Source organism: Collinsella sp. TM05-38 (genome assembly GCF_003466445.1).
In the GTDB taxonomy this organism is placed as follows: domain Bacteria; phylum Actinomycetota; class Coriobacteriia; order Coriobacteriales; family Coriobacteriaceae; genus Collinsella.
Map to the genome: position 1 here is coordinate 115,344 of NZ_QSPM01000003.1, position 84,157 is coordinate 199,500.

At 59.7% G+C, this 84,157-nt stretch carries 77 protein-coding genes and 1 tRNA gene (1 of these 78 running past the window's edge); 22 read left to right on the top strand and 56 right to left on the bottom strand.

The window, feature by feature from the left end; translation table 11 throughout:
- Positions 1-492, bottom strand: the start of a protein-coding gene (ptcA, locus tag DXD49_RS02270) for a putrescine carbamoyltransferase (RefSeq protein WP_117794097.1). Its footprint begins 582 nt before the window's first position; 492 of the gene's 1,074 nt are visible here — the first part of the coding sequence; it begins with the start codon at positions 490-492; the stop codon falls past the left edge of the window.
- A 329-nt stretch (positions 493-821) separates the two neighbouring features.
- Between ptcA and DXD49_RS02275 the strand changes: the two genes are divergently transcribed.
- Positions 822-1,787: a response regulator transcription factor gene (locus tag DXD49_RS02275; RefSeq protein ID WP_158564844.1), complete on the top strand. Its 966-nt coding sequence runs from the start codon at positions 822-824 to the stop codon at positions 1,785-1,787.
- Positions 1,788-1,927: 140 nt separating this feature from the next.
- On the opposite strand, the gene DXD49_RS02280 is transcribed toward DXD49_RS02275, so the two are convergent.
- Together DXD49_RS02280 and DXD49_RS02285 are read right to left on the bottom strand one after the other, a co-directional pair.
- On the bottom strand, positions 1,928-4,150 hold the full coding sequence (locus DXD49_RS02280; protein ID WP_117794099.1) for an FtsX-like permease family protein: 2,223 nt from the start codon (positions 4,148-4,150) through the stop codon (positions 1,928-1,930).
- Positions 4,140-4,925, bottom strand: coding sequence for an ABC transporter ATP-binding protein (locus DXD49_RS02285; protein WP_117735470.1), 786 nt, complete (start codon positions 4,923-4,925; stop codon positions 4,140-4,142). Before DXD49_RS02285 ends, DXD49_RS02280 begins: the two co-directional genes overlap by 11 nt.
- A 249-nt stretch (positions 4,926-5,174) precedes the next feature.
- On the opposite strand from DXD49_RS02285, the gene vsr reads away from it, so the two are divergent.
- Positions 5,175-6,164, top strand: coding sequence for a DNA mismatch endonuclease Vsr (gene vsr / locus DXD49_RS02290; protein WP_117794100.1), 990 nt, complete (start codon positions 5,175-5,177; stop codon positions 6,162-6,164).
- A gap of 704 nt (positions 6,165-6,868) precedes the next feature.
- Here the strand turns inward: vsr and DXD49_RS02295 are convergent.
- Positions 6,869-7,726 carry a class II fructose-bisphosphate aldolase gene (locus DXD49_RS02295; RefSeq protein ID WP_022095149.1) on the bottom strand — a complete coding sequence of 286 codons (858 nt, stop codon included), beginning with the start codon at positions 7,724-7,726 and terminating at the stop codon, positions 6,869-6,871.
- 335 nt (positions 7,727-8,061) lie between these two features.
- Here DXD49_RS02295 and DXD49_RS02300 point away from each other — a divergent pair, with 335 nt between their 5' ends.
- Entirely contained in the window at positions 8,062-8,865 is an 804-nt protein-coding gene (locus tag DXD49_RS02300) for a DeoR/GlpR family DNA-binding transcription regulator (protein ID WP_117794101.1), read from the top strand.
- Between the two features lie 66 nt (positions 8,866-8,931).
- Here the strand turns inward: DXD49_RS02300 and DXD49_RS02305 are convergent, their stop codons facing one another.
- Both DXD49_RS02305 and DXD49_RS02310 read right to left on the bottom strand, forming a co-directional pair.
- A complete protein-coding gene (locus DXD49_RS02305) occupies positions 8,932-10,092 on the bottom strand; it encodes an FprA family A-type flavoprotein (protein ID WP_117794102.1) in 1,161 nt (386 codons plus the stop codon).
- 129 nt (positions 10,093-10,221) lie between these two features.
- A complete protein-coding gene (locus DXD49_RS02310; protein WP_117794103.1) occupies positions 10,222-11,208 on the bottom strand; it encodes a LacI family DNA-binding transcriptional regulator in 987 nt (328 codons plus the stop codon).
- Positions 11,209-11,591: 383 nt separating this feature from the next.
- Here DXD49_RS02310 and DXD49_RS02315 point away from each other — a divergent pair, with 383 nt between their 5' ends.
- Both DXD49_RS02315 and DXD49_RS02320 read left to right on the top strand, forming a co-directional pair.
- On the top strand, positions 11,592-12,797 hold the full coding sequence (locus DXD49_RS02315) for a galactokinase family protein (RefSeq protein ID WP_117794104.1): 1,206 nt from the start codon (positions 11,592-11,594) through the stop codon (positions 12,795-12,797).
- On the top strand, positions 12,788-14,416 hold the full coding sequence (locus tag DXD49_RS02320) for a UDP-glucose--hexose-1-phosphate uridylyltransferase (RefSeq protein ID WP_233540100.1): 1,629 nt from the start codon (positions 12,788-12,790) through the stop codon (positions 14,414-14,416). Before DXD49_RS02315 ends, DXD49_RS02320 begins: the two co-directional genes overlap by 10 nt.
- 241 nt (positions 14,417-14,657) lie before the next feature.
- Here DXD49_RS02320 and DXD49_RS02325 read toward each other — a convergent pair whose 3' ends face one another.
- From DXD49_RS02325 to DXD49_RS02355, 7 genes are all read right to left on the bottom strand, one after another.
- Positions 14,658-15,593 carry a hexose kinase gene (locus tag DXD49_RS02325; protein ID WP_117794151.1) on the bottom strand — a complete coding sequence of 312 codons (936 nt, stop codon included), beginning with the start codon at positions 15,591-15,593 and terminating at the stop codon, positions 14,658-14,660.
- A gap of 53 nt (positions 15,594-15,646) precedes the next feature.
- On the bottom strand, positions 15,647-16,528 hold the full coding sequence (locus DXD49_RS02330) for an aldose 1-epimerase family protein (RefSeq protein ID WP_117794106.1): 882 nt from the start codon (positions 16,526-16,528) through the stop codon (positions 15,647-15,649).
- A gap of 119 nt (positions 16,529-16,647) precedes the next feature.
- Entirely contained in the window at positions 16,648-17,172 is a 525-nt protein-coding gene (gene lacB / locus DXD49_RS02335; RefSeq protein WP_117794107.1) for a galactose-6-phosphate isomerase subunit LacB, read from the bottom strand.
- A 63-nt stretch (positions 17,173-17,235) separates the two neighbouring features.
- Positions 17,236-17,664 (bottom strand): galactose-6-phosphate isomerase subunit LacA, encoded by a 429-nt coding sequence (lacA, locus tag DXD49_RS02340; protein WP_117735479.1) that lies wholly within the window; start codon positions 17,662-17,664, stop codon positions 17,236-17,238.
- A 307-nt stretch (positions 17,665-17,971) separates the two neighbouring features.
- Positions 17,972-18,985 (bottom strand): hypothetical protein, encoded by a 1,014-nt coding sequence (locus tag DXD49_RS02345; RefSeq protein WP_117794108.1) that lies wholly within the window; start codon positions 18,983-18,985, stop codon positions 17,972-17,974.
- Positions 18,986-19,254: 269 nt separating this feature from the next.
- The gene (locus tag DXD49_RS02350; RefSeq protein WP_055252615.1) at positions 19,255-19,593 is read right to left on the bottom strand and encodes a PTS lactose/cellobiose transporter subunit IIA; all 339 of its coding nucleotides are present in this window, start codon (positions 19,591-19,593) and stop codon (positions 19,255-19,257) included.
- 214 nt (positions 19,594-19,807) lie between these two features.
- Positions 19,808-20,812 carry a LacI family DNA-binding transcriptional regulator gene (locus DXD49_RS02355; protein WP_117794109.1) on the bottom strand — a complete coding sequence of 335 codons (1,005 nt, stop codon included), beginning with the start codon at positions 20,810-20,812 and terminating at the stop codon, positions 19,808-19,810.
- A 357-nt stretch (positions 20,813-21,169) separates the two neighbouring features.
- On the opposite strand from DXD49_RS02355, the gene DXD49_RS02360 reads away from it, so the two are divergent.
- Together DXD49_RS02360 and lacG (DXD49_RS02365) are read left to right on the top strand one after the other, a co-directional pair.
- Entirely contained in the window at positions 21,170-22,939 is a 1,770-nt protein-coding gene (locus tag DXD49_RS02360; protein WP_117794110.1) for a PTS transporter subunit EIIC, read from the top strand.
- 66 nt (positions 22,940-23,005) lie between these two features.
- The gene (gene lacG / locus DXD49_RS02365; RefSeq protein WP_117794111.1) at positions 23,006-24,445 is read left to right on the top strand and encodes a 6-phospho-beta-galactosidase; all 1,440 of its coding nucleotides are present in this window, start codon (positions 23,006-23,008) and stop codon (positions 24,443-24,445) included.
- Between the two features lie 335 nt (positions 24,446-24,780).
- Here lacG (DXD49_RS02365) and DXD49_RS02375 read toward each other — a convergent pair whose 3' ends face one another.
- Positions 24,781-25,782, bottom strand: a complete 1,002-nt coding sequence (locus DXD49_RS02375; protein ID WP_118405181.1) for a LacI family DNA-binding transcriptional regulator — start codon at positions 25,780-25,782, stop codon at positions 24,781-24,783.
- A gap of 284 nt (positions 25,783-26,066) precedes the next feature.
- On the opposite strand from DXD49_RS02375, the gene DXD49_RS02380 reads away from it, so the two are divergent.
- The 5 genes from DXD49_RS02380 to DXD49_RS02400 all read left to right on the top strand — a co-directional run bounded on the left by DXD49_RS02380 (position 26,067) and on the right by DXD49_RS02400 (position 31,623).
- Positions 26,067-27,845: a PTS lactose transporter subunit IIBC gene (locus tag DXD49_RS02380; RefSeq protein WP_117794112.1), complete on the top strand. Its 1,779-nt coding sequence runs from the start codon at positions 26,067-26,069 to the stop codon at positions 27,843-27,845.
- A 75-nt stretch (positions 27,846-27,920) separates the two neighbouring features.
- A complete protein-coding gene (gene lacG / locus DXD49_RS02385) occupies positions 27,921-29,342 on the top strand; it encodes a 6-phospho-beta-galactosidase (protein WP_199568932.1) in 1,422 nt (473 codons plus the stop codon).
- Positions 29,343-29,635: 293 nt separating this feature from the next.
- The gene (locus tag DXD49_RS02390) at positions 29,636-29,902 is read left to right on the top strand and encodes a type II toxin-antitoxin system Phd/YefM family antitoxin (RefSeq protein WP_117735487.1); all 267 of its coding nucleotides are present in this window, start codon (positions 29,636-29,638) and stop codon (positions 29,900-29,902) included.
- Complete coding sequence (locus DXD49_RS02395; protein ID WP_117735488.1) at positions 29,892-30,197, top strand: type II toxin-antitoxin system RelE/ParE family toxin; 306 nt, start codon at positions 29,892-29,894, stop codon at positions 30,195-30,197. Before DXD49_RS02390 ends, DXD49_RS02395 begins: the two co-directional genes overlap by 11 nt.
- Positions 30,198-30,366: 169 nt before the next feature.
- Positions 30,367-31,623 carry an ATP-binding protein gene (locus tag DXD49_RS02400; protein WP_117735489.1) on the top strand — a complete coding sequence of 419 codons (1,257 nt, stop codon included), beginning with the start codon at positions 30,367-30,369 and terminating at the stop codon, positions 31,621-31,623.
- On the opposite strand, the gene DXD49_RS02405 is transcribed toward DXD49_RS02400, so the two are convergent.
- Positions 31,624-32,388, bottom strand: coding sequence for a DeoR/GlpR family DNA-binding transcription regulator (locus DXD49_RS02405; protein ID WP_233502252.1), 765 nt, complete (start codon positions 32,386-32,388; stop codon positions 31,624-31,626).
- A 206-nt stretch (positions 32,389-32,594) separates the two neighbouring features.
- Here DXD49_RS02405 and DXD49_RS02410 point away from each other — a divergent pair, with 206 nt between their 5' ends.
- Positions 32,595-33,647: an aldose epimerase family protein gene (locus DXD49_RS02410; protein WP_117735490.1), complete on the top strand. Its 1,053-nt coding sequence runs from the start codon at positions 32,595-32,597 to the stop codon at positions 33,645-33,647.
- Positions 33,648-33,869: 222 nt separating this feature from the next.
- Here the strand turns inward: DXD49_RS02410 and DXD49_RS02415 are convergent, their stop codons facing one another.
- Complete coding sequence (locus tag DXD49_RS02415) at positions 33,870-34,364, bottom strand: PTS sugar transporter subunit IIB (protein WP_117735491.1); 495 nt, start codon at positions 34,362-34,364, stop codon at positions 33,870-33,872.
- Positions 34,365-34,521: 157 nt separating this feature from the next.
- Between DXD49_RS02415 and DXD49_RS02420 the strand changes: the two genes are divergently transcribed.
- Positions 34,522-34,597, top strand: a tRNA-Thr gene (locus DXD49_RS02420).
- A gap of 198 nt (positions 34,598-34,795) precedes the next feature.
- Here DXD49_RS02420 and DXD49_RS02425 read toward each other — a convergent pair.
- The 3 genes from DXD49_RS02425 to DXD49_RS02435 all read right to left on the bottom strand — a co-directional run bounded on the left by DXD49_RS02425 (position 34,796) and on the right by DXD49_RS02435 (position 37,349).
- The gene (locus DXD49_RS02425) at positions 34,796-35,269 is read right to left on the bottom strand and encodes a YhcH/YjgK/YiaL family protein (protein ID WP_117716293.1); all 474 of its coding nucleotides are present in this window, start codon (positions 35,267-35,269) and stop codon (positions 34,796-34,798) included.
- 203 nt (positions 35,270-35,472) lie between these two features.
- Positions 35,473-36,408, bottom strand: coding sequence for a hexose kinase (locus tag DXD49_RS02430; protein ID WP_117794113.1), 936 nt, complete (start codon positions 36,406-36,408; stop codon positions 35,473-35,475).
- 59 nt (positions 36,409-36,467) lie between these two features.
- Positions 36,468-37,349 (bottom strand): aldose 1-epimerase family protein, encoded by an 882-nt coding sequence (locus DXD49_RS02435; protein WP_117794114.1) that lies wholly within the window; start codon positions 37,347-37,349, stop codon positions 36,468-36,470.
- 157 nt (positions 37,350-37,506) lie between these two features.
- Here DXD49_RS02435 and DXD49_RS02440 point away from each other — a divergent pair, with 157 nt between their 5' ends.
- Entirely contained in the window at positions 37,507-38,091 is a 585-nt protein-coding gene (locus DXD49_RS02440) for a hypothetical protein (protein ID WP_233502253.1), read from the top strand.
- A 75-nt stretch (positions 38,092-38,166) separates the two neighbouring features.
- Here the strand turns inward: DXD49_RS02440 and nagA are convergent, their stop codons facing one another.
- The 8 genes from nagA to DXD49_RS02480 all read right to left on the bottom strand — a co-directional run bounded on the left by nagA (position 38,167) and on the right by DXD49_RS02480 (position 44,859).
- Positions 38,167-39,336 carry an N-acetylglucosamine-6-phosphate deacetylase gene (gene nagA, locus DXD49_RS02445; RefSeq protein ID WP_117794115.1) on the bottom strand — a complete coding sequence of 390 codons (1,170 nt, stop codon included), beginning with the start codon at positions 39,334-39,336 and terminating at the stop codon, positions 38,167-38,169.
- Positions 39,337-39,455: 119 nt separating this feature from the next.
- On the bottom strand, positions 39,456-40,622 hold the full coding sequence (locus DXD49_RS02450; protein ID WP_117743270.1) for an SIS domain-containing protein: 1,167 nt from the start codon (positions 40,620-40,622) through the stop codon (positions 39,456-39,458).
- A 114-nt stretch (positions 40,623-40,736) separates the two neighbouring features.
- Entirely contained in the window at positions 40,737-41,468 is a 732-nt protein-coding gene (locus DXD49_RS02455) for a GntR family transcriptional regulator (protein ID WP_117735495.1), read from the bottom strand.
- 184 nt (positions 41,469-41,652) lie between these two features.
- Complete coding sequence (locus DXD49_RS02460) at positions 41,653-42,735, bottom strand: PTS system mannose/fructose/sorbose family transporter subunit IID (protein ID WP_117794116.1); 1,083 nt, start codon at positions 42,733-42,735, stop codon at positions 41,653-41,655.
- Positions 42,725-43,525, bottom strand: coding sequence for a PTS sugar transporter subunit IIC (locus DXD49_RS02465; protein ID WP_089572403.1), 801 nt, complete (start codon positions 43,523-43,525; stop codon positions 42,725-42,727). The genes DXD49_RS02460 and DXD49_RS02465 overlap by 11 nt, the downstream gene beginning before the upstream one ends.
- Before the next feature lie 90 nt (positions 43,526-43,615).
- A complete protein-coding gene (gene agaV, locus DXD49_RS02470; protein WP_089572404.1) occupies positions 43,616-44,098 on the bottom strand; it encodes a PTS N-acetylgalactosamine transporter subunit IIB in 483 nt (160 codons plus the stop codon).
- Positions 44,099-44,134: 36 nt separating this feature from the next.
- Positions 44,135-44,416, bottom strand: a complete 282-nt coding sequence (gene yajC / locus DXD49_RS02475) for a preprotein translocase subunit YajC (RefSeq protein WP_117583566.1) — start codon at positions 44,414-44,416, stop codon at positions 44,135-44,137.
- A complete protein-coding gene (locus tag DXD49_RS02480) occupies positions 44,416-44,859 on the bottom strand; it encodes a PTS fructose transporter subunit IIA (RefSeq protein WP_117743271.1) in 444 nt (147 codons plus the stop codon). Before DXD49_RS02480 ends, yajC begins: the two co-directional genes overlap by 1 nt.
- Before the next feature lie 702 nt (positions 44,860-45,561).
- On the opposite strand from DXD49_RS02480, the gene DXD49_RS02485 reads away from it, so the two are divergent.
- Together DXD49_RS02485 and DXD49_RS02490 are read left to right on the top strand one after the other, a co-directional pair.
- Positions 45,562-46,200 carry a DUF2975 domain-containing protein gene (locus DXD49_RS02485; protein ID WP_117794117.1) on the top strand — a complete coding sequence of 213 codons (639 nt, stop codon included), beginning with the start codon at positions 45,562-45,564 and terminating at the stop codon, positions 46,198-46,200.
- A gap of 9 nt (positions 46,201-46,209) precedes the next feature.
- Positions 46,210-46,446 carry a helix-turn-helix transcriptional regulator gene (locus DXD49_RS02490; RefSeq protein WP_117564746.1) on the top strand — a complete coding sequence of 79 codons (237 nt, stop codon included), beginning with the start codon at positions 46,210-46,212 and terminating at the stop codon, positions 46,444-46,446.
- 112 nt (positions 46,447-46,558) lie between these two features.
- On the opposite strand, the gene DXD49_RS02495 is transcribed toward DXD49_RS02490, so the two are convergent.
- The 13 genes from DXD49_RS02495 to tmk form a co-directional block, all read right to left on the bottom strand.
- A complete protein-coding gene (locus DXD49_RS02495) occupies positions 46,559-47,653 on the bottom strand; it encodes a hypothetical protein (RefSeq protein ID WP_117794118.1) in 1,095 nt (364 codons plus the stop codon).
- Between the two features lie 126 nt (positions 47,654-47,779).
- Positions 47,780-48,865 (bottom strand): isocitrate/isopropylmalate dehydrogenase family protein, encoded by a 1,086-nt coding sequence (locus DXD49_RS02500; RefSeq protein ID WP_117743273.1) that lies wholly within the window; start codon positions 48,863-48,865, stop codon positions 47,780-47,782.
- A gap of 6 nt (positions 48,866-48,871) precedes the next feature.
- Complete coding sequence (locus DXD49_RS02505; RefSeq protein ID WP_117794119.1) at positions 48,872-49,570, bottom strand: HEAT repeat domain-containing protein; 699 nt, start codon at positions 49,568-49,570, stop codon at positions 48,872-48,874.
- A gap of 15 nt (positions 49,571-49,585) precedes the next feature.
- The gene (locus DXD49_RS02510; RefSeq protein ID WP_055310425.1) at positions 49,586-50,014 is read right to left on the bottom strand and encodes a hypothetical protein; all 429 of its coding nucleotides are present in this window, start codon (positions 50,012-50,014) and stop codon (positions 49,586-49,588) included.
- Between the two features lie 5 nt (positions 50,015-50,019).
- Positions 50,020-51,141, bottom strand: a complete 1,122-nt coding sequence (locus tag DXD49_RS02515; protein WP_255413634.1) for an NAD(P)-dependent oxidoreductase — start codon at positions 51,139-51,141, stop codon at positions 50,020-50,022.
- A 56-nt stretch (positions 51,142-51,197) separates the two neighbouring features.
- The gene (locus tag DXD49_RS02520) at positions 51,198-52,151 is read right to left on the bottom strand and encodes a DegV family protein (protein WP_117763426.1); all 954 of its coding nucleotides are present in this window, start codon (positions 52,149-52,151) and stop codon (positions 51,198-51,200) included.
- Between the two features lie 80 nt (positions 52,152-52,231).
- Positions 52,232-52,816 carry a ribosome hibernation-promoting factor, HPF/YfiA family gene (gene hpf / locus DXD49_RS02525; protein WP_035137685.1) on the bottom strand — a complete coding sequence of 195 codons (585 nt, stop codon included), beginning with the start codon at positions 52,814-52,816 and terminating at the stop codon, positions 52,232-52,234.
- Positions 52,817-53,133: 317 nt separating this feature from the next.
- The gene (locus DXD49_RS02530) at positions 53,134-54,159 is read right to left on the bottom strand and encodes an ABC transporter substrate-binding protein (protein WP_233541729.1); all 1,026 of its coding nucleotides are present in this window, start codon (positions 54,157-54,159) and stop codon (positions 53,134-53,136) included.
- Positions 54,160-54,891: 732 nt separating this feature from the next.
- Positions 54,892-56,001 (bottom strand): hypothetical protein, encoded by a 1,110-nt coding sequence (locus DXD49_RS02535; RefSeq protein ID WP_117794122.1) that lies wholly within the window; start codon positions 55,999-56,001, stop codon positions 54,892-54,894.
- Between the two features lie 10 nt (positions 56,002-56,011).
- Positions 56,012-56,818, bottom strand: coding sequence for a ComF family protein (locus tag DXD49_RS02540; RefSeq protein ID WP_233541725.1), 807 nt, complete (start codon positions 56,816-56,818; stop codon positions 56,012-56,014).
- A 102-nt stretch (positions 56,819-56,920) separates the two neighbouring features.
- Complete coding sequence (gene ricT / locus DXD49_RS02545; RefSeq protein ID WP_117794123.1) at positions 56,921-58,621, bottom strand: regulatory iron-sulfur-containing complex subunit RicT; 1,701 nt, start codon at positions 58,619-58,621, stop codon at positions 56,921-56,923.
- Positions 58,612-59,739: an ATP-binding protein gene (locus DXD49_RS02550; RefSeq protein WP_117743280.1), complete on the bottom strand. Its 1,128-nt coding sequence runs from the start codon at positions 59,737-59,739 to the stop codon at positions 58,612-58,614. Before DXD49_RS02550 ends, ricT begins: the two co-directional genes overlap by 10 nt.
- Position 59,740: 1 nt before the next feature.
- Positions 59,741-60,424 carry a dTMP kinase gene (tmk, locus tag DXD49_RS02555; protein ID WP_117794124.1) on the bottom strand — a complete coding sequence of 228 codons (684 nt, stop codon included), beginning with the start codon at positions 60,422-60,424 and terminating at the stop codon, positions 59,741-59,743.
- 212 nt (positions 60,425-60,636) lie between these two features.
- On the opposite strand from tmk, the gene DXD49_RS02560 reads away from it, so the two are divergent.
- Positions 60,637-61,620, top strand: coding sequence for a zinc-ribbon domain-containing protein (locus DXD49_RS02560; RefSeq protein ID WP_117794125.1), 984 nt, complete (start codon positions 60,637-60,639; stop codon positions 61,618-61,620).
- A gap of 141 nt (positions 61,621-61,761) precedes the next feature.
- Here DXD49_RS02560 and DXD49_RS02565 read toward each other — a convergent pair whose 3' ends face one another.
- The 7 genes from DXD49_RS02565 to DXD49_RS02595 form a co-directional block, all read right to left on the bottom strand.
- On the bottom strand, positions 61,762-64,353 hold the full coding sequence (locus tag DXD49_RS02565) for a DNA topoisomerase I (protein ID WP_117794126.1): 2,592 nt from the start codon (positions 64,351-64,353) through the stop codon (positions 61,762-61,764).
- A gap of 54 nt (positions 64,354-64,407) precedes the next feature.
- Positions 64,408-65,091 (bottom strand): hydrogenase nickel incorporation protein HypB, encoded by a 684-nt coding sequence (gene hypB / locus DXD49_RS02570; RefSeq protein ID WP_117794127.1) that lies wholly within the window; start codon positions 65,089-65,091, stop codon positions 64,408-64,410.
- Between the two features lie 35 nt (positions 65,092-65,126).
- The gene (hypA, locus tag DXD49_RS02575) at positions 65,127-65,483 is read right to left on the bottom strand and encodes a hydrogenase maturation nickel metallochaperone HypA (RefSeq protein ID WP_117735512.1); all 357 of its coding nucleotides are present in this window, start codon (positions 65,481-65,483) and stop codon (positions 65,127-65,129) included.
- Between the two features lie 6 nt (positions 65,484-65,489).
- Positions 65,490-66,281, bottom strand: coding sequence for a twin-arginine translocase subunit TatC (tatC, locus tag DXD49_RS02580; protein WP_022093860.1), 792 nt, complete (start codon positions 66,279-66,281; stop codon positions 65,490-65,492).
- Positions 66,281-66,886 (bottom strand): twin-arginine translocase TatA/TatE family subunit, encoded by a 606-nt coding sequence (locus DXD49_RS02585; protein ID WP_158564846.1) that lies wholly within the window; start codon positions 66,884-66,886, stop codon positions 66,281-66,283. The genes tatC and DXD49_RS02585 overlap by 1 nt, the downstream gene beginning before the upstream one ends.
- A 153-nt stretch (positions 66,887-67,039) precedes the next feature.
- Positions 67,040-67,354 carry an STAS domain-containing protein gene (locus DXD49_RS02590; RefSeq protein WP_117794129.1) on the bottom strand — a complete coding sequence of 105 codons (315 nt, stop codon included), beginning with the start codon at positions 67,352-67,354 and terminating at the stop codon, positions 67,040-67,042.
- 66 nt (positions 67,355-67,420) lie between these two features.
- Positions 67,421-68,725, bottom strand: coding sequence for an aminotransferase class I/II-fold pyridoxal phosphate-dependent enzyme (locus tag DXD49_RS02595; RefSeq protein WP_117794130.1), 1,305 nt, complete (start codon positions 68,723-68,725; stop codon positions 67,421-67,423).
- A gap of 150 nt (positions 68,726-68,875) precedes the next feature.
- Here DXD49_RS02595 and DXD49_RS02600 point away from each other — a divergent pair, with 150 nt between their 5' ends.
- Positions 68,876-69,130, top strand: coding sequence for a hypothetical protein (locus tag DXD49_RS02600; RefSeq protein WP_117794131.1), 255 nt, complete (start codon positions 68,876-68,878; stop codon positions 69,128-69,130).
- A gap of 149 nt (positions 69,131-69,279) precedes the next feature.
- Here the strand turns inward: DXD49_RS02600 and nhaA are convergent, their stop codons facing one another.
- The 7 genes from nhaA to DXD49_RS02635 form a co-directional block, all read right to left on the bottom strand.
- Positions 69,280-70,638, bottom strand: a complete 1,359-nt coding sequence (gene nhaA / locus DXD49_RS02605) for a Na+/H+ antiporter NhaA (protein ID WP_117794132.1) — start codon at positions 70,636-70,638, stop codon at positions 69,280-69,282.
- Positions 70,639-70,903: 265 nt separating this feature from the next.
- The gene (locus DXD49_RS02610) at positions 70,904-71,827 is read right to left on the bottom strand and encodes a manganese-dependent inorganic pyrophosphatase (protein ID WP_117794133.1); all 924 of its coding nucleotides are present in this window, start codon (positions 71,825-71,827) and stop codon (positions 70,904-70,906) included.
- 165 nt (positions 71,828-71,992) lie between these two features.
- The gene (locus DXD49_RS02615; protein WP_117794134.1) at positions 71,993-72,946 is read right to left on the bottom strand and encodes an ROK family protein; all 954 of its coding nucleotides are present in this window, start codon (positions 72,944-72,946) and stop codon (positions 71,993-71,995) included.
- A 240-nt stretch (positions 72,947-73,186) separates the two neighbouring features.
- Positions 73,187-73,519, bottom strand: coding sequence for a PTS lactose/cellobiose transporter subunit IIA (locus DXD49_RS02620; protein WP_199412282.1), 333 nt, complete (start codon positions 73,517-73,519; stop codon positions 73,187-73,189).
- A 9-nt stretch (positions 73,520-73,528) separates the two neighbouring features.
- Positions 73,529-73,831, bottom strand: coding sequence for a PTS sugar transporter subunit IIB (locus DXD49_RS02625; protein WP_055251257.1), 303 nt, complete (start codon positions 73,829-73,831; stop codon positions 73,529-73,531).
- Between the two features lie 153 nt (positions 73,832-73,984).
- Entirely contained in the window at positions 73,985-75,337 is a 1,353-nt protein-coding gene (locus DXD49_RS02630; RefSeq protein ID WP_117794135.1) for a PTS sugar transporter subunit IIC, read from the bottom strand.
- A 120-nt stretch (positions 75,338-75,457) separates the two neighbouring features.
- Positions 75,458-76,858 (bottom strand): glycoside hydrolase family 1 protein, encoded by a 1,401-nt coding sequence (locus tag DXD49_RS02635; protein WP_055251261.1) that lies wholly within the window; start codon positions 76,856-76,858, stop codon positions 75,458-75,460.
- 304 nt (positions 76,859-77,162) lie between these two features.
- On the opposite strand from DXD49_RS02635, the gene DXD49_RS02640 reads away from it, so the two are divergent.
- Positions 77,163-77,882 (top strand): GntR family transcriptional regulator, encoded by a 720-nt coding sequence (locus DXD49_RS02640; protein WP_117794136.1) that lies wholly within the window; start codon positions 77,163-77,165, stop codon positions 77,880-77,882.
- A gap of 75 nt (positions 77,883-77,957) precedes the next feature.
- Complete coding sequence (locus DXD49_RS02645) at positions 77,958-78,890, top strand: type I phosphomannose isomerase catalytic subunit (RefSeq protein WP_369831598.1); 933 nt, start codon at positions 77,958-77,960, stop codon at positions 78,888-78,890.
- 323 nt (positions 78,891-79,213) lie between these two features.
- Here the strand turns inward: DXD49_RS02645 and DXD49_RS02650 are convergent, their stop codons facing one another.
- Together DXD49_RS02650 and DXD49_RS02655 are read right to left on the bottom strand one after the other, a co-directional pair.
- Positions 79,214-82,114 (bottom strand): ATP-dependent helicase, encoded by a 2,901-nt coding sequence (locus DXD49_RS02650; RefSeq protein ID WP_117794138.1) that lies wholly within the window; start codon positions 82,112-82,114, stop codon positions 79,214-79,216.
- 293 nt (positions 82,115-82,407) lie between these two features.
- A complete protein-coding gene (locus DXD49_RS02655) occupies positions 82,408-83,385 on the bottom strand; it encodes an undecaprenyl-diphosphate phosphatase (RefSeq protein ID WP_117735525.1) in 978 nt (325 codons plus the stop codon).
- A 246-nt stretch (positions 83,386-83,631) separates the two neighbouring features.
- Between DXD49_RS02655 and DXD49_RS02660 the strand changes: the two genes are divergently transcribed.
- Positions 83,632-84,069: a universal stress protein gene (locus DXD49_RS02660; protein ID WP_055251269.1), complete on the top strand. Its 438-nt coding sequence runs from the start codon at positions 83,632-83,634 to the stop codon at positions 84,067-84,069.
- Positions 84,070-84,157: the final 88 nt, after the last annotated feature.

Genomic DNA, 84,157 nt, shown 5'->3' on the forward strand with positions numbered 1-84,157 from the left:
GTCACCGATGAAGGCCAGGGTGCAGTCCTCGATCTTCTTACCCTCGGGGAGGTTCTCGAGCATGGTCATGAGGTCGCCCATCTCCTGCGTGGGATGGTTGAACTCGGACATGCCATTGATGACGGGCACAGCGGAGCCCTCGGCGAGGCCGACGACGTCCTTGTGACGGTCAACGCGAGCCATCATGATGTCGAGCAGCGAGCCCATAACGCGAGCGGTGTCGCCCAGGGATTCGTGACCGCCGAGCTGGATGGTGCCAGGGCCATAGAACTGAGCATGGCCGCCGAGGTCGGTCATAGCGGTCTCGAAGGAAAGACGGGTGCGGGTGGAGACCTGCTGGAAGATCATGCCAAGGCTCTTGTTGCGGAGCAGGTGCGGATAATAACCGTCAACCTTGATGGCCTTCTTCATTGCCAGGCCAAGATCCTCGATAGCCAGGATCTGCTCTTTGGTGAAGTCATTGGTGTCGATGAAATCCTTAGGCAGTGCCATGTCAATTTCCTTTCCGCCGGTCGTGCCGACTATTACTATGAGGCGCTCGAACATCACGCCTCGTGTTGACAAGACCATCATTCACCCGTATGCAATTTTTACCTAGTTTATTCGGGATTAAAGACCGTTCACGGAGTTACAACCTCTCTAATCCAATATAAACCCGCAGGTAGCGAGCTTGCAGGGGGTTTAGTATCTAGAACAGCGAACGGTATATCGCTATGCTGTAACTCGGCGCCTAATCCGCAATGGAACGAAGGGTTGAGACGTCTATATCCCACAAGATATACAGGACTCGGCCATAGATAAATGAGATGGGACGGTGGCAGATGAACACTCTGATGTTCTTCTATACCCTAGCGATACTCGTGATCTGTATTGTGACGGCAGTGCTTTCGCTTGCCGCCTATGCCTCGTCTCGTCGACGGTTCTTTATCTATGGCAGCGGCGTATTTATCTGCTATGCCATCGAGATGACCGAGATTTTCTTTTTTGAATACACGCTGCAAAACCAGAGTTTTCCGGCCAGCGACTATTACTCAATTACCATGCCTGTGTTGCGGACCCTTGTGGCGACCGCTTCACAAGCTTTTATCTGGCTCATTGCCATGGACTTGCTCGACAAACATTCAAAAAAGCAGTTTGTTATTCCCGTCGCAACGTTCTTCCTGAGCGAGCTGCTGATCATTGTCGCTGTCCCCTACGGCCCCATGCATCAGTGGCTCTACTACACGATGCGTCAGGTATTCCTTGTATTTGTGGGGCTCTATATCTTTTGGACGGCGCATAAAAGCACGCAGGTCGAGCTTAAGGCGCGCGTCAACAATCAACGAAAGCACCTCATTATCGGCGCCATTCTGGTCGGGTGCATCGTTGCCGAAGACTTCTACAACATCTTGGTCGTCCCCATGAGCCTGGCACCCTCCTGGCTGCAGCTGTACCTATCCGAGCGCAACTTTAGCGAGAATATCTTTGCGTGCTACTTTGCGATCCTGCTGATTATCTATGCCTATCACGTGCTTTCGATTCGCATGCAGGAGGCGCCCGAGGAAAAGAACGTCAGCGATCTTGATCGACACATCGAAGAGCAGATGCCCTTCTACCGCAACGCCTACAGGCTCTCCAACCGCGAGGCCGAGGTTTTGCGTCTGGTTGTGCTGGGCAAGTCGAACCAAGAGATTGCTGACGAGCTATTCCTTGCCGTGGGCACCGTCAAGACCCACATCCACAACATCCTGGTCAAAACCGAGCAGCAAAACCGCACGATGTTGATCCTCCACTTTTGGAAACGATAAAGTTATGCAGAAAAAACCACCACAAAGGGGACAGGCACCTTCGTGGTGGTTTTGATTGTTTCGCCACGAAAAAATCACCCTGACGCCAGAACCACCACGAAGGTGCCTGTCCCCTTTGTGGTGGTTCTGGGTTGGACGAGCTACTCGCTGTAGCGGGTGGCGATGGCGGCTTGTACCATGCCGGTGCTCATGAGGTAGGTCACCAGGAAGTAGCCACCGTATGCTGCCAGGAAAATCGCACAGGTGAGGCCCACGGTGCCGCCGATGCTCATATTTCCGAAAATGCTCACCAGCTCGATGATCACCTTGAGCGCCACAAAGGAGTGCGCCAGGCCCACTGCCAGCGGGAACAGGAAGAATACCGCTTGCTGTGCCATCACCGAATGGCGAATCTGGCGGTCGTCACAGCCAATCTGTGCCAGCACACGATAGCTGCGGCTGCCGTCGGCCACGTTGGAGAGTTGCTGGATCGACAGAATCGCCGCGCATGCAACGACCAATACAAAGCCGATGTAGATGGCTAGGTAGCTAATAAGACCGTTCATTTGCGCTGCTTGCGCGTACATCTCGGAGCGTGTGATGAAGATTCCCCACGATCCCGGCTCCTTGCCGTCAACGAGCAGATTGTCCAGCACAGTGTATTTAATACTCTCGTCTGCCTCGGTCGTATCCATCCCCTGTTTGTAGTTAACGAGCAGGCTACTGGAATACGGCTGCAGATTGAGTTGGGACAACAGCTCGTCGGCAACGACGACGGTACCCACGTTACTGCCCATCGCCGAGTTGGCGATGGCCGCCGTGTCCTCGTCCGACTTATCGGTTGCGGGCTTGAGCGTATGCCCGCCCAAGGTAAGGGCATGGCCGCCAGCCATATACTTGGTGTACAGGTCGACCAGCTCACCGCCCATATCACACGTAAGCAAGTACTGGTCGCGGCCAATGCTCACCGGCTCCTCGCCCATCATCTGGCGCAATTTGTTGTACTGACTTGCCGGCGTCACAGACAGGCCTGTCATGTCGGCGTTGCTGCCCTCGAACGCCTTGGGGAGCTTTTCGCCCATGGTCTTGCACATCTCACTTGGGATCACCGAAGGATTCGAGCCGCCAAGCGGGTAACTCAGATACGAATCGATCTGCACATGCTCACCGGCAACATCGGCGATATTGACCTTCTTGCCGGTCTCGTCGTTGTTGTCCGCCGACTTGTCCTTACGATCGCCGTGCCATGGATCGCCGTGCCATGCGGAGTACAAATCGACCGTACTATCGGCCAGCACCATGCGATCGGCCTCAGACGGATTGACGTACTCTTTGTAGTAGTCGAGCGTATCGGGCGTGTAATAGACATACGTCTGCGACATGTCGGCCGGATTATAGCGCTCCAGGTTCTCGTTCATCACGCTGGCAATCGACATACCGCAAGTCACAGAAGTAATGGCAAGGAACAGAATCATCGCGATGACGCCCATCGAAAAGCACACCGTGTTGACCTTGGCCGCAAGCTGGCGCACGGTAAACATGTTGAGACCGCGCCAATACACGCCGCGCAGGCTCTGCAGCAGCTTGATGAGCATGCCCGAGAGTCCCCAGAACAGGGCAAAGGTGCCCACGGTAACCATAGCGGTCGTAATACCAAACTGGTTCATGGCCTCTTGCAGCTTGCTGTCCGTCGCGGTTAGCGGGAACCCATCACGTAGCAGACGGTAATAGGCCACGCCCACCAGCACCACGCCCACGGCAAAGATGGCAATCGCGATCCAGGGGTTGCGTGTCTTGATGGTCTCGTTGCGACGCTCGGCACCCATAAGCTCGATGAGTTTGGTACGACGCACGGCGCGGAGGTTCAGCAGTAGCGTGAGCACAAACATTACGAGCATACAGGCAAGGGTCAGGTTGAACGCATGCACCGAGAAAAAGAAGTGGAAATTAGCGATCTGCGTCTTAAAGAGCGAGGCGGTAAAGAACGTCATGAGCTGGGAGAGCCCCACACCCAGCATAATGCCAGCGACGAAGGCGCCGACCGAAACGATCACGGTCTCGAGCGCCATGATCGTGGCGACGCGCCCGCGCCCCATGCCGAGCACCTGGTACAGGCCAAACTCCTTTTTGCGGCGTTTCATGATGAAGTTATTGGCGTACACCATCAAAAAGGCCATGACACCGGCCAAAAAGTACGTCAGGTCGCCGAGCATACTGCCCATAACCTGCGCCAAGCCCTCTTCATCAATTCCGGCGATGTCGACCTGCATCGAGATGGTGTTAAAGGCATAGAAGACCGTGACGCCCAGGGTGAGCGTCAAAAGGTAGACGAGGTAGTCGCGGCCGGCGCGGCGGACGTTGCCCCAAGCGAGTTTACAGAGCATCGGAGCCCTCACCGCCCATCATGGCAACGACCTCCATAATGCGGTCGAAGAACTCTCGGCGGTCGGTGTCGCCGCGACGCAGCTCTGTGAAGATCTTGCCGTCGCGGATAAACAACACGCGGCTCGTGTAGCTGGCGGCAAAGCTGTCATGCGTGACCATGAGCACGGTGGCGCGCAGGCGGCGATTGAGGGCCTCCAGGCTCTCGAGCAGCAGGCGGGCGCTCTTGGAGTCGAGGGCGCCGGTGGGCTCGTCGGCCATGATCATGGTGGGGTCGGTGACGAGCGCGCGGCAGGCGGCAACGCGCTGCTGCTGGCCGCCGGACATCTGGTAGGGGTACTTGTCGAGCACTTGGCTGATGGACAGGCGCGCAGCCACATCCTGCACGCGGGTCGAGATCTCCGCCGAGTTCATACGGGCGATGGTGAGCGGCAGGGCGATGTTCTCGCGCGCCGTGAGCGTATCGAGCAGGTTGGAGTCCTGGAAGATAAAGCCAAGCTCCTCGCGGCGGAACTGCGAAAGCTTGGCCTGCTTCATGCGCGTCACGTCCTGGCCGTTAATGCGGATGGTGCCACTCGTGGCGCTATCGATGGTCGACACGCAGTTGAGCAGCGTCGACTTGCCCGAGCCCGAGGCGCCCATGATGCCGACGAATTCGCCACGGTTGACGGTAAAGCTGACGTCGTTGAGCGCGCGGGTCACGTTGCCCAGCGCTCCATATACCTTTTCGAGATGCGCGACCTCCAGTACCGGGGTTGCCGTTTGCGTGGTTTGCATACCGAGTCCTTTCTTGCGATTAGTCTACGGCATCTATAGTCGCAAGAAGCCGAGTCGGCTACCATCGATATGGCTTACGCTTGCCTTACCGTTGCGTAAGGTAAGGGTAGTCTTTTTGGGACGGGGCTTTTTTAGCTGCCCCATCCGAAGCTTTTGAGGCATGAGGGCGCATTTGACATAGGGCAGCTAAAAAAGCCCCGTCCCAAAAAGACTACCCCGTCATGTAATGATGTTGAGAGAGGACTCCTGTTGAAGACTGTTCATGTTGCCGCTGGGATCATTCGCAAGGAAGGATCCGACGAGCTGCTGGCCGTGCAGCGCGGCTACGGCGACATGCAGGGACTTTGGGAGTTCCCGGGTGGTAAGCTCATGCGCGGCGAGACACCTGAAGACGCCGTGCGCCGCGAGCTCATGGAAGAGCTGCAGGTCAAAGTCACCAACCTGCGTGACTTCTACACCGTTGAGTATGACTACCCAGATTTCCACCTCTCAATGGAGTGCTACTACTGCTCGCTCGCCGATGAATCCGATGAGCCTCAGAAGCACGACCGCCAGCTCGATATCCGCTGGATTCCGCGCACCTCGCTTGCCACGGTGGAATGGATGCCCGCCGACAAGGGGCTCATTGATGCCCTGATTGAGCTGAAGGAAGATCGGCTTAAGGCCAACAGCACTGCCAACGACACCGAGGCCACCACGACCGACGAGCCCGCTTCCAAGCCCAAGCGCGCACCTAGGCGCCGCAGCAAAAAGCGTCCCAAGCCCGGTCTGCTCGACGGCATCGATACCTCGGACCTTTCCGCCGACGAGCGCGAACTGGTGCGCCGTCGCGCTGCCATCAAAAAGTCCATGAAGGGCAACAAGCGTGCAAACACCAAACCCGAGCTGCTCGTTCGCCAGCGCCTGCGCGCAGCGGGCCTTACGGGTTATCGCTTGGAATGGAAGGTTCCCGGCAAGCCCGACATCGCCTTCCCCGGCCGCAAGATCGCCATCTTTGTCAACGGTTGCTTTTGGCATCGCTGCCCTAAGTGCAATCCGAGCCAGCCAAAACGCAATGTTGAGTTTTGGGAGGCAAAGTTCCGTCGCAACGTCGAGCGCGACCGCGCTGCCGTGGCAGCACTCACTCAAATGGGCTGGACGTCCATAACCATCTGGGAATGCGATCTCAAAAAAGACCGCATCGACGCCACGATGAAAAAGGTCATCGAGCGGGTGCGCGCCGCAGAGCCGCAGCGCTAGGAACGAGCCGTCCACACACCCCACACAGGCGAGCCACATCCACGTCACAAACCTTAGAAAGCCCTTAAGCCCAAAACCTTTCAAGAGTGTTACTCGATACCTCTGACCTGCGGTTTCATCGTAACGCCAAACCTCATTAATCCTTTCTTTAGCGCTTCCTTATCAGCGCTCGCGGCATAATGTAGCCAGCGCACGGGGCCTAGCAGCAAACCCCGAGCGCATTCTTTTGGTGGATATCGAGGAGGCCGCAAAAGCATGCATTCTTCCAATGACGCAGCACAGCAGCCATCCCTAAAACATGCAAACCTATTCTCCTTCCCCCCGACACAGAGAAACAGCCTTCTCGACTCCCCCACCTCGCGGCCAAAACGCTCAACCGATCAGAGCCTCAACCTGCAAACCTCATTCAAAAAGCTCCAAGCATCGCTAGACAAGGCATTCCCCAACCAAGCCCGGGCATACTAGCCCCTCATCAACAAAGCGCCCCTCGCGCCCCACTTTTCCGCCCCAACGCCACAAGGGCGACGACCTCGAGTAAGTCAACCTGGGAGGGACGAGGGCTTAGCTCCCCAATCTTTCCGCAGGGGGCAAAAAGCCTCGCCGCACGAAGTGCGCAGCGAGGCTTTTTGCATGCCCGAGGACGATTGGGGAACTAAGCCCTCGTCCCTCCCCGGGATATGTAGCGAGTCGGAGTACCCTTGCTGTTACTCTGCTTTGCCCACGGAGTTGAGGTTGGTCATGCGGATCTTAACCAGCTCAGTGATCTCACGCATGCCCTCCTTGGCCGGCTTCTTGGGGTCGAAGCAGGCGGGGTTCTCGGCCATGTAGGCCATGAAGCCCTTGGTGTAAGCCTGACGCAGCTCGGTGGCGTAGTTAACCTTGCAGATGCCGTTCTTCACGGCCTCGGCAACCTGCTCATCGGGCACACCGGAGGTGCCATGCAGAACCAGCGGCACGTCGACGGCGTCGCGGATGGCCTTGACCACGGACTGCTCGATGTGCGGATCGCTCGTGTACACGCCGTGGCTGGTGCCAACGCCAATAGCGAGGGAGGTGCAGCCAGTGCGCTCGACGAACTCCTTGGCCTCGGCCGGATCGGTGTAGGGGCTCTCGCCCTCAACCGCGGGACCGTCGTCCTCCTTGCCGCCAACCTTACCGAGCTCAGCCTCGACGGGCACGCCCATGGCGCGGCCAGCGTCGGCGACGGACTTGGTCAGGGCAATGTTGTCCTCGAAGGACTCGTGCGAACCGTCGATCATGACAGAGGTGTAGCCGGTGCGGAAAGCCTGCATGCAGCGGTCATAGCCATCGCCGTGATCGAGGTGCAGGGCAACGGGCACGGAAGCGCGCTCGGCGGCAGCCTTGACCATGCCGTAGAAGTAGTCCAGACCAGCGGTCTTGATGGTGCCCGGGGTGGTCTGCATGATGACGGGGGACTTGGTCTCCTCGGCAGCGGCCAGAACGGCCATAACAAACTCGAGGTTCTCGACGTTGAACGCGCCGACGGCGTAGTGGCCGGCCTGAGCGTCCTTGAGCATCTTTTCGGTGGTAACAAGTGCCATGAGCGTTTGCTCCTCTCCCTCGCCCGCATCTGGACATCGGGCGTACGTGTCCGCAAGGCGTTTTACCTTGCGTTTTGCTGCGCTCATTGTATGAAATTCAGCGGCTTTACACGTGCGAGATGTTGAGCCCATGCAGGTCAATACAGTCGTTTTTGAAAAGTAAACGGAAGGAATTTGAGCCGAGCGGACATGTTCGATATTAAATTTTAGGCGTTCAGCGTCTTTCTTTTATAGAAAAGATAAGTAATCAAAAGGTGTTTTCTTACTTAAAAAGAAAATGAACGAAAATGGACTCAACACAATTCCTGCAAATTTCAGACGCGGATGGAGCAGCTATGGCCCACGTAACAACTCGAGCATTCGCCGACGAGCGGCGCGCCGCCATCATGGAAATGCTCGAGCATAACGCCTCCGTTCAGGTGGCAGACATCGCCCAAACCTTTGGCGTATCCTCCGTCACCGCCCGCGCCGACCTGGACGCGCTCGCCGAATCCGGCAAGCTGCGTCGCACGCATGGCGGCGCCGTGTCGCTCCACAAACGCCTAACTGTCTCCACGCAAGATCGCCGCATAAACATCAATGTCGCCGCCAAGCAGGCTATCGCACAAAGTGCCATTGAACTCGTCGGCAACGGTGACACCCTGCTCGTCGACTCGGGCACCACGGCACTCGAGTTTGTCCGGCTCCTCGATCAGCGCGACGGCATCACCGTCATCACGGCCGACATCACCATTGCCGATTACATCGACGAAAGCATGCCCTCGGTTGATGTCGTCATGCTGGGAGGGGCACTGCGCAAAGGCCATCGCTATCTATATGGCCCGCTCACCATGCAGGCACTTCAAACGGTTCACGCAGACCTTGCCGTCATATGCCCCGGCGCCTTTGTCCCCCGCTGCGGCTTTACGACTGACTTTCCTCAGATGGCCGAGACCAAAACGGCCATGATCGCCGCAGCCCGTCAAAGCGTCGCCCTCATGGACGCCAGCAAGGTCAACGGATGCGGCATGTATCGCTTTGCCGAACTGACCGATGTCGACACCGTCGTGATGGATTGCGATCCCGACCATGCCGTCGCCACCTCAATCGCCGAAATCGCCAACGACGAGCGCCCGGACCTCATCATCACCGGCGCATAAACAAAAACCACCACAAAGGTGCCTGTCCCCTTTGTGGTGGTTTGCGCGTCAAAAGTGAGCGTATCGCTATTTGGAAAGCTCGTCGGCGAGGGCTTCGATCTGGGCGCGCGAGGCGTCGTTGAGCGAACCCAGCACGGTCACCTTGTTCTGCGTCAGGGTGATGTCCTTCATGCCCTCGAGCTCCTTGGTCATAACCTTGGCAGCAGCGGGCGCCCAAGAGCCGGCCTCGACAAGCGCCACCGTGCGGTTCTGGTAGGCATGCTCGGCGAGCGTGTGGATGAAGGTGCTCATAAACGGGAAGATCTCGCCCTGATAGGTGATGGAAGCGAGTACCAGACGGTCATAGCGGAACGCATCCTCAACGGCCTCGGCCATGTCGTCGCGAGCCAGATCAAAGACGGAAACCTTCTGGCCGCGAGCCTCAAGCGCGGATGCGAGTTCCTCAACGGCGGCCTTCAGATGGCCGTACACGCTCGCGTAGGCAATCGTGATGCCGTCGTCCTCGGGCTGATAGCTCGACCAGGTGTTGTAGGTGTCGAGGTAATAACCCAGGTTCTCGGTCAGCACGGGGCCGTGAAGCGGGCAGATAATCTGAATGTCCAGATCGGCGGCCTTCTTGAGCACGGCCTGCACAAACTTGCCGAACTTTCCCACGATGCCAAAGTAGTAACGGCGCGCCTCGCAGGCCCAGCCCTCAGGATCCTCGATGTCGTTGGCGCCAAACTTGCCAAAGCCGTCGGCACTAAAGAGCACCTTGTCGGTGGCCTCGTAGGAGAAGAGCACCTCGGGCCAGTGAACGTTGGGGGCGCCAACAAACGTTAGGCTGTGGCCGCCCAGGTCGAGCACATCGCCCTCTTTGACGACCATCTTGCGCTCGGGGAAATCGGTGCCAAAGAAGTTGACCATCATGCGGAAGGCGCCCATGCTTGCCACGATCTGTGCCTGGGGATAGCGCTCCATAAAGGCGGCAATGCCGGCGGAGTGATCGGGCTCCATATGATGGACGACCAGGTAGTCGGGCGTACGGCCATCGAGCTCGGCCCCGAGGTTGCCGAGCCACTCGTCGACAAAGCCAGCGTCGACAGAATCGGCGACAGCGATCTTTTCGCCCAAGATAACGTAGCTGTTGTATGCCATACCGTTCTCGGACACGTCGTACTGGCCCTCGAACAGGTCGATGTCGTGGTCGTCGACGCCGATGTAGCGGATATCCTTGGTGATCTCCATCAGGCAAAACCTCCTAGATAGACAAAAGAACCCGTCTATCATAGCACTCGGCTGCATCCCAACAGCCATCTGCCGGCATCCTTATCGATTGTTATTGATGTTCAACATATCACCGTTGACCTGCGGAAACTATGCGCGCGGTGCCGCCGTACTATGTCGAACGATAAGCTGGCCGGGAATACGAATGGCAACGGTTTTGCCCACCGTACCCGCCTCGGGAACCGCATGCTCAAACACCTCTCGTCCGCGCTGATGCAAGTCGAATCGAACGGTCGTGAGCTCGTTATGCGCGACAAAGTCGTCGAGTGAGTCATCGACGCCCACCACGCTCACGTCCTCGGGCACGCGCAAGCCGCTATCGCGCAGCGCGGCGATGGCGCCGTTTGCCATCTGGTCGTTTGCCGCGTAAATCGCCGTCATGGTGCGGTCGTGCTCGGCCAGGTACCTGCCGGCCTCGTAACCGCTGTTGGCAGACCAGTCACCCTCGAGCGGCTCTACCGGCTCGATGTGTTTACGCTCGAGTGCATCCTGCCAGCCGGCGCGACGAAACTGTTCGTCGACTGAGAACGACGGGCCACCAATATAGCGAATCTGCTCGTGCCCCAGCTCAAACAGGTGATCCATGAGCAGCAGCGAGCAGCCGTAATGATCGGAATCGACCGTGGTCACGCGCGGATGCGCATACATGGTGACGATAACCGTGCCAATGCCCGGCAGTGGATCAAACGACTCAAAATCGGGCGCCATGCGACTCATGCCGATGATGATGCCGTCCACCGGCAATGCAGCCATACGACGCGTGGCCTCGGCAAGCGAAAACTCCTCGGTCTTGGACATCTCGACCAGCGTGATGGCGCAACCGCGCTCACGGGCCGCACTGGCAATGCCGTCGATCATCGTCAGGTTACCGAACTTGGTGACATCGTTGACGCACAAACCGACCGAATGGTAGCGGCCGTCGCGCAGCGAGCGACCGGCATAACTCGGACGAAAGCCGAGCTCTTGCATGGCGGCCTGCACGCGCTGGCGCGTCTGTTCGTTAACGTTGGGCAAGCCGTTGGCGACGCGCGAAACCGTCTGCTGCGAAACGCCAGCAGCGCGGGCGACGTCGGCCATGGAGACCGGACGCGTACCTGTATCGTTGGACGGGCGCCTTGCCACAGGATCACCTTCACCCTTGCGAGATCTGAATAGCGTGAATGCCGGCCCGGGCAGAAACACACCCCGCGCCGAAGCCCGCTATCGTCGGACGCATGCTAACGTACTCTACTTTTTCAATCCGCAACTCTTCTGCTCTATAAGTCCATACGGCAATACCGTTCACGGCTGAATTTCTACCGATTACCAGATTCTCAAAAAGTGATAAGCGTTGTGTTATGAGTACGTTAACATAGCCCGTAACGTGCGGCATCGTAGATGCTGAGTTTACGCCGCTTCAGATTGTTAACGTACTCACTACGACGCAAAGCTCGTCAGTATGCGCCAAGGAAAGGACCCTCATGACCGCTCCCGACGAAAAGACACTCGCCACGCTCACCAAGCTGTTCGAGGATGAGTTTGGCCCCATCGGCGATCGCCAGGTGCTCTATGTGCACGCGCCCGGCCGCTCCGAGATCAGCGGCAACCACACCGACCACGAGGGCGGCCACGTTATCGCCGGCTCGCTCGATGTCGCCGTTGACGGTATCGCCGTGGCAACCGATTCCAACAAGGTCCGCGTTGCCGACGAGGGCTATCCCACGTTTGAGATCGCGCTCGACACGCTAGACGTTCAGGAGTCCGAGAAGGGCACGTCCGCGAGCCTCGTCCGCGGCATGGCCCACGAAATCGCTGCTCTGGGCGTTGAGCCCCAGGGCTTCGACCTCGCCTTCACCTGCTCCGTCCCCTCGGGCGGCGGTCTTTCGAGCTCCGCTGCTGTCGAGGCGGCATACGGTCGTGCCATGGAGACGCTCTGGGGAGCGCCCGCCATCGAGCCCGTCGCGCTCGCCCAGATGAGCCAGCGCACCGAGAACAATTACTACGGTAAGCCCTGCGGCCTTATGGACCAGGCCGCCGTGTGCTTGGGCGGCCTTGCCTACATGGACTTTGAGGATCAGGCTCAGCCTAAGACCCAGAAGCTCGAACTCAACTTTGAGGATCACGGCTATGCGCTCGTGCTCGTTAAGGTCGGTGCCGACCACGTGGCCGCCACCGACGACTACGCCGCCGTTCCGCGCGAAATGCAAGACGTCGCCGCCGAGTTTGGCAAGGCACGCCTGTGCGAGGTAAACGTTGCGGATTTTGACGCCAAGCTCCCCGAGCTGCGCGCCAAGCTGGGCGGCCGTGCCTGCCTGCGCGCCGTTCACTACTGGTACGAGAACGGCCTGGTCGATAAGCGTTGGTCGGCCCTTAACGCCGGCGATATCGATCAGTTCCTGGTCCTGACGCGCGAGTCCGGCGCCAGCTCCGCCATGTACCTGCAGAATGTTGTTGCCAAGCTGGGATCTGAGCAGCCTTCCATGTATGCCCTGGCGCTGGCCGAGCACGTGCTCGACGGCCGCGGCGCCGTTCGCATTCACGGTGGCGGCTTTGGTGGCACCATCCAGGCCTTCGTGCCGCTCGACCTGGTCGACACCTTCATTGCCAAGATGAACGGCTGGCTGGGCGAGGGCTCTGCCCGCCACTACGCAATTTCTGACAAGGGGGCTTACGCGGCATGGCTGTAATGACCGACGTGCGCGAGGCCGCGCAGGGCCTGATTGAGTATGCCATCCATCGATCGATGATCGGACAGGACGATCGCATCTGGGCCTACAACACCATTTTGGAGTGCATCGGCGCCACGGGCCCCGCACTCGACATGGCTTGGGCGCTCAAGACCGAGAAGATTTCGCTCTTGCACCCCGATACCCTGCCCGACTTTGACCTGGAGGGCACGCTCGCCGCGCTTGCCGAGGCCGCCGTTGCCAACGGTGCTGCCGAGGACACGGCATCGGGGCGCGACCGCATCGCCATGCGCATCATGGGTATGCTCATGCCGAGGCCTTCGGTTGTAAACGAGGAGTTCAACGGCCGCATGGGCGTCAACGAGCCCCGCGCCGCGACCGACTGGTTCTACGGCCTGTGCTGCGACGCCGGCTACGTGCGCCGTGCCGCCATCGCGCGCAACATCAAATGGAGCACCCCCACCAACTGGGGCGATCTCGAGATAACCATCAACCTGTCCAAGCCTGAGAAGGACCCGCGCGATATCGCCGCGGCAGGTGCCGCCAAGAACACGGGCGAAAAGTATCCCGCCTGCCAGCTCTGCATCGAAAACGAGGGCTACCCCGGACGCTCCGCCGCAGCCGACGGCGGCGCTCATCCTGCACGCCAGAACCTGCGCATTATCCCCATCTCGCTCAATGGCGATCGCTGGGGCTTCCAGTACAGCCCGTACGCGTACTTTAACGAGCACTGCATTGCCATGAGCTCCGAGCATCGCCCGATGCACGTTGACCGCAAGGGCCTGACGTGCCTGCTCGACTTTGTGGACCTGTTCCCGCACTACTTTATTGGCTCCAACGCCGACCTGCCCATCGTGGGCGGCTCGATTCTGTCGCACGACCACTTCCAGGGCGGCGCGCACGAGTTCCCCATGATGCATGCCACCGAGGTCTCACAGTTTAGCGTGCCCGGCTTTGACAGCGTTACGGGTGCTGTGCTGCAGTGGCCGCTTTCGGTGCTGCGCCTGCGCTCGCATGACCGCGCTCAGCTGCTCGACGCTGCCGAGAAGATTATCCTCGCCTGGCGCGAGTGGACCGATGAGTCTGTGGGCGTCATCGCGCACACAGCCGATGGCATGGCGCACAACACAGTGACACCCGTCATCCGCCGCGTCGACTCTCGCGGCAATGCCGGCGGCAAAATCTACGAGGCCTACCTGGCGCTTCGCTGCAACATCACGACCGACGAGCATCCGTTGGGCGTGTTCCACCCGCATGCCGAGTATCACCACATTAAGAAGGAGAACATCGGCCTGATCGAGGTTATGGGTCTCGCCATTCTTCCGCCGCGCCTGGTTCCCGAGCTCGGTGCTGTCCGCGAGCACCTGCTGGCGGCCAAGGCCGATGCCAGCTACGACCTTGCCGGCGCGCTCGAGGGCGATAGTCTTTGCCGCAGCCACGCCGCATGGGCCGAGGATGTCTATGCCCGCCGCGCCGACGAGCTTACGGCGGACAACGCCATCGATATCCTGCACGAGGAGGTCGGCGTGGTGTTTGGCCACGTGCTCGACAACGCCGGCGTATTTAAATGGGATGAAGCCGGCCGCGCCGCCCAGCAGCGCTTTATCGACTCACTGTAATGATCCCTTTCGGACGAAGGAAAACGGATCATTTCGTCTTCAAGACAACGGCGCCCGCCGGCAACATCGCCGGCGGGCGCCATTTTTGCGTGTAGTCATTGGGGACGCTCTTAAACGACTAGTCAAACAAGAACGTCCCCAACGACTAATGACTCGAGCGTGGAAAATCTCCCACTTTGAGCTCGTATGGGCACCAAAAGCAGGAGATTATCCACGCTCATTCTATTAGGAGTCGCAACCGCTACAACTCTACGACCTCAACGCTGTTGTAGACCTCGTCCCAGCGGTCCATGACCAGGTGGCCGGTCTTGGGGTCCATGGCGTTGAGCTTGCCGCAGGTATTGGCAGTCTTGAGCACGGTGACGTCGTCGGCACCAGCAGCAATGGCATGCGCAAAGCCGGCAATGGTCGAGTCGCCGGAACCCGTCGCGTTCACAGCCGCAATCGCGGGCGTCTTGGCGCGAAATGCGCGACCCTCATGGAAGCCCACCGAACCGGCAGCGCCCATCGAAACGACAACCCAGGGAATACCGGCAAAACGGCCATCGGCGGCAAGCGCCTCGCGCAGGGCATCGACATCATCGGTCGTGAAGGACGTGCTCAGCAGACCGTTGATCTCGGTCAGATTGGGCTTCACAAGCTCGGGCTTGGCGTCGGACTCCAGCGCAGCCTCCAGCGATGCACCCGAGGTGTCGAGCAGCACCTTGGCGCCCGCCTCCTCGGCGATCTTGACGAGCTTGGCATAGTAGCCGGCATCGACGCCACGCGGCAGCGAGCCCGAAAGCGTCACGACGTCAGCCTTCGCAGCGAGCTCGGCGAACTTGGCCGTAAAGGCCTCGAGCTCGGCCGGAGCGATCTGCGGGCCGCTCTCCAGCAGCTCGGTCTGATTACCCTCGTGCAGAATATTCAGGCAAATGCGTGTCTCACCGGCGATGGGCACAAAGTCATTCTTGACGCCGTCGGCATCCATAAGCTCGGCCATATAGGCACCCATGTGGCCGCCAAGCAGACCGGTCGCGAGCACATCGTCGCCCAACTGCAGCAGCACACGGCTCACGTTGAGGCCCTTGCCGCCAGCGGTCTTTTCGGGCGTCACGCGGTTAACATCGTCGATGATCAGCTTGTCGAACTGATAGCGCGTATCAATCGACGGGTTCATGGTAACGGTCAGAATCATATTGAACTCCTGTTCCGGGGCGGCATGACCCACCCCAAACATACGATAGCTCGTTAAAGGATCTCAATCTCAAAGCCGCGGGTGACGGTCTCTCCCGGCTTGGCCACCAAGCAGCCACGCTTGTGCTCCAGAATATCGTCCTCGTCGGAGCAGGTGGACAGGCCGCCCCACGGTTCAACTGCCACAAAGTCGCCCTCGGGCTTGCTCCACACAATCAGGTACGGCATATCGGGGAACGTCAGGCGCACGCCCTTGTCCTCGGTTTTCTTGGTCAGCGTAACCACGCGGCTCTCGAGCACGTCGAAGATGGTCTCCGCGAAGTCGAAGAGTTCGTGGGTAAGCGGCAGGTTCTGGCCGATCATGGGGTTCTTGCTGCGATGCTCAACATCAATCAGGCCCGTCGAGGGAACGGCAGTACAGAGCTCGGCGGCCTCACGCTGCTCAAAACGGAGCTCGTAATCGTCGTAGGACTCGCCCTCGTCGAGCGGGCACTTAAAGCCGGGGTGACCGCCCACAAAGAACGGCATGTCCTCGGTGCCCTCATTGGTCACCTCGTACGACACGGCCACCTTTTCCGAATCGATCGTGTAACGAGCAACGATCTTGAACGGATACGGGTACTGCTCGAGCAACTCGGCATGGTCGGCAGAGCTTAGGCTCAACGCAGCCATGTTGTCGCTCTGTTCCTCGAGCTTCCACTCCTGTTTGCGCGCAAAGCCGTGGCGGGCGAGGTTTACCTCGCGGCCGCCCATGGTCATCGCGCGACCGTCACGAAGGCCGCCGCAGATCGGGAAGCAAATGGGTGCCTGGCCCGACCAGACCGCCGGGTCACCCTGCCACAGGTACTCACGGCCGTTGGCCGCAATAGAAGTGAACGACCCGCCCGCCGTGCTCAACGCCACACGAATCAAGCCGTTATCAAGAACAAACTCCATAGGAGCCTTCCCTTTCTTACGACAGCCCGCCAAGTCAATAGGGCTGATAGAAAACCGGCCCGCGCCCCCTCACAGAAACGCGAGCCGTCAACGGACTAGTAAATTACGCCGGATACCCGCTAGTCATGGTATTCGCCGCGGTCCCACTTCTCGAGGAACTCGTCAAAGAAGTGCGGGTCGGCCTGAGCCTCGGCGTCGGCCTTGTTGCAGGCATCGATCTTGGCGATCAGGGCATCGTGCTCGGGAGTCTTCTCGTAGGGCTCCTCCAGGAAGGCAAGCATGATATCGGCCATCAGGAACTCGCCGGTGATCTTGCCGCCAAAGCCCACGATGTTGGCGTTGAGCTCGCGACGGGCATACAGGGCAGAGGTCATGTCGCGGACCAGGGCGCAGCGGGCGCCGGGAACCTTGTTGACAGCGTTGGTGATACCGATGCCGGTGCCGCATAGGGCCACGCCAAAGTCGGCCTTGCCGCTGGCAACAGCCTCGCCCACGGCCTTACCGTAGATGGGATAGTGCGTACGGGAGTGGCTGTAGGTGCCGCAGTCGAGCACCTTGTAGCCAGCCTGCTCCAGGCGGTCGGCCAGATAGATCTTCTCGTCCGTAACGATATGGTCGCAACCGATTGCGATGGTCTTCTTCATCAGAACGTCCTTTCGTCTGAATTCACAAGTTGAGGTAGAAGTTCGAGTTCTCGGTGGCTCTCGTTAGGCCATCTTGTTGAGCATGTCGACACGGATCTGGTGACGGCCGCCGGCATACTGGGCGCGCAGGAACTCGCGGGCGATCTTCTTGGCGACCTCGGTGCCCACGACGCCCGGGCCCATGGTGACCATGCGCGAGCCGTTGTGCTCGCGGGTCATGTAAGCGGAACGCTCGTCGGAAATGTTGGCGACGACCATGCCCTTGATCTTGACGGCAGCCATATAGGAGCCGACGCCGTACTTATCGAATGCGAAGCCCTGGGAATCCTTGTGCTCCAGCAGGTCCTTGGCAACGGCGGTCGCGGAATCGACAAGGTCCGCGGCAGGGGTCTCGGAATAGTCGACGACTTCGTGACCGTCGGCGATGAGCATCTCCTTGATGGACTCCTTCATCGACATACCGTCGGCATCGGAAGCGATTACAACCCTCATGACATCCTCCTTGAGAGATACGCAGGTGCGTAGTTTCTGTTTGGAAGTGTTGAATCGCGTTCAGGTCCGGGCATCTGAATGTGCGGTTCTTCACTGTTCATGTTTATTTGAACACATTCGAACATTAACTGCAACAACTATTTGTTTATCTTTGTTCTTTTTTGAACAAATACCGTTCACAGATGATTGCTGACCGTTTGGACCGGTCGCGGACGTAGCGACCATGTGTTCAACAAACAAAAGGGCGGCCGAGAACGCGTCTCGCCCGCCCTTCGGCAGTATGCCCCGGTATATGCAGCTGTTTTAGCTACACGGACTGCCCGCCCTTCTTGGCATGCTTGGACGGAGCGCTCAGAAAGCGCCCCGTTAAGTAGTTCGCCGGACCGGAAATATCGATCCCCAGCAGCGTGTGCCCCAACCACAGAAACGCCGCGAGCACCAGCAACGGAATAACACACGAGGTCACGATCATCACGATAACGCCTTCGATCAGATCAGTCACCTGCTGCACAATCTCATCGGTCATCTGCTTGGCGCCGCTGGTCACCGATGTGACAAGACCCGAGGCACCGTCGGCAAGCTGCTCAAGCACGTTCTTGGGCTCTGTAGACTCGGTCTTTTTCTTGCTTGCTTTGGAACTGTCGCTATCCGCCACGTCTGCAGCGTCGGCCGCCTTTTGCTCGGCCGCCTCGATGCTCACTCGATACGTTTCGTCGACCTTTTGCGATACCCACACGCTTGCAGGCACCAACGCCATGCCGATCATGGCGACTACCAGCACGCGGGTCGCCACGCGGCGCAGGACGGCACTCGTGCTCCAGCGTCCGTGAATACCAAGCGAGACCGCAAAGAGCACCAGAGCAAACGGGATCAGGATGCCCAGGCCCACCGACCACAAGATGGTCAGCAGATATTTCTCGAGGTAGAGCACGGCAAGCACAATGCCCAAGTTGCCCGAAAGCTGGGCGAGCTGCTCGGCGACCGGCGTTCCCGTATCGCCCGGCAGCGCCGTAATGCCCGCAGACAGCGCCACGCACGAGGTCGTGAGCGCCAAAACGTTGCCCTTCTTTTGATCGATAACCTCGATGGTGGAGTCCCAAGTTTTGGTATCGGCGAAATGCGGACGAGCTACAAAGCCCGACAGCAGCGCCAGTACCACGAGCGCAACGATAAAGCCAATCTGCAGCTTTTTGTTTGCGCACACGACATCGGACAGGCTGGGCTGCAGCTCGGTTACTGTCGTGTGCTCGGTTATCTGGACAGAACGCCCATGAGCTACCTCGTGCGCGTCTCTTTTTTGTATTGACCCGTTATCCGGCATTTGGATACCTCCTCAGTCCGGCCTATATTGCGGATGGAAGTATACCCACCCAGCGAAAAACCGAACGGAAGGGCGGCAGAGCACCCCAAGACTGTCCCCAACGACTAGTCGTTTAAGAACGTCCCCAATGACTAAAGGAGTGGCCCAAACTGCCGGCAGATAAGGAACGTCCCCAACTGCCGGATGCCGCAACTTGGAGGAGGACGGAAAAAGCCCTGTCACGGGTTTGCGGCAGAGCTTTTGGAAGGGGACTTGATTGTGAGGACTCGTTAGGCGAGCTTGGCCTCGAGCTCGGCGATGCGCTTGTAGGCATCGATGGTAAAGCGGGCCTGCTTCTCCAGAATCATGGTGGTCATGAGGGTGTCCTGGGCGTGAGCCATGATGAAGGTCATCTCCATCTCGCCGCCGCCGGCCTCCTGCGACAGCAGCTTGGTCTGCGTGTCGTGAGCGCCGATGAGTGCATCGCTGGCATCCTTGTGCAGCTGCTCGGCCTTCTCAAAATCACCCTCGCGAGCAGCATCGAGCGCTGCAAGCAGATCGGTCTGGGCGTCGCCCGCGTATGCGACAATCTCGAATCCAACCATCGAGATTTCTTCTTTGGTTGCCATATTGCGTTCCTTTCACATATGAACCAATGGAGAGCATCGCGTCCGGGCATACGCGCTGCGTTGTGTATGACAGAAACATTAGCATTCAAACAAAAAAGAACAATGCAAAACGTAATTTCGAGCTATGAACGGTCGATTTTCGCCCGTGAACGGTTTTTAAACCAATTCGAACAATATCAAACACTATTAGCGGCAACCCAAACAGGTCCGTACCCTAGCGCAACTCTCGTACCGTATCGCCCGCTACGAGCACGCCGGGGATCAGCATGTGTTCCACGCCAGGCGTAACCCCCTCGGCGCCGGCGATCTTGTCGACCGCCCACATGCCGACACGCTTGTTATCAAAGCGCACCGTGGTCAGGCGACGATCGGGCACGATGTCGCCCAGGCTGTCATCGACACCCACCACGCTCACGTCCTCGGGCACGCGCTTTCCGCGCGACTCGAGCCCGCGAATGCAGCCGTAGGCCATGGCGTCGTTGGAGGCATAGATGGCCGTGCAGGTCGGATCGTCTGCCAGAGCCTGACCGGCAGCATAGCCGCTCTGCGCCGTCCAATCGCCACGAATGAATCGCGGCGGCTCAATACCATGCGCGCGCAGCGTCTCGCGCCAGCCCTCCTCGCGCTGCATGCCCGAAAGCGAGCGCTCGGGGCACGAGATAAAGTGCACGGTCTTGTGCCCCTGCCCCAGCAAGTACTCGACGACCTGACGCGAGCAATCGAACTGGTCGTTATCGATCGTCGAGCACAGCGGGTGCTCCAACATGGTAACGAGCACCGTCTGCATGCCGGGCAGCGGCTCAAAGGTGCCAAAGTCCGCCGGCATGCGGTTCATGATCACGACCACGCCGTCCACTGGCAGCGCGCTCATACGCGACGATGCACTCTCGAGGGTATAGGGGTGTCCATCTACTTTAGTAAGGGTGATGGCATAGCCGTGTTTGTCGGCAGCGGCGGCAAAGCCCTCCATACGGTCGAGGTTGCCGGTACCGGTAATGTTGAACATGGCGACGCCGACCGTCTTGAACTTGCCGCGGCGCAGCGACCGGCCGGCAAAATTGGGGCGATACCCCAGCTCGCGCATGGCGGCACGCACGCGCTCCTTGGTCTCGGGGCGCACGCTGGGCGAATCGTGCACGGTGCGCGAGACCGTCTGCTCCGAGACGCCCGCGAGGCGCGCCACATCTTTGACGGATACCGATTTTTTAACAGCGGCCATAGGTCGATCTTTCTATGTCAACGATGCCATTGACGGCATCCTGCGCAGTCATTTTGAACACATTTAAGTATATCCAACGTCTCTCCAACGATACGCTTACCACCCAAAACCTACCGTTCACCGACAATTCTGCTTCGCCGAACGGCTTTTGTCGCCCAAATGTTAACGTTGCCATTGTGCAAACACAGAGCCACCGGGCAGCTCAATCGTTTACACGCAAGGAATCGACGGTCTACAGGCACAGGGGCCACCGATTCGCATCTTTTTTTGTGTCGCAAAATGGCAACGTCAACATTTTGGCAACCAGATGTCAAAAGCTACCATCGTTGCTAACCCACCGACTCTTAGGAGCTTTGCATGGAGCAACTCATCGCCACCATCGAAAAAGGCCAGCCCTTTTTCAACGCGATCGCCCGCAACAAGTACCTCAAGGCGATTCGCGACGGCTTTATCTCCGTCATCCCCATCATCATCTTCTCGTCCATCTTCTGCCTAGTAGCCTCGGTCCCCAACATCTGGGGTTTCTACTGGCCCGATGACATCAATAACGCCCTGTGGAAGTGCTACAACTACTCCATGGGCATCCTGGCCATCGCCTGCGCCGCCACCACGGCCAAGCACTTCGCCGACGCTCAGAACCGCGACCTGCCCAAGAACAATCAGATCAACTTCATCTCGTGCATGTGCGCGGCCATCATCGGCTTCTTGCTCCTTTCGAGCGACACGATTGCCACGGACGCCGCCAGCGGCTTCAACACGACCTACCTTGGTTCCAAGGGCCTGCTGACCGCCTTTATCGCTGCGTTTGTGACCGGCATCATCTACAAGTTCTTCATTAAGCGCAACATCACCGTCAAGATGCCCGAGCAGGTTCCGCCCAACATCTCGCAGACCTTTAAGGACATCATCCCCTTCTCCGTCTGCATCACCGTCTTTTGGGTCTTTGACATCGTCTTCCGCGCTGCTTTTGGCTTCTGCTTTGCCCAGGGCGTCATCCAGGTGTTCCAGCCCCTGTTCACCGCCGCCGACGGCTACATCGGTCTCGCTGTGATCTACGGTGCCATGAGCCTCTTCTGGTTCGTCGGCGTCCACGGCCCCTCAATCGTCGAGCCCGCCATCGCCGCCGCCCTCGTTGCCAACATGACCGACAACCTGGCTGCATTCCAGGCCGGCCAGCACGCTTCCGCTGTCCTGACCCAGGGTGCCCAGTACTTCGTCGTCTGCATGGGCGGCACCGGTGCCACGCTCGTCCTGGTCTTTATGTTCTGCTTCCTGGCCAAGTCTCAGGAGATGCGCGCCGTCGGTAAGGCGGCCATCGTCCCGGTCTGCTTTGCCGTCAACGAGCCGCTGCTGTTCGCCGCACCCATCGTGCTCAACCCCGTCTTCTTTGTCCCGTTTGTCTTTGCCCCGATCGCCAACATCTGGATCCTCAAGGTCTTTATCGACTTCTTGGGCATGAACGGCTTTATGTACACCCTGCCTTGGACCGTCCCCGGCCCCATTGGCACCATCATGGGCCTGGGCTTCCAGCCGCTCGCCTTTGTGATGCTCGCCATCATCCTGGTCGTCGACTTTGCCCTGTACTACCCTTTCTTCCGTGCCTATGACGCCCAGAAGTGCGCCGAGGAGGCCGAAATCTCCCGGGAGGAGCTCGCCGCCAAGAACGCCGAGAAGGCCGCCAAGCTCAACGACGCCTTCCAGGGTAAGGCCGACGCCAAGAGCGTTGCCGCCGGCGCCGCTGCCGAGGTCGTAAAGACCGACGCCGCCCCCGCTGCTGCCACCACCGAGGCTACGGCCGCCAGCGACCTCAACGGCAAGCGCGTGCTCGTGCTCTGCCAGGGCGGCGGCACCTCGGGCCTGCTCGCCAACGCGCTGGCCAAGGCCGCCAAGGAGCGCGGCATCGATCTTGAGACCGCTGCCGATGCCTATGGCAACCACGTGGACATGCTTCCCGACTTTGACCTGGTCGTCCTGGCTCCGCAGGCTGCCAGCTACCTGGCCGACCTGCAGAAGGACTGCGAGCGCGTGGGCAACAAGTGCGTCGCCTGCCGTGGTAAGCAGTACATCGAGCTCTCCCAGAACGGCGACAAGTCTCTCGCCTTTGTGAGCGAGCAGCTGTCGAAGTAAGCAACGCTTAGGGCCAGCCGACTATCCAAGACCGACTGGCCCTTCGATTTAAACGATTGGATCATCATGTCCGTTAACCCCGCCAGCGTCACCAAGCCGCCCGCGCAGTTCCCCGAGGACTTTGTCTTTGGCGGCGCCACTGCTGCCTACCAGGTAGAGGGCGAGACCCGCACCCACGGTAAGGGCAAGGTCGCCTGGGACGACTTCTTGGAGGCCCAGGGCCGCTTCTCTCCCGATCCCGCCTCCGACTTCTACAACCAGTATCCGGTGGACCTGGAGCTGTGCGAGGAGTTTGGCATCAACGGTATTCGCCTCTCCATCGCCTGGAGCCGCATCTTCCCCGAGGGCACCGGCAAGGTGAACCCCGAGGGCGTGCAGTTCTACCACGACCTATTTGCCGAGTGCCACAAGCACCACGTTGAGCCGTTTGTCACGCTGCATCACTTCGACACGCCGCTGCCCCTCTTTGAGAAGGGCGACTTCCTCAACCGCGAGACCATCGACGCCTTTGTGGACTTTGCCACCTTCTGCTTTAAGGAGTACGCCGACCAGGTAACCTACTGGTTCACCTTTAACGAGATCTGGGCCGACGCCTCCAACACCTACATCGAGGGCACCTTCCCCGGCGGCGTCAAAGCTCATCTGGCCGAAGCCTTCCAGTGCGAGCACAACATGATGCTCGCCCACGCCAAGGCTGTGCTGGCCTTCCACAACGGCGGCTTTAAGGGCAAGATCGGCGTCATTCAGTCGCTGGAGTTTAAGTACCCGCTCAACGAGAACGACCCCGCCGACATCAAGGCCGCCAACAACGAGCACGTGCTGCAAAACCAGTTCCTGCTCGACGCCACCTTCCGCGGCGACTATGCCCCCGACACCCTCGAGTGCGCCAACCGCCTGGCTGCCGTCTCGGGCGGCACCATCGAGATCCTGGACGAGGACCTCGAGATTATGCGCGAGGCAGCGCTCTACAACGACTACCTGGGCGTTAACAACTACCAGTGCCGCTTCCTCAAGGCTTACGATGGCGAGAACGACCTGCACCACAACGGTACGGGCGAGAAGGGCACCGGTCGCTGGCGCGTCAAGGGCATTGGCGAGCATGTGAACAAGCCTGGCATCCCCACCACCGACTGGGACTGGATTATCTATCCCGAGGGTCTGTTCGATCTTCTCGTCTACATTAAGCAGCGCTACCCCAACTACAAGCAGATCTTCATCACCGAGAACGGCATGGGCTACAAGGACCCCTACAAGGACGGTTTTGTGGACGACCAGCCGCGCATCGACTACATCGAGCAGCACCTGCGCTGGCTGCTTAAGGCCATGGAGGTGGGCGTCAACGTGGGTGGCTACTTCCTGTGGAGCCTGCAGGATCAGTTCTCCTGGACCAATGGCTACAACAAGCGCTATGGCTTCTTCTACGTAGACTTTGAGACCCAAAAGCGCACGCCCAAGGCGAGCGCCTACTGGTACAAGCACGTGGCGCAGACCCGTCGTCTGGACTAGTTAACGCCATCGGCTGCCGTGACCATCACGCAGCCGCGCACCTTACCATTCCCGATTGCATGGACACTGCGTCCATGCGCCTCTTTCCGTGTGGCGGATGCGACCTTCCCGGTGGATGCTTCAGCATCCTTGGTCGTATCCGCCGTTTTTGTTTTTGGGCGGGCTGGGCCGCGTTCGTTTGTCTCGATCTGTAACATCTAACTCGCTTTTGGCCGTCTAACTGTTACAGATCAAGACAAAGATGATGACTGGGTAGACAAAATCTCAATCTGTAACACCTGGTCGAGTTTTTGGGTCCTAACTGTTACAGATTAAGATGAACGAGCCGAGCACGTCTACGCCCGCAGATCCCGCACGCTCGCGCGCTCGACCAACACGCCCGAGACGAGCGTACGGCTTCTGGAGCTCGGGGCTTCCAGACCTGCGACGACCTCGTTGAGCGCACGGATGCCCAGCTCGCGGTGGCGAAACTTCACCGACGTCAGAATCGAGTTGGGAATCGTCTTGTAGAGCTCATCGTCGAAGCCGATCACGGACACGTCGTCGGGCACGCTGAGCCCTTTGTCACGTAGGGCCATCATCACGCCGTTTGCCATGCAGTCGTTAGCGGCGAGGACCGCCGTGCAATCGGGTTTATCGGCAAGCACAAGGCCCGCGGCATAGCCACTATCCGCATTCCAATCGCCTTGCAGGGGCTCGGGCGGCTCAATGCCACGTGCCTCGAGTGCCGCACGCCAACCTTTCATACGACACTGGCTCGACAGCGACTCTTTCTTACCAGAGACGAAGTACACGTTCTTGTGCCCGTGATTCAAGAAGTACTCGCACGCCATGCGCGCGCCGCCTTCTTGATCGTCACTGACGGTGGAGCAGGTAGGATGCTCCATCGGTGTGATAATCACCGTCTTGAGGTCTTTCGGTGCCTCAAAGGTATCAAAGTCATCGACCATCTGGCGCAGGTTGAAAATCATGCCGTCGACGGGAAGCTGCGACATCCTATGCGCCGCTTCGGCAAGGGTCATCTTCTCCCCCGCCCGCTTTTTGATCATCGTGAGAGCAAAGCCTCGCTCTTCGGCGGCATCGGCGATACCGTCGATCATGTCCACGGCGCCGCCCGACAAGTGGAACATCACCACGCCGATGCACCCGTAACGGCCCAACTTGAGTGAACGCGCGGCAAAGTTGGTTCGAAACCCGAGCGCCTCCATTGCGGAATGGACCCTATCGCGCGTCGACTCGCGCACGCTACCGGGCTCGTTAATCACACGCGAAACCGTCTTGAGAGAAACACCCGCGGCAATCGCCACATCGTTCATTGAGACATTTTTCTTGTCCATCGTTGCCACTACTTCTCCACTCGGTTCTCTATCGCTTGTTTTTTGCGTTCTAGCATACACCACCTGCCTGACTGATAAATCAACCGTTTACCGGACAATATCGACCGCTCACCCGTATATCCTTGTTGCTCTTCCAAAAATGTCTTACGTTGTCATTAATGAAATGACAACGTTGTCATTTCGCAATGCCTTCCTTGAGCAGGAAGGTTTCCGGGCAGTCCTGACCATCCATCGACGACCAGTTCCATCCACATGCATCGCGCATCAAGTAGCAAAGGAGCTCTATGGACGCCATCGTAAAGATGCTCGAAAAGCATCAGCCGTTCTTTGAGAAGATCTCGAGGAACATCTACCTCCAGGCTATTAAGGACGGATTCCTTGGGTGCATGCCAATCGTCCTCACCTCTTCGATCTTTCTGCTCATTGCCACCCTTCCCGGCGTAGTCGGCATCACGCTGCCCCAGCCGCTCATCGACTGGTGCAACAAGCTGTACAACTTCACCATGGGCGTCATGGGCATCATGGTTGCCGGCACCACTGCCAAGAACTTTACGGCTTCCATGAACCGTCGCATGCCCGCCGGCAAGGTGCTCAACGACGGCTCCACCATGGTGGCCGCCCAGTGCAGTATGCTTTTGCTCGCCGTTACGCAGTTCACCACCAAGTTCAACGGCTCCGAGCTTTCGGTCTTCGACTGCACCAGCATGGGTACGCGCGGTCTGTTCTCGGCCTATATCGCCGCGTTCATCACCGTGTGGGTCTACAAATTCTGCGTCTCGCGCGATCTGACCATTAAGCTGCCCAAGGAGGTCCCGGGCGCCATCGCTCAGAACTTCCGCGACATTATCCCCTTTGGCGGCGCTGTCATTATCTGCGGCATCATCGATGTGGTTGTGCGCAACCTCATGGGCGTTCCGTTCTCCGAGCTGCTCATCAAGCTGCTCTCCCCGCTCTTCACTGCGGCAGAAACCTATCCTGGCCTCATCCTTATCCAGGCAGCCACCGCGTTCTTCTGGTTCATCGGCGTCCACGGCCCTTCGATTGTCCAGCCGGGCATCGACCCCATCCGTCTTGCCAACCAGGCCGAGAACCTGCAGGTTCTGCTGGCCGGTGGCCACCCCGCCCACTCCCTCACCTTTAACATGTCGCTCGTGGGTGAGTTCGGCGGCACCGGCGCCACGTTCATCGTGCCGCTTCTGCTGATTCTCTTTATGAAGTCCAAGCAGCTCAAAGCCGTCGGTAAGGCCTCGATTGTTCCTGTTGCCTTCGCCGTCAACGAGCCGCTGCTCTTTGGCGCGCCGATGATCCTTAACCCCTACATGCTCATCCCCTTTGTTGCCGCCGGTTGCGTCAACGTGAGTGTTGCCAAGTTCTTTATCGATAACGTGGGCATGAACGGCTTCTCCTTCGTGGTGCCTTGGGCTACCCCCGCCCCCATCGGCATCTTCATCACCACGAACTTCCAGCTTATCGCCCTGGTATTTGTCGCGATTATCATCTTGCTGGACGCCATCATCTACCTGCCGTTCTTGAAGGCATACGATAAGCTGCTCTGCGACCAGGAGGCCGAGCGCGCCGCCGAGCTGGGTCTCGAGTCCGATGGTGCCGCTTCCATCGCCGCCAGCACCTCTGCGCCCGCCATCGAGCAGACCGCCGCTGCCGTCGAGCCGACCGCCGCTGCCGCCGACAGCAAGCCTGTCGCCGATCAGCCCGAGCCCGCCTCCGACGCATCCGCTAAGAAGGATGTCGACGGTCTGAAGGTCCTCGTCCTGTGCGCCGGCGCCGGCACCTCTGCCATGCTTGCCAACGCCATCAAGGAAGGTGCTGCGCAGACCGGAGAGAACATCGCTTCCTCCGCAGGCGCCTATGGTCAGCACACTGCCATCATGGATCAGTACGACGTCATCGTGCTCGCCCCGCAGGTTCGTAGCTACTACAACGACATGAAGGCCGACACCGATCGCCTGGGCATTAAGCTGCTCGCTCCCCGCGGTAAGGAATATATCGACCTTACTCGCGACCCCGCTGGCGCCATCAAGTGGCTCCGCGAGAACCTCGACTAGTTCCTCCCTCTGTTGGTGCCCGGATTCCCGGTTCGGGCACCTCTCCCTATTCGTATCCCACAGAAAGGATGACTCATGACCAACCCCATGCAGTTCCCCGACGGCTTTGTGTTTGGCGGCGCCACCGCTGCTTACCAGGTTGAGGGCGAGACCCGTACACACGGCAAGGGCAAAGTGCCCTGGGACGATTTCCTGGCTGCTCAGGGCCGTTTCTCCCCCGACCCCGCAAGCGATTTCTACAACAAGTACCCGGTCGATATCGACCTGTGCCAGCGCTTCGGCATCAACGGCATTCGTGTCTCCATCGCTTGGAGCCGTATCTTCCCCAGCGGCACTGGTGAGATTAACCCCGAGGGTGTTGCCTTCTATCACGAGCTCTTTGCCACCTGCAATAAAGCCGGCGTTATCCCCTATGTCACGCTCGATCACTTTGATACGCCCGAGGCCTTCTACCAGGACGGCGGCGAGGGCTTCCTGACGCGTACGACCATCGATGCCTTTGTCGAGTACGCCAAGTTCTGCTTTGCCGAGTTCACCGAGGTCAAGCACTGGTTTACCTTTAACGAGATTCCCGCGACCGCCGAGGGCAGCTTTATCGTCGGCAACTGGCCGCACGGCGAGAAGTATCGCCTGGACAAGGCCTTCCAGCTCATGCACAACATGATGGTGGCCCACGCCAAGGCCGTCGTCGCCTTCCATGAGGGTGGCTTTGAGGGCGAGATCGGCATTGTCCAGAACCTGGAGCCCAAGTATCCCCTCGACCCCAACAACGCCGCCGACTGCGAGGCAGCTCGCATGGCCGACGTCATCAACAACCGCTGGGTACTCGACGCCACCTTCCGCGGCCACTATGCCGCCGACACGATGGAGGCTGCGACCAAGCTGTCCCATATCGCCGGCGGCGAGCTCGACGTCCGCGACGAGGACATCGCCGCGCTGACCGCCGCGCTCCCCTACAACGATTGCCTGGGCGTCAACACCTACAAGTGCCAGTTCCTGCGTGCCGCCGAGGGCGAAAATGACATCAACCACAATGGCACCGGTGACAAGGGCTCCTCGCGCTGGTTCCTCAAGGGCGTGGGCGAGTCATGCGTGCGCGAAGGCGTACCCACCACCGATTGGGACTGGATCATCTATCCCGAGGGCCTCTACGACCTGCTGCTGCGTATTAAGAACGATTACCCCAACTACAAGAAGATCTACATCACCGAGAACGGCATGGGCTATAAGGACGACTTCGAGGATGGCTTTATCGACGACGCCCCTCGCATCGACTATATGCGCCAGCATCTCGCATGGATCCTCAAGGCAATCGACGGCGGCGTGAACGTCGACGGTTACTTCGTGTGGTCGCTGCAGGACCAGTTCTCCTGGACCAACGGCTATAACAAGCGTTACGGCCTGTTCTACATCGACTTTGAGACCCAGAAGCGCTATCCCAAGGCAAGCGCGTACTGGTACAAGAACGTCGCGGAGACCGGCCTGCTCATGGCCTAGTTTAAGCCGCGTACCCCCTGTCGGCCGCATGCGAATCCCTCCACGGGTTCGCATGCGGCCTTTTTCGTTTTGAGCGGCCCGAACTTGAAGATCTCGATCTGTAACACGTAACCGAGTATTCCGGCCCTACCTGTTACAGATCGAGACAAACGGGTAGCCCGAAGCAGAATATCTCGATCTGTAACATCTAACCCGGTTTTCTACTTCCAACTGTTATAGATTGAGATAATTCGACGAAGCCGATGTTTTATTATACCGTGGTACAATTGTGTCCCAACGCAAAGGAGGTACCCATGTCCGCTTGTGTGCCCGTCCGAGACATGAAGGACACCGCCACATTCACCGCACTTGTTGAGTCTGAGCGCGACGTTACCGTAACCAAGAACGGCTACGAGGCCATGCACTGCATCAGCAGCGACCAGTATCGCCTCATGCAAGAAGAAATCGCCAAGGCAAAACTGCTGTCTCGTATGATGTTGGCAGAAGACGAAATATCGCAAGGCGACTACAGCGATTACGAATCCTTCGCGGCTTCGATACGAGACAAATATGACCTATAACGTCGTCATACTCAAAAGCGCGCGATATGAGTACGAGAGTATCGTCGGATACCTTGCCCAAATCCTCAAGAATCCGCGCGCAGCAGGCAATTTTGTCGCTGAGTTTGAATATCAGCTTGATCTGCTTCGCGAGCAGCCGCTCCTACGTCCCCTTTCGCACATGCAAGAGCTGGCGGCACGTAATTACCAATCGTTTCCCGTCAACAACTACGTGTGCCTCTACAAGTTTGAGCACGAAACAATCTATATCGCCCACATCTTTCATCAATCACAGGACTACGCCCGCCTGATCTAATTTGCAAGCTGAACGGTTGGCCCGAGCGCATTTGCGCGTCATTTCGCGTCACGTTGACGCGTAAAATGGCGCGCAAATTTTTTCGTGTCATAATTTTGACGTGCAAAATGCCATGTAAAATTTTACGTGTCATTTTGCACGTCAAGTTAAAGCGAAACGGAGCACTACGATGCAAGAGACAAAGGATCTTGAGTTCAAGGAAAGCGTCACCAATTCGTTCCTCAAAACCGTCTCCGCTTATGCAAACAACACGGGTGGGCGTGTCCTATTTGGAATTAACGACGCCGGAAAAATCGTTGGCCTCGATGACCCCAAGCAGACCTGCTTGGATATCGAAAACAAGATTAACGATTCGATCATCCCCCAGCCCGATTACTCCCTAAAAATCAACGAGCCCGATGCAACCGTTGAGCTTACGGTCTTTCCCGGCAGATCGAAGCCTTATCTATACCGCTCGAAGGCGTACAAGCGCAATGACACAGCGACTATACCAGTTGATACCCTAGGTCTTTCGCGCCTTGTGCTCGAGGGCCAGAATCTCTCCTTTGAACAGCTCCCGGCAAGCAAGCAAGATCTATCTTTCACCGTTTTAGAGAATCGTCTAACTGCAAAGTTAGCGCTTCAGTCGTTCACAACCGACACTCTCAAAACCCTCGGCCTGCTCGATGAGACCGGGACCTACAATAATGCAGCAGAGCTGCTCGCGGACGAGAACGGCTTCCCAGGCATCGACATTGCAGTGTTTGGTGACACTATCAACCTCATTAAGCAGCGCAAGACCCTTGAGCATGCATCAGTTTTAACTGAAATTGACAGTGCTCTTGAGCTATTCGAAGCTCAGTACTGCTACGAAGAGATCAAGGGAATGGAACGAATCCGCAAGGAGCCCATTCCACTTGAGGCGTTCCGTGAGGCAATAACCAACGCAATCGTTCATAGGACCTGGGATGTACCAGCGCACATCCGCATCTCGATGTTCGACGACCGGGTAGAAGTCGCCTCACCCGGCGGATTACCGGCAAGCATGACTGTCGATGAGTACCTGTCCGATATGCTGTCCGTTAGGCGTAACCGCATTCTTGCCGAAGTCTTTTTGCGCCTGGGCCTTATCGAGGCATTCGGTACGGGCATTATGCGAATTCGAGACACCTATAAAGACAGCATCAAAAAGCCTCGTTTTCAAGTTTCGGACAACGCTATTGTGGTCACACTTCCCCTACTCATGGATAACCCCGGGCTCGAAGGCGACGATCTTACCGTATTTGAACTGCTGAGTGAAGTGCATCCCCAATCGACAAGTGCGCTTGCGGCCAAAGTTACCTTTAGCCGCTCGAAGCTACTTCGCATCCTCAAAAAACTCGTTGAGACGGGCCTGGCTACAGTTGAAGGCGCCGGCAGGGGGCAGAAGTATCGCCTGCTGCGTTAGCTAGCAAATGATCTGCGTGTGCTCCTCGATGGCGGCACGATTCTCGGCGGTAATACCCGGTTCGCACACCACGGCGTCCAAATTGTCCAGGCGGCAGAAGGTGTAGAAGTCGCGCTTGCCGATCTTGCTGGAGTCGGCGATCAGATAGCGCGAGTCGGCCTTGCTAAAGGCGAGCTGCTGGATACGGCCCTCGTCCATGTTGGACGTAGATACGTCACCGTCCAAGATGCCGTTGGCACCGATAAACGCCGCGTCGATGCCCAGCGCACGCAGGGTATCCTCGGCCGTCGGCCCCACAAAAGCGGCGGTGCGGCGACGGTACATGCCGCCCACGAGACACAGGTCGCAGTCTTCGCGCGCCTCGAGCAGGTTAAACACCGAAAGCGAATTGGTCACAATGCGCAGGCGGCACGCCGGCAGCATCGAGGCCATCTGCTCAACCGTGGTGCCCGTACCCAAAAAGATGGTCGAGCCTTCCTCGATAAGCTCCACAGCGCGGCGCGCGATCTGCAGCTTTTCCTCGGCATGCTTAGTGCGCTTTTCGCTGTGCGAATACTCGTGGCGCAACATAGCGTGAGGGCGGCCCTGTGCACTGCGGGCTCCGCCGTGCACGCGCTCGATCTCGCCCAGGCTCGCAAGCTCCTCAAGGTCACGACGAATCGTCATATCCGAGACACCTAACGCATCTGAGATCTCCTTAACCGAGACCGTGCCCTGCTCTTCGAGCAGCTGACGAACCCTATCCTGTCGCTCTGCCTTAATCACGATGAATCCTCGCCGTTCTTTGCGCGCATATCATTCAAACAGTAACGAACAAATTGTATCAGACTCGTGCGCGTCAAAAATGAACGCCCGCACAGCTCCAATCATCACTTTTTTGAGAAAAATACCCCCTGCTTTAGTGGGGTGTAGTGATAATCTCGCCTGTTCGCGCTACAGTTTGTCCGAAATATCTCGATGTTAGGAACCAAATGATCACTTCCGAGCTTTTCGGCACCGCGCCGTGCGGTACCCCCGTTCATCGTTACACCCTCAACGGGCCCGAGATCTGCGTTCGCATTATGGACTATGGCGCCACCGTGTTGGGCATCGACGTGCCCGACATCCCCGGCAACGTGCGCGATGTGGTGCTGGGCTTCGATAAGCTCGAGGATTACTTTGACAACCCCGCTTGCTTTGGCGCGACTATCGGCCCCGTGGCCAACCGCACCGCGGGCGCCACGATCACCATCGACGGCACGGACTGGCATATGCCCGCCAACGAGGGCGCCAACAACCTGCACAGCGATCTTGAGCACGGCCTTCATAAACGCGTGTGGGATGTTGAGCTCGACGAGGTCCACAACGCCGTGCGCATGACCACCCCGCTTGAGGACGGCGAGCTGGGCCTGCCTGGCAACCGCACCTTTACGGCCGTGTTTACCGTGACGCGCACCGGCTGCTTCCGTATCGAATATGGCTGCGAGAGCGACCGCGCCACGTACGTGTCCATGACCAACCACACGTACTTTAACCTTGCCGGTCATAATGCCGGTATGGACTGCGAGCACTTCTTTGTTGCTAACGCTGCCCACTACCTGCCCATTAACGAGCAGAACATCCCCACCGGCGAGATTGCTCCGGTCGAGGGAACACCGTTTGACTTTCGTGAATTGCGCCCCGTCGCGCCTGGCATGGAAGCCGACGACCCGCAGATTAAGCAGGCCCGTGGCTACGACCACTGCCTGTGCATCGATGGCTATCAGTACGGCCGTAATCTGCGCCGCGCGATGCACGTCGAGGAGATGTGGACCGGTCGTGAGCTGGACTACTACACCACCGCCCCGGGCGTGCAGCTCTACACCGGCAACTGGCTGGGCGACAAGCACGCCAAGGACGACGCCAACTATGGCTGGGGCGCCGGCTTTGCCCTCGAGGCCGAGATGTACCCCGACACGCCGCACCAGCCTCTGTTCCCGCAGGGCATTGTGGGCCCGGGCCATCCCTACAGCAATGTGATCGAGTACCACTTTATGAGGCACTAAGCGCACAACGCAACATATCGCACACCAGCGCCCGCCGGCACCACCGCCGACGGGCGTTTTTCTATCTAGTCATTGAGGACGTCCTTAAACGGCTAGTCGTTAGGGACAGCCTTCACTGCCAGACGAGAAGGACTGTCCCAATCTGCCGGCACTTTGGGACGTTCCTAAAAGGCATGCACATAAGGAACGTCCCCAAGTGCCAGGAGTGTCCCCAACAACTAGTCATTCAAGAACGTCCCCAATGACTAGTTGGATGGGGGCGGGGTCGGAGCTGGGGAGGTAGCGGATTTCCAGCTCTACTCCGAGCTTTTGCAGCTCTCTAAGAGCAGCGACGTCTGCATCGCCCATGGCGACTGCGGGCGTTGCGGGACGCTTGCCCTCCCCTGCCTGCATATGACCAATACTGATCTTGCTGATCGGCACACCGCCCTTAACCAGCGCGAGCGCATCGGCGGGTGAGGCCACCATAATCAGAATCCATTGGCGCGGCGTTGCGGTATGAATGATGTCGATGGTCCTTTGCACCGAGAAAAACCGCGTCCACACACCCTCGGGCGCCGCGACCCTCATAGGCGCCCACTTGCGCGAATCAGCCGCAATCTCGTCGTTGACGATTAGGACGAGGTTGGAACCCACAGCCTCGTTCCACAGCTCAACGTCTTGCCCGTAAATAAACCGATCATCGATACGTGTAAGAAGGATCCTGGGTTGAGCCATGGCAGCCCCATTCTGTTTGAGACCCGTAAGAGCAAGACATCGCGTTTCCAATATTAGTGCATTTAAAGTGAGAAAAGCCGTCAGAACACTTGCGCGGATTTGCGATGTCCCGTATCATAGACAGCCGTTGATGCCTCAGTTGCGTCACCACATGGCCGCCAGCGTAGCTCAGTTGGTAGAGCACCGCTCTCGTAAAGCGGGGGTCACCGGTTCGAGCCCGGTCGCTGGCTCCATTGCACAAGATAGCCGCCTTCGGGCGGCTTTTTTGTTGCCGATTTTGAGTGCGCATACGCCAACCCAAGCATCACCACGTCGATCGCTTCCTGCTCAAAAACAGAAAGCCCCGCCAACCGCAATCCCCAAGGGAACTGCGATTAACGGGGCTCAAACGCGCTCCCCAAGGGGAATCACGCTAGTTCACGAGCAGCTCGCTACTCCTCCCAGTAAGCATCTGCAAGCAGCTTAAAGCAAATCTTCTTGACCGGCTGTGCGCCATCGCCCGGGAACTCAAGCGTGGGCATGTGAGGCTCGCCGGCAACGAACAGCGCAAACTTGTCGTCGGCAAGATCGCCGGCGATCGAAGCGTCGGAATCGACCAGATCGTAGTCGTCCTTCTCGTCAAACTCCTGAACCAGCGTCAGGCTGCCCGTGGCGACCTTAAAGGCCTCGCGACCCTCGACGTCGATCTGCAGGTCGTGATAGCGCTGATGCGTCTCATAGTGAGCCTCGGCCTCGGGACGCGTCGTGGGAGCCATGACGTTCGCATAGACCTTGTCGCCCAGAATCGGATGGCTGCCGACCTCGAGCTCTGCTGGGTCGTTCTCCTCGAGCCAGTCAATCAGCACGTCGAGGCCCTTGAGCATTCCGCGGTACTCCTCGATATCGCCCAATGCACCGTAAATCATCTAAATCCCCTCTCGGATCGTTTTTTGGCAGCTACTCGGTAAATGCGTTACCGACGCTGTTGCCACACACATACGTCTCGACCAGGGTAAGGTCGGGATTGAACACGACGGGGTCGGCGTCGCGTCACGGCATAATGCTACTGCACTTGCCGTCGATTCCAATCAAAAGCAGGCGACCAGTGCCGGTGTCGCAGCACAAGCTCTTACAGCTCGGTCACCGTAACGCCGTTGTAGACCTCGTCCCAACGATCCATAACCAAGTGGCCAGTCATGGGATCCATGGCGTTGAGCTTGCCGCAGGTATTGGCGGTACGCAGCACCGTCTCATCATCCGCGCCGGCTGCGATGGCGTGCGCGAAGCCGGCAATGGTAGAATCGCCAGAGCCCGTAGCGTTAACGGCGGGGATATCGGGGGTCTTGGCGCGGAACGCGCGGCCGTTATGGAAGCCCACGGAACCGGCGGCACCCATGGACACGACGACCCAGGGGATATCGGAGAAGCGGGCATCAGAGGCGAGCGCGGAGCGAAGCTCGTCCACATCGTCGGTGGTAAAGCTCGTGCCCAGAAGGCCGTTAATTTCGGTCAGGTTAGGCTTAACCAGCTCAGGCTTGACCTCGGACTTGAGCGCAGCCTCAAGCGAAGCACCCGAGGTATCGAGCAGCACCTTGGCGCCGGCGTTCTCGGCAATGCCCGTGATCTTGGCGTAGTAGTCCGCCTCGACGCCGCGGGGCAGCGAACCCGAGATGGTAACGACATCGGCCTTGCTCGCAAGCTCGGCGAACTTGGCGGTAAAGGCATCGAGCTCCTCGGGGACTATCGTCGGGCCGCTCTCGAGCAACTCGGTCTGGTTGCCAGCATGAAGGATATTGAGGCAGATACGAGTCTCGCCCTTAATGGGCACAAAATCATTCTTAATACCGTTGGCATCCATGAGCTCGGCCATGTAGGCGCCCATGTGGCCGCCGAGCAGACCGGTTGCCACAACGTCGTCGCCCAGCTGACCCAGCACACGGGCCACGTTGAGGCCCTTGCCGCCGGCGGTCTTTTCGGGCGTCACACGGTTGACGTCGTCGATAACGAGCTCATCGAGCTGATAGCGCGTATCGACAGACGGGTTCATCGTAACGGTGAGGATCATTTTTAGCTCCTTATCTCGCAGGCTCCTTGTGCCTCGCGATACGAGTCGACAAAACGGAATTATAGAATCTCGATCGTGAACGAGCGCACGATGGTTTCTTTGGGCTTGGCGATCAGGCAGCCGCGCTTATGCTCAAGCACGTCATCCTCATCGGAACAGGTCGAAAGGCCACCCCAGGGCTCAACTGCCACAAAATCACCCTCGAGCTTACTCCACACAATAAGATACGGGAAGCCCTCAAAGCTCAGGCGAACACCCTTGTCCTCGCCCTTCTTGGAAAGCGTGACCTGACGGCTCTCGAGCACGTCAAAGATGGTCTCCGCAAAATCGAAGAGCTCATGCGACAGAGGCAGCGTCTTTCCCACCATGGGATTCTTGGAACGCCTGTCCACATCGATCAATCCAGTCGAGGGAACGGCGGTGCAGAGTTCCGCAGCCTCGTCCTTCTCAAAGCGAAGCTCGTAGTCCGTATAGGCCTCACCCTCGTCGAGTGGGCACCTAAAGCCAGGATGTCCACCGATAAAGAACGGCATGTCCTCGGTGCCCTCATTGGTGACCTCATAGGAAACACGCACGGCAGCGTCCTCAAGCGTATAGCGGGCGACGAGCTTGAACGGATACGGATAATCTCTCAGCAATGCAGCGTTATCCTCGGATGCCAGACACACAGCCAGCTCGTTCGTGCTTTGGCTCAGCAGTTTCCACTCCTGCTTGCGCGCAAACCCGTGACGGGCGAGCTTCACATGATGCCCGGCGAACGTCATGGCGCTGCCGTCGCGCAGACCTCCGCAAATCGGGAAGCAAATCGGCGCCTGGCCGGACCACACGGCAGGATCGCCCTGCCACAAATACTCGCGACCGTCGGCCTCAATCGAGGTAAACGAGCCGCCGGCTGTGGAAACCTTGATAGAGATCGAATCGTTGGAGAGAGCGTATTCCATTGCCCATCCTTTCGAACAACTGCTTTTTTGCTCGCAAGTACCCGTCTCGGCCCTAACCAAAGGACAAACCCGCATGTTCATCGATGCGTCCGGTATCCCAGCCATGCAACGGGGTACCATACAGACATTGACGTCATTACAGCTGAAAGGCCTTCTTATGCGAACCATCATCCTCTACGCCTCGCGTCACCACGGCAATACGAAAAAGCTCGTGGACGCCATCGTTGAGGCGCACCCCGAGATCGATACCCTCGATGTAAAAACGCTCGGAAAAAACGAGTATCCCGACCTGCACGAATATCATCTAATCGGTGCCGCCACGGGCATTTATTACTCCGAGATCGACAAGGACATGGCACGCGTGCTCACCAACGTGCTGCAGCCGCAGGACAAGGTGTTTGGCCTTATGACCTACGGTGGCAAAAACAAGTGGTACGGCAAGGATATCGATGGCATCTGCCGCATGAGACAGGCCATATTTATGGGCGTCTACGGCTGTCCCGGTTTTGACACGTGGGGACCGTTCAAACTTACCGGCGGCGTCCAAAAGGGACACCCAACCGCCGAGGAAATTAAGGGCGCCGTCGATTTCTTCGACAAGATCGAAGACGAGTACGGCGATATCATCGTCGAAGAGTATGCCAAGCGCGAGAAGCGCCTAGCATACGAGAAGGAGCATCCTGCAGGAGGCCTGGTGGCCGGCGTCAAGCGCACAGCAAAGAAGATCGCTAACAAGCTGTAACTGTGAAGGTGCTTTTGAGCGTTTAACCCATACGGCGGGTCCGAGCAGATTCGGGCCCGCCGTCTTTTTCTATCGTTACTCGGTAAAGGCGTTGCCGACGCTCTGGCCGCCAACATACGTCTCGACGAGGGTGAGCTCGTGGTCGAATACGACAAAGTCGGCATCGCGACCCGGCATAATGCTGCCGCACTTATCCTCGATGTGCGCGGAGCGAGCCGGCACCTCGGTTGCCATGCGAATGGCGATATCGGCGCTGGCAATGCCCCAGTCGACAATGTTCTTGACGCCCTGGGCAAGCGTGAGCACCGAGCCGGCAATGCTCTTGCCGTCGGCGAGCCAGCACAGGCTGTCCTTCATGATAACGTCCATACCGCCACTGGTGTAGCTGCCCTCGGGCATGCCGCCGCAGCCCAAGCAGTCGGTGATGAGCACCGTATGCTGCCAGCCCTTAGCCTGCAGCAGTGCCTTGATGGCGGCGGGGTTCACATGCTTGCCGTCGCAGATAATCTCGGCGTAGGTCTCGGGGGTGGTCATAGCAGCGCCCACAACACCGGGCTCGCGGTGATGCAGACCACGCTGGCCGTTATAGGTGTGCGTAAAGCAGCTAGCACCGGCATTGATGGCGGCGACGCACTCGTCATACGTGGCATCAGAGTGACCGATGCTGGTCACGACACCCTTAGCGTTCAGGGCGGCAGCATAGGCAGCGGCACCATCGCGCTCGGCGGCCATGGCGCTCTTAACGATACGTCCGCCGGCAGCCTCCTGCCACTGGTCGAAGACCTCCTCGGAGGGGTCGATCAGGTAAGCGGGGTTCTGTGCGCCCACGTGCTTCATGGTAAAGAAGGGGCCCTCCAGGTAGATGCCCTGAATGCGAGCACCGCAGAAGTCGGGGCCGCGGCCCTCGTCAGCCTGGGCAATAGCGGCGCAGGCGTCCTTGATCTGCTCGACACCATCGGTGAACGTCGTGGGCAGCCAGCTGGTGGTACCGCGACGGGCGAGCTCGGTCGAGCTGATATCGATACCCTCGGGATCGTTGTCAGTAGTTGAGTGGTTGTAGAAGCCATGGATGTGGGTATCGACCATACCCGGTGCGATCCACGATCCCGTGTAGTCCTTAATCTCGCAAGAGGGCTTGTCGGCCTGCCAGGCGCCAAAGACGCCATCCTCGACCATAAGATAGCCGCCCAGCTGCGGACCTGCCGGCAAGAAGAACTTGTCAGCCTTAATTGCGTACGTGCTCATATGCACTCCTTGCTTCTAAAGCAGTTGACTGTGGTGATGCTTATACCCGGTCCTAGTAAAAACAAAAAGCGCCCGCCCGCCGTTATGAGCGGACGGGCGCCCTTACAGGGGGGACGCGATTAAGCGGTGAAGGGGTGAATCGTCACGCCCTTAACCACGCGGTTGACCGTGCCAGTGGGGCTCGGCGTATCGGGCGTGTTACCCACGCGCACGGAGTTGAGCAGGCTGATGGCCTGGGCAAACATCACGAACGGCAGGGCAAGGTAGCCCTCGGGGAGTGCCTCATAGCCCTTAAAGGTGAAGGACTCGCCCTCGTAAACGGTAGCGCCATCCTGCTGAACGGCAACGGTGTGCTGAGCGATCTCGTCGCCACCGATCTCGTTGAGGATGTCGATATCGTACTGACGGGTGTAGGCATCGTTGTTAACGAACACGAACACGAGGGTCTTGTCGTCGACGAAGGACTTGGGTCCGTGACGATAACCCATGGAGGTGTCGTAGGAAGTAGCGACCAGACCGTGAGCGAGCTCGAGGATCTTGAGCTGGCTCTCCTGGGCAAGGCCACCGAAGGAGCCGGAACCCAAGTAGGTCACGCGGTTGAAGTCGCCAGCCAAGTAATCGGCGACCTCGGGCTCACGATCGATGACCTCCTCGCCCATCTTGGCGATGGTCTCGACCCACTCGGCCTTCTGCTCGTCGGAAGCCTCGTCAAAGATGAGGGTAGAGAGCAGGGTCATGCAGGTGTAAGAACCGGTCATGGCGAAGCCCTTGTCGTTGGCGCGCGGGATGAGCAGCGTCAGCGCATTGGGGTCATCAGCGGACTCGACGGCGAGCTTGCCCTCGGGGGCGCAGGTGATGTTGAGGAACTTGACGTTGTGGACGAGCTCCTTGGCAACGGCAACGGCGGCAAGGCTCTCGGGGCTGTTGCCAGAACGGGCAAAGGAAACCACGAGCGTGGGATCCTCGGCGCGCAGGAAGTCGCGCGGGGCGCTCACGATGTCGGTCGTGGCGATGGGCTTAAAGTCGTAAAGATCAGTGTTGCCAGCGTGACGCAGGTACGGGGCGCAGGTATCGCCAACATAGTCGGACGTACCGGCACCGGTAAAGACAACGGACAGACGGCCCTCGCCCATAGCGCGAGCCTCGGCCAGAAAGGCCTCGATGGCCTCCTTGTTCTCGCGATAGATGTTGAGCGTATCACGCCAGAGCTCGGGCTGCTGAGCAATCTCGGCCGTCGTGATCTGGGCGCCGAGCTCGGTGAGCTCCTCGACACTCTTCTCGAACATTTCTAATACCTCTCTCTAGAAGTAATCCTCTGACGTGCAATTATACACTTCAGTTGGTTATCTGGTAGTAACCAGTTAAATGCAAAATATCATCACATGGAAACGATGTGAACACTAGTCGCCACGCTGGTGGTAAACCTTGTATTTAAACTGATCGGCACGAGCAACCGAGAGCGTATACTCCACAACCTCGTTTGACTCGTTATACGTAGTCCTGACCAAATCGAGCACAGGCGAACCCTCGACAATTCCCAAAAGATGGGCATCGGTGGGACGGGCTATGCTCGCATAAAACTCCTCTTCGGCCACGCGTATCTTTTGCTGAAAGTCCTGCTCAATCACATCGTAAAGCGGCTTACGCTCCAGCAGCGGTCGCTTTAGGGACAGAAATTGACGAACCGGTAGATAGCTACGTTCGACCATCATGGGCATGTTGTCGGCAGAACGAAGGCGCTTGAGCTTAAAAATGCGATCACCGATACGTAATCCCATATGCTCGGCCAGATTCTTATCGGCCTCCATCTCGCAAAACTCGAGAATCGTGGTCTCGGGGTCGCGACCCATCGCGCGCATCTGCTCGGTAAAACTGTAGGACTGCATAAGATTGGTTGCCTTTGCCGAACGGTCGGTCACAAAGGTACCGCGACCGTGCTGCCGAACCACCAGTCCCAAACGCTCCAGTTCCTGCAGAGCCAGGCGTACCGTAGTGCGCGAGAGGCCATAGCGTTCCGAAAGTTCGCGCTCGGAAGGAATCATGTCACCGGCGCGATATTCATGGTCAATCTTTTCGGTCAGAATATCGACCAGCTGATCGTACAGCGGTTGCTTACGCGCTCCGATCGCCATCCTATCCTCCCATTTTCTCAAACTCGGCTACTACCTTGGGTGTTTAGCATTATCTGTCTGCCACACCCGAATCATCAAGAAAACAAAAGCCGCGCGCTCTTTCGAGCACGCGGCTTTTAACATACACATGGCTTAAGGGGTCGGGGTGTGAGCCGCGTAGGGACACACCCCTCAAGCTAGAGCCTTACCAGATGCTCGGCCAGAGACCAAGCGGGCCAGCGCCCAGGATGCCCAAGACGAAGAGCAGCAGAATGCCCTTGGTCGGGGTCCAGCTGTGCTTAGCGAACATGTAGTAAAGCAGCAGCGTAAGCATAAGCGGGACGAGCTTCGGGACGATGGTGTTGAGGGTGTCGGCAACGGAGAAGTTGACCGGATCCTCGGTGACGGTGCCGTAGGTAACGGACTGCATGCCGTTGCCCAGATCGGTGACGCCGCACTCGACAGCGTTGCCGTCGGCATCGGAAGCGGTGAGGGCGTTGCCGTCCTCATCGGTCATGGCGATGGTACCGGCCTCAGCGGTCTCGGTATCGATGCCCTCCATACCGGTGAAGTTCTCGGCCTCCTTCTCGGAGACAATCACAGTAGTAGCGGAGAGGCCACGGGTGGTGCCGTTGGGGATCTGGAGGTTGATCTGGGTGCCACCCATGGTGACGACCAGGCAACCGACGACGAAGACGCCCATGATGGAAGCGGCACGCGTGAAGGCCTGCATGTTGGCAGTCAGAGCGTCAATAGCGCTGGTGCCAAGCTTGTAGGACCAGTTCATGAGCCAGAAGCGCAGAGCGAACTGGACGACGTTGAAGATCACCAGGAAGATGATCGGCGCAGCGGCGTTGCCGTTGATGGCCATGTTGGAGGTGATGCCGGCCGTGATAGGCACGAGCGTCAGCCAGAACAGGGCGTCACCGATACCACCGAGCGGGCCCATTGCGGCGACGCGGACGGCGCGGATCGTGGGGATGTCAACCTTGTTCTGCTCGAGCGAAAGCACGATACCCATAACAAAGGTGACGAGGAACGGGTGGGTGTTGAAGAACTCCAGGTTGTGGCTCATGGAAGCCGCGAGGTCGTTCTTGTTGGTGTGGATCTTCTCCAGACCGGGGATGATGGAGTAAAGCCAGCCAGCGGCCTGCATGCGCTCGTAGTTGAACGATGCCTGCAGGAAGCAGGAGCGCCAAGCCATCTTGTTGAGGGTCTTCTGGTCGAGCTGCGGAGCAGGAGTGAGATCCTCGTAGTGCTCCGGGATCACATACTCATTAGATGCCATCTTCGAAGTCACCTCCGTCAGAAACAGCTGCACCCTTCAGCTCGGTTTGCTGCTGGAAGTCCCAGAAAGCGATGCCGAAGCCGATGAGAGCGAGGATGAGCAGGGCAGGGGTTGCCAGAGAATCGTTGGCAACGGTGATGAGCGCGAGGCCAAAGCCCATGAGGAAGAAGCCCCACATATCGCGGTTCATCATAACCTTGAGCAGGACGGCGAAGCCGACGAAGCGCATCATGCCGCCTGCAGCGGACAGACCGGTCTGCAGCCAAGTCGGGATGGCGGAAGCGATGGTCTGACCGATGGTAGCGCCAGCGATGAAGAACAGGGTGACGACGACAGCGAAGATCAGGCCGAGCAGAGCCATGGCGAAGTAGTTCAGACGCTCGATGCCCTTGGTGTCAGCGTTATGAGCCATGTTGTCCGCGGAGGACATGAGGGGCGACATAAGCGTGAAGACCAGGGTAACGCCGAGCTGACCAAGCAGAGCGAACGGAATGGCAAGGCCGACTGCCGCGTTGGGCTCGAGGCCCGTAGCGATAGCGAGAATGGCTGCCATGATGCCGCCGATGACGGCGTTAGGCGGCTGAGCGCCTCCGATCGGCATGTTGCCGATCGTCATGAGCTGATAGGTACCACCCACGAGAAGACCGGTGTTGAGGTCGCCAAGGATAAGACCGATGACGGCGCCGGTGACGATGGGCTGATAGAGAGACTCGAGGAAGTTGAACTGGTCGATTGCCGCGACGAACGTGACGATGAAGACCAGAGCGACCTGGATGATCGAGTATTCCATCTTGCTCCTCCTTTCAAAATGTATGTACGCACTTTGGATATCACGTACAGAACGTCAGGGTTTCAATCCTGACAACGTGGATCACAAGGATTACGAGAAGAGCTTGCTCGTGTCCTCAACAGGCGTGCTCGGAACGCGCCTGATCTCCAACTCCACCCCCAATTCCTGCAGCTCTTTAAACGCAGCGACATCCTCGTCGTTAACTGCGACGGAGGTGGCGACTTGGCGCTTTCCTTCCGACATGTGCATGTTGCCGATGTTTACCTTCTTTATAGGCACACCGCCCTTGACGAGCGTAAGCACGTCTTCCGGTGTTTCGGCCACGATGAAGATCTTCTGGCGCGGGCTCGCCTTGCCAATGACGTCGATGGTCTTCTGCAGGGAGAAGAAACGCGTAGCGACGCCGGCGGGAGCGGCCATCTTCATGAGGTTCTGGCGCATGGTGTTGGTCGACACGTCGTCGTTGGCGACGAGGATGAGGTTGGAGCCCAGGGTGGAGTTCCACTGGGTAGCGACCTGACCATGGACCAGTCGGTTATCGATGCGGGTAAGAAGAATGTTGGGTTCTGCCATGTTGATCAGCTTCCTTTCGTTATTTGCTGACGACAGTTACTTGATCTCCTGAATCGCGTAACGCGAAACATCTACGACGGCACCGGATCGGACTTTGATCTGGACCTTCTCGCCTTCGATACCCTTGACGGTTCCGTAGATACCGCCAGCGAAAAGGACCTCCTGACCCGGCTTGAGCTCGGTGTGCAGCTCTTTGAAGTACTTCTGCTTCTTCTTCATGTTGATTTGCGACCAGATGGTGTAAATCAAGCCCATGATGACAAGCAGGCCCAAAAGAGCGACCGAAGAGCTCAGGACGCTGGCTCCGAAATCGGCCATTAGATGCCGTCCTCGTCGCCGAAGATATCCTCTTCATCGGAGCCGGCAACGGATGCGACCGTCTGGGCGGTGATGCCCGTCTGGCCAACAGTCACGGCCTGCTCGCCAAGCTCGGCGAGCGTGGCGTTACCGCGGAGGAACAGAAGCTCAATAACCATGGGAAGGTTGGTGCCAGTCAGAACCTCGACGTTGTCGACATCCTGGGCAATCATCATCGACTGATTGAACGGAGTACCACCGAGCAGGTCGGTAAAGACGAGCACGCCATCGCACTCCTCGCGCATGGCGGTAATAGCGGCGCGGAGATCCTCACCGTAGGAAGCAGCCTGGTCGCCCTCAAAAGGAACGACGGTAAAAGCGGGCTGGTCGCCGGCAACCATAGCGATAGCACTTGCAAGGCCGGGTGCGAACTGTCCATGACCGGTGAGAATAAAGCCAACCATTCAAATTTCCCTTCCGAAGGTGTGTACGATCTGAGTCCGATGATGTTCGGAAGCCAGCGGGCGCTCGCCCTTAAAGCTTCTTAGAAAGCGTTCTTTGAAGACCAGTGGTCTCTCAACTGGTAGTAACCACGTGACGTGTTGTTGTCACTATATCACCACAGAAGAGGTCGCTTTCGTTGATTCATACAGTAAAACGTTTTTGCACCGTTCACGGTGATAAATCGACCGTTTACCGCTCGTTAACACTTCTACCTGCGGTTTTGAAACCGTTTCGAAATGCGTTGGCAAAAGATCGGATCTTTTTCTGTGTCTAGACAACGTAGGGCGGCTAAATATAGCGTGTAGGAAAAATGCAGGTCATTGTGAAGATTTGTGAATTGGTCTTTTTGACTTAATACCAGTTAGAACCAGTTTAGAAATTATCGGTGAACGGTAGTTTTTGACCGTTCACCGGTTATTTGCAATCGTTTGCAGCCGTTTTCCCATATGAATTAGGGAGACCCGATGAAGCACTTGCGCGGTTGCAGGATATTTCAATACTCGTCCATCCCCCGCGCGCCAAACTCCCACTCCCTGAATGTGCCATAAGCTCTCGCTATTCGTCTTACAAACATTACTTACTCAAATCAGTAATTATTTATTGTTTATCGTTAAGTATGTTATAAGATTTAAGTATCATCCAAGACATCGGTTGGAGGAGTCATGAACCACTGGAACGCATCCAAATCGAATGAAGCCATCAATCGTGAACAAGCAATCGCCAAGCTGAGGAAGCTCACTCACATCTGCAAATTGGCCACAATCTGCACCACCGTGCCGCTCGCTCTGGCACTCCTCGCAGTCATTGCAATCGAACTTCTACTCATATTGCCTAGCCTCTCCCAAGGGTTCTGTCTCCAATCCGTAGAGCTTACGGCTGGCGAAGGGCCATTTCTCGCTCTCGTCGGCGCCAACGAACAGACCCCTCTTATGCTTGTCGCGCACGACGGTCATACTGCCATAGGGAGCGGCATGATGGCATGCCTCGCGCTTGCCATCGCGCTAAGCGCATACAGGTTTTTCTCCGCCATTGAAAAGGCGGGCAGGCCCTTTGACCTCGAATGCATCCGCATACTACGTCAAATAGGACATTTGTTCCTTATCGGCGGCGCCGCCGTGAAACTTTTTGGTGCCATAGTCACAGGGCTGATACTCTCAGGATTTGGCGGTAGCTTTACGGATGCGCTTGGCGGCCAGCATCTCGACCTCTCCATGCTCTTTACAGGCCTGATTATTAGCCTGATTGCCAGCGTCTTCCAGTACGGGTGTATCCTGCAAAAACAAGATGACGAGTTGCTCTAGGGGGAATCCATGATTATTCTGCGGCTCGACCGCATGCTCGCCGAACGCAAGATCTCATCGAAAGAGCTTGCGGAACGCGTGGGCATCTCCCAGGTCAATATGTCGCGCATCAAGACGGGCAAGGTTTCTGCCGTGCGCTTTTCAACTCTTGACGCGATATGCCGAGCACTCGACTGCCAACCGGGCGATGTACTGGAATATATGCCTGACGATGAAGCCGATAACCTTTTTGGACTTAAAGATTAATAGGCATAATCTAACCACCAGTGTCTAAACGCAATATGCCCGCTAGAACGACATCCGTTCTAGCGGGCTTATCAGATTTTTTTGGCTACGCACTCGGTGGCTCGGGCAGCCCTTACGCAAACAGGCCGTAGATGCTGATGTTGGCCTTGGCGTAGAGGCCGTTAGCATACTCGGTCCACTTGGAGCTGGCGCTCGAAGCCTGCGAGGAGTACTGCTGGTAGGCGGTGTAATAGGCGGTCATGGCCTGTTTATAGGTAGCGCTATCGGCAGTAAAGGCATCGTCGGCGAATGCCTTAGCGTAGGTGCCATCGGCGTCCTTCCAGGTGCCCTTTGAGCTATCCCACTCGTCGCCGGCAAGGTTGATGATGTAGTTGGCGTAGTCCTTGCTCGCGGTCTCCTCGTTGCCGTCAGCAGGCTCGGTCGGGGCGGTCGGCATGCTTGCGGAGCTGTCGCCGACCTTCTTCTTGTAGAGCTTCTGCAGCGTCGCGGACTGGCGGACGATCTGCTTGGCCTGGTCCTTGGAGACGCCATACTGCTTGGCCATGGTGTCGTAGTCAGAAGTGCCGATAGAATCCTCGGCGTACTTCTTCATCTCCTTAGAAGAGACGGTAATGCCCTCGTCCTCGGCAGCATCGAGCAGAATCTTGTTGCGCACGTAGGACAGGATGACGTCGGCAGAAGGAGCCGTGTAGTTACCGTCGCCATCCTTGACGGTGTCGAGGCTGTACTGGCTCTCGATAGCCTCGCGCGCGGTGATGTCGCTCTTCTTGCCGTTGTAGCTATAGCTTGCCACGGTCGAATCGAGCTGGTCCTCGGTCAGGGTCGACGAACCGACGCCCTTGCCGCCAAAGCCGCCATTGCCAATAAAGAAGCCGACCACAGCAGCGATCACGACTGCAACCACGAAGGGGGCGATCATCGTCTTCTTGTGCTTGGATGCATGGTCGTCTTCCTCGGAACCCAGAATATCGTCATCCTTGTCCTGGGCCTCGGGCATCAGATTCTCGTCAGCGGCATCTGCGGCGATCTGAGCCTCCAGACGGGCGTCCTCCTCCTCGGCCGTCGTACCGGCGGCAATGTGCTCGGCAGACGTACCGGCGACCAGATCGATCTTCTCATCCTCGTCACCATTGGGGCCTTCGCCGCGCTCGATGATCTGGATGCCGTCGATCTCGTCCTTCTCGTCCTTCTTTTGAATCAAACCCATATCGGTTACTCCTTGTTAGGAAGCATAGTCCCCAATAGAATACGCCCGACGGAGCGCCGGGCGTATTGATTCTTAGGTTATACGCAAACACTTAAGTACTATTTAGGCGTTTGCAGCCTGCATGCCTTAGACCAGGTGCGCGATAACGGCATCGGCAAAGGCCTGCGTACCCACGGCACCCTCAACGGAACCGGTCTGGGCACGACGCACGTCACCGGTAACCTGCTCGCCCTCGTCGAGCGTGGCAGAAACGGCGGCGCGAATGCGATTAGCGGCGTCGTTCTCGCCCAAGTGATCAAGCATCATGGCAGCAGAGAGAATTTCTGCCGTGGGGTTAGCGATATCCTGGCCGGCGATATCGGGCGCGGAGCCGTGCGTTGCCTCAAAGATGGCGCAGTCGGCACCGATATTGGAGCCCGGAGCCATACCCAGGCCGCCCACCAGGCCGGCGCACAGGTCGCTCACGATGTCGCCGTACAGGTTGGGCAGCACCAGGACATCAAAGTCGTTGGGGTTCTGGACCAGGCCCATGCAGGTGGCGTCGACGATCTTGTCGTTGAACTCGATGTCGGGATAGTTGGCGGCCACCTCGCGCGCAACGCGCAGGAACAGGCCGTCGGTCGCCTTCATGATGTTGGCCTTGTGCACGGCCGTCACCTTTTTGCGGCCGCAGCGGCGGGCGTACTCAAAGGCGTATTCCACAATGCGGCGGCTCTTGGCGATGGAGATGGGCTTGATCGAGATGGCGGAATCAGCGGCGAAGGTCTTCTGACCCGAGCGCTCGACGAGCTGCGAGAGCTCCTCGACCTCGGCAGCGCCCTCATCGAACTCGATACCGGCGTAAAGGTCCTCGGTGTTCTCGCGCACGATGACCAGATCGACGTCGCGGAAGCGCGAGCCGTCGCCCGGCTGCGACAAGCAGGGGCGCACGCAGGCGTACAGGTCGAAGTGCTTGCGCAGGGCGACGTTAACGCTGCGGAAGCCCGTGCCGACCGGTGTGGTGATGGGGCCCTTGATGGCAACTTTGGTCTCGGCGACCGCATCGAGGACGTGCTGGGGCAGCGGCGTACCGAACTCGTCCATGACGCCGGCGCCGGCCTCCTGGACGTTCCAGTTGATCTGGACACCGGTGGCCTCGACCACGCGGCGCATGGCCTGCGTAATCTCGGGACCGATACCGTCACCGGGAATCAGGACTACATCGTGCGCCATAATCTGTTACTCCTCGTCTTCGGCGTCGTCAGATTTTTTAACGCTAGCACGCTTCTTCTTTTTGGAGAGTTCCAGGCCAAAACGTTTAACAAGCATTTCGCAAATCTCGCTCGAACGGGCCTTGAGATAGCTGCCCTTGCCGTTCTCGGCATCGAACTTAAGGCGCAGTGCGAGCTTCTCGGCGACCTCGGCGTCGATCTCGCCCTGACCAAACTCGTACAGGCAACCGAGCATGTCGCGATACTCAAGGTCGCCGTGGTAGCACTGGATGGCCTCGTCCAGGATGGGCCAAGCCTCGCGCGAACGCTCGACGCTCGTGGCGCCCCATACGCACAGCAGGCGGAAGGCGGCATAGCGCAACGTGGAGGAAATCTCGTCGAACAGCGCGGTCTCGGCACCCTCAAAGGCATCGCCCAGCTGCTCGGGGCAGGTGGTGGCGAGCGCCGTCAGGGCATCGAGAGCCTCCCAGCGGGTCTGAGCCTCGGGGCGGTCGAGTGCCTCGATCAGCGCGGGCACGCAGGGCACGACGCGCTGCGGATCGCGCTCGGCAAGCAGGTGCAGCACGCGGGCGGCAAACTGGCGGATGCGGCGCGTGGGGCATCCGAGCTCCTGGACCAGGCGGTCGACAGCGTTCTCGTTCTCCTCTGCCAGCTGAAGCTGTGCCAGCTCCTCGTCGGTGAGCTGTTCGTCTTTGTTTTCTGCCATAGTTACCTCTTCTTACTATTTCTTAGCGTGCTTGCCAGCACCCTTGCTGTCATCGGTGACCGAGATGAGCTGTCGGTCGGCCGCACCATTGCGACGCGCACGGCGGCGCTCCTCGGCGTCACCCGCGTCGGCGGCGGCGCGATGGGCCTTGTTGACATTAAAGACCTCGTCGTGCTTGCGCCACGGACCGACGGACTCGCCAAAGCTCATCTTAAGACCGGCGATAAAACCGCCGAGCCAGCCGATCGGCGCAAACTGCACCAGCGGGAACAGCGAGAACACCCAGGTCAGCAGGACGACTGCCGCCGCTCCTGCAAAGTTGGCAATCCAGTAGTCGCGCTTGGTGATGACGCGCTTTTCGCAGGCCCACTGGCCGCACAAAAAGCCAATGTAGATCGCAAAGAGAAAGAGCACCAGCGCGAGCACCACGAACGTCCAGCTCATGGGCGCTACTCCTCGTGATGGTGGCCGCAGCAGCACTCGTGGCCGTCGTCATGGCCGTGGCCGCCACAGCACTCGTGGTCCTCGCCGTGGTGGTGGCCACAACCGCACTCATGCTCGTCGCCGTGCTCGCCGCAACCGCAGCCCTCCTCGTGAGCACCATGCTCCTCGGGACGATACTGCGACCAGTCCAGTCCGGCGGCGATGGCGTCGGCCTCCTCCTTGTAGAGTACCGTGATGGCCTGGGTGCCCAGCTTGGCGCCGCCGATGGCGTCGAGCATATCGTAGAGCGTAAAGGCCACGTCGGCGCCGGGCAGCGCAAGCTCGCGATCGTCGGCATAGGCGAGCGCCAAACGCAGGTCCTTAATGAAGTGCTCGACCATAAAGCCGGGCTTGTAGTCGCCGTCGAGCGCCTTGGGCGCCAGGCTCTCCATGGCGCCGGACTTGCCGGTGCCGCCCAGGATCATCTGACGGGTCTTCTCAAGATCAAGGCCGCTCAGCTCGGCAAACGCCAGCGCATCGGCCATGCCGACCATGCAGGCGCCCAGCGACACCTGGTTGGCGAGCTTGGCAGCCTGACCCTTGCCGGCGCCATCGAAGCAGCAGATAGTTGCCGCAAAGGTGGAAAGGATGTCGCGGACCGGGGCGATGTCGTTCTCGGTGGCGCCCACGATGGCCGTGAGCGTGCCGGCGATAGCACCGGACTCGCCGCCGGTGACGGGGCAGTCAAACGCCATGCGGCCGGAAACCTGGGCGGCCTCGGCAATATCGCGCGCGAGCTCGGGCGAGCTCGTGGTGAGGTCGATCAGGACCGCGCCGGGCTTGGTGCACGCGAACAGGCCGTCGCCCGCCAGGTAGAGCTCCTCGACCTCGGAGGGATAACCCACCATGGTAAAGACGACGTCGGCGTTCGCCACGGCATCTGCCGGCGTATCGGCCCAGACGGCGCCGCGCTCGATAAGCGCCGCGGCCTTGGACTTGGTGCGGTTGTAGACCGTGACGGGGTAGCCGGCGTCCAGAATGTGGCCGGCGATGGGGGCACCCATGATTCCGGTGCCGATAAATGCGACAGAGAGCTTGTTTGCCATGAAACCTTTCCTTTTGGGTTGGGTGTTATTACCAGGTTGAATACTCGGTGCCAGCGTTTGGGCTGTGAGTTGAGGGCGATTACGGCCGCAGCGCCTGTCTACTGGCCGCGCACACGGCGGGCGATGCGGTCGGAAAGCGACGCCTTGTCGGCGCGGTTCTTGCCCCAAAACGCGCAGGCCACCATGCCAGGACCCACGTGCGAGCCGATGGTGGGGCCCACGGAGCTGCGGATAATCGTGACGTCGGCGCAGCCCTCCTCCTTGCGGATGGCGGCCTCGAGCCAGTCACCGTCCTTCTCGGCATCGGCCGTCATAATGGCGATGGGCATGGTGCGGTCGGGCACGTAGTTCTCGCGAAACGACTTGAGGATGGACTTGAGCGCCTTCTTGCGACCGCGGTTGACGCCGATCAGCGACAGCGAGCCGGCCAGGTCGTAAGACAGCTCGGGTTTGACATCGAGCTTTGCCGTGAGCTGTGCCGCTGCGGGCGGAATGCGACCGCCGGCAGCCAGCGCATCGAAGCTCTCGAGCGTAAAGTAGCCGTGGACATAGGTCTTGGCCTCGTTTGCCCAGTCGACCAGCTGCTTGGCGGTAAGTCCCGCCGAGCGTTGACGGACGGCCTCGAGCGCCAAGAGCTCGCCGGTCGCGCAGGGCAGAGCGTTGTCGACCACGTAGAGCTCAAAATCGGGATACTCGGCGCGCACGGCATCTGCCGCCTGGCACGCGGAGTTGTAGCTCGACGACAGCGCCGAGGTAAAGCACAGGTAGACCGTGGGCGTACCCTCTTTGGCGCACTCGGTAAAGAACTCGATATAGCGACCGAGTGACACGGCGGAGGTAGACACGCGAGCGCCGGCGCGCATGCGGTCGTAGAACTCCTTGGGGCTCATGCTCGACCAGATATCGTCCGTGCGCTCCTCGCCATCGATGATAAAGGGGAAGCCCAAGATATCGACATCGAGGTTCGCAGCGACCTCGGGGCTAAAGTCGCAGCAGGTATCGACGACGATGCGGCAGCGGTCAGAATGGCCGGTAGATGCAGCCTTGTCCATCAAAGCGACTCCTTACGTAAAAAAGGCGGCCATCCGCATGGGATGACCGCCGGCCGTTAACTCATGCAAGTTAACGTATTTTACTCGTCAAGTGTTTCGATGCGGGGCTTGATGATGCCATATCCACCATTCTTACGGTGATACACCACATTGATGAGGCCAGTCGTCGCGTTCTCGAACACGTAGAAGTCGTGGCCCAGCAGATCGGTCTGTACCAGCGCCTGCTCCTCAGTCATCGGGGTGACATCGATGACCTTCTCGCGGACGAGCAGATCGTCCTCCTCCTCGGGCAGCAGCAGGTCGGCCAAATCCTCGACGCGCTCGACCGGTGCGACATCCGCTGCGCTGGCACCGCCCTGGCGGTTGTCCACGACCTTGGTCTTAAACTTGCGCAGCTGGCGGGTGACCTTATCGGCGGAGAGGTCGATGGCGGCGTACATATCTGCGCCATGCTCGGCAACGCGAATCACCGAACCGCGGGCACGAACCGTAACCTCGACGATTGCCGGGTTGGGGTTCGAGGGGTTCTTCTCATAGCGAAGCACAACGTCGACCGTCATGGGCTCGATATCGAAAACCTTGAGCGCCTCGCCGATCTTCTCATCCACATGCGCACGCAGAGCATCGGTTACCGTCGTCTTGCGTCCAGAAACCTTGATATCCATACGTGGCTCCAATCTGCCTCGGGGACTTACTGTACTGGCTATGTACCCACTGCCGTGCATTTAATCACCCGAATTCCCAAAGACCCGAATAACGATTGCTTGATACCGCATACCGAAGTCTCGCACTTTTCCGTGGCAAAGTGCGCTATAGGAAAGCGTCGGCTGAGTTGGTTTTTCTCCTGGAAATTGCCCTTGACCTGCTGGTTTTACGGAAACAAAAAAGCCGGGCTTCCCTATTGGGGAAGCCCGGCGGTGCATGTTGAAACCGTGAAGAGGTGTCCTTTCCATCGTATAGGAGACACCACCCCTAGCAATAACTAGCTATTAAGTTTGTTAATGTCGTCGTCGGTGATGGCGCCTTCCTGACTGGACGATTTGTCCTCGGAGGATGCGGTCTCATTGTTGGAATTGGAGGACTCGCTGCCGGAGGACATGGTCTCACTGGACTCAGAATCGCCCAGCTGCACGTTAGCGCCCGAAACCGTCTTAGTGGTGAGGTCGTAGGGCATCGTGCCGTACCAGACGCAGTGGACCGCCTCGAGCGTGCCGTCGGCCGCAATACCGTCGAGGGCATCGCTCACGGCACGGCACAGTTCGTCATTGGACGAGAGGCCGACAACACTAAGCGTCGAGGGCGCCTCGAGCGAACCGACATAGGAGACCTCGCTCATCAGGCGTGCAAGGTAGCCGCCGGCCGTAGAGTCGCAGATCACATAGTCGACCTCGCCGGACTCGAGCGCCTCAAAGCACTCGTTGATGTTGGAATAGGTCTTTTGGTTGGCGGTGATGCTCTGCTTAGCAAGCGCCTCCTGCGAGGCCGAGGACATCTGAACGCCCAGGGTGGACGTGTTAAGGGTATCGGTGGAAACGCTGAGCGACCCACCATCGCTAGTTTTACCGAACACAGAAGCGGCATCGTACAGGCAGGCGCCGAGCGAGCTAATGTCCCCGTCCGTGGAGTTGATCTCGCCGATAAAGATATCGGCCTTTTTGTCGCCGAGTGCGGAACCTGCCGAGGACGCATCGACAAAGGCGACCTTAAGGCCCATGCGGCTTGCGAGGGCGCGGGCAGCGTCGACTGCATACCCCGTAAGCTCGCCGTCGGCGCCCTGCATTGCCTGTGGCGCATCGGAAGTATCGAGGGCGACCGTCAGGGTTCCGGGAGTGACCAGGGCATCATCCGACACCGCCGGCGTGACGGTCTCGTACTCGATCTGGTCGATCGTGGGAGTCGTGAACGTAGACAGCGGGTTGAACGCGCATCCGCTCAGGCCCAAAACGGCAATGACCGCTGCAGTCCCAGCACCTAACCGAGCCGCGTGCATCAAGCTGCCCCTCACCATGTCCACTACCCTGCCTTCTGTGTCGTATACGATCCGTGCGTTGCGCGGAATATCAGGTTGTTCCCACCAGCTGACCTGGTATTTGACCCCACACTTGCGCACCGGGGTGTTTGCTCGGGAGGCCGCAGCCACCTTCACGACTGACCCGCTCGCCCGCGAGGCGGTATTGCCCCAAAGAAAGTAGAACGGACGGTGCGGCTTACATCTAGGACGCGCCATGATCGCGCCGCGCGCACGCGGTCGCTTACGTGGATCCCTTTGACCGCGTCTGTCTTGGACTAGGACGGGCATTTCGCCCGTCCGCAACCACAGCCTGGTAGGAACGAAGCGCATTATAGCTAAGTTCAAGCTAAAGTTTAAGGTTAGGGGCGTCATTCGCATCGCGAGTACAGATTTCGCAGGTCGGAGTGGGCTATTCGTGCCCCTATGAAGCCCGAAGCTCCCCTGTGGGGAGCTCCGGGGCACCCTTCTTAGGGTGCCGTGACCAAAAAATGGCAAATATGAGTACTGTCACCGATTTAGTAACAGGCAGTTTTGGCCTCTCGGACAGATTTCGCGCTCAGTGTCGCCAACCTGATGCTTAGTTATTCTACATTTGTTTATTATCTTCTTACTTTACGCCGCCTCCGAGTCCTAAATTCTTTGATTTTGCTGTTACTGATTTAGTGACAGTACTCATATTTGCCATATTTTGGCCAGGGCATATGATTAACCCCCTGTTTTCGTCGCGAATTAGACCGGCTTAAGCCCAAAACACACCCGCAGCGTGTTAAGCAACGCCTCTTGCTTCTTTCTGCGGGCATCGACACGATTCCGGTACCGCTTTCGCATACGCTGGTGGATGCGCCATGCGAGCGCTTCCATCGCTTCCATGTCGCAAAGCATTTCGTTGTTGACCGTTGCGACCTCGATTCCCATAGTAATCAAGCCCGTGTTGCGTTTTTCATCATGGGTACGTCCCCTCCGGGAGGAATGGCCCAGCTCACCGTTGTATTCCAGGTCAAACCGGGCTGCCTCCTGATATGCATCGCAAACTGCATGGGGCATCCCCGAGATTGCCTGCGCGCGATCATCGAACTCGATCTTGTAGTCGGTCTTAAAGGGACCGCAAGCAAATCCTCCATAGGAAAACGGAAGCGAAAACAGGGCGAGCATGATGCACTCCATGGGCGAGCGCAGGTTTTCTGACAAGTAGGGACACAGACGCTGCAATTGTTTGGCCGCGTTTCCCTTGCATACCGCGAGGTAATCTGCCAAGCGATCGAGCGTCAGCACTGGCTCGACTTCAAAGTAGCCCACGTCTGTCGGTTGGTCCTTGTCCTTTGCAAGTTTGTTCGCAACGGGCGAGGTGTAGGGAGGCAGATACTTCCCGCGGTCGCTCAGTGAAATCTTAGAGCACAGTTCCTGGGTTAGGGCAAACGCCTGGATGCAGCCAACCTCGCGTGCAACGGCAACACAAAGGGCCTCGGGAGATAGGCTGTACACCCCCGGTTCCACCTCTAGAATCGAGCCGGCAGGCAACTCGGAGCATACGGACCAACTCACGCCAAGAATGCGGCGGCGCTGCGCTGCAGACCCTACCAGCAAACACAAATCCTCTTGCACCTCGCCGCTTGCGGCCCCAATCCGCACCAAGTCGGGAAGATAGATGTCCTCGGTCGAGGGCGACGACGTGCGCAGCACACGGCGCTCCTCATCGGGATCAAGGTCCTTCCAGCTGATATAGCCCATCTGCCGGCGCTCGGCGCGCATCATGCGCAGCGCCGAGGCGCCTGTTAGGATTACGGAAGCCGCTAGCTGTTCGCCTGTCGGCTCGTTGCGCCGCTCAATCTTTACTGCCACAAAACCACCCCTACCAAACACGTGCGATAGCAAGGCCATCGACTGCCGCAGCGCCGGCGCGCTTGAGTTCCGCCGAAGCCGCGGCCATCGTCGCGCCCGTAGTGATAACGTCATCGATAAGCAGCAGGCGGCGGCCGTGCACGTCCTCAACCGTCTCGTACATGCCTTGGGCACGCTCGCGGCGCTCCTCACGACCGAGTTTGCGCTGGTCGCCATGGCCGTACTTGACGAGGGCATCGAGCAGAGGGACACCCGACAGCTCGCAAAATGGGCGCGCAATGGCCTCCATATGATCGAAACCGCGCCGCCGAAACGCTGCCGCCGTCGCAGGCACAAACACCACCGCATCCGCACCGGACAGCACGCCTCCTAAGCGTTCGGGCGCTACGACCTGGGCATGCAGGGCGGTGTCGTAGAGCAACTCCGCCAGATACGGAGCCAGACGTCGCTCGCCCGCGTCCTTGTAAGCTTTAATGATGCGCGGCAGCGGATGCGCATAGACGGCGCACACCAGGCAGCGGTCGAGCGCCTCCGACATTGCCGAGGACGTGCCCTCGACCGAACACTCAGTGCACAGCAAATCCCCAAACGGGGCACCGCATCGGGTGCAGCTATGACATGGGTCGATGAGCGTGAGCGCAGCCAGGCAGTCTTGGCAAATAAGCGTACCGGCGCGCTCGCAGCCGGCACATCGTGTTGGCGACAATGCCTCAAGCGCCTCGCGTGCCGCCCGCTCGGCAAACGGTCGCAATTCGTCCGCAAACGGTAGGGCGCCGGCACCCTGCAGACGGCTCAATATGTTCAGATGGCTCTTCAAGACACAACCCTCCCTACGTTCGGTCGCAGGGAGGGTTGTTGATTCAGCGCTATGATACCCCGATGCGCTCGGGGCAAGGCGGGCTAAATCCGCTCGCAGGCGTTATTCGCCGGCGGGCGGTTGTGGTGCAGACGAAGACGGGGTCGAGCCCTCGCCACCATCCTGGCGCGGCTTGCGGGAACGGCGACGGCGACGGCGCTTCTGGCCCTGATCGGCCGAACCCTCGCTACCGCGATCCTCGCGCAGCTCGCGATCGTCGCGAGCGGCGCCACGCGAAGCCTTGGCGGCAGTCCCTCCGCCATCTCCGGGACGACGGCGCGTGACCTTGACCTCGCCATCCGAGACCTGATCGGCCACGGAGGGCACTGAGGGCTTCTGCTGCGCGCCCGAGGAATGGCGACGGCGCGGACGCGGCGCGCGCTCGTCATCGTTGCGTTGCTTGCCACCCTTGTCGGCAGGCGTATCGGAACCCGAACCACCCTTGGGGGCGGCACCAGCCTCGCGAGCAGCTGCGGCGCGGAAGGCGTCCTCGCGCTCCTCACTCGACAAATGGCGGCGACGACGACGTGTGGGGTTCATGCCACCGCCGCGATTCTGCTGCTGGGGCTGCTGAGCCTCGCGCTCGCGAGAGGCGTTCTTGCCCGCGGCCACGGCCTCGGTAACATCGCCCGAGCCCGCGCGCTTGCGACGACGACGGCCACCGGCGGCCTCCTCGACTTCGGGCACCTCGGCCTTGCCGCGCCCCCTTCCGCGGCCACGACCCTCGCCCTGGCCTTGACCGGCGCGAGCATCGGATTCAGCATCGCGACGACGGCGCTTGGGCATCGACGTACCGGCCAGACGGTCGGCACTCGACAGACCATCACCCACGTCGACGCCGTTCTCACGGTCGAGCTCCATGAGCGCCAGGCGCATCTCAGGCGACTCGATGCGCTCGAGCACGTCGCGCGTCACGCAGTCGGGGCGACAGTTGCAGCCCTGCTCGGCGGCCTTCTTTTTGCAGCCCTCCGAGCACGTCATGTCGGCCAGATTGACCTTGAAGACCTTGCCGTTCTCCAGACGCAGCACAAGCTGCTCGCGCGGCGTGTCATATTCCTGGATGCGCGCCTTGCCGAGCGGCGTGTCGATAAGCGTCTTCTTTTTGGGCGCGCGGCTCTTAAAGTCCTTGTACGCCTCGAACTCATAGCGCAGGCAGCACATCAGGCGGCCGCAAACACCGCTGATCTTGGACGAGTTGAGCGGCAGGTCCTGCTCTTTTGCCATGCGAATCGAGACGGGCTCAAACTGTCCGCCAAAACGCGTGCAGCAGAGTTCCTGTCCGCACTGGGCATAGCCGCCCACCAGGCGGGTCTCGTCGCGCACGCCGATTTGGCGCATGTCGACGCGAATGTGCAGCGTCGAGGACAGGTCCTTGACGAGCTGGCGAAAATCGACGCGCTCCTCGGCCGCAAAGTAGAACACGGCCTTCTCGCCGCCAAACAGGTACTCGACGCCGACCGGCTTCATCTCGAGGTCGAGTTCCTTGACCAGACGGCGGAAATCGACCATGGCCTCGTCGCCTTGGATGGCCAGGTCATCGGCAAGCTGCAGGTCGATGTCGCTCGCCACGCGCAGCACGGGCTTGAGCGGCTGGCCGATCTCATCTTGCGGCACCTCGAAGGGATCGGCCGTGACCAGGCCGATCTCGGTTCCGCGCTCGGTGGAGCAAATGGCGTAATCGGCCTCGAGGATATCCAGGTCCTGCGGATCGAACCACAGGTCGCGCGAGGCGTAGGTAAACTTAACGGGTACGACTAACGGCATTTCAGTGCCTTCCTGATATCGAACAGCATGACCTCGATGGCCAGCTGGGGAGTAACGTTTCTGGCGATGTTGCGCTCGGCGGTTGCGACTGCCTCGAGCGCCCGCGTGGCACCCGCAACATTGGTCGCGGCGGCAAGCCGACCGATCGTGTCGCGCACGTCTTCGTTCACCACGTCGGCCGCCTCGTCCTGAAGCGTCAGCAGCACGTCGCGCATGAGCGTCCGCGCGCTCGCCAGCGCTTCCATGATACCCGAACGCTCGCGCGCGTTGAGTTCGCGCTTGTTGCGGTCCTCAAGCTGCTTCAATGCTCCACGCGACAGGTAATCGGCATTTTGCTCGAGCACCTTTTCCTGCGTGGACTTGACCTCGGCGAGCGGCGCCTTAACGGCGACGATGAGCGACTTGGCGAGGCTGAGCACATCAGCCTCGTCGGCGGCGATAAGCGAATCGATGGCGCGAACCATCTGGCGGCGAGCGTCCTGGCGCTCGGCGCTCTTAAGGAACTCGATGCCGCGCGTGGGGCTCCCCGCCACGGCGACCGCCATGCGACAACGCGCGAGGTCCTGGCCGGTGGCGCGGCTCACGGCCTGCGCGGCCACGGCGGGCGACACCAGCCGAAACGGCACGCACTGACAGCGGCTCACGATGGTGGGCAGCATCACGTCTGCGGAGGTGCCCAGCAGGATGAACATGACGCCCTCGGGCGGCTCCTCGAGCGTTTTGAGCAGTGCGTTGGCGGTATTAGCGCGCAGTTGCTCGGCACGGTCGATGATGTAGACCTTGGCCTTGGCACGGATAGGCGCCAGCGGCACGTCATCGAGCAGCTCGCGGGTCTGGGCAATGAGGTAGCCCGTGGCACTCTCGGGCGTGTAATAGTGCACGTCGGGATGCGTATGCCGAGCAACGCGCACGCAGCTGTCGCATGCGCCGCAGCCATCCTGCTCGCACAGGAAGGCCTGGGCGAGCGCCCATGCAGCGTCGAGCTTGCCGGCGCCGGGAGCACCCAAAAACAGGTAAGCGTGCGATGCGCGGCCGCCGGCGACGGCATTGGTCAAAAAGTCGCGCACGCGCTCTTGGGTGTCGAGCTTGGCCAACAGGCTTGTCTGAGCGGGGGCCATGTTACTCGGCCTCCTGGGCAAGCGCGGCGGCAACGGCGTCTTGGGAGATATCGAGACCGTGCGCGCGGACCTGCTCGACCGTCTTCGCAAAGACTTCCTCGATGGGCGCGGTGGCGTCGATGAGCTTTACGCGGGCGGGTTCCTCGGCGGCAATGCTGCAAAATCCCTGGTAAACGCGCTCTTGGAACGCCATGCCCTTTGCCTCCATGCGATCTGCCGCGCCACGGGCGGCCATACGCAGCGCCGCCTGCTCGGGTGTGATGTGGTAGACGAGCGTGAGCGCCGGATGCGTTCCCGCGACGGCCAGGTCATTGGCATCGCGTACCATCTGGCGATCGAGACCGTCGGCAAACGCTTGGTAGCAGGTCGTGGAATCGTAGAAGCGGTCGCACAGGACCACTTTACCGGCCGCGAGAGCGGGGGCTATGACCTCGTGCACCAGCTGGGCACGCGCAGCCTCGTAGAGCAACAGCTCGCAGGTATCGCCCATCGCCGTGTTGACGGGGTCGAGCAGCAGGGCGCGAATCTTTTCGCTGATGGCGGTACCGCCCGGCTCGCGCAGACTCACCACCTGGTAGCCGGCAAGATCGAGCGCACGGGCAAGCAGGCGCGCCTGCGTAGACTTGCCGGCGCCGTCGACGCCCTCGAGCGTGATGAAGCTATGTTGAGCGGGCTCAAAAGCCATGGGCGCAGCCCCTTCCTACATGGCGCGTAAATGCAGATATATCAACCAAGTCATGATACCCCAGGGGCAGGCGCGCCCCAACCACCAGGCGGCAGTTAGGGACGTTCCCAAACTGCCGGCCGAAAAGGAACGTCCCTAACTGTCATGATGGGGAATTTTGGACGATGGGTATAATCGTCGTATTGCATTGAAATGTGGCGAAAGGAGTGGCAATGTCTCGGTACTGCGCCTCGTGCGGCAAGCTTCTTGCAGATAATGCCAAGTTCTGCACCTCGTGCGGTGCACCCGTTGAGCAAACAACCGCGAGCGATAGCCAGCCCGCTTTTGAGCAGACCGGCTCCCTTGATATGCCGCAAGCCAAGGCGGACGACCCCCTCGCCTATCGCCCCGACCCCGCCGCAAGCCCCGCGGCCGTCGAGACCACGCAGCGCGTACCCGTCGCGAGCGGCTCGCCCCAACAGCAGCCGGCTCCCTCATACGCGCCCGCTTCGCCACAGACCCCCGCGCCCAAAAAGAGCGGCACCGGGCCGCTTATCGCCGTTATCGTTGTGCTGGTGGCGATCATCATCGCTCTGGTCATCTTCTTTGCAATCAGACCGTTCGACAACGCCGCCACGCAGACGACTGCCGAGGTAGCTAAGCTGCACCATGACGTCGACGACGATGACCTAAAGCCCCTCGGCGATCCCAACAGCCTGTACGACGATGATGACGATGACGACGAGGATGGCGGCGAAGCAACGCTCTCCGAGCAGAACCTCTACCGCCGACTGAGCGAATACTACGACCTGCTCGAAGACCTCGACAGCCAGGTCCGCGCCTGCGCGCAGGCCTTCAATGGCAGCTATCTGGAAGAAGATCGCACCACCCGTCAAAATCTCGCCGACGTCGCCGAGCGCACGGAGGACACCATCGAGCAGTATTACGACATCGTCGAGGATCTGGACGTCCCGACGAGCTCCAGGAACTACAGCTCCTGGAAGGACATCGTTGCCCTGTACGACGACCTGGATCACCGCATCGACGCAATCTGTGATGCCTGGGAGATCAGCCTGAAATACGCCAAGCCTGCGGACCATAAGAATGAGATCGTGGCGCCGCTGTCACACGACAACGTGGCGGGCACCAATGACAATAAGTACCGCCTAGACTTTGAGGAGCGCTATCCCGGCGCCAAACCCGTCGAAGTGAACTAGCGCTTTGTCGTTCCCGAGCCAGCAGTTAGGGACGTTCCTAAACTGCCGGCAGAAAAGGAACGTCCCTGACTGCCGGTCAAAAAACGAGCGAGGATCGCAGGGTCCTCGCTCGTTTTTTAGGGCGATGTTTCGACTGCGCCGCTACTTGTCGGTAGCCGCTTTCTTGGCAGTCGACTTCTTCGCCGTCGACTTCTTGGCGGTTGTCTTTTTGGCCGTCGTCTTTTTGGCCGCCGTTGTCTTCTTCGCCGTGCTCGCCTTGGTTGTGGTTTTGCGGCCGCGGGCGGGCTTCTTCTCCTTGGTCGGGCAGTCCATGTTCACGCAGATGCGCCACGGACCGCGCGCCGTGTTGACCACCACGATGGGGGCGCCGCACTCGGGGCAGGTCTCACCCGTCGCCTCGAGCTTACCGCGCGCCGGCAGAGGATAGCTCACGCCGCAGTCATCGTAGTTGGTGCAGCGGATAAAGCGCTTGCCGCTCTTCTCGCTCTTGTGCGCGATCAGGTCGCCATGGCGTCCGGCCTCGGCGCACACCTTGCACTCGCCCACCTTAAGGTCAGGCTCGTAGTTGGTGGGGCACGTGGGGTTCACGCAAATCTCGAAGGCCTTCTGGCGGAACGGCTGGCACTTAATGCGCGGCGCGCCGCATTCGGGGCACACGGCGGCCTCGCCCTCGAGCGGGCTCACCTTGACACCGCTCGGCACCGGATAGGTCACGTCGCAGTCGGGCCAGCCCATGCAGCCGATAAAGCTGCCGCGGGTCTTGGCGCTCGTCTTCATAACCAGGTCCTTGCCGCACTTGGGGCAGGCGCCCACGCGCGCATCGGCCGTGACGGCGTCGCTGATGGCGTCGCCCAGCTCCTGCGTATGTTTGAGCAGCTCGTCGAGCACGCCGGCCAGCAGCGCGCGCGAGTGCGTCACGACATGCTCTTCGGTGTCCTCGCCACGCTCCACGCGAGTCATATCGCCGTCGAGCTCGCTGGTCATATCGGGGCTCGTGATGCGCGGGGCAAACTGCGACAGCGCGTCGATGATGGCGATGCCCAGCTGGCTCGGCTCCACGGGATCGTTTTTGAGGTAGCGCACGGCATACAGGCGCTCGATGATGCTCGCACGCGTGGACTTGGTGCCCAGGCCGCGCTTTTCCATCTCCTGCACGAGCTTGCCCTGGCTGTAGCGAGCGGGCGGCTCGGTCTGCTTGGCCTCGAGCTTAATGTCGAACACGTCGACCGTATCGCCCTGCTCAAGCGGCGGCATCTGCTCATCGCGCTTAAGGCCGTACGGATAGGCCTCGCGGAAACCCGGGGTCACGAGCACGTCGCCCGAAGCCACGAACGGCTCACCGTTCACGTCGAGCTCGAGCTTAGTGTTCTCGATGGTTGCGGGGCCCATAAGCGTCGCTAGGAAGCGGCGGGCGATGAGGTCGTAGAGCTTGCGCTGGCCGCCATCGAGTGTGGACGGATCGCCCTCGCCCGTGGGATAGATAGGCGGGTGGTCGGTGGTCTCGACCTTGCCGCGCGTGGGCTTCATGGGGCCGGCGAGCACCTTTTTGCACACGGGCGCCAACGCCGGGTTGATCTTTGCCAGGTCGCTTACCACGGCGCCCAGATCGAGCGTCGCGGGGTACACGGTGTTGTCGACACGCGGATAGCTGATGAGACCCGCCATGTAGAGGGACTCGGCGATGCGCATGGTGCGTGCGGGCGATATGCCCTCGGCCGCAGCGGCTGCCTGCAGCGAGGTGGTCGCGAACGGCGTGGGCGGCTGCTGCTTACGCGAGCGCTTGGTCACCGCGGCAACGGTCGCCGTCGTAGCGCCGTCGACATGACTATACGCTGTCTCGGCAGCATCTTTATCGGTAAAACGCGCCGTCTTGTGCGCGATCTTAAAGCGGTCGTCCTCGGCGGCGCCCTGCGCGGCACCCATACCGCGAATCTGCCAATAGTCCTCGGGCACAAACGCCATGCGCTCGCGCTCGCGCTCGACCACCAGGGCAAGCGTCGGCGTCTGCACGCGGCCGGCGGAGCGCACGTTGCCAAAGCCGCCAAACTTGGCGAGCGTCAGGTAGCGCGTGAGCACCGCGCCCCAAATGAGGTCGATATGCTGACGGCTCTCGCCAGCGTCGGCCAAGTTCTGGTCGAGCGAGACAAGGTTATCGAAGGCCTGCGTAATCTCGGCCTTGGTAAACGAAGAATACTGGGCGCGGGCGACCGGCAAGTCGGGCGCAACCTCGCGCACCTTGTTGAGGGCGTCCGAGCCAATCAGTTCGCCCTCGCGATCGAAGTCCGTGGCGATGATGACGCTGTCGGACTTCTTGGCAAGGTTCTTGAGCGAGCGAATGAGCTCCTTCTCGGCCGGCAGCTTAATGACGGGCGCCCAGGTGAGATAGGGCAGGCTCTCGAGCTTCCAGCCCTTGATGGAGATACCGTCGGCAAGGAACGGTTTACGCTTGGTGTCGTAGGGCGGACGTGCCAGACCATCGGGCATATCGGCCGGCAGCATCTCGCCGTCCTCGGTGACCGAATACCAGCCCAGCTTTTTATCGAACAGCACGCTGTCGCAAAAATCGGGCGCGAGGATGTGACCGGCAAGGCCGATCGTCACGCACTCCTCGCCCTTCCACTCAAAACGGTAGATGGCGGTGTTGTACACCTTGTCCTTTTTGGGCTTGCCCGTGGACAGACGCTCGGCGATCTGGCGCGCGGCGTCGTTTTTCTCGGCGATGATGAGCTTCAAAAGAGGCTCCTATCTCATGTCTCTGCGGCTGCGCCCGCGCTTATGGCGGCCGACTTACGCCCTTGCTTGCTCGATCTGCCCGATGAGCCAATCGCACCAGGCATCCATGCCCTCGCCCTTGCGCGCGCTCACGGCAAACCGCGGCGCCTGCGGATTGAGGTCATCGAGTGTCTTAGTATACCTATCCATGTCAAAATCGAAAGCCGGGGCAACGTCGACCTTATTGAGCAGCTGCGCGCCGGCGTGCTGGAAGATACCCGGGTACTTGATAGGCTTGTCGTCGCCCTCGGGCACCGAGAGGATCATGATGGACAGGTTCTCGCCCAGGTCAAAGTCGACCGGGCAGACCAGGTTGCCAACGTTTTCGATAAAGATGACGTCGATGTTTTCCAAACCCACAGCCTGGTCGAAGGCGTCGACGGCCTCCATGATCATGTTGCCCTCGAGGTGGCACAGACCACCCGTGTTGATCTGGATGGCGGGCATGCCGGCTTCCTTCATGATGATGGCGTCGACGTCCGAGGCGATATCGCCCTCGATGACGGCACAGCGCAGGCCGGCTTTGTCACGCAGGCGCTCGTTGGTGCCCAGGATCGTGGTGGTCTTGCCCGAACCGGGGCTCGACAGCACATTGATCACATAGATGCCTGCCTTATTAAATCGCTGACGCAGCTGGTCTGCCAGACGCTCGTTGCGCGACAGGATCGGCGATGCGATATCAATCGTTTTCTCGGCCATACTCGGCACTCCTTACTTCTGCCATTTGGTGACGGCTAATCGTCGGGGGTTTCGATTTCGATACTTGCGATGTCGAGTTCGCGGCCGTGCAGTAGGCGCACGTTGGCACCACCACACTGGGGACAGCGACAGTGGAAGCGATCGTGGTCGAAGACGTCGCCGCAGTCCAGGCACTCGCTTTGTGGATGGACTTCCTCCACGGAAAGCTCGCAGCCTCGCGTGAGCGGGTCCTCGTCGCGGAACGTCTCCCACGCAAAGTCGAGCGCCTCGCGCACCACCTCGGTCATATCCCCGATACGCAGCGTTACCAAAACGGCGCGCGAGGCCCCCGCCCCACGCGCCGCGCGAATCACTGTATCGAGTATGCCGTTGACAATGCCAACCTCGTGCATACCGATTTACTCCTCGTCGTCCTCGTCGTCCGAGAACAGGTCCAGACGGCTCACGAACAGGCCCTCCTTGCCCTCGCGCGCAGTAATGACCACGCGAGCGATGGCGAGCGAAATCTCGTAGAGCGAAAGCAGGGCACCGTACATAAGGCCCAGCGTGACGGGCGAGCCGTCGGGCGTGATCACAGCCGAGCCCACGAGCAGGCCCACGTACACGTAGCGCCAGGCGCCGCGGAAAGCCGCGTAGGACACGATGTGGAAAACGGACAGGTAGAAAATGATGAGCGGCAGCTCAAACGCCACACCAAAGCCGATCATAAAGAGCAGCTCCATGTTGACGTAGTTCTCCAGATCGGGCAGCGCAGTTGCGACGGCAGAGGTCTCGCCGATGAGCCACTCAAAGCCCGCAGGAATGATGATGAAGTAGCAGAAGATGGCACCCAGGAAGAACAGCACCGTCGAAGCGAGCACCGTGGGCACGACCCACTTGCGCTCGTTGGGGCGAAGCGCCGGCAGGAAGAACGCCAAGATCTGCCAGATGATCATGGGCGTGCACATGACAACGGCCATCTTGATGGCCAGCGAGAAGCGCAGGCCAAAGCCGCCGAGCGTGGTGGTGATGTAGAACTTACCGTCCGGCACAAACGAGCGGATGGGGTCTTCCAGGATATCGAGCACCACGGGCGTGGCGAAATACAGCACGATGGCGGCGGCAAACACCGATACGACCACGATGGTCAGGCGGCGACGGAGCTCTCCCAGGTGATCGAAGAGCGGCATGCGCGCAGGTCCGATAGGCATTACTCATCGCCTCCCTTCGGGGCGTCGGCGACAGCGGCTTCGTCCTCGACCTCAAGCTCACGAGCGAGCTGGTCGACGACGGCCTTGCGCTTGCGGGGACGACGGGCGTAGAGGTCGGCCGTCGTGGGCTCTGCCGGCTCGGGCTCGGGCTCCGGCTCTGCAGCGAGCTCGGGCTCGACGGCGGCGGTAGCCTCGGCAGACTCGGCGGCAGCGGCATCAGCGCCCTCGCCCTCGGTCTCCTCGGCAGTACCCTCCGTCTCCTCGGCAGCACCCTCGCTCGCAGCCTTCTCGGCGGCAAGACGGGCACGGCGCTCGGCAAACGTCTCCTTTTTTGCGGGCGCTGCCGTCTCGGCGGCGTCCTCGTCCGCATCGGAATCGTCGTCGGTCGCAGCAGCCTTCTTGGGCTTGACCGGGGCCGACGCGGCCTCGCTCACCGGATCGATAATCTCGGACTGAACAACGGCCGTCATCTTTTCCTGCGTCTCGCGGAACTGACGGATGGCACGGCCGATCGTGCGGCCCATCTGCGGGAGCTTATCCGGGCCAAACAGCAAAAAGCCGAAGACCACGATGATCGCGAGCTCACCCTCTCCAATACCAAACACACATACCTCCAAGGCTCGATGTGAGTCGAGCCCGCACCGCGCCATTCGGCCGGAACTCGTCTATTCATTCGGTCAAGTATAGCGCCCGGACGCCAAAACGTCCGAGCGCATCACAAACATATGCCAAACGGCACGCCCTTTTGGGGACAAAGATTATGCAGCGGTGATCGAAATCTCCTGGTCGACACCCAACAGCTGAACCACGCGCATCACCGGAGGCTGCACATTGGTGCAGCTAAAGCGCTTACCATGGTCGACCGCGTGGTGCGCGGCGCCCACGAGCACGCCAATGCCCGTCGAATCGATGTAGCTCACCTGGGCAAAGTCGAGCTCAACGGCGTCGGTGGGCTGCTCGAGCGCCAGGTCGATGGCGTTACGCAGGCTGTCGGCGTTAGAAATATCGATTTCGCCGGTCACCTTGATGGTGTAGAGCTCCGGCGTAGGGTTGGTGGAAATACCCAAATCCATGTATGTGCTCCTTTGCGTATCGAGAGTGCAAAAAGTACTGGTCGCGGACTTGCGGGGCCCTACGCGTTAGGCGCGCTCGGCACGCGCAAGCTCGGCAGCGACGAGCTTAACGGCCAGCACCAGTACGTCGAGCGCGGCCTCCAGGTCCTCGACCGTGGGGTAGCTCGGCGCGATGCGGATGTTGGTGTCGCGCGGGTCCTTGCCATAAGGCCAGGTGGCACCGGCCGGCGTAAGCTTGACGCCCAGGTCGGCACAAAGCGCGGCGACCTTTTGGGCTGAGCCCTCGGGGCCATCGAAGCTCACAAAGTAGCCGCCGCGGGGGTGCGTCCAGGTGGCACAGCCCGTGTCGCCCAGGCCCTCGGTGAGCTTGCGCTCAACGGCCTCAAAGCGCGGGCGCAAAAACTCGGCATGCTTTTTCATGTGCTCCTTGACCGCCTCGATGGTGGGGAGGAAACGCACGTGACGCAGCTGGTTGAGTTTGTCGGCGCTGATGAGGCCGGCCTTCAGGTGCTTGGAGAACTCGGCGATGACCGCGGGGCTCGCACCGATAAAGCCGATGCCGGCGCCCGGAAAGGTGATCTTGGACGTCGAGGCAAAGGCCACCACGCGATCCTCGGTGCCCGCCGCGCGAGCGAGGTCAAAGATGTTGGCGAGCTCGTCGGTCTCGTCGTACAGGTCGTGCACGCAGTAGGCGTTATCCCAGAAAATACGGAAATCGGGCGCGGCCGTGGGCATCTCGACCAGGCGGCGCACAGTGTCCTCGCTAAAGGTAATGCCCGTGGGGTTGGAATACTTGGGCACGCACCAGATACCCTTGATGGAATCGTCGGCGGCAACGAGGCGCTCGACCTCGTCCATGTCGGGGCCGGCCTCGGTCATCGCGACGGGGACATTCTCGATACCCAGGTCGGCGGTAATGCCAAAGTGGCGATCGTAACCGGGAACCGGGCACAGGAACTTGACCTTCTTGCCGTCGTGCGCGGCCTCGTAGGCATCCCAGGGCTCGCTGCCGCACGAGCCGCAGCGCCAGAACATGCCGGCGATATCGTGCTCGATCAAAAGGCTCGATGAACCCAGCACGAGCGTCTGCTCGGCAGGGCAACCCAGGAACTCCCCCGCCAGCTTGCGTGCCGAGGGAATGCCCTCAAAGCAGCCGTAGTTGGAGCAGTCGACGTTGCCGTCGTACAGGTCGGCATCGGCATTGAGGATATCGAGCATGGGGCGCGAGATGTCCACCTGGGAGGGCGACGGCTTGCCGCGGGCCATATCGAGCGCCAGGCCCTTGGCCTTGACCTCGGCGACCTCGGCCTTGAGCGCCTCGATGGCGGCATCGAGTTCGGTGGTTTCCATCTTCTGGTAGATCGTCTGCATGGGTGCGACCTTTCGCGAAGCGGGACGTTGCAGTTCGTCTAAGTATAGACCGCCACCGCCGCAACGGTATGAAGCCGTGATAGATTAAGTTCATCGCAATAAATTACGACATCGCCGCGCATGCCGGCGTGGGGCGCCCAAGGAGGCACTATGGAGTACGGATTGTTCCAGGCCGAGGAATTCGGCGACCTGCAGCGCCTGGTCGACGGACTGTTTTACGACCGCCACGCCATCGACCGCCTGGATCTGATCGTACAGGCCGAGATCTTGGACCTGACGCCCGATCTCATGGAAATCGTCAACCTGCTACCGCCCGGCTATTACGACCGCCAGTCACTTTGCGACCAGCTCAACTCGGCCCTAGCCGCCCACGGCTGGGGCGCCGTCTACGGCACCGTGGAATAGAACCACTCATTGGGGACAGACTTAAATGAGTAGTCCCAACCTGCCGGCACTTGGGTAGTCATTTAAGTCTGTCCCCAACGACTACCCAGTGACTAAAACGCCGCCTGTGATGGTGTTCGCAGGCGGCGTTTTCAAACTTGCATGTGCCCTTACTCGTCCTTGGACGCGGGGTGCTTGCAGACCACACTCATGTAGATCATGCCCAGCACCGCGGCGGTAACGGATCCGGCAAGAATGGCGGCCTTTGCGGCCAGGACCTCAAACTCGGCCGTCGGGAAGGCAAGGCCGCTGATGAGAATCGACATGGTAAAGCCAATGCCGCCCAGAATGCCCACGCCGGCAATCATGTGCCAGTTAACGTTGCGCGGCATCTCGGAGATCTTGAGCTTAACCAGGGTAAACGTCATGCCAAAGATGCCAATCGGCTTGCCCAGCAGCATGCCAAAATACACGCCGAGCGTCACCGGGTCGGTCAGCAGCGTGCCCATATCCACGCCCACCAGGCGAACCTGCGCGTTGACAAATGCAAAGATCGGCAGGATCACAAAGTTGACCGGCGTGGAGATCAGACGCTCCATGCGGATGAGCGGCGGGGTCACGCGGTGCATGACGCGCTCGACCTTGGTGGTCGAGACGGTAAAGTCGTGCTGACCCAGGATGTGCGCCTCGTCGTCGTAGCGGTCGTCGAGCAACGGTAGGCACTCGCCCAGCCAGTCGGTAAGGCTATCGAGCTTGACGCCGCACTTGGCCGGGATGGTAAAGGCCAAGATGACGCCAGCAAGCGTAGCATGCACGCCGCTCTTGAACATGCAGAACCACAGCAGCAGACCCAGCACCGAATACGGGGCAAGGCGGTAGTGCTGCGTCTTGTTGAGCCACACGAGCGCGCAGGTCACAACCGCAGCGGCGCCCAGCCAAAACGTGCTGGGGCTCTGGCCGTAGAAGATGGCGATAGCGGCGATGGAGATCAGGTCGTCGGCAATGGCGAGCGTCGAGAAGAACACGCGCACGCCGTTGGGCACGCGGTTACCCAAAAGCGATAGCACGCCCAGCGCAAAGGCGATATCGGTTGCCATGGGAATAGCCCAGCCGTTGTGCGCGCCGGCATGGTTAAAGATCAGGTAGATGCAGGCGGGAACGACGACGCCGCCCACGGCCGCCAGCATGGGAAGCATGGCCTGACGCGGATTCTTGAGCTCGCCGACCGTCATCTCGTACTTAAGCTCGATGCCCACCAGCAAAAAGAAGATCGCCATGAGAAAGTCGTTGACAAAGACCTCGACGGTAAGGCCAGCCGTAAGGCTGCCAAGACCCACATACAGCGGGGTCTCCAAAAAGTGATGAATAGCCTCGTAGGCATCGGTGTTGGCGCAGATGACCGCGGCGATGGCTGCGATCACCATGACGGCGGCGGAAATCGTGCCGTTCTCGGCAATGCGCTCCCAAATGTCGTGACGCTCAAAACGCTTGCGCTCACGAACGTTAAACAGCTGCTCGGGTGCTGCCATGGGCGGCTCCTTTCACGGGAAGGCTCCCGTCTTAAAAAAGCACGGCCCGCCCAAATGGCGGCGCCGCGCTCCAACGTATTACGCTTGCATCTAGCCTACCCTGCGCGACAAGCGCACAAGCGCGGCCGAAAAGCGGAACCACAGGTTGAACATTATTTGCTCAACGGTGCGAGCGCCCCCGTTCAATAGGCGACGCGATCCCGCGCACAAAAAAACGACCGGAGCGCGGAGCGTCCGCGATCCGGTCGTGAGCAGGTTACAAAAACTAGCAGGCGGCCATGATGGGGGCAGCGACCTGCTTCTTACGGGAGAGGACGCCCGGCATCCAGACGCCGTCGTGCTCGTCGGCAATGCCCAGGCCCTTCTGAGCAGCCTCGGTCTCGCCCTCGAGCAGGACCTGCGAACCCTCCTCCATGATGTCGGTGATGCATAGGACGATGCCGTCGGCGCCCTTCTCGGCGGCGTAGGCGCACATGGCCTCGCGGATCTCGTCAATCATGCCGAGTGCGCGGGTCTTGTCGACGGTCTCGTACTGGCCGATGAGCAGCTTCTTGCCGGCGGGCTCGAACATCTTGATGTCGTTGCCGACCATCTCGGCTGCAGTGAAGGAGCCGGACGGACGGGTGAGGAAGACCTCCATGCCAAACTTGACCGGGTCGACGCCCACCTGCTCGCCGAGCTTAGCGGCGACGACGCGGTCGGCGGCGGTGGTGGTGGGGCTCTTGAGCATGAGCGTATCGGTCATCATAGCCGAGAGCAGCAGCTTAGCCTGGACGTCGGAAAGCTCAACGCCGAGCACGTCGGCGAGCTTGGTGACGATGGTGCAGCTGGAGCCCCAGGGCAGGCAGATGTAGTGCAGCGGGCCGGCGGTCTCGAAGTCGCCGATGCGGTGATGATCGACAACGCCAAAGACCGTGGCGTCCTTAAGGCCGGCGACAGACTGGGCAGACTCGTTGTGGTCGGTGAGGACGACGAGCTGACCGGCCTCGACGGAATCAATCACGCGGGGCTCGGCGATGCCGGCGTCGGCGAGCAGCTTGGCAGACTCTGCCGGAAGCTGACCAAGGGCGCAAGCCTCGTAGGTGTTGCCGGCATACTCAACCTGGTTGAGCAGCTGGGACAGGACGACGGCGCTCATGATGGCGTCGTTATCGGGGTTCTGGTGACCAAAGACAAGAACGTTTGCCATGGATATCCTCCACTTGATATGTGTACTTGGACGTAGCTATGGTAGCACGCTGACGCCGAACCCTAGACGATGGAAGGGCCGCGACGCAATTTGGGGCAAGCGTTGGGGGAAGTCTGTCCCCCTTGCACCATGTTGGCGCAAAGTAACCTGTCCCCCTTGCACCAGCTATTTGCCGGCGGCGCGCAGGGCTACGTAGGCGGCACCGATGATGCCGGCGTCGTTGCCGAGCGAGGCGACCTCGATAGGCGTCTCGCGCGAGGCGGAAAGCGCATAGTGCTGGAAGTGCTCGCGAACCGCATCGAGGTAGACATCGGCCGAGGCAGAGGCACCGCCGCCGATCAGGAACATCTCGGGGTCGACCACGTTGGCGATAAGCGCCAGAGCACGACCGAGATAATCGGCCATGGTATCGGCCGCGGCCAGCGCGAGCTTGTCACCCTCGCGGCAGGCCTGGAACACGTCCTTGGAATCGGAGGGGCCGGTGAGCTCGATGGGCTCGACGCCCGCCTTCTTGCACTCGGCAAGGTAGTTGCTCACCACACCGGTAGCGCTGGAATACTGCTCCAGGTGGCCATGGCCGCCACAGCCGCAGGTGCGCTCCTCGTCGGGATTCAGGCACATGTGGCCAATCTCGCCGCCGGCGCCCACAACGCCCGACACCACGTCGCCGTTGACGATGACGCCGCCGCCCACGCCGGTACCGATGGTGACCATCACCACGTTCTGTACGCCCTTGGCAGAGCCGAGCCAGGCCTCGCCCATGGCAGCGGCGTTGGCATCGTTCTCGTACTTAACGACCGCGTCGGGGCAGTGCTCCTGAATGGCGATCCTAAGCTCGGGCAGGTTAATGGCAATGTTGGCCTTGACCTTAGCATCGCCCGAAGCCGGGATGGGGCACGGAACAGCCAGGCCAATGCCCGCCACAAAGGCGCGCGGAATCTGCGCCTTGGCGACCACCTGGTCGATCGCCTCGGTCACCGCGGCAAAGCCCGCAGCATCAACGATGGGAGGCGTGGGCACGCTGGCCTTGGCAAGCAGGTTGCCGTCCTCATCGAACAGGCCCTCCTTAACCGAAGTGCCGCCGACATCAATGCCGATGTAGTACTGCTTAGGTTCCATGGGAGCCACCTTTCTCGTTTAAACATTGCCTGTATGGTACCGCTCCCAAGACAAAAACCTGCCAAAAAGGGACAGGTTTGTTTTGGCAGGTTTTATCTGGGAAAACACGAAGGCCCGCCCAACAGGTCGCGCAGGCCTTCGCCAAATACAAAGGCGCCGGGAGACGGAAAACTCCCAGCGCCCGTGAAAGGGACTGAATTGTCTGGTGAACCGCACACTCCGTCGCGGCGATAACGCCGACTAGGCCTTCAGTGCCTGCAGCAGCTTGTGGACCTCGATGAGCTCCGTGGCCATGACGCGCATGGTCTCGGTGCCGGCCATCTGGTCCTCGGCATGCAGCAGAATCAGCGGGGCTTCGCCGTTACGCTCGCCGTTGGCCTCCTTTTTGAGGAGCCCCATATGGACATCGTGGCCACCGTTGTAAGCCTCGTCGCCCTGCTTGATAAGTTCCTCAGCGGCGTCAAAATCGCCCTCCTTGGCCTTTTGCACGGCATTGATATACATGCTCTTGGCGGTGCCGACGTAGCTGATGATCTCGAAGCAGGTCATCTGCAGCTCATTCATATCCTCCATGTGCTGCACCTAGCCCATCACACTGACGCAGTGGTCGATGATGCCGGCGGCGTTCATGCGGCCGTAATCGACCATGTTGATGACCTCGACCGGGAAACGACCGGCGGCCTCCTTCTCAAAATCGCCCTTGGTGTAGCCAATCTGCGGACCGAGCAGCAGGATGTCGCACTCGTCCAGGTGATCGTGAGCCTCGTTCATGGGACGAGCCTCGACCTCGATGTCCAGACCGCGGTTCGCGACCTCGGCCTGCATCTTCTGGACCAGCAGACTCGTGGACATGCCGGCATTGCAGCAAAGCATGATCTTCTTCATGGTTTCCTCCTTATAACTGCGCGGCGCGCAGACGACAACTGGTTTTATTCCTTGCGGCTATTGTGCCCACCCCCTGCGTCTTCACACAAGAGGAGAGCCGCGGGCATCGGCACCGCGTACCGGTGCCCGCAACGGTGGAAGGGAGAACGACGTTTAAGCGTTCTGCTCGGCAAGAGCCTCCTGCTTAGCGATAGCCTTCTCGGAGATCCTCATAAAGGGCAGGTAGACAGCCATGCCGATGACAAGCTCGAGCGCCTGCCACACGCCAGCGCGCCAGTCAAAGCCCGTAGCAAGCAGAGCGTTGATGACGGGAGGCATGGTCCAAGGCACCTGGGCAATGCAAGGGCTGATGATGCCCGCGCAGGTCAGAGCATAGGTGGCGCCGATGAACAGGTCGGGGAGAAGCACGAACGGAATCATGAGCGGCAGGTTGTACACGACGGGGTAACCGTAGATGACCGGCTCGTTGATGTTGAACAGACCAGGAACGATAGCCATCTTGGCAACGGTCTTGGAAGCCTTGTTCTTGGAGAACAGGAAGGTGTCGAGCAGGAGCATGAGGGTGCAGCCCGAGCCGCCGATGAGGGCGAAGCTGTTGACGATCTGCATATTCATGTAGTGGTCGGGCTGGATGGTACCGCCGGCGGCAAAAGTAGCCATGTTGTCGACGATGAGCATGGTCAGGATCGGCTCGACGGTAGCGCCAGAGATGGTGGACTGGTGAATACCGACGCAGAACAGCAGGTTCGCAAGGGTGTAGATGAGGATAACAGCCCACGGGCCGGCGTTCATGATGCTCTTGAGCGGGTTGGAAATGCACGTGGAGATGATGGTGCACAGATCGGTGCCGGCAAACACGGCGAGCAGCGCTGCGGCAACTGCGAAGATCGAGAGGTTGAGCAGCATCGGGATCATGACGTTAAAGGAGTTGGAGACCGCGGGGGGCACACCCTCGCCCAGCTTTACTTTAAGCTTTTCGACGCCGGAAATCTTGATGAAGAGCGTGACGGAGAGCAGGGCGATGATAATAGCCGCGAACAGACCGTTGGTACCGGTGTTGGCAGTCGAAAGGGCGCCCGTGACCTCGGCAGAGGTGATCTTGTCGGTGAGCAGCGGGCTCGTGGCGGCAAGCGTGGCGGTGATCTGCTGCGGCATCATGATAACGAAAGCGGAGATGGCGACGACCACGCAGGCAAGCGGGTTATCGAAGCGCTCGTTCTTAGCGAGGCTGTAGCCGATCAATCCGGCCAAGATAATGGCAGAGACGTTGAGGGTGCCCAGCGTAATTGCCGAGCCCCAGGTCTGAAGGTTGGCAAGGCCCGCTGCATCGAGCGGGAACAGAGGGAACACGACGTTGTTAATAAGAACCGCGATACCCGCAAGGATATAGAGCGGCGTGATGGTTGCGAAGGCATCGCGCAGGGAACGCAGGTGAACCTGGTTTCCCACCTTCGCAGAGACCTCGGCAAATTTGTCGAGGAAGCTCTTTCCGTTTTCACTGGCCATGATTGCTCCTAACTATCAAATCCGGCCTTTTCCTATGCGCACGGTGGTCTGTCGCCCTTTGCCACCAGATGTGCCATGTTTTGCGCGCGGCGGCGCGCGGTCTGGGCGTTCGCCTGGTCGCTAGTCAACCACGTGGGTCGTTGCGACCTGCTTGAGCCAAGCTGCCGACTTCTTAAGGCGGCGCTTGTAGCCGTCCATAAGGTCGACCTCGACAAAGCCGTAACGGTTCTTAAAGGCATTAGCCCAAGACCAGTTATCGATGACGGCCCAATAATGGTATCCGCGGCATTTGGCGCCCTCGGCGATTGCCTTGGCAACCCACTCCAGGTGCTGGCGCACAAAGTCGACGCGGTAATCGTCCTGAATGGTGCCCTCGGCGTCACGGTTCTTGTGTTCGTCCATGATGCCGATACCGTTCTCGGACACAAACCACTCAAGATCGGGGTAATTCTTAGCGCAGTCCATGCCAAAGTCGTAGAGACCCTGCGGGTAGATCTCCCAGCCGCGGCTCTCGTTCATAACGGCGTCAGGCCACACGTACTCGTCGGCAAAGTGCGGCAGACCGTACTGGTCGATCTTGCTCGCCGGGGCCTGAACGCGCGTGGGATGGTAGTAGTTGCAACCGAGCCAGTCGACAACACCCTGCTTGAGGATCTCTTGGTCGCCGGCACGGAACGGAAGTTTAACGCCGCCCTCGGCCAGGCTGTCGAGCACGTCGGCGGGAAGCTCGCCCTTGGTAATAAGGTCGAGCCACCAGCGATTGTTGATACCGCTGGTCATACGCACGGCCTCGAGGTCTGCCTCGCTGGGGTTCTCCTTGGTATAGACCGGGGTAAAGCAGTTGATCATGCCGATCTTGGCGTCGGCGCGAACGGCGCCCTCGTCATAGGCGCGGCGGTAGTTGGCCACGGCCAGCGCGTGCGCCAGCGAGATGTGATACTGCACGGTGCGAGCGCGGTTATAGTCATGGAGCTGCGGGTACCACACGCCCTCCTGATAGCGCTGCTCGGGCTCGACGATGGGCTCGTTAAAGGTGAACCAGTACTTGATCTCCTGGCCAAACTCGCGGAAGGCGACGTCGGCGTAATGAGCGTAAGCCTCGACGACCTCGCGGCTCTCCCAACCACCACGGTCAAAGAGGTAGGTGGGCATGTCAAAGTGGTACAGGTTGACGAACGGCTCCAGGCCGGCCTCGCGAGAGGCACGGAACAGCTCGTGATACCACGCGGCGCCCTCCTCATTGAGGTTGCCGTTAGCATCGAGCAGGCGACTCCACTGGATGGAGGTGCGGTAGGTATCCAGGCCCAAGTCCTTCAAAATGCGAAGGTCCTCCTGGTACTTAGCCATAAAGTCATTGCCAGCATAAGAGCCAACGCGGTTATAGAACGAATCCAGATCCTGGATGGACCAGGTGTCCCACAGGTTCTCGAGCTTGCCGCCCTGGTTCCACTGACCCTCAGTCTGCGGGCCGGACATAGCGGCGCCAAAGAAGAAGTCACGGGGCAGCTGATACTGTGCCATCGAAGTCCTCGCTTTCGTGTTCTAGAGCTTCCGGTTGGAGACGGGTTTGCCTTGGCAGGTTATCCGGCGCGGGCGCGCACCGGATATCTGGATATTCAGCCCGCCAAAACAAAACCGTCCCCAAACGGTCGGTCCTGCCGTTCGGCAGGGTTCCGTTCGTTGGCTACAACTATAGCGCTCTAATTTTATAAGTAAAGCGTCTTTTTCTTTTTTCTTTCTCGAACTTCTTAGATAAGAATTATATGGATGCCTCGCAGAGGGTTATACTTACTTTTGTATCCATGTATGTCGGAAAGGGGGTTCCATGATTCCCAAATACGAGGCGATAGCTGCGGATATCCGTCGAAGCATCGAGGACGGCGCTCTTAAGCCGGGTGACAAGCTGCCCACCGTCGTTGAGTTCTGTGAGCTCTATAGCGTTTCTAAAATCACCGTTAAACGAGCGATTGAGCAGATTACCGAGGAAGGTCTTATTACCAGCCGGCGCGGATCGGGCACCTACGTCAAGGACACGGCGGGGCTTCCCGGCAAGGCGTTTTTCCAGGGCAAGAACGACCGCGCCGCGGGTTTTTCGCATGAGCACCGCGGGGAGAAGGTGTCCTCGGTAGTCTACGATTTCTCGATTGTCAATCCACCAGCGGACGTCGCCGCTCAGCTGGGAATTGCCGAGGATGACTTTGCCTATCACATCGTGCGCGTGCGCCAGGTGGACGAGAAGCCCATCGTTATCGAGTACACCTACATGCCCCTCGAATTGATCCCGGGCCTTAAAAAGAAAGATCTGTACGGATCGGTCTACAGCTTCATCCGCGAGCAATGTGGGCTGAAGATTTCGAGCTTCCACCGCACCATCCGCGCCGTAGCGGCAACCGAGGAAGAAGCTGAGCGCCTGGACACCAAGCCCGGCTCTCCCCTACTCGAACTCAGCCAGATTGGCTTTTTAGATAGCGGCATCGCCTTTGAGCATTCGATCTCGCACAACGTCGGCGACCGCTTTGAGCTGCACAACGTAACGTTGGCATAGATTTTTGTAGTCATGCGGGCGCTCGTTTTGGCTCATTTAGAGCGGGCGGCCGCGCAACGCCATGGGGGTATGAACATGTCCGATTTGATTAAACTGACGCCGATTTTCCACGAGAAGATCTGGGGCGGCCGCCAGCTCGAAACCGTATTTGGCTACGACATTCCCGAGGGTCCCATCGGTGAGTGTTGGGCCATCTCGGCCCATCCCAACGGCGACTGCCAGATTGCGGAGGGCCCGTATGCCGGTCACACGCTCTCGTGGCTGTGGGCCGAGCACCGCGAGCTCTTTGGCAACTGCGAGGGCAAGGAGTTCCCGCTGCTCATTAAGATTCTGGACGCCAAGGACGATCTTTCGATCCAGATTCATCCCAACGACGAGTACGCCGCCGAGCACGAGAACGGCAGCCTGGGCAAGACCGAGTGCTGGTATGTGCTGGACTGCGAGCCCGGCGCCACGATTATCGTCGGGCAGCGCGCCAAGGATCGCGCCGAGGCCGCACAGATGATCAAGGACGGCCGCTGGGACGACATGCTCAACGTGCTGCCGATTCACAAGGGCGACTTTTTCCAGATTGACTCCGGCACCGTGCACGCCATCAAGACCGGCACGCTCATTTTGGAAACGCAGCAGTCGAGCGACGTGACGTATCGCCTGTACGACTACGACCGTCCCGGCACCGACGGCAAACTGCGTCCCCTGCACATTGAGCAGAGCCTCGACTGCATCGATTTTGACGTTCAGGCTCCGACCGACGGCACGGTGACCGCGCCCGAGATCGATGGCGTGACCGAGCTCGAGTCTAACTCCTGCTACACCGTCGATCGCGTGCGTGTCAACGGCAGCAAGACCCTCGACCAGCGCTGGCCCTTCATGTGCCTGTCGGTCATCGACGGCGAAGGCACCGTCTGCGGCGACCCCGTCCACAAGGGAAGCCACCTCCTGGCCCCCAGCACCGTGAAGTCCATTGACCTCGAGGGCAAAATGGAGCTGATCATCAGCCACCTGTAAGCTACCAATCCCCGAGCGCTCGCCGGGATGGGCGCGGGGTTTGGGACAACAAGCTAAAAAGCAACAAGAGGCTCCCCCACTCATCAACGGGGGAGCCCCTTGCCATGTCTAAGTATTCAGCCCACCCGGCTCTCCAGACCAAAAAGCAAACGAGCAAAGCGACGTTCGCCCATCAACGTTGTCTAAGGATCTGGGCGGGCGTATGGGGCAACATCGATCGCGAGTTCCGCACGCAAAGGAGAGCACTTAATGTGCTCTCCGTCTTGCGCAGGACTGCCCGAGCAGGCGATGTTGCCCTATACGCCCACCCAGGTCCGCCGGGATTACGACAGCTTGACGATAGGCGCAAAGCCCTTCATTAGCTTTTTAGTCTGGCCGGTTTTTTCGAATTGAACCTCGATCATGTCTCCGGCGACCGAGATCACGGTACCCGTGCCAAAGGTCTTGTGGCTCACGGTATCGCCCGCGGCAAAGTCCTGCGACGCGCTCGCGCGATCGACCTTGCGATCCACCGTCGGCGACACCTTGGACGACGGCTTTTTGGCTCGCGGTGCACCCGAGCCAAAGGTCGAAGCAACACGGCCGGCATCGGGTGAGACCCCGCGATGGCGCTCGGTCCCATAGCTGCTGCCGCCAAAGAAATCGTCGAAGCTCGATCCGCCGCGCGAGGCGGAACCGCCCGTCGAGCGCGTATGCGAGCCAAACACCTTGCCGCCGTACATATCCGAGCCCATGCCCGAGCCAAAGGTGCCGCGACGGTCGCCGCGCTTCTCCCAGCCCGTGCCCTCAAAACCGGCAGAACCGATACCGCTGAACTCGATATCCTCAAACGGAATCTCGTTGAGGAAGCGCGAGCGCGGGTTGGCAGAAGTTGAGCCGTACGTACGGCGCGTGGCCGCATAGGTCAAGAACAGGCGCTTACGGGCACGCGTGATGGCGACGTAGGCCAGGCGACGCTCCTCCTCGAGCTTGCCCGGATCATCGCTGCCGCCAAAGTCGTGCACATGCGGGAAGATACCCTCCTCCATGCCGGCCACGAACACCGCCGGGAACTCCAGGCCCTTTGCGGAGTGGATGGTCATCATGGTGATGGCATGCGTCTCGCCGGCCAGGGAATCCAAGTCGGAACGTAGGGCCAGCCACTCCATGAGCGCCGGCAGCGCCTTGCAGGTAAGCGGGCCATAGGTGCGCTCAATCTCATCGGCATGCACGGCACCCGCCGGCAGCTGCGTCGGCGCAGCATATGCGTTGCCCGCGATGGCAGCGGCCAAGGCGTCCTGCGGCGAGAGTGCCGGAGTGGCCAAGCTATCGAGCGGATTGGTGCCCGCGGCATCGCGCGCGCCGACAAGCGCTTCAAACGAAGATGCCGGGGCGGAGGGTCCCGGCTCGGGCGCAGGTGCGCTCACCACAACGGGCTCGGGCTCAGCGCCGGCCGGCACATCGGCAACGCCAGCCGCGCGCAGCTCTTCCAAGCTCTCGAGCGTACCCTCAATATCCTCGTGCGTCTCCTCAAATTCGGCGGCAACGCCCAGGAATTCCTGGATGTTCTCGGCACGGCTCTCGGATTCCATGGTGCCCTCGGCGCGAAAAGCCCGCAGCAGGCCCGTCTTATCGACAATCATCTCGACGACGTCCTTGAGCTCGCCGTCCATGCGACGGCCCTCGCGCACCAGCGCCACAAAGCTCGACAGGCCATTACGCACCTTGGCGCTAAACATGCCCGTCTCGGCTGTCGCAATCTCGCAGGCCTGGAAGAACGAGCAACGGTTGTCGCGCGTCAGCTGCTCGATCTTTTGAATCGAGGTGGAACCGATGCCGCGGCGCGGCGTGTTGATGACGCGTTTGACGCTCATCTCGTCGGCCGGGTTCACGATCATCTTGAGGTAAGCCATGACATCGCGGATCTCGGCGCGGTCGAAGAATCGCGTGCCGCCGACAATCTTGTAGGGCACGCCCGCACGCAGGAACATATCTTCGAGAATACGCGACTGGGCGTTGGTGCGGTAGAACACGGCGATATCGTCGTAGCTCGTGCCCTTGGCATGCAGCTTCTCAATCTCGCCGGCAATCCAGCGGCCCTCGTCGCGCTCGTCGCTCGCCTGGAAGGCTTGGATCTTCTCGCCATCGCCCTCGGCCGTAAACAGACGCTTGTCCTTTCGCTGCGAGTTGTGGCGCACCACGGCGTTGGCGGCGCTCAGGATATGGCCCGTGGAGCGGTAGTTTTGCTCCAACTTAACGGTCTTGCAGTTTTTAAAGTCCTGCTCAAAGTCCAGGATGTTGGTGATGTCGGCGCCGCGCCAACTGTAAATGGACTGGTCGTCGTCGCCCACGACCATGAGGTTTTGGTACTTGGCGGCCAGCAGGTTGGCGATCTCGTACTGGACGTGGTTGGTGTCCTGATACTCGTCGACGCTAATGTAGCGGAAGCGCTCCTGGTATTTGTCGAGCACCTCGGGGCGGGTGCGCAGCAGCTCGAGCGTGCGCACGAGCAGGTCGTCGAAGTCCATCGCGTTGGCAGCACGCAGGCGGCGCTCCAGCTCCAGGTAGACCTGCGCGGCCTTTTTGTCATTGGGGCTGTCGGCGGATTTGAGCATGTCCTCGGGCCCGATCATGGCGTTTTTGGCCGAGCTGATCTTGCTGCGGATCATGTTAATGGGAAACTGCTTTTGCTCGATGCCGAGCGCCTGCATAATATCGCGCACCATGCGCTTTGAGTCATCGTCATCGTAGATGGTGAACTGACCGGTGTAGCCCAGCAGGTCGGCGTCCTCGCGCAGCATACGCACGCACATGGCGTGGAACGTGCATACCCACATGCCGCGGGTGCCGCTGGGGATGAGCGCCGCCAGACGCTCACGCATCTCTGCCGCGGCCTTGTTGGTAAACGTGATGGCAAGCACCTGCCAAGGCTTAACGCCCAGGTCGCCGAGCATATGCGCGATGCGGAAGGTCAGGACGCGGGTCTTACCCGAGCCGGCGCCGGCAAGGACCAGCAGCGGGCCCTCGGTGGTGAGGACCGCCTCGCGCTGGGCGGGATTAAGGCTGTCGATGTCGACAAGCGGCTTTGCGGGCGCAGGAGCCGGCGCGGGAGCGTCGTAGATGTCGAGCGGGACAAGTTCGGGTTCCGGCGCGGCGGGGGCGGCGTATGCATCGAGTGGCACGGGTTCCGGCGCGGGCGGCACGGGTACCGCGGTGTTCTTTTCCCAGGGCAAGGGCTGGGTCATGGGCGACTCCTCATCTGACGGACGGCGCGCCTGCGGGCAGCGCCATAGTTTGAGCCGTACCAGTATACCGAGCCGCACGGACACCGACGCAAATCACACCACGACTCCGTGCGCCGCCGCCAAACCTGACCCCATTGGACCAATCACGGAGCCACCGATGTCACGGCAACGGTAGCGAGCGGCGGCCAGAGCGAACAAATTAACATGAAAAGAGGGCGGCATAGACCTTTTGGTCATGCCACCCTCTTTGAATGACAAGTTGTCGCTCTGGCCGTCGCGCAACGACAGCTGAGTTAGAGGCCGAGCATAGGCTCCAGAACGAAGAAGTATGCGAGCACTACGATGCCCAGGATGATGCGGTAAACACCGAAGCACTTAAAGTCGTGACGGCGAACGAAGCCCATGAGCCACTTGATGGCGATGAGCGAAACCACAAAGGCCACAACGCAGCCCACGCCCAAGATAGCGACCTCGTTGGCACCGAACGTACCGCCCTTAATAAAGTACTTGACCAGCTTGAGCGCACTCGCGCCAAACATGACAGGGATGGCCAGGAAGAACGTAAACTTGGACGCCACCGAACGCGTGCAGCCCAAAAGCAGGCCACCGATGATGGTGGAGCCAGAGCGCGACGTACCCGGCACCAGCGAGAGCACCTGGAAGCAACCGATGCCCAGTGCGGTCTTCCAGCTCAGGTCCTCGAGCGTAGCGATGGAACCAAAGTCCAGGTTATCGTCATCGTCGTCTGCAGCGGCAGTCGCAGCGGGTGCGGCAAAGTGTGCGCCAGCGGGACGCCCACCCGACGTCACGGCACGAGAACCAAACGAACCGGCAAGAGCAGCCTGTTCGCGCTTGCTCGCGCGCCAGTTCTCGATCACGATAAACAGCACGCCGTATACGATGAGCGCCAGTGCCACGACGGGAGCATTGTAGAAATGCTCCTCCATCCAGTCGTTGAGCGGCAGACCGATTGCCGCGGCGGGAATGCAGCCGAGCACAATCTTGCCCCACAGCACCCAGGTGTCGCGACGGCCCTCCTTGCCCTTGCTGGGAGAAAACGGGTTAAGGTCGTAGAAGAACAGGACGCAGACGGCCAAAATGGCGCCAAGCTGGATCACGACCAGGAACATATTCCAGAACGTCTCGCTCACGTTCATCTTGACGAACTCGTCCACCAAGATCATGTGACCAGTCGACGAAACAGGCAGCCATTCGGTGATGCCCTCGACCAGGCCCATAAAGGCAGATTTTAGAAGCTCGATGATATCCAAAGGGACCCCCTCGTTAGACACCCGCCGATATTATTCTGCGGACGGTGCGGGCGATATCCCATTATCAACCGTACGGGCGCGTCTGCGCCTACCCTTACCAAAAAACTCGCCCGTTCACAGAATTGCGAGCGGTCAAACCCAAATCCTTGGGTATAACTGCAACAAGATAAAGTGTCCGGCGGCCACGCATCCGCGCCCGCCCGATGCACGAGCCCAGCGCCCGTGCGATAGACCAAGGAGGAAACCATGAACGAGGGCTACACCAAGGTATTTGTTTCACTCGACGGTACTGAGCAGCAGGATTTTGTGCTCGCACGCGCCATCAAGGTCGCCGCAAACAACGGTGCCAAGCTGATTATCGGCCACGTTATCGATTCCACGGCGCTCGAGAGCGCCGGTTCCTATCCGGTCGATCTGGTCAACGGTCTGGAGGAGGCATTTAACAACTCCATCGCCAAGCAGCTCGAAGAGGCCAAGGCCAATCCTGATATTCCCGAGGTCGAGGTCATGATCCGCGCCGGTCGTATTCGCGAGACGCTCAAAGACGAGATGCTCGACGTGGTCAAGCCCGACCTGGTGCTCTGCGGCGCCCGCGGCCTGTCCTCGATCAAGTATGCGCTACTGGGCTCGATTTCGACGTTCCTGCTACGCAACACCGACTGCGACATCTTGGTCGTGAAGTAGCGTTGCTCCCACCGGCCGCGGGGCCTTCGCAGCCTTACTTCAGCGAGCTGGCTGATAAGAAAGATGGCGTGCCGCCCCGATCGGGGCG

What these genes read in the sequence shown, in the direction of transcription:
- DXD49_RS02330 (WP_117794106.1), bottom strand. Translation starts at nt 16,528, where the DNA reads ATGGAGTTTGTTCTTGATAACGGCTTGATTCGTGTGGCGTTGAGCACG.
- DXD49_RS02280 (WP_117794099.1), bottom strand. Translation starts at nt 4,150, where the DNA reads ATGCTCTGTAAACTCGCTTGGGGCAACGTCCGCCGCGCCGGCCGCGAC.
- DXD49_RS02495 (WP_117794118.1), bottom strand. Translation starts at nt 47,653, where the DNA reads ATGGGTTTGATTCAAAAGAAGGACGAGAAGGACGAGATCGACGGCATC.
- DXD49_RS02510 (WP_055310425.1), bottom strand. Translation starts at nt 50,014, where the DNA reads ATGAGCTGGACGTTCGTGGTGCTCGCGCTGGTGCTCTTTCTCTTTGCG.
- DXD49_RS02645 (WP_369831598.1), top strand. Translation starts at nt 77,958, where the DNA reads ATGTCCGATTTGATTAAACTGACGCCGATTTTCCACGAGAAGATCTGG.
- DXD49_RS02615 (WP_117794134.1), bottom strand. Translation starts at nt 72,946, where the DNA reads ATGGAACCTAAGCAGTACTACATCGGCATTGATGTCGGCGGCACTTCG.
- DXD49_RS02350 (WP_055252615.1), bottom strand. Translation starts at nt 19,593, where the DNA reads ATGGCAACCAAAGAAGAAATCTCGATGGTTGGATTCGAGATTGTCGCA.
- DXD49_RS02435 (WP_117794114.1), bottom strand. Translation starts at nt 37,349, where the DNA reads ATGGAATACGCTCTCTCCAACGATTCGATCTCTATCAAGGTTTCCACA.
- DXD49_RS02480 (WP_117743271.1), bottom strand. Translation starts at nt 44,859, where the DNA reads ATGGTTGGCTTTATTCTCACCGGTCATGGACAGTTCGCACCCGGCCTT.
- DXD49_RS02485 (WP_117794117.1), top strand. Translation starts at nt 45,562, where the DNA reads ATGAACCACTGGAACGCATCCAAATCGAATGAAGCCATCAATCGTGAA.
- DXD49_RS02530 (WP_233541729.1), bottom strand. Translation starts at nt 54,159, where the DNA reads ATGGTGAGGGGCAGCTTGATGCACGCGGCTCGGTTAGGTGCTGGGACT.
- DXD49_RS02315 (WP_117794104.1), top strand. Translation starts at nt 11,592, where the DNA reads ATGACCGCTCCCGACGAAAAGACACTCGCCACGCTCACCAAGCTGTTC.
- DXD49_RS02355 (WP_117794109.1), bottom strand. Translation starts at nt 20,812, where the DNA reads ATGGCCGCTGTTAAAAAATCGGTATCCGTCAAAGATGTGGCGCGCCTC.
- DXD49_RS02625 (WP_055251257.1), bottom strand. Translation starts at nt 73,831, where the DNA reads ATGAAGAAGATCATGCTTTGCTGCAATGCCGGCATGTCCACGAGTCTG.
- DXD49_RS02275 (WP_158564844.1), top strand. Translation starts at nt 822, where the DNA reads ATGAACACTCTGATGTTCTTCTATACCCTAGCGATACTCGTGATCTGT.
- DXD49_RS02500 (WP_117743273.1), bottom strand. Translation starts at nt 48,865, where the DNA reads ATGGCGCACGATGTAGTCCTGATTCCCGGTGACGGTATCGGTCCCGAG.
- DXD49_RS02295 (WP_022095149.1), bottom strand. Translation starts at nt 7,726, where the DNA reads ATGGCACTTGTTACCACCGAAAAGATGCTCAAGGACGCTCAGGCCGGC.
- DXD49_RS02455 (WP_117735495.1), bottom strand. Translation starts at nt 41,468, where the DNA reads ATGGCGATCGGAGCGCGTAAGCAACCGCTGTACGATCAGCTGGTCGAT.
- DXD49_RS02320 (WP_233540100.1), top strand. Translation starts at nt 12,788, where the DNA reads ATGGCTGTAATGACCGACGTGCGCGAGGCCGCGCAGGGCCTGATTGAG.
- DXD49_RS02660 (WP_055251269.1), top strand. Translation starts at nt 83,632, where the DNA reads ATGAACGAGGGCTACACCAAGGTATTTGTTTCACTCGACGGTACTGAG.
- DXD49_RS02375 (WP_118405181.1), bottom strand. Translation starts at nt 25,782, where the DNA reads ATGGACAAGAAAAATGTCTCAATGAACGATGTGGCGATTGCCGCGGGT.
- tmk (WP_117794124.1), bottom strand. Translation starts at nt 60,424, where the DNA reads ATGGCTTTTGAGCCCGCTCAACATAGCTTCATCACGCTCGAGGGCGTC.
- yajC (WP_117583566.1), bottom strand. Translation starts at nt 44,416, where the DNA reads ATGGCCGATTTCGGAGCCAGCGTCCTGAGCTCTTCGGTCGCTCTTTTG.
- DXD49_RS02610 (WP_117794133.1), bottom strand. Translation starts at nt 71,827, where the DNA reads ATGGCAAACGTTCTTGTCTTTGGTCACCAGAACCCCGATAACGACGCC.
- DXD49_RS02600 (WP_117794131.1), top strand. Translation starts at nt 68,876, where the DNA reads ATGGAGTACGGATTGTTCCAGGCCGAGGAATTCGGCGACCTGCAGCGC.
- DXD49_RS02310 (WP_117794103.1), bottom strand. Translation starts at nt 11,208, where the DNA reads ATGGCCGACGTCGCCCGCGCTGCTGGCGTTTCGCAGCAGACGGTTTCG.
- DXD49_RS02430 (WP_117794113.1), bottom strand. Translation starts at nt 36,408, where the DNA reads ATGATCCTCACCGTTACGATGAACCCGTCTGTCGATACGCGCTATCAG.
- nhaA (WP_117794132.1), bottom strand. Translation starts at nt 70,638, where the DNA reads ATGGCAGCACCCGAGCAGCTGTTTAACGTTCGTGAGCGCAAGCGTTTT.
- DXD49_RS02630 (WP_117794135.1), bottom strand. Translation starts at nt 75,337, where the DNA reads ATGGCCAGTGAAAACGGAAAGAGCTTCCTCGACAAATTTGCCGAGGTC.
- hypA (WP_117735512.1), bottom strand. Translation starts at nt 65,483, where the DNA reads ATGCACGAGGTTGGCATTGTCAACGGCATACTCGATACAGTGATTCGC.
- DXD49_RS02560 (WP_117794125.1), top strand. Translation starts at nt 60,637, where the DNA reads ATGTCTCGGTACTGCGCCTCGTGCGGCAAGCTTCTTGCAGATAATGCC.
- DXD49_RS02460 (WP_117794116.1), bottom strand. Translation starts at nt 42,735, where the DNA reads ATGGCATCTAATGAGTATGTGATCCCGGAGCACTACGAGGATCTCACT.
- DXD49_RS02640 (WP_117794136.1), top strand. Translation starts at nt 77,163, where the DNA reads ATGATTCCCAAATACGAGGCGATAGCTGCGGATATCCGTCGAAGCATC.
- DXD49_RS02450 (WP_117743270.1), bottom strand. Translation starts at nt 40,622, where the DNA reads ATGTTCGAGAAGAGTGTCGAGGAGCTCACCGAGCTCGGCGCCCAGATC.
- DXD49_RS02635 (WP_055251261.1), bottom strand. Translation starts at nt 76,858, where the DNA reads ATGGCACAGTATCAGCTGCCCCGTGACTTCTTCTTTGGCGCCGCTATG.
- DXD49_RS02620 (WP_199412282.1), bottom strand. Translation starts at nt 73,519, where the DNA reads ATGGAGGATATGAATGAGCTGCAGATGACCTGCTTCGAGATCATCAGC.
- DXD49_RS02400 (WP_117735489.1), top strand. Translation starts at nt 30,367, where the DNA reads ATGCAAGAGACAAAGGATCTTGAGTTCAAGGAAAGCGTCACCAATTCG.
- DXD49_RS02300 (WP_117794101.1), top strand. Translation starts at nt 8,062, where the DNA reads ATGGCCCACGTAACAACTCGAGCATTCGCCGACGAGCGGCGCGCCGCC.
- DXD49_RS02550 (WP_117743280.1), bottom strand. Translation starts at nt 59,739, where the DNA reads ATGGCCCCCGCTCAGACAAGCCTGTTGGCCAAGCTCGACACCCAAGAG.
- DXD49_RS02520 (WP_117763426.1), bottom strand. Translation starts at nt 52,151, where the DNA reads ATGGACAAGGCTGCATCTACCGGCCATTCTGACCGCTGCCGCATCGTC.
- DXD49_RS02305 (WP_117794102.1), bottom strand. Translation starts at nt 10,092, where the DNA reads ATGGAGATCACCAAGGATATCCGCTACATCGGCGTCGACGACCACGAC.
- lacA (WP_117735479.1), bottom strand. Translation starts at nt 17,664, where the DNA reads ATGAGGGTTGTAATCGCTTCCGATGCCGACGGTATGTCGATGAAGGAG.
- lacG (WP_199568932.1), top strand. Translation starts at nt 27,921, where the DNA reads ATGACCAACCCCATGCAGTTCCCCGACGGCTTTGTGTTTGGCGGCGCC.
- ricT (WP_117794123.1), bottom strand. Translation starts at nt 58,621, where the DNA reads ATGCCGTTAGTCGTACCCGTTAAGTTTACCTACGCCTCGCGCGACCTG.
- DXD49_RS02380 (WP_117794112.1), top strand. Translation starts at nt 26,067, where the DNA reads ATGGACGCCATCGTAAAGATGCTCGAAAAGCATCAGCCGTTCTTTGAG.
- hypB (WP_117794127.1), bottom strand. Translation starts at nt 65,091, where the DNA reads ATGGCCGAGAAAACGATTGATATCGCATCGCCGATCCTGTCGCGCAAC.
- DXD49_RS02285 (WP_117735470.1), bottom strand. Translation starts at nt 4,925, where the DNA reads ATGCAAACCACGCAAACGGCAACCCCGGTACTGGAGGTCGCGCATCTC.
- DXD49_RS02345 (WP_117794108.1), bottom strand. Translation starts at nt 18,985, where the DNA reads ATGCCGGATAACGGGTCAATACAAAAAAGAGACGCGCACGAGGTAGCT.
- DXD49_RS02505 (WP_117794119.1), bottom strand. Translation starts at nt 49,570, where the DNA reads ATGGCAGAAAACAAAGACGAACAGCTCACCGACGAGGAGCTGGCACAG.
- DXD49_RS02395 (WP_117735488.1), top strand. Translation starts at nt 29,892, where the DNA reads ATGACCTATAACGTCGTCATACTCAAAAGCGCGCGATATGAGTACGAG.
- lacG (WP_117794111.1), top strand. Translation starts at nt 23,006, where the DNA reads ATGTCCGTTAACCCCGCCAGCGTCACCAAGCCGCCCGCGCAGTTCCCC.
- DXD49_RS02465 (WP_089572403.1), bottom strand. Translation starts at nt 43,525, where the DNA reads ATGGAATACTCGATCATCCAGGTCGCTCTGGTCTTCATCGTCACGTTC.
- nagA (WP_117794115.1), bottom strand. Translation starts at nt 39,336, where the DNA reads ATGAGCACGTACGCAATTAAGGCTGACAAGTTCTTCTTGCCGGCAGGT.
- DXD49_RS02650 (WP_117794138.1), bottom strand. Translation starts at nt 82,114, where the DNA reads ATGACCCAGCCCTTGCCCTGGGAAAAGAACACCGCGGTACCCGTGCCG.
- DXD49_RS02595 (WP_117794130.1), bottom strand. Translation starts at nt 68,725, where the DNA reads ATGCAGACGATCTACCAGAAGATGGAAACCACCGAACTCGATGCCGCC.
- DXD49_RS02410 (WP_117735490.1), top strand. Translation starts at nt 32,595, where the DNA reads ATGATCACTTCCGAGCTTTTCGGCACCGCGCCGTGCGGTACCCCCGTT.
- DXD49_RS02440 (WP_233502253.1), top strand. Translation starts at nt 37,507, where the DNA reads ATGCGAACCATCATCCTCTACGCCTCGCGTCACCACGGCAATACGAAA.
- hpf (WP_035137685.1), bottom strand. Translation starts at nt 52,816, where the DNA reads ATGGATATCAAGGTTTCTGGACGCAAGACGACGGTAACCGATGCTCTG.
- DXD49_RS02590 (WP_117794129.1), bottom strand. Translation starts at nt 67,354, where the DNA reads ATGGATTTGGGTATTTCCACCAACCCTACGCCGGAGCTCTACACCATC.
- DXD49_RS02390 (WP_117735487.1), top strand. Translation starts at nt 29,636, where the DNA reads ATGTCCGCTTGTGTGCCCGTCCGAGACATGAAGGACACCGCCACATTC.
- DXD49_RS02490 (WP_117564746.1), top strand. Translation starts at nt 46,210, where the DNA reads ATGATTATTCTGCGGCTCGACCGCATGCTCGCCGAACGCAAGATCTCA.
- DXD49_RS02415 (WP_117735491.1), bottom strand. Translation starts at nt 34,364, where the DNA reads ATGGCTCAACCCAGGATCCTTCTTACACGTATCGATGATCGGTTTATT.
- DXD49_RS02325 (WP_117794151.1), bottom strand. Translation starts at nt 15,593, where the DNA reads ATGATTCTGACCGTTACCATGAACCCGTCGATTGATACGCGCTATCAG.
- lacB (WP_117794107.1), bottom strand. Translation starts at nt 17,172, where the DNA reads ATGAAGAAGACCATCGCAATCGGTTGCGACCATATCGTTACGGACGAG.
- agaV (WP_089572404.1), bottom strand. Translation starts at nt 44,098, where the DNA reads ATGGCAGAACCCAACATTCTTCTTACCCGCATCGATAACCGACTGGTC.
- DXD49_RS02360 (WP_117794110.1), top strand. Translation starts at nt 21,170, where the DNA reads ATGGAGCAACTCATCGCCACCATCGAAAAAGGCCAGCCCTTTTTCAAC.
- tatC (WP_022093860.1), bottom strand. Translation starts at nt 66,281, where the DNA reads ATGCCTATCGGACCTGCGCGCATGCCGCTCTTCGATCACCTGGGAGAG.
- DXD49_RS02425 (WP_117716293.1), bottom strand. Translation starts at nt 35,269, where the DNA reads ATGATTTACGGTGCATTGGGCGATATCGAGGAGTACCGCGGAATGCTC.